The 115,343-nt window shown below is 38.0% G+C and carries 82 protein-coding genes and 1 tRNA gene (1 of these 83 only partly in view); 54 read left to right on the top strand and 29 right to left on the bottom strand.

Annotation, left to right across the window (positions count from 1 at the left end; genetic code table 11):
* The 4 genes in view from LVD51_RS02705 to LVD51_RS02720 are tightly spaced (at most 2 nt apart) and all read right to left on the bottom strand, a layout consistent with a single transcriptional unit that may run on beyond the window.
* A protein-coding gene (locus LVD51_RS02705) for a hypothetical protein (RefSeq protein WP_236969647.1) crosses the window boundary here: on the bottom strand, positions 1 to 682 show its 5' portion. The gene continues 101 nt to the left of window position 1, outside the view; only the first 682 of its 783 coding nucleotides appear in the window; it begins with the start codon at positions 680 to 682; its stop codon lies beyond the left edge, outside the window.
* Complete coding sequence (locus tag LVD51_RS02710) at positions 651 to 1,478, bottom strand: 3'-5' exonuclease (protein ID WP_236969648.1); 828 nt, start codon at positions 1,476 to 1,478, stop codon at positions 651 to 653. Before LVD51_RS02710 ends, LVD51_RS02705 begins: the two co-directional genes overlap by 32 nt.
* A gap of 2 nt (positions 1,479 to 1,480) precedes the next feature.
* Entirely contained in the window at positions 1,481 to 2,569 is a 1,089-nt protein-coding gene (locus LVD51_RS02715) for an FAD:protein FMN transferase (protein WP_236969649.1), read from the bottom strand.
* Complete coding sequence (locus LVD51_RS02720) at positions 2,529 to 3,371, bottom strand: TerC family protein (RefSeq protein WP_236969650.1); 843 nt, start codon at positions 3,369 to 3,371, stop codon at positions 2,529 to 2,531. Before LVD51_RS02720 ends, LVD51_RS02715 begins: the two co-directional genes overlap by 41 nt.
* Positions 3,372 to 3,510: 139 nt before the next feature.
* Here LVD51_RS02720 and LVD51_RS02725 point away from each other — a divergent pair, with 139 nt between their 5' ends.
* The 3 genes from LVD51_RS02725 to LVD51_RS02735 all read left to right on the top strand — a co-directional run bounded on the left by LVD51_RS02725 (position 3,511) and on the right by LVD51_RS02735 (position 5,706).
* Positions 3,511 to 3,996 (top strand): DUF6495 family protein, encoded by a 486-nt coding sequence (locus LVD51_RS02725; RefSeq protein ID WP_236969651.1) that lies wholly within the window; start codon positions 3,511 to 3,513, stop codon positions 3,994 to 3,996.
* Positions 3,997 to 4,000: 4 nt separating this feature from the next.
* A complete protein-coding gene (locus LVD51_RS20100) occupies positions 4,001 to 5,020 on the top strand; it encodes a T9SS type A sorting domain-containing protein (RefSeq protein WP_236969652.1) in 1,020 nt (339 codons plus the stop codon).
* Between the two features lie 77 nt (positions 5,021 to 5,097).
* Positions 5,098 to 5,706, top strand: coding sequence for a NifU family protein (locus tag LVD51_RS02735; RefSeq protein ID WP_236969653.1), 609 nt, complete (start codon positions 5,098 to 5,100; stop codon positions 5,704 to 5,706).
* Between the two features lie 977 nt (positions 5,707 to 6,683).
* Here the strand turns inward: LVD51_RS02735 and LVD51_RS02740 are convergent.
* Complete coding sequence (locus LVD51_RS02740) at positions 6,684 to 9,758, bottom strand: basic secretory protein-like protein (RefSeq protein ID WP_236969654.1); 3,075 nt, start codon at positions 9,756 to 9,758, stop codon at positions 6,684 to 6,686.
* Positions 9,759 to 10,135: 377 nt separating this feature from the next.
* Between LVD51_RS02740 and clpB the strand changes: the two genes are divergently transcribed.
* On the top strand, positions 10,136 to 12,790 hold the full coding sequence (gene clpB / locus LVD51_RS02745; protein WP_236969655.1) for an ATP-dependent chaperone ClpB: 2,655 nt from the start codon (positions 10,136 to 10,138) through the stop codon (positions 12,788 to 12,790).
* A 235-nt stretch (positions 12,791 to 13,025) separates the two neighbouring features.
* Here clpB and LVD51_RS02750 read toward each other — a convergent pair whose 3' ends face one another.
* Complete coding sequence (locus LVD51_RS02750; protein WP_236969656.1) at positions 13,026 to 19,217, bottom strand: T9SS type A sorting domain-containing protein; 6,192 nt, start codon at positions 19,215 to 19,217, stop codon at positions 13,026 to 13,028.
* A gap of 336 nt (positions 19,218 to 19,553) precedes the next feature.
* Positions 19,554 to 20,576: a GntR family transcriptional regulator gene (locus LVD51_RS02755; RefSeq protein WP_236969657.1), complete on the bottom strand. Its 1,023-nt coding sequence runs from the start codon at positions 20,574 to 20,576 to the stop codon at positions 19,554 to 19,556.
* 143 nt (positions 20,577 to 20,719) lie between these two features.
* Here LVD51_RS02755 and LVD51_RS02760 point away from each other — a divergent pair, with 143 nt between their 5' ends.
* The 9 genes from LVD51_RS02760 to araA all read left to right on the top strand — a co-directional run bounded on the left by LVD51_RS02760 (position 20,720) and on the right by araA (position 33,395).
* Entirely contained in the window at positions 20,720 to 22,822 is a 2,103-nt protein-coding gene (locus LVD51_RS02760; RefSeq protein WP_236969658.1) for a bifunctional aldolase/short-chain dehydrogenase, read from the top strand.
* A gap of 131 nt (positions 22,823 to 22,953) precedes the next feature.
* Positions 22,954 to 24,237: an L-rhamnose isomerase gene (locus tag LVD51_RS02765; protein WP_236969659.1), complete on the top strand. Its 1,284-nt coding sequence runs from the start codon at positions 22,954 to 22,956 to the stop codon at positions 24,235 to 24,237.
* Positions 24,238 to 24,257: 20 nt separating this feature from the next.
* The gene (locus LVD51_RS02770) at positions 24,258 to 25,577 is read left to right on the top strand and encodes an FGGY family carbohydrate kinase (protein WP_236969660.1); all 1,320 of its coding nucleotides are present in this window, start codon (positions 24,258 to 24,260) and stop codon (positions 25,575 to 25,577) included.
* A 292-nt stretch (positions 25,578 to 25,869) separates the two neighbouring features.
* On the top strand, positions 25,870 to 27,009 hold the full coding sequence (locus LVD51_RS02775; RefSeq protein WP_236969661.1) for an aldose epimerase family protein: 1,140 nt from the start codon (positions 25,870 to 25,872) through the stop codon (positions 27,007 to 27,009).
* 154 nt (positions 27,010 to 27,163) lie between these two features.
* The gene (locus tag LVD51_RS02780; protein ID WP_236969662.1) at positions 27,164 to 27,868 is read left to right on the top strand and encodes an NUDIX hydrolase; all 705 of its coding nucleotides are present in this window, start codon (positions 27,164 to 27,166) and stop codon (positions 27,866 to 27,868) included.
* A gap of 21 nt (positions 27,869 to 27,889) precedes the next feature.
* Complete coding sequence (locus LVD51_RS02785; RefSeq protein ID WP_236969663.1) at positions 27,890 to 29,554, top strand: ribulokinase; 1,665 nt, start codon at positions 27,890 to 27,892, stop codon at positions 29,552 to 29,554.
* Positions 29,555 to 29,556: 2 nt separating this feature from the next.
* Positions 29,557 to 30,264, top strand: coding sequence for an L-ribulose-5-phosphate 4-epimerase AraD (araD, locus tag LVD51_RS02790; RefSeq protein WP_236969664.1), 708 nt, complete (start codon positions 29,557 to 29,559; stop codon positions 30,262 to 30,264).
* Positions 30,265 to 30,275: 11 nt separating this feature from the next.
* Positions 30,276 to 31,898 (top strand): sodium:solute symporter, encoded by a 1,623-nt coding sequence (locus tag LVD51_RS02795; protein WP_236969665.1) that lies wholly within the window; start codon positions 30,276 to 30,278, stop codon positions 31,896 to 31,898.
* A gap of 9 nt (positions 31,899 to 31,907) precedes the next feature.
* Positions 31,908 to 33,395 carry an L-arabinose isomerase gene (araA, locus tag LVD51_RS02800; RefSeq protein WP_394803144.1) on the top strand — a complete coding sequence of 496 codons (1,488 nt, stop codon included), beginning with the start codon at positions 31,908 to 31,910 and terminating at the stop codon, positions 33,393 to 33,395.
* A gap of 676 nt (positions 33,396 to 34,071) precedes the next feature.
* Here araA and LVD51_RS02805 read toward each other — a convergent pair.
* The 3 genes from LVD51_RS02805 to LVD51_RS02815 form a co-directional block, all read right to left on the bottom strand.
* On the bottom strand, positions 34,072 to 34,464 hold the full coding sequence (locus tag LVD51_RS02805) for a RidA family protein (RefSeq protein ID WP_236969667.1): 393 nt from the start codon (positions 34,462 to 34,464) through the stop codon (positions 34,072 to 34,074).
* Between the two features lie 70 nt (positions 34,465 to 34,534).
* The gene (locus LVD51_RS02810; RefSeq protein ID WP_236969668.1) at positions 34,535 to 35,224 is read right to left on the bottom strand and encodes a helix-turn-helix transcriptional regulator; all 690 of its coding nucleotides are present in this window, start codon (positions 35,222 to 35,224) and stop codon (positions 34,535 to 34,537) included.
* A 156-nt stretch (positions 35,225 to 35,380) separates the two neighbouring features.
* A complete protein-coding gene (locus LVD51_RS02815; protein ID WP_236969669.1) occupies positions 35,381 to 35,971 on the bottom strand; it encodes an IS110 family transposase in 591 nt (196 codons plus the stop codon).
* 244 nt (positions 35,972 to 36,215) lie between these two features.
* Here LVD51_RS02815 and LVD51_RS02820 point away from each other — a divergent pair, with 244 nt between their 5' ends.
* The 3 genes from LVD51_RS02820 (at position 36,216) to LVD51_RS02830 (ending at position 38,999) form a co-directional block, all read left to right on the top strand.
* Positions 36,216 to 36,518 carry a hypothetical protein gene (locus tag LVD51_RS02820; RefSeq protein WP_236969670.1) on the top strand — a complete coding sequence of 101 codons (303 nt, stop codon included), beginning with the start codon at positions 36,216 to 36,218 and terminating at the stop codon, positions 36,516 to 36,518.
* Between the two features lie 692 nt (positions 36,519 to 37,210).
* Positions 37,211 to 38,098, top strand: a complete 888-nt coding sequence (locus LVD51_RS02825; RefSeq protein ID WP_236969671.1) for an IS1595 family transposase — start codon at positions 37,211 to 37,213, stop codon at positions 38,096 to 38,098.
* A 271-nt stretch (positions 38,099 to 38,369) separates the two neighbouring features.
* Positions 38,370 to 38,999: an NAD(P)H-dependent oxidoreductase gene (locus LVD51_RS02830; RefSeq protein ID WP_236969672.1), complete on the top strand. Its 630-nt coding sequence runs from the start codon at positions 38,370 to 38,372 to the stop codon at positions 38,997 to 38,999.
* On the opposite strand, the gene LVD51_RS02835 is transcribed toward LVD51_RS02830, so the two are convergent.
* From LVD51_RS02835 to trhA, 4 genes are all read right to left on the bottom strand, one after another.
* Entirely contained in the window at positions 38,992 to 39,960 is a 969-nt protein-coding gene (locus LVD51_RS02835) for an L-histidine N(alpha)-methyltransferase (protein WP_236969673.1), read from the bottom strand. The two genes, LVD51_RS02830 and LVD51_RS02835, sit on opposite strands and share 8 nt — an antisense overlap.
* Entirely contained in the window at positions 39,918 to 41,078 is a 1,161-nt protein-coding gene (gene egtB / locus LVD51_RS02840; RefSeq protein WP_236969674.1) for an ergothioneine biosynthesis protein EgtB, read from the bottom strand. Before egtB ends, LVD51_RS02835 begins: the two co-directional genes overlap by 43 nt.
* A gap of 64 nt (positions 41,079 to 41,142) precedes the next feature.
* A complete protein-coding gene (locus LVD51_RS02845; RefSeq protein WP_236969675.1) occupies positions 41,143 to 41,541 on the bottom strand; it encodes a Dabb family protein in 399 nt (132 codons plus the stop codon).
* 109 nt (positions 41,542 to 41,650) lie between these two features.
* The gene (gene trhA, locus LVD51_RS02850; RefSeq protein WP_236969676.1) at positions 41,651 to 42,283 is read right to left on the bottom strand and encodes a PAQR family membrane homeostasis protein TrhA; all 633 of its coding nucleotides are present in this window, start codon (positions 42,281 to 42,283) and stop codon (positions 41,651 to 41,653) included.
* Between the two features lie 327 nt (positions 42,284 to 42,610).
* On the opposite strand from trhA, the gene LVD51_RS02855 reads away from it, so the two are divergent.
* From LVD51_RS02855 to LVD51_RS02870, 4 genes are all read left to right on the top strand, one after another.
* Positions 42,611 to 43,564 (top strand): aldo/keto reductase, encoded by a 954-nt coding sequence (locus LVD51_RS02855; RefSeq protein ID WP_236969677.1) that lies wholly within the window; start codon positions 42,611 to 42,613, stop codon positions 43,562 to 43,564.
* Between the two features lie 101 nt (positions 43,565 to 43,665).
* Positions 43,666 to 44,868, top strand: a complete 1,203-nt coding sequence (locus tag LVD51_RS02860; protein WP_236969678.1) for a multidrug effflux MFS transporter — start codon at positions 43,666 to 43,668, stop codon at positions 44,866 to 44,868.
* A 355-nt stretch (positions 44,869 to 45,223) separates the two neighbouring features.
* Positions 45,224 to 46,483 carry a Gfo/Idh/MocA family oxidoreductase gene (locus tag LVD51_RS02865; protein WP_236969679.1) on the top strand — a complete coding sequence of 420 codons (1,260 nt, stop codon included), beginning with the start codon at positions 45,224 to 45,226 and terminating at the stop codon, positions 46,481 to 46,483.
* 23 nt (positions 46,484 to 46,506) lie between these two features.
* Complete coding sequence (locus tag LVD51_RS02870; protein ID WP_236969680.1) at positions 46,507 to 49,875, top strand: DUF1080 domain-containing protein; 3,369 nt, start codon at positions 46,507 to 46,509, stop codon at positions 49,873 to 49,875.
* Positions 49,876 to 49,941: 66 nt separating this feature from the next.
* Here the strand turns inward: LVD51_RS02870 and LVD51_RS02875 are convergent, their stop codons facing one another.
* The 5 genes from LVD51_RS02875 to LVD51_RS02895 form a co-directional block, all read right to left on the bottom strand.
* Complete coding sequence (locus LVD51_RS02875; RefSeq protein WP_236969681.1) at positions 49,942 to 51,027, bottom strand: alkene reductase; 1,086 nt, start codon at positions 51,025 to 51,027, stop codon at positions 49,942 to 49,944.
* Positions 51,028 to 51,115: 88 nt separating this feature from the next.
* Positions 51,116 to 51,544, bottom strand: coding sequence for a MarR family winged helix-turn-helix transcriptional regulator (locus LVD51_RS02880; RefSeq protein WP_236969682.1), 429 nt, complete (start codon positions 51,542 to 51,544; stop codon positions 51,116 to 51,118).
* A gap of 393 nt (positions 51,545 to 51,937) precedes the next feature.
* Positions 51,938 to 53,437, bottom strand: a complete 1,500-nt coding sequence (locus tag LVD51_RS02885) for an IMP dehydrogenase (RefSeq protein ID WP_236969683.1) — start codon at positions 53,435 to 53,437, stop codon at positions 51,938 to 51,940.
* Between the two features lie 387 nt (positions 53,438 to 53,824).
* Positions 53,825 to 54,709, bottom strand: coding sequence for a 3-keto-disaccharide hydrolase (locus LVD51_RS02890; protein ID WP_236969684.1), 885 nt, complete (start codon positions 54,707 to 54,709; stop codon positions 53,825 to 53,827).
* Between the two features lie 299 nt (positions 54,710 to 55,008).
* Entirely contained in the window at positions 55,009 to 56,004 is a 996-nt protein-coding gene (locus LVD51_RS02895) for an NADP-dependent oxidoreductase (RefSeq protein WP_236969685.1), read from the bottom strand.
* A gap of 874 nt (positions 56,005 to 56,878) precedes the next feature.
* On the opposite strand from LVD51_RS02895, the gene LVD51_RS02900 reads away from it, so the two are divergent.
* From LVD51_RS02900 to LVD51_RS02925, 6 genes are all read left to right on the top strand, one after another.
* Positions 56,879 to 57,637, top strand: a complete 759-nt coding sequence (locus LVD51_RS02900; RefSeq protein WP_236969686.1) for a TatD family hydrolase — start codon at positions 56,879 to 56,881, stop codon at positions 57,635 to 57,637.
* Between the two features lie 142 nt (positions 57,638 to 57,779).
* Positions 57,780 to 57,867 (top strand) — tRNA-Ser (locus tag LVD51_RS02905).
* Between the two features lie 54 nt (positions 57,868 to 57,921).
* The gene (locus LVD51_RS02910) at positions 57,922 to 58,641 is read left to right on the top strand and encodes a MotA/TolQ/ExbB proton channel family protein (protein ID WP_236969687.1); all 720 of its coding nucleotides are present in this window, start codon (positions 57,922 to 57,924) and stop codon (positions 58,639 to 58,641) included.
* 15 nt (positions 58,642 to 58,656) lie between these two features.
* Positions 58,657 to 59,130, top strand: coding sequence for a hypothetical protein (locus tag LVD51_RS02915; protein WP_236969688.1), 474 nt, complete (start codon positions 58,657 to 58,659; stop codon positions 59,128 to 59,130).
* A 6-nt stretch (positions 59,131 to 59,136) separates the two neighbouring features.
* Entirely contained in the window at positions 59,137 to 59,679 is a 543-nt protein-coding gene (locus LVD51_RS02920) for an ExbD/TolR family protein (RefSeq protein ID WP_236969689.1), read from the top strand.
* A gap of 29 nt (positions 59,680 to 59,708) precedes the next feature.
* The gene (locus LVD51_RS02925) at positions 59,709 to 60,197 is read left to right on the top strand and encodes an ExbD/TolR family protein (RefSeq protein WP_236969690.1); all 489 of its coding nucleotides are present in this window, start codon (positions 59,709 to 59,711) and stop codon (positions 60,195 to 60,197) included.
* A 785-nt stretch (positions 60,198 to 60,982) separates the two neighbouring features.
* Here the strand turns inward: LVD51_RS02925 and LVD51_RS02930 are convergent.
* Complete coding sequence (locus tag LVD51_RS02930) at positions 60,983 to 61,444, bottom strand: DUF4293 domain-containing protein (RefSeq protein WP_236969691.1); 462 nt, start codon at positions 61,442 to 61,444, stop codon at positions 60,983 to 60,985.
* Positions 61,445 to 61,532: 88 nt separating this feature from the next.
* Between LVD51_RS02930 and LVD51_RS02935 the strand changes: the two genes are divergently transcribed.
* On the top strand, positions 61,533 to 63,467 hold the full coding sequence (locus tag LVD51_RS02935; protein WP_236969692.1) for an OstA-like protein: 1,935 nt from the start codon (positions 61,533 to 61,535) through the stop codon (positions 63,465 to 63,467).
* A gap of 585 nt (positions 63,468 to 64,052) precedes the next feature.
* Here LVD51_RS02935 and LVD51_RS02940 read toward each other — a convergent pair.
* Complete coding sequence (locus tag LVD51_RS02940) at positions 64,053 to 64,634, bottom strand: RNA polymerase sigma factor (protein WP_317207892.1); 582 nt, start codon at positions 64,632 to 64,634, stop codon at positions 64,053 to 64,055.
* 231 nt (positions 64,635 to 64,865) lie between these two features.
* On the opposite strand from LVD51_RS02940, the gene uvrA reads away from it, so the two are divergent.
* Together uvrA and LVD51_RS02950 are read left to right on the top strand one after the other, a co-directional pair.
* The gene (uvrA, locus tag LVD51_RS02945) at positions 64,866 to 67,673 is read left to right on the top strand and encodes an excinuclease ABC subunit UvrA (protein ID WP_236969694.1); all 2,808 of its coding nucleotides are present in this window, start codon (positions 64,866 to 64,868) and stop codon (positions 67,671 to 67,673) included.
* Positions 67,673 to 68,470 (top strand): alpha/beta hydrolase, encoded by a 798-nt coding sequence (locus LVD51_RS02950; protein ID WP_236969695.1) that lies wholly within the window; start codon positions 67,673 to 67,675, stop codon positions 68,468 to 68,470. Before uvrA ends, LVD51_RS02950 begins: the two co-directional genes overlap by 1 nt.
* 78 nt (positions 68,471 to 68,548) lie before the next feature.
* Here the strand turns inward: LVD51_RS02950 and aat are convergent, their stop codons facing one another.
* Both aat and LVD51_RS02960 read right to left on the bottom strand, forming a co-directional pair.
* Entirely contained in the window at positions 68,549 to 69,253 is a 705-nt protein-coding gene (aat, locus tag LVD51_RS02955; RefSeq protein WP_236969696.1) for a leucyl/phenylalanyl-tRNA--protein transferase, read from the bottom strand.
* 9 nt (positions 69,254 to 69,262) lie between these two features.
* Positions 69,263 to 69,571 (bottom strand): ATP-dependent Clp protease adaptor ClpS, encoded by a 309-nt coding sequence (locus LVD51_RS02960; protein WP_236969697.1) that lies wholly within the window; start codon positions 69,569 to 69,571, stop codon positions 69,263 to 69,265.
* Positions 69,572 to 69,706: 135 nt separating this feature from the next.
* On the opposite strand from LVD51_RS02960, the gene LVD51_RS02965 reads away from it, so the two are divergent.
* Positions 69,707 to 70,636 (top strand): DMT family transporter, encoded by a 930-nt coding sequence (locus tag LVD51_RS02965; protein WP_236969698.1) that lies wholly within the window; start codon positions 69,707 to 69,709, stop codon positions 70,634 to 70,636.
* Complete coding sequence (locus LVD51_RS02970; RefSeq protein WP_236969699.1) at positions 70,617 to 71,258, top strand: O-methyltransferase; 642 nt, start codon at positions 70,617 to 70,619, stop codon at positions 71,256 to 71,258. The genes LVD51_RS02965 and LVD51_RS02970 overlap by 20 nt, the downstream gene beginning before the upstream one ends.
* A gap of 47 nt (positions 71,259 to 71,305) precedes the next feature.
* Here the strand turns inward: LVD51_RS02970 and LVD51_RS02975 are convergent, their stop codons facing one another.
* Complete coding sequence (locus tag LVD51_RS02975; RefSeq protein ID WP_236969700.1) at positions 71,306 to 73,033, bottom strand: BamA/TamA family outer membrane protein; 1,728 nt, start codon at positions 73,031 to 73,033, stop codon at positions 71,306 to 71,308.
* A 42-nt stretch (positions 73,034 to 73,075) separates the two neighbouring features.
* Here LVD51_RS02975 and hemW point away from each other — a divergent pair, with 42 nt between their 5' ends.
* Positions 73,076 to 74,203, top strand: coding sequence for a radical SAM family heme chaperone HemW (gene hemW, locus LVD51_RS02980; RefSeq protein ID WP_236969701.1), 1,128 nt, complete (start codon positions 73,076 to 73,078; stop codon positions 74,201 to 74,203).
* Between the two features lie 50 nt (positions 74,204 to 74,253).
* Here the strand turns inward: hemW and LVD51_RS02985 are convergent, their stop codons facing one another.
* The 3 genes from LVD51_RS02985 to LVD51_RS02995 all read right to left on the bottom strand — a co-directional run bounded on the left by LVD51_RS02985 (position 74,254) and on the right by LVD51_RS02995 (position 78,870).
* A complete protein-coding gene (locus LVD51_RS02985; protein WP_236969702.1) occupies positions 74,254 to 74,880 on the bottom strand; it encodes a peroxiredoxin in 627 nt (208 codons plus the stop codon).
* A 477-nt stretch (positions 74,881 to 75,357) separates the two neighbouring features.
* Positions 75,358 to 77,349 carry a methylmalonyl-CoA mutase gene (gene scpA, locus LVD51_RS02990; protein WP_236969703.1) on the bottom strand — a complete coding sequence of 664 codons (1,992 nt, stop codon included), beginning with the start codon at positions 77,347 to 77,349 and terminating at the stop codon, positions 75,358 to 75,360.
* Positions 77,350 to 77,496: 147 nt separating this feature from the next.
* The gene (locus tag LVD51_RS02995) at positions 77,497 to 78,870 is read right to left on the bottom strand and encodes a sulfatase-like hydrolase/transferase (protein WP_236969704.1); all 1,374 of its coding nucleotides are present in this window, start codon (positions 78,868 to 78,870) and stop codon (positions 77,497 to 77,499) included.
* A 282-nt stretch (positions 78,871 to 79,152) separates the two neighbouring features.
* Between LVD51_RS02995 and LVD51_RS03000 the strand changes: the two genes are divergently transcribed.
* Together LVD51_RS03000 and LVD51_RS03005 are read left to right on the top strand one after the other, a co-directional pair.
* Positions 79,153 to 80,421 (top strand): M16 family metallopeptidase, encoded by a 1,269-nt coding sequence (locus tag LVD51_RS03000; protein ID WP_236969705.1) that lies wholly within the window; start codon positions 79,153 to 79,155, stop codon positions 80,419 to 80,421.
* Positions 80,422 to 80,619: 198 nt separating this feature from the next.
* Entirely contained in the window at positions 80,620 to 81,978 is a 1,359-nt protein-coding gene (locus LVD51_RS03005) for a glucosidase family protein (RefSeq protein WP_236969706.1), read from the top strand.
* A 35-nt stretch (positions 81,979 to 82,013) separates the two neighbouring features.
* Here the strand turns inward: LVD51_RS03005 and LVD51_RS03010 are convergent, their stop codons facing one another.
* The gene (locus LVD51_RS03010) at positions 82,014 to 82,538 is read right to left on the bottom strand and encodes an RNA polymerase sigma factor (RefSeq protein ID WP_236969707.1); all 525 of its coding nucleotides are present in this window, start codon (positions 82,536 to 82,538) and stop codon (positions 82,014 to 82,016) included.
* A gap of 222 nt (positions 82,539 to 82,760) precedes the next feature.
* Here LVD51_RS03010 and LVD51_RS03015 point away from each other — a divergent pair, with 222 nt between their 5' ends.
* The 10 genes from LVD51_RS03015 to LVD51_RS03060 all read left to right on the top strand — a co-directional run bounded on the left by LVD51_RS03015 (position 82,761) and on the right by LVD51_RS03060 (position 97,395).
* Positions 82,761 to 83,699, top strand: coding sequence for a FecR family protein (locus LVD51_RS03015; RefSeq protein WP_236969708.1), 939 nt, complete (start codon positions 82,761 to 82,763; stop codon positions 83,697 to 83,699).
* 22 nt (positions 83,700 to 83,721) lie between these two features.
* Positions 83,722 to 87,195 carry a SusC/RagA family TonB-linked outer membrane protein gene (locus LVD51_RS03020; protein WP_236969709.1) on the top strand — a complete coding sequence of 1,158 codons (3,474 nt, stop codon included), beginning with the start codon at positions 83,722 to 83,724 and terminating at the stop codon, positions 87,193 to 87,195.
* Positions 87,196 to 87,207: 12 nt separating this feature from the next.
* Complete coding sequence (locus LVD51_RS03025) at positions 87,208 to 88,629, top strand: RagB/SusD family nutrient uptake outer membrane protein (RefSeq protein ID WP_236969710.1); 1,422 nt, start codon at positions 87,208 to 87,210, stop codon at positions 88,627 to 88,629.
* 104 nt (positions 88,630 to 88,733) lie between these two features.
* Positions 88,734 to 89,927 (top strand): glycosyl hydrolase family 28 protein, encoded by a 1,194-nt coding sequence (locus tag LVD51_RS03030; RefSeq protein ID WP_236969711.1) that lies wholly within the window; start codon positions 88,734 to 88,736, stop codon positions 89,925 to 89,927.
* On the top strand, positions 89,920 to 91,206 hold the full coding sequence (locus LVD51_RS03035; protein WP_236969712.1) for a glycosyl hydrolase family 28 protein: 1,287 nt from the start codon (positions 89,920 to 89,922) through the stop codon (positions 91,204 to 91,206). The genes LVD51_RS03030 and LVD51_RS03035 overlap by 8 nt, the downstream gene beginning before the upstream one ends.
* A gap of 12 nt (positions 91,207 to 91,218) precedes the next feature.
* The gene (locus LVD51_RS03040; protein WP_236969713.1) at positions 91,219 to 92,001 is read left to right on the top strand and encodes an SDR family NAD(P)-dependent oxidoreductase; all 783 of its coding nucleotides are present in this window, start codon (positions 91,219 to 91,221) and stop codon (positions 91,999 to 92,001) included.
* 15 nt (positions 92,002 to 92,016) lie between these two features.
* Positions 92,017 to 93,234, top strand: a complete 1,218-nt coding sequence (locus tag LVD51_RS03045; protein ID WP_236969714.1) for a mandelate racemase/muconate lactonizing enzyme family protein — start codon at positions 92,017 to 92,019, stop codon at positions 93,232 to 93,234.
* Between the two features lie 18 nt (positions 93,235 to 93,252).
* Positions 93,253 to 94,530 (top strand): aspartate aminotransferase family protein, encoded by a 1,278-nt coding sequence (locus LVD51_RS03050; RefSeq protein ID WP_236969715.1) that lies wholly within the window; start codon positions 93,253 to 93,255, stop codon positions 94,528 to 94,530.
* 8 nt (positions 94,531 to 94,538) lie between these two features.
* Positions 94,539 to 96,035: a M81 family metallopeptidase gene (locus tag LVD51_RS03055; protein ID WP_236969716.1), complete on the top strand. Its 1,497-nt coding sequence runs from the start codon at positions 94,539 to 94,541 to the stop codon at positions 96,033 to 96,035.
* Positions 96,036 to 96,057: 22 nt separating this feature from the next.
* Positions 96,058 to 97,395 (top strand): sugar porter family MFS transporter, encoded by a 1,338-nt coding sequence (locus tag LVD51_RS03060; RefSeq protein ID WP_236969717.1) that lies wholly within the window; start codon positions 96,058 to 96,060, stop codon positions 97,393 to 97,395.
* Between the two features lie 12 nt (positions 97,396 to 97,407).
* Here LVD51_RS03060 and LVD51_RS03065 read toward each other — a convergent pair whose 3' ends face one another.
* Positions 97,408 to 97,932, bottom strand: coding sequence for an RNA polymerase sigma-70 factor (locus LVD51_RS03065; protein WP_236969718.1), 525 nt, complete (start codon positions 97,930 to 97,932; stop codon positions 97,408 to 97,410).
* A 231-nt stretch (positions 97,933 to 98,163) separates the two neighbouring features.
* Between LVD51_RS03065 and LVD51_RS03070 the strand changes: the two genes are divergently transcribed.
* From LVD51_RS03070 to LVD51_RS03115, 10 genes are all read left to right on the top strand, one after another.
* Positions 98,164 to 99,099 carry a FecR family protein gene (locus LVD51_RS03070; RefSeq protein WP_236969719.1) on the top strand — a complete coding sequence of 312 codons (936 nt, stop codon included), beginning with the start codon at positions 98,164 to 98,166 and terminating at the stop codon, positions 99,097 to 99,099.
* A 298-nt stretch (positions 99,100 to 99,397) separates the two neighbouring features.
* Positions 99,398 to 102,493 (top strand): SusC/RagA family TonB-linked outer membrane protein, encoded by a 3,096-nt coding sequence (locus LVD51_RS03075; protein WP_236969720.1) that lies wholly within the window; start codon positions 99,398 to 99,400, stop codon positions 102,491 to 102,493.
* An 18-nt stretch (positions 102,494 to 102,511) separates the two neighbouring features.
* The gene (locus LVD51_RS03080) at positions 102,512 to 104,122 is read left to right on the top strand and encodes a RagB/SusD family nutrient uptake outer membrane protein (protein ID WP_236969721.1); all 1,611 of its coding nucleotides are present in this window, start codon (positions 102,512 to 102,514) and stop codon (positions 104,120 to 104,122) included.
* A 416-nt stretch (positions 104,123 to 104,538) separates the two neighbouring features.
* Positions 104,539 to 106,476 carry a glycoside hydrolase family 127 protein gene (locus LVD51_RS03085; protein ID WP_236969722.1) on the top strand — a complete coding sequence of 646 codons (1,938 nt, stop codon included), beginning with the start codon at positions 104,539 to 104,541 and terminating at the stop codon, positions 106,474 to 106,476.
* A 209-nt stretch (positions 106,477 to 106,685) separates the two neighbouring features.
* Complete coding sequence (locus LVD51_RS03090; protein ID WP_236969723.1) at positions 106,686 to 108,227, top strand: sulfatase family protein; 1,542 nt, start codon at positions 106,686 to 106,688, stop codon at positions 108,225 to 108,227.
* Positions 108,228 to 108,369: 142 nt separating this feature from the next.
* Positions 108,370 to 108,855, top strand: coding sequence for a GNAT family N-acetyltransferase (locus LVD51_RS03095; RefSeq protein WP_236969724.1), 486 nt, complete (start codon positions 108,370 to 108,372; stop codon positions 108,853 to 108,855).
* Between the two features lie 496 nt (positions 108,856 to 109,351).
* Positions 109,352 to 111,739, top strand: coding sequence for an alpha-L-fucosidase (locus LVD51_RS03100; protein ID WP_236969725.1), 2,388 nt, complete (start codon positions 109,352 to 109,354; stop codon positions 111,737 to 111,739).
* A gap of 149 nt (positions 111,740 to 111,888) precedes the next feature.
* Positions 111,889 to 114,486 carry a glycoside hydrolase family 95 protein gene (locus tag LVD51_RS03105; RefSeq protein WP_236969726.1) on the top strand — a complete coding sequence of 866 codons (2,598 nt, stop codon included), beginning with the start codon at positions 111,889 to 111,891 and terminating at the stop codon, positions 114,484 to 114,486.
* Positions 114,487 to 114,552: 66 nt separating this feature from the next.
* Complete coding sequence (locus tag LVD51_RS03110) at positions 114,553 to 114,981, top strand: nucleotidyltransferase substrate binding protein (protein WP_236969727.1); 429 nt, start codon at positions 114,553 to 114,555, stop codon at positions 114,979 to 114,981.
* Positions 114,978 to 115,316, top strand: a complete 339-nt coding sequence (locus LVD51_RS03115; protein ID WP_236969728.1) for a nucleotidyltransferase domain-containing protein — start codon at positions 114,978 to 114,980, stop codon at positions 115,314 to 115,316. The genes LVD51_RS03110 and LVD51_RS03115 overlap by 4 nt, the downstream gene beginning before the upstream one ends.
* Positions 115,317 to 115,343 lie beyond the last annotated feature (27 nt).

Genomic DNA, 115,343 nt, shown 5'->3' on the forward strand with positions numbered 1-115,343 from the left:
AGTAAAACAATAGGGTTAGGTTATTTCCTTTGCTTTTGCCCCAAGAACCTTGAATCGTTGTTGGAATATCGAGTTCACTAGGGGTGAATGAAAGAGAAATGGTAGAACCGCCTACCGGTCTCAAAGAGATGTAGAGATACCTCCATTCATTGTTTGTGAAATCGTATAAAGTACTGTCCCTAAAAACGTGATCCACTGGGAAATCTGCCGGTTGATATTGATTTAAACCAGTATTTGAACTTATGGTAAAATCAATTTGCTTGATGCTATCATTTTCCAAGTAATTGGCTCCATTGCTATTGATCTTGGTGATTTTTACTGGCATTACATCGCTATCCACTAAATAGTCGATTAAACTATCGGTGGGCTGTGCAATACTTCCGTCTTTGCGAGTGAGATTAATTTCATTGGCGATAAAATTAATCTCTCCGATTAAATATCCCTCATCATTATCGGTATATAAGGTGTCGGAAGTGGAAAAATTAGCATTGTCCAATCTCAATGGTGTTTGGAAGATCATTCGTGGATAGACACAGCAACATGGTTTTTCGTAGGCAAAGTTATAATTGGTCGCATTGGCATCCATGCATCCTTCATTGTATTCTTCGCAAGCAGTGAAGCCAATGACGATTAATAAAAATAGAAATGTCTTATTTATTCCCTTTTGCCAAACTATCCGCATAGGCTTTTACTTCTTTTTGAATGATATCTTTTACTTGATAAGAAAAATCTTTGTTGAGCATCCAGCCCAAGTATTGACGATCTTTATACAGCCATTCACCTGCTGGTTTGTTGTTGTATTTTCCAAAATTGAAGACAATAGTCCCGTTGATGTCGTATTTCAATTTTTGAGTCACATCGGCAAAACGCAAGTCGGTGGTAAAATCGTGTAACATCTGCATATCGTTTTTGACCGGTATGGATTCGTTGCCGTCCTTGTCTTCGTAAGGCACATTCTCATATCGTTCCAACTGCCCTTTTAGTACCGCCACAGTAGCGCGTACATCCTCCAATGCGTCATGGGCATTTTCAATTTCTTGACCGGTATAAAATTTCATGGCAGCGGCCAGTGTTCTCGGTTCCATCTTTGTAAAGATTCTCATTACATCTATGGTCTTTCGATGGGTCATATCTAGAGGTTGCCCAGCTCTGTCCATTTCTTCCATAAGCATGGGAATATCGAATCGATTGGAATTGTATCCGGCTAAATCAGCATCGCCAATAAATTCAGCCACTTCAGAGGCTATATCCTTAAAAGGAGGTTGATTGGCTACCATTTCTTCGGTAATACCGTGGACATTCATTGCCTCTTCAGAAATAGCTAGGCCTGGATTGACAAGTTTTTCATATTCTATTGGGTCAGATCCGTCTTTGGGGTATTTAATAAGGGCCAACTGAACGATTCTGTCGTGAATCACATGTAGGCCGGTAGCTTCAATATCCAGAAAAACAAGATCTTGTGTTAAGTTAAAATTCATTGTTAGTTAAATTTATAAGTATCCATGGCTGCTGTTTGGTATATTAACAGACTATCGGATCCATTATTGTATAATAAATAAGCCTCAGCTTCGGAATAATTTTTAAAAAATTCTTTGGATTGATCTAATCCAGCGGCTACACAAGCCGTCGCTAATGCATCTGCAGAGGCACAATCATCGGCCAATACAGTAGCCGAAATTACATTTTTTTGTTCAAAAAATCCTGTTTTGGGGTTGATGGTATGTGCATATTTATGCCCATCCACTTCATAAAAATTTCTATAGTTTCCACTGGTGGCAATGGCTTTATTTTTCAAAACAACTTTGTCGAATATATCTGTTGCCAGAGCGTGTTCTTTGGGAGTATTGATGCCGATGATCCATCCTTTACCAGCTCTTCCACCACCGCGACCATAGGTTTCTCCACCGATTTCTATCATAAAGTTGTCAAAACCTAATGATAAAAAATAATTCATGAGATAATCCACGGCTCCACCTTTGGCAATGGCACTTAGATCGAGTTCTACATGTGAGGGTATCTTCCAAACAGTAGCGTCAAATGCCGACATTATTTTTTGAAATCCCACTCCTTTCATCAAATCGGCAATATGTGCAGTATCTATTTCTTCGACCTTGTTGCGTTTGGCATAGCCGAAGCCATAATAATTTACCAAGGGCATAACAGTTGGATCAAAGTAACCATCAGTTGCTTGAAAGATGCGTTTGGCCGTATTGATATTGGTTTTAAAAAAATCGATAATATCACGGTCTTCTTTTTCGGTATCGATATTTTCTCCTCGATTGAGCCTACTAATAATCGATTCTGGGATGTAAGTAGATACGGCCATGTTGAGTTGAGCCAATACACTATCTACCTTGGGTTTGAGATCGATATCCGATGCAGTGGTTTCATAGATTATATGATAGGTTGTGCCCATGGTATTGCCTTCAATCGGCAGAAATGTCGTCGTTGATGTCTCTGTGTCCTGGCAACTCCACAATGTCGCTAAGACTATCATGGTTTTACAAAAGATAATAGGAATGGTCATATTATATAATGCCTTCTTTTTTGGCCTCGTCTTTGACTCCATGTAATTGTATTGGGTTTTTAGATTTACGCAATCTCAAATTTAAAAATTCGACAAAAAGTGAAAACGCGATCGCAAAGTACAAGTATCCTTTGGGAATTGTGCCAATCGATTGACCAAATACTACTAAATGTGCCAAATGAGCGGCTTCGGCCAAGAGCATAAACCCAATGAGAATTAAAAAAGACAGTCCCAGCATTTGGATGGTGGGATGATTGTTGACAAAATTGCCTACGGGTTGAGCAAATGCCATCATCATCAATACACTGAGGACGACGGCGATGATCATGATGATTAAGGCGCCTTCGATACCAGCTGTCATCCCTACTGCCGTTAAGATACTATCCATCGAAAATACGATGTTGATAACGGTGATCTGGAGAATAGCGGAAGACAAAGTCGTAACTTTTTTGCCACTGTCTTCGTGATCATCATCCCCTTCTAGTTTGTGGTGGATTTCAGAAGTCGCTTTATAGAGTAGAAATAGTCCTCCGAGGAAGAGTATAATACTTTGACCAGAAATGCCCCCAGATATCCATTGTAGTTCGAGATGAAACCACGGTTCATTCATGGCAATAAGGTATGAAATGCCAAAAAGAAGGACGATCCTCATGGCCATAGCCAAGATCAATCCAATGTTAATGGCTTTTTTCTGAAGGTTTTTAGCCAACTTGCCACTGATAATTGAAATGAAAATAATATTGTCAACCCCTAAAACGATTTCTAAAAATGTCAAGGTCAACAAACTCATCCATACCTCAGGATGTGCAAAATCAGGCATGGTTAACAGTATGAGGGTATTCATATTAGAGGATTAATGTTTCACTAATTTGGGCAAAGATAGTATAAAATAAAAACCTTAATTTCTACATTATATACTTTTGTGGAATATTTTATTAGAAAAATGGACTAGGTTCAAAGTAATTTTAGCGAAATTTGTGGCAATGATGAAATTTAGAAGATTAGAAACCGATGAGTTGACGGCCTTAGAGCCAGAATTTATACGATTTTTAGCCGCCAATCAGGTCACTGCATCAGATTGGGAAAAATTGAAGGCGGAGGATGTTGAGAAAGCCCATGGACTAATAGATTTATTCAGTGATATTGTATTTGAAAAAATCTTGTCAGGGGTGGATTATTTGGAACAGAGAGATCCCAAAACCATTCGAATCTTTAAATTTGAAGAGGAGAAGGTAGTTATGAATGGACTGACGGTGAAGGGCAGTGATGTGATCGATCTGACCAAAGATCAAGATGCTGCCGTGTTAAAGCAGTTATTTGAAATGTCCGCCGGCAAACTCAATATATTTTCGGGAGAAAAGAAATACAGAAAGCCAAAACTTGAAGAGATCTTTGATCTTATGGAAAAGGGCTGTCTTATTCTCAAAGATCCCACTATATTTGACACAATTGAAAAATTAAAACAATAATATCGTGAAACACTACATCACTTTTTTATTTATCCTCTTTATCGGTTTTGCAAATACCGCCGAGGCACAAAAGAAATTTCCATTAGTAGAGCATTTTAGCAATACGGAGTGTTATACATGTCAAAACAGTCGAACAGGCATTTATGAGACATTGGATAAGTATACGGGAGAGGTCAATCATCTCACCATTCATTGGAAGTCTCCATATCCTAATTGTCAACTTTATCAGTTCAATACCGAGGATAGCGATCAGCGAGTAGAGATATATACACAATCGGTTCGATCGATATCAGGGACGCCGGTATTAAGTGTTAATGCTGATCCAAGAAACTATTCTAATTTAGATAGGAATTTAAAGGATGCGGAAGATGATGCAGTATTGGTTGGATTGAATATGAAGGAGTCTGGCAGTTCGAATCGAAAGGCCGTATTGGAGGTGAGTAATTTGACCAATACGACTTTGGACAATCTCTATGTATATGCTGCTATGGTAGAAAAGGAGGTTGTAGTTACAGCTTATAACACTAAAAAGGATTATGAAATACACGATGTATTTAGAAAATTTATGGGAGACAATGGGGGTTACGGTGAGCCGGTGGGTAGTTTGTCTGCAGGGACTAGTCAAACTTTGACTCTAGAAGCCGCTATACCCAATGGGTTGGAGTCCCAAGATATTTACGTAGTGGCTTGGGTCGAAGAACGAAAGCCCACCTTGGATAATCGATATGAGATAATAATACACAACAGTGTTTCGCAAACTACCAGCACCATTACTAATAATGAATTGGCCATACCAGACGCTGATTTATCCATTTATCCCAATCCAGCCAGCGATGTGTTGATCTTGAATAATGTGAGCGAGTTTCAACCTCATTCTGTTCGAATTATGGATGCTGCTGGTCGTGAGGTTAAAAATATGTCGATAAGACAAAGAATACAGATCCAAGATCTTCAGGTGGGACAATACTTTTTGATTTTGGAAGACGATGCACATCAAGTAATTAGAAAATTTATTAAACAATAAAGACATCAATTGACTTCTTCCCACAACAATTTTAAGGGTTAAAGGTTAGGCAATTAAACGTCAAATACGATAAGATTATGGAATCTACAGTTAAAAATCCGGTTTTAATATATACAGAGCGAACACCGAATCCCGAATCGCTAAAGTTTGTGAGCAATAAAATGTTGTTTAGAGGTACGGCAGATTTTCAAGAAAAAGAAATCGCTGAAAAATTTTCACCTTTAGCCAAGGCTCTTTTTGAATTTCCCTATGTAAAGGGGGTATATATAAGCAACAATTTTGTGACTATATCCAAAGAGCTCAATTATGTATGGGAAGACATTATGTTGACCATTAAGTCTTTTATAAAGACTTATATAGAGAGCGAGAATGAGATAGTGTCACCTGAGTATCAAGAATTTTTAGATAGTGAGTCAGAGTCTAAGACGGAGAAGACCTATTCTGGAGATGAAGGTGAATTGGTAGCGAGGATTAAGGATTTATTAGAGACCTATGTTAAGCCAGCCGTTGCTGGTGATGGAGGGAATATAGAGTTTCAATCCTACGACGATGGTGTGGTATCGGTCTTATTGCAAGGAGCATGTAGTGGATGTCCTTCATCGACCATTACCTTAAAGTCTGGTATTGAAGGGATGTTGAAGCGAATGATTCCCGAGGTGAAATCGGTAGAAGCCTATATGGGGTAATTTTTCATCCTCATTATTCTAGTTAAGATATTTTTTAGAGTGCCTGTTCGATTGAGCGGGCACTTTTTTATTATGTACTAAAGGGAGGAAAGGGTGGATGCAATTAAATTGATTGTTATTGAGATTGAATTCTGATTGGAAGTAGTGTGAATAAGGTAGGGGATTTCATAAGAAAATAAGAGGTTAGTCTAAGAGGCTGACAGGATAATTTGTTTTGATGAGGAGAAGGTGGAGACCATTTTCAAGGTTATGGCTGATAGGTGTACAGGAGGTCAAAAAATAAGAATCTCGCTGAAAGTGAGATTGATAAATTATAAGTGTAATTCGTATTATATATAAGTCAAAATTGCCTTTAATTAGTTAGAGGTTGATGATTTATATAAGAGGGGAAGCGAAAGGGCAGGAGAGGTGAAAATTGGGTCATTGAAGGATAAAACTGCTTTAAGTAGATAAGTGACAGCCAAAAATAAGGGTGAAATTTTGCTGTGATGTAGTAATAGCGTGGGGTTTTGTTATTTTCGAATATATTGATGGAGTGAAAATTAGAAAACTAAATTGATTTTCTTTGAAATTGCATTAGGGTTTTTGCTAATGTGAATTGTATTCTGAATATTGTTACTTGATTTTTTTATATTAATTCGGTTTTTTTAATGAATTCGGAATAGAATTCTGATTTATTTATATGTGTTCAATGCGCCTGATGCCTGTTTTATTTTCATTTTATGTTATAGGCGTTTAAGTAACAAGAGAAAAAATGGCCACGTAGTACTTGTATTCCCTATGATAAACTTTTACATCGAATTGTTGGATCTAAAAATTCGAAGATGATCATTGCATTTGGTGTAAAATATTGATTGCAAATGGTGTAGTAGTCGAAAGTGAATACCTCCCTCCATAAATATAATAGCGATATGAAAATCATAAAAAAGGCGAACCTATTAAAGTCCGCCCTATAAATGGATTATTTTAAATTACAATTACCATCCAGGAGTGAAATTCATTCCAAAGCTGCCATTGCCCCCTTTGTTCAAAGGAACAGCGTAGAAAGGTTCCAATATCATGGACCCAAATACATTGATTCTAAGTGAGATCCCAACACTGTGGAGTAACTTGGGCTCGTAACCTTCTACAGCTTTAAATGGATTGTCTTGCGACCAAGTGGTTCCCACATCATAGAAGAATGCCAATTCACTTAATAGAAATCCAGTAGGAATGAGAGCAATGGACTCCGGACCGGTAAATGGCACTCTAAACTCTGCATTCCCTACCAATAATTTAGACCCCCTTATGTGCCGATCAGACAATCCCATAGCATTGAGGGTTTGATCGTCGAGTTTAGAGAATCCTCTGATAAAGGTTGGGTAGATTAAATAATTGGTCAAGTTGGGATTGTTGGCATCGGCACCGTATTGTCCGTATTGCAATATCCTAAAGCTTAAATTGGATTTTTTCAGATAAAAATATTTCCTTAAATCCACCAATGTTGTAGTGTAGGTCCAATGGCCAAAGTTTTGAGTGACTCCAATCCTAAATCGGTAGCCATCCAAGGGAGAAGCAAATCCAAAGGTGGAATTGTCTCCTACAAAAGCGGCGTCGATATTGAATAAGCCAAAGCCATCTGGAGATTCAAGTTTTTGTCTGTCTTGAAATACCAATCGACCAAAATCATCGTAATAATTGTCGTGTCGCTCCGATCGGTAGTAATAAAGTGAATATCCTCCACCGGTTTCTACCCTAATGGAACGGTTAAAGGCATACTGGGTAAACAAACTGGCTTGGTCTCTAAATACCCGATTGATATAAGTCTCGTATTTGTTTAAAAACCCATAATCACCACCATTTTCAATAGGTAAGGTGTCTATGCTGTAGGCATAGCCCCCGTATCGATATGGAATGTGAGAAAGGGAACCTCCCCATCCAATTCTCGAGGATTGGTTTCTATACAACACCTGTCCTCCAATATCGTAGATTTCCCCATTCAGGGCTACTGTACTGTATATTTGATTGTTTCCCAACATGTCGCTAAAGACCATGTCGACACCACCCACGGCACCAGTAGTGGTTCCGAGGAAGTTTCCTGAACTTACACCAAGACCACCACCTCCACCGATATAGTCCAATTTAAACTTGGGTTGGTATTTTTTCTTATCGAAAAGAGAAGCATCAACCAGTATTTGATCATCTAATGTGGTCAAATTTTGTGCAACAAGTTGATTCGGTCGTCGGCTAAAAGTGGGCAACATAGCAGCGGTTTGATCCACTTCGCTGGGGTCCACTTTTACCATTTCTTCTATATCGGGGTAGTAATTGTATATAGAGTAACTGTTGTCTGTGTAATGAGAATAAAATAGTTTTTTCCCATTTTTAGTGATACTTATTGCCGATGAAAACAAGGTGATTCCACTGACTCCTGTTAGAATATCGCTGACCTGGTACAATTCCGAATTAATAGTGTTGTACATATAGATGTTTCGGTAACCATCCCGATCGGATAGGAAATACATCATTCCGTTTTCGTCCACAACTGGGTTCATGTTGTCGGCACCGGGGAATATCTCATCAAAGTGGTGTATTTCTTCGGTTTCGGTATCGAAGTAAGCAAGGTTGAAATGCCATTCGTTGTCTGTACGAGGTTGGTTGAAACTGATTTCGTCTGTCGTGAAATATATTTTAGAACCATCAGGAGAATAGTATGGCTGAATCTCCGAATAAGGATCATTGGTGAGTCGAGAAGCTCGTTTTGTTCGCAAATTGATGCGATACAAATCGGTCTGACCTTCTTCCAGTCCACTGACGACGATATAACGACCGTCTGGAGACCAAGCGGGATAGCTAAATTTACTTAAATTTTTAAACCCATAACTGGCCACGGTTTTGCCATTCTTTACATTCTTAATAATAATGTTGCTTTTGCCTTTTGCAAAAATAACGTAGGCAAATTGTTGGCCATCGGGAGACCAAGTACCTGCAGATTCGATAAAGTCTACTCCATCTATAGAGCCCGTAAATGAATTTGTGGGTATGCGTTGCTTAATTTTTCCCGATTGAGCATCGGCTAAATATAGGTCGGTGGAAAGAGCTCTTTTCTCAGAGAAGAAGATAATGTCTCTACCATTGGGGGATACCATGGGAGATAGATTCATTCGACCACCATTTTTTTCATTGAAGGTCACACGACCTATGGGATCTTCTTGTTTGTTTTTGAGCAATGGATTGTAAAAGGCTTTAATATTGCGTTGCCAATCGGCGGATAAAGAATCAACAGAAGTACCAAGTACCGCAGGTACTGCACTCTGTAGTCCTATCATGGCTGTGGTTCGAAATAGAGGACGAATTACTTCGTCACCATATCTTCCCGTTAGATATGACCAAAAGGCCTGACCCCATCTATATGGAAAATATTGTGGATTGTTCATTTGTTTGATGCTGGGTACGTCATTCTGAAGTACTGCGTCGCGCATCCACATGGCTGTCTGAACATCTTTGGAGCCACGAGACATATATTCCGCTAGACCTTCAACCATAAATAGTGGTAGATTGGAAAGCGATTGAAGATTGGTACTATCTCCACCCAATATCATATTGTATTGAAATGCGTGAACGAGCTCGTGCCCTATTACGTGAAAGGTTTGTTGATTCGTCATGGCCACGGGTAAAATCACACGATTTTTAAAGGCCTCTGTTACCCCACCTGTTCCTACGCCAATGCTTCCTGAGATGGCAGTGGTTTGTTGAAAATCACCGTGGTCATTGTATAGGATAAATGGATTTTTGGTTTTAAATTCATCCTGCAGCACATGTTGGTGCATGTCGTACCATTGTTCTATCCATTGGGCATATTGATTGACCTTATTTCTATCTCTTAAATAATAGTGGAGTTCAAAATGAGGAGTTTCTAATATGGAAAAATTTTGAGGTCTATATTTGGGTTTGTTTTGACCAAAATATTGACCATATGATTGAGTTATAAAAAGAAAAGATAACACAATCGTTGTAACCAGTTGTAATTTCCGTTTTTTGTCGGTAAAATTATCTTTATTTATATATAACATAAGAGTAGGTTTTTATAGTGAATATATTAGCAATTGACGATTAAAATCTAAAGTCCAGTATTTGGGCGCAAATATGATGACTTCTCATCGAAAAGTACTTACTTTTATTTACGAATATAAGGGCTGTTTGGTTTTTAAGAAGGTATATAATTTTTGCGATTTATGTTTAGTAAACATATTATAGGTGCATAATAATATTTGATTTTAACATTTAACATAATATTAAAAGTAATGTTGGTTACATATGGCAGAATATAATTATAATAGCTGACAAATTGTTCGTAAATTTCTAGAAAACCTGACAAAATTTCAAATTTGATAGGAAAATGGAGCATTGGATTTGTTTTTGATACTAGATTTATAAAATTGATATAAATATGACATACGATAATTTCACAATCAAAGCGCAGGAGTCCATACTTCGAGCACAGCAAATAGCTGGCAACCGAGATCAACAATCGGTAGATACCTCTCATTTGGTAGCTGGTATTATGGAAGTGGACAATGAAGTGCCGTCTTTTTTGTTTAAGAAGATGGGATTGAATATCAATGAACTTAAATCAGAGATCAAAAAAGATATTGAATCCTTTCCAAAAGTAGAGGGCACAGATAAACAATACCTTACCACAGATGCCAATAAAGTGTTGAGTAGGGCAAAGAAAAATTTAAAAAAGTTTAGCGACGAATTCATTTCGGTAGAGGTTCTTTTGTTGTCGGTCATTCAAGGCAATGATAAGACGTCTAAAATCTTTAAATCGTTAGGTGCAACCGAAGATTTAATGGAAGCCGCGATTAAAGAGTTGCGAAAAGGAAAGGCTGTGGTCGATCAAAATACCGATAGTCAGTACCAAGCTCTGCAAAAATATACGGTTAATCTCAACGATAGAGCGGAGAAAGGAAAGTTGGATCCCATTATTGGTAGAGATGAAGAAATCAGACGGATATTGCACATATTGTCCCGACGGAAGAAAAATAATCCCTTATTGATCGGGGATGCTGGTGTGGGTAAAACGGCCATAGTTGAAGGTATAGCTTGGCGAATCGTTAATCAAGACGTGCCTGAAAATCTAGTGAATAAGAAGATATTTTCCTTGGATATGGCGGCTTTGATTGCCGGAGCTAAATACAAAGGTGAATTTGAAGAACGAATCAAGGCCGTTATCAATGAAGTTAAGGCCAGCGATGGTGATTTTATATTGTTTATCGATGAGATTCATACCTTGATAGGTGCTGGTGGAGGCGGAGGTGCTATGGACGCAGCCAATATTTTGAAGCCGGCATTGGCTCGTGGAGAGTTGCGTACCATCGGTGCAACAACCTTAGACGAATATCAAAAATACTTTGAAAAAGATAAGGCTTTGGTAAGACGATTTCAGCCAGTAGTCATCGATGAACCCAGTATTGAAGATACCATATCCATTCTTCGAGGGATTCAGGAAAAGTATGAGGTGTATCACAAGATCGAAATCCTCGATGAAGCCCTAATAGCGGCGGCGGAACTATCTCATCGCTATATTGCAGAGCGTCAATTGCCGGACAAGGCTATCGATTTGATCGATGAGGCTGCTGCGAGATTGCGTTTGGAATTGGATAGTGTGCCCGAAGAAATCGATGACTGGGGGCGTAAAGTTCGTCAACTGGAAATAGAGAGAGAAGCCATTAAGCGCGAAGGCAGTGCAGGAAAATTGTCCGCTATCAATGAGCAGATAGCCAATTCTAAAGAAAAATTGGATACTCTGACTGCAGCATGGAAAAACGAAAAGGAAATAGTAGACACCATCCAGAATATTCGCAAGAAAATGGAGGAGAAGGAAGTGGAAGCTGCTAGAGCAGAACGGGATAGCGATTTTGAAAAAGTAGCTCGAATCCGATATGGCGATTTTAAAGAATTGGAGGTGCAATTGAAAGTGGCAGAAGAGAAGTTGAGTGAGATTTCTAAGGAAAAGAGATTTACCAATGAGGAAGTCACTGGTAATGATGTAGCTGAAATCGTTGCTCGATGGACAGGTATTCCGGTTCAGAAAATGTTGCAAAGTGAAAAAGATAAGTTACTGAAGTTGGAAGAGTATATTGGAGAGCGGTTAATTGGCCAAAAAGAAGCCGTGGTAGCTGTGGCCGATGCTGTGCGTAGAAGTCGAGCAGGATTGCAAGACGCCAATCGCCCCATTGGATCTTTTATATTCTTGGGACCTACAGGAGTCGGTAAAACCGAGTTGGCCAAGACTTTGGCCGAGGTTTTATTTGACGATGAAAATGCTATAACCAGAATAGACATGAGTGAATTCCAAGAACGACATTCAGTGTCCAGACTCGTCGGTGCGCCTCCGGGATATGTGGGCTACGATGAAGGTGGGCAATTGACAGAAGCCGTTCGGAGAAAACCTTATTCTATTGTATTACTCGATGAAATAGAGAAAGCTCATCCCGATACCTTCAATATTTTATTACAAGTATTGGACGATGGTAGATTGACGGATAACAAAGGACGAGAAGCCAATTTTAAAAATACCATAATTATTATGACTTCAAATTTGGGGGCAGAGGTGATTTTGGAAAATTTTGAAGATCTGCGAGAAGTAGGTGACCAACATAGAAATGAAATATTGGAAACGACGAAAGTGGAAGTCTTTGAAATGTTAAAAGAAAATATGAGACCTGAATTCTTGAATAGAATTGACGATCGTATTATGTTTTTGCCTTTGACCAAGGATGAGATTAAGCAAATTGCGGAAATTCATGTTTCCAAAGCGAGAAAAAACCTAATGAAGCAAGGTTTGAAATTGGAGTTGAATGACAATGCCATGAATCTAATTGCCGATTTGGGCTACGATCCACAGTTTGGAGCAAGACCTTTGAAAAGAGTTATTCAGAAAGAATTGATCAACGAATTGTCCAAACTCGTCTTGAAGGGTGGATATGACGTCGGTGGAATTATCTATGTAGATGCAGATTCAGGAGGATTGAAGTTTAGTTTAGATAATGAAAATTTCAGCTATAGTGCTGAAGATTTGGCCACAGAAGAGTTTGTATAATACCAATTAGGTTTTAGGATGTCGGTTATATTTCGAATTATAAACGTATTTGGTATAGCTTATCCCAAGTCGGTCCATACCGCACAAGGATAAATACGAATTACATTTATCATAGAGATTCCACCTCAATCGCAAATTTAAATCGTATTACAGATCATTAATCTAGGGATAAAAAAGAAGCCCTTTACTCATATTCATGGGTAAAGGGCTTTTTCTATATATTATCTTTATAGTCTTATTCGATTACTATCATTTTCTTGGTTGCCGACAATGTGTTTGTCTCCAATTGATAATACAACACACCGTGGACATTTAATTCATTTTGATTAATAGTGATTTGATGATGACCAGCTTTATAGTGGCCTTTAACGATCTTGATCACTTTACCAGTTATGTCGTAAATCGATAGTTGGATGTCATCCTCTGCTGGCAATTCAAACTCAATACTGGTCTCGCTCTGGAATGGATTGGGACTATTTTGGTATAGTTTAAATCCTCGTTTCGGTTGAACGAATTGCATATCTAGGTTTTTCAAACCGCGATGTCCATCATAAGCTTCAGCGTTGATCACCTTGTCAGTGAGACTGATAATATCGCTTAACTGGATATTGGATTTGGCTTTGACTACCAAGGTGTACAATGCCTGTCCTGAACCGATATTCAATCCCGAACCTTCACTCCACGATGCCGTAATGTACCCCGGTTGGTATAGAGCATAGTGGTCTTTGGTAATGTTAAGTGCACCGCCTTCGATCTCTACAATGTCAATGGCCTCATCGTCATATGTCAAGGTAAATTGCATTCCAGCAATATCGATAAAGTTGTCCGAAGTTATGGGCAATCGATAGGTTTGTCCGCTCTCTAGAATCATATCTTCTAGCTGTAGATGTAGACTCGATAATTGACTACGTGCATTTCGGGATGGATCACTGGTTTGATTGACATCTCCTATTTTTACACCTATAAAGTCGACGGAATAATCAGAATCTACTTGTCCCATTGTAAACTGCTCTCTCATGGTTCCGTCATTTACAAAGAACCTCCAACTGCTGTTGTTGGCAAATTTGCTTCCAGGATTTAAAACCATTTTTCTGGTTTCCAAAACATCGAATGCGTTGATTTGATTGTCGTTGTTGACATCGGCTGCAATAAGACTGTAAGGATCTTCGATTAAATTCTTTTGCAATACATGAGATTGGAGTGCAATGACATCCAGAGTACTTATGCCATTGGAGTAATTGTTGTTTTTCTGAGGAGTAAGAACAACACTCTCTTTCATAGGTACCATAAAGGAAAATTGTCCATCGTCTGCCGTCATTATTTTTTTCGAGTTTGTTTGAGCTATTGTTGCTTCTACTTCGACTTGTTCTATATTTTCACCTTTTAAGGTTTGGATCTTACCATTTATATTTACTTCATCTTCGTTCGGCGGTGACACAGCACAACTCGGGTCGACTTTAAAGATGATGAATTGTTCATAGTCGATTTGATCCTTGGTACACCAATCTTTGATGTTCCATATCCTCACCAATTTATACAATTGGGCGGCGTCAGCTTGTGTGTTGAGTATCTCTAGTATATAAGATTTCTTCACGGCGATAGCCATAGAATTACAAATCGCTCCATTTAACGCTGGCTTTAAGACTACTTCACCAGTAACATCAATAGGTAGATATTCCTCAGCTTCTTCCAACGATGGAACACAGAGTGGATCGATCTTGGAATCAATGTCGTCCGGAAGGTCAAACATAGATAATCTTACAGGACAAGTAGCTTCGATATAGATGACTTGCTCAAAGATGTATACAGGTGATTTGGGATCACATCCCCCTTGCATTGAAAATCGACGGGTTATCTTGCCTATACCGCAATCGTCAATATCGATCCATACATCTTGGTGGACATTACGCATAGAACACAATACTGTCATAATACCCAACTGGCCTTCTACCGATGTTTCTTCCAAGATGGTTTCTGTTTCTATTACATTGATCCAATCAACAAAACCATTGTGTAAGGTATCTGCTACCTTGGTGATGGTTTCTTTTTCGTCACATTCTATATTGGTGTAGGTAAATTTGTAGTCTTCTGGATTTATGAGCTGACCATTGGCATCGACTACTTGCTGGTTTTTGTTTTTCCATGCTTCTACGTAGTATCCAAATATTTGGTCGATGGCTTCAAAGGTTGCACTGGCACCATCTGCTGAACTTCCCGCTTCTCCATAAGCCGCAGCTGCTTCGAATAAGTCTTTGTAGTTTTTATTATAACTTTCACAAGACAACCATACATCTTCCAGTGGTACTTGCTCGATGGCTTGCGACTTGTCTTCTACTTCTACTTCGGCATAACCAGTGTTCCAGTTGCACCAGTAATCTACTACTAAGACCTCAACGATGGGATTCTCACATACGTCGGTACATTTAAATGGTACTCCTGTACTCCAACCACCTCCTAATAAGGCCACTTCTTCACCGTAATTACTTCTACCTACAATACGGTCGAGGAATATTTCGAAATCTTTAATTTTAAGATTGGGAGTATATCCACAATTGCCTTCTAGAATTAGTCGGACGATGTCGTATATCCAACCGTGGATCACTAATTCTCCACATGCATAACTGTCTTCCCACAACCAAACTAATTTTTCAAAGTAGTGAGATTCTACGGATTCTTCATTGAGGAAATTTCTCAACTTGGTAATGTCGTAGGAGTAGTCTCCACAAAGGTATGTGCCACCAATCACGGCCTGCATTTCTGATCTGTTGAATCCAAGATCTTCCAATAAATCTAACCATTTTGTATATTTTTCAGCGTTGCAAACATCTAGACAGGCGGTGTCTGTATACCAATCAGCTCTTCGAGCCAATACCAGATCAATGCCGCAATTGTCCCAACTGCCTTCATTAAAGGATTCTGCATCTACCCATACTTCTTTGGCATTGAGGCTGACACGAACATTGTCGTCTGTGGAAACAATGGGTTTTACCTGATCTTTGACCGTGATGTATTTGGTCCAAGTACTTTGATTCCAGCAACTGTCTGCCGCTTCGTATAAAACTTCGGTAAGGAATCCTGGACCATTAAATGGTACAATAAATGGATCGCTTAAATGAGCAAAGGTTACATTGCCATCTTCATCCTCGGCTACCTTGGTCATCTCAATGCTTCTTTTTCCTACCTTGACCTTCATGCTATGGACTCCAGCGCAATTATCTTTGACGGTAATCGATGGAGCCAGTACATTGGCAGCGCAGTCGTGACTAGAGCTGCTATATACGGTAGGGTTGCATTCTTCCCAACGTCGAGCACTTTCATATTGAGTGCCAGCTCTTATATGTTCTTCGATTACACTAACATATGGAACGAAAAGGGCTTGGACATCGGAGTCGGCATTGTCGTATTCTTCTTGACTAAAAATTGTTCCTATAGGTTGAGCGAATATTTGAAAGTCTTCTGTTACAGATATCCATCTTTGATCGTGTTCCCATATCAGGTCTTCACATTGGTTGATGTGACAAGGCAAGATTGAGTTGCCGATAGTGCTAGAGAGTGGGTAGCAAAAATCAAAGATAGGGCCGATGGTGTCTATTAAGGATAACCATTGTGAGATAACGACAGTAATTGTCCCTTTACTTCCATCAAAGTCTGAAAGTTCTTCATTGACTGCTAAATTGTCTGCTGCAGCAGCTTCTTCATAGAAGTCCCATTCACAAGGTTCGGGAGCGTTGGGACCATTGGCCCAACAACTTTGTTTGACGACTATGTCCTTACCTTTGGTCGCAGGGCAGTTGTTCGTCCAATAATGTTCTTCTTTGCTTATGGTAATATTGCAATGCGCTTTGCCTGCTAATTCTTCTAGGCATAGAATGATGCAATTTTCCGGGATGCCTAACTCTGGATTTCCAGGGGTTTCTTCTAGGGCGGGAACTATAACTACTACGTCGCAGCCGTTGAGTCCGTCACTGGCTACATCACAGTAACTTACACAGTCTCCATTGCCATATATCCATGGCCATGCGCCAGCAAACCAAAAAGGTGTTTTGCCATGTCCATTGTAAAACCAATCACTGGTCACTTCTAGATAATAGCCATTTTCAGACAATATTTCGTCCCCTCTCTCCAATAAAATGATGGGACGGTAGTTGTAGGATGTAGATGGTATGGATACTGGACTATAATCATCTATCCTGTGTTGGTAGAGTGTCTGCGATGGGCTGAGTCCTGCGATTAAATCATTGTAATAACTGCCATTTAAAATATCTTTAATTGTATAGCTGTCGCCATTGGCCTTCTTTAGAATAACACAGTTGAGGTATTTTTCTAAAACCGTTGGATCATTGGCTTTGGCATTGTTATATGAGGCTTGAATAGTCGCTGAGGGTAATTCATATAGAACACCTTGAAGCTTGACATTGGGTACTTCGTAGTCGTGTAAGCCGAGGTGTTGACCCCATGCTTCATAGTGCTTTAATGCTTGACCTTCTGCGATGTTGTTTTCTATTTCGCAATAGACGGTATCTTCTTGGAAGCCGATAAAGGATTCTGGTGCAAAAGCTGGTAGACGCAAAACGATGATAGTATCTGTAAGGGTAGTGATCTCATCGTCTTTGTTGAATACTTCCCATGTTCTGTAAATAATCTCTGCGGTATCATTCGTTAAGTCACAAAGTCTTGGCATGATCCAATCGGGCTGAGTAGTCAATCCATAAGCTCCGTCGCCTAAGCTGTTTTCACAGGGTACGGTTACAATGGGAGTGTGTCGAGAAGGAGATGGGACATATCCACAGTAAGTCACTAGTTTTCCATTGGAGACCTGGGCAGTAGGGAGTCCGTATTGAGCACCAGTCTGGCCTTCTTCAAATCGAGTAGTTAATAATACGGGAGGGGTATTGTTGATCCTCATTTTACCTATACAAGTTCCAACTCCATTGTTGATTTCCACCGTTAGGGTCTTGGCAAAATAAGGACAAATGTCGAAATCTGGCAATATTAAATCGTCCTTAGTCAAGCCGTAACCACTCCAGATTACACCGCCCCAGCCATTCTTTACCAAGATGTCGTGTTCGGGTTTGCTATTGGCCCCGGCTGCGATATCGCTTACTTTAACTTCAATTAGTCCATCAAAAGTAATTCCCGGTACAATTTCTTTGCAATTGAGCAATTTAGTACTTACGTATTCAATAATACCGATGTCTATGCGATTGTCTAATAATCGTTCTTTGAGATCTAAATCTACATAATCTCCCTGAAATTGATAAAACGAGGTAAGTGTAGTGGCTGGATCTCCTGCATCAATGGTCGGTGAATTGCTCAATACTTTGAAATTCCCTGTTGCAGGGCTAATAAATAATGGATCGGTATTGATCAAATTATTGATATCTGAATCCAATGTCAATCCCCATGTTGCATTGTCTTGGATAGAATAGGATATGTTGTTGACCGTGTTGTTGGGATCTGACTCTGTAAATATATCACCACTATTATCGTAAAATATGGAATTGACGATGTTGTTGGTAATTAAGCCATTATTGAAAGCGTCGTTGTATATCAATTGTCCAGCAGGACCATTGTCATAAAATACAACATTGAGGTAGTCAGCATTGATGGTGCCATTGACCGTTGCATTGTTGTAAATGACATTTCCTGTGCCATTGGCCGTATTTTGAATAAATAGACAATTGACAAATTCTAAATCAACAATCATACCCGATACGGAGGCATTGGCATAGAGCACCCCACCAGATGAAGTGGCGGTATTGGAATCGAATATACAATTGATAAAATGTATACTCCCGTCTGTGTTGTTATTGCCTTTGGTGTACAATCCTCCACCGTTATTGGCGATGTTGTTTCTAAATACAGTATTTCTTATGGTGGGATTGGATGATGTAGCTCCTCCAGTTACTTCATTAAACCATCCACCTCCATTGCCACCATCACCGCCTAGGTCGGCATTGCCTTCTTCAATAATGACACCGTCAATAATGGTAGTCATAGTGATGTCTGTAGTCCGCACTACATGTAAACTATTATTGGAAATATTGGAGTCATCCAGTAAATCTCCACTCAAGATAGTGGGATATAATTCCCAGTTTCGCTGATTGAATGATCCTCCACCTGTTGGAAATCCACCAAATACATCTACCCCATTGGGGATTTCAAAACTAGCATTGCGGTCTACTGCCGTGGCGGGATAATAGGTGCCCTCTGCAACATAGATATCGTCACCTAGATTGGCTGCGGTTAGCGCAGACTGAAGGTCGGTGAAGGCTGTGTTCCATGAAAGGCCATCGCCAGGGGCGGTGGCACTGGCATCTACATAGATTTGCGCAGTAACCATCTTGGTGCTGGCTAATAAACAGCAGAGTGCCAGGCAGGCAAATTTTAGTTTTGAGAGTAAATGCATGGGGTAATTAGTGTCCATAATGAATGATTGAAGATTATATTAAAATTTTCTTACATGTGATTCAAAACAATAATTGTGCCATATATTATAATTTGTTTAAATATGTAATGGAATAAATGAGTGAAAAGTAGTTTTATATGTATTATGAAAATATCAAATGTGTTTATTGGTCACAATATCAATAAGATGCGTAATACAATTTCACCAATGATGACTGATAAAATAATACCGGCAAAAAAGAGGAGAAGCAATGATATTCATTGTTTGGACAATAGTTTTAAGTCCAATAAGGTTGAAATAATAAAATCTAACTTAGAGGGTTTCACCGTAAATTTTTATGAAAAACCAGAAGTATTACAGTGAATTTCTAATAATTACTTTAAAAGGGTTTTCAATGTGATAGGCCGTGTTTTCGAGGATTTGCTTGGCAGCAGATTTTCCCATCTGCTCAAAGTCGGTAGAGATAACGGTAATACCATCGAGTAGCAATTCTTTTAAGGGATTTTCATTGTAGGAAATCACTCCAACATCGTCTCCTACTTTGTAGCCTTTATTTTTAAATTTCTTAATTAGAGTAACCAAGTCGTCATCCATTAAGGTAATATAGGCTTCGTGTTGGTGGATTTCCTCTTGAGTTATGTCATTGATGACGTGGTAAGAAATGTTAGACTCAATACAAAATTTTTGAAATCCCCAAATAATATCCCGAGGTTGATAGGTGTCAAAGGGAAATATGAGGTTAATTTTAGTATATTTTTTGAGCCTGTCTTCCAGTTTTTTTAATGCGTCGAAAATATTTTTTTCAAAGTTTTGATAAACGGCAGAGAAGTCGCCGCTAATTCCAGGGACTAGTTTGTCGAGAATCAATAGCTTTTGTTTGGGCAATTGATTGATAATGTCTTTGGCTTTGTGGGCACTGGACAAGAAGTGGGAGATAATCACATAATGTGAGTAGACGGCATTGTGGTGGGGTTTGGTCAGTAAGTCATTGAAGATGGAAAATTCATTGTGGTATACATAAAAGTCTACAGCGGCATCTTCTCCCAGGGTTTGGACGAAGTTGTCATAAATGATTTTTTTATGTCGACTCAACTTGTTGAACAATAAAAAGATACGTCTTTTTTGTTTGTATTCTGTGGCTTTTACATAATGACCTTTGCCCTGAATGGCCTCTATAATTCCTTTTGACTTTAGCAAATTATAGGCTTTTTCGACGGTTTTTTTGGCTATATCATTGGCTGAGCAGATCTCGGGAATGGAGGGCAACTTTTCACCTGATTCAATGTTTCCATCTTCTATTCCCTTTGCAATACAGTTAAATATTTGCTGATATTTTGGAGTAGAAGAATAATTGTCAATTTTAATGAGATATAGCATTGGACTTGATTTTGTAACTAAGTCAGTGAAATTTTTCGTAAAATAGGTATTCAATAGATATGAAACCCTATGAAAGATGAAAGTTTAATCTTAGTTAGTTTTAATTTATTAAAATGGAAAATTACTAAAAGTAAAATTGAAAAATGAAAGCACATACGAAATTTAAATATGTCGATTACCTATGGGATGAGGATAAAGCCGCTACTATGGAAGGGGATGATTTGGCATTGTTTTTATATCGATCCAATATATTGGGAGCGGATCTGCGTATTACCAATTATGGAGGTGGCAATACGAGTTGTAAAACCATTGAAAAAGATCCTTTGACTGGGGTTGATGTTGAAGTAATGTGGATTAAAGGTTCCGGTGGTGATATTGGAACATTGAATCGCAAGGGAATTGCGGGTTTATATGTTGAAAAATTACATCAACTAAAGAAAGTATATCGCGGATTGGACCACGAAGATGAAATGGTGGGATTGTTCTATCATACCTTATATGATTTGGATAGTAGAGCTCCATCTATCGATACGCCTTTGCATGGATTATTGCCATTTAAACACATAGATCACTTGCATCCCGATGCCTTGATTGCCATTGCTGCCGCTGAAGATGGAGAAGCCATAACTCAGCAGATTTGGGGTGGAGAAATAGGATGGTTGCCTTGGCAGCGTCCGGGTTTTGATCTCGGAGTGAAAATGGAAGAGTATTTGAAAGCCCATCCTGGAATCAAGGGATTGGTCTTGGGAAGTCATGGATTATTTACTTGGGCGGATAACGCTTATGACTGTTATATCAATAGTCTGGAAGTCATCGAACAGGCATCAGACTATTTGGCTCAGCGAATAGAAGCCAATGGTTCAGTCTTTGGGGGAGAAAAAATTTCAGCTATCGCCAAAGAAGAAAGAATAAAAAAAGCATCAAAATTGATGCCTTTGTTGAGAGGGTATTGTTCCAATGAACAAGCCATGATCGGTCACTTTACCGATGACGAAAAGGTATTGGAATTTGTGTGTAGTAATGATTTGTCTCGATTGGCTCCTTTGGGAACATCGTGTCCAGATCACTTTTTGAGAACGAAAATCCAACCTTTGGTTTTGGATATAGATGTTGCAGATGACCTAGCAGATGAAGCGGCGCTTAAGTCTGTTTTGGATGCACAGTTCGAAACCTATAGACAAGGTTATGCCGATTATTACAACAACCACAAAAGGGACAATAGCCCGGCGATGAGAGATCCCAATCCTGTGATATTGTTGTTCCCTGGAGTGGGGATGTTTAGTTTTGCTAAAAATAAACAAACCGCTAGGGTGGCTTCAGAGTTTTATATCAATGCCATCAATGTGATGCGCGGAGCTGAAGCCATATCGAAATATACGGCATTGCCCCGACAAGAAGCCTTTGACATAGAATACTGGTTGTTGGAAGAGGCGAAGTTGCAGCGTATGCCTGCGGAGAAACCCTTGTCTCGCCAAGTTGCCTTTATTACTGGTGCCGGAGGAGGAATAGGTAAGGCCATAGCAGAAAAATTGGCCAGTGAAGGAGCCAATGTATTTATTACCGATATCGACCATGATAGAGCGCAATCCGTCAGTGATTCATTTGGCAGAGATGTATCGTCTTTTGCCACTTGTGATGTGACCAGCGAAGCCGATGTCGAAAAAAGCTTTGCTGCTGCTTGTTTGGAATTTGGAGGTGTGGATATCGTTGTCCACAGTGCAGGATTGGCCATATCTAAACCCTTAGAGGATACCACTCAAGGAGATTGGGATTTATTGCAAAATGTATTGGTCAAAGGTCAATATTTATTGTCAAAATCTGCCGTAAGGGTAATGAAGCAACAAGGATTGGGCGGAAATATAGTAAGTATCGCTTCCAAAAATGGATTGGTAGCAGGGCCGAATAACGTAGGTTACGGAACAGCTAAAGCAGCTCAACTACATATGTCGAGATTGTTGGCCGCTGAATTGGGCGGATCTGGAATTCGAGTGAATACCGTGAATCCCGATGGTGTGATCATAGGCAGTAAGATTTGGGAAGGAAAATGGGCGGAAGGTCGAGCCAAAGCCTATGGCATTACAGTAGAAGAATTACCCGCACATTATGCCAAAAGAAATTTGCTCAATAAGATTATTAGACCAGAAGATATTGCCAATGGGGTATTCTGTTTGGTCGGTGTATTGGACAAAAGCACTGGAAACGTGATAAACGTAGACGGTGGAATGCGCGAGGCATTTGTAAGATAATAGGATAGGTCGGCAGATTGATGATGAAGATTTGCCGGTCGAAAATTAGATACAATATTTGGATACTTTGATTGTAGTCATAGATGGTAGGAAAAACCTATCATCTAATGACTATGATGTAACACGAGAAAATGAGAATAGGACAACATACAATAGAGGCCTTTAATGAGGGAGAAATCCAAGAACATCAGCGGTCATTTTCTTTTCTGAAAGAACAGCTAGAAAGACAAGGTTTTGATGTTGAGAGGATATTAACACAATTGGCTGAATTGCAGATCGCCATTCCTACTTGGGCTTTGGGCCAAGGGGGGACTCGATTTGGAAGATTTTCGATTGGTGGTCAGCCGAGGAATCTCAACGAAAAAATAGCCGACATTGGATTGATTCATCAACTGACTCAAGTGGCAGGTAGGCTATCCTTGCACATTCCTTGGGACATACCGAGTCAACCAGAGGAAAGTAAGAAATTGGCTGACAATTACGGTTTGGCCTTTGACGCTGTTAATTCCAATACTTTTCAGGATCAATCCGATCAATTGCATTCATATAAACACGGTTCTTTGTCTCATGTAGATGAAGCTGTTCGCCGTCAAGCCATAGATCACAATAAGGAAGTCATCGATTACGGCAAAATGCTTGGGTCTAAATCGCTCACGGTATGGTTGGCTGATGGAAGTAATCATCCCGGTCAGAGTAATTTAAGAACTGCTTTGTTAAATACTTTGGATTCACTGCGTCAGATATACGATTATATGCCAGAGGATTGGCAGTTGTTTATTGAATATAAGCCATTTGAGCCCTATTTTTATTCCACGGTAATCCCTGATTGGGGAACATCTATGTACTTGGCCAATGCCTTAGGCCATCGGGCATTTACCTTAGTAGATCTCGGACATCATTTACCCAATACCAATATTGAACAAATCGTTTCTAATTTGATCACTTTTGGCAAACTAGGAGGCTTTCATTTCAATGATAGCAAATATGCCGATGACGATGTAAGTGTAGGCAGTATTAAGCCCTACCAATTGTTTTTGATTTTTAGTGAGATTGTACAGGGTATGGCCAATAATATCGGTCACAATCCAGCCATAGCATATATGATTGATGCCAGTCATAATATCAAAGATCCCATTCTCGATCTCATCCAGTCATTGGATCAGATAGCGATTGCATATATCAAAGCCAGTATTATAGATTACAAAGCTTTGAATGAAGTGCAATTGGAAAATGATTCTGTACAAGCTGCAGAGATCCTGAATAATGCTTTTTCTTTTGATGTAAGACCACTGTTGAGAGAGTATCGATTGAGAAATCGTGCCCCTTTGGATGCAGTAGCTTTTTATCGTCAGCAAAATATTCGAAAACTATGGATTGAAGATCGCGGTAGTGTAGTTGAATCTTCAGGACTTTAATTATATTTCACAAAGTGTTTATGGAAAAAATAAGAGTATCAGCGATTTTTGACATTGGGAAGACCAATAAGAAGTATTATTTATTTAATAATCAAGGTGAAATAGTATATCAATCTTCTATTCAGTTTGTGGAATTATTGGATCGCGATGAATTTCCATCAGACGACCTCAACGGTATAGAAGAGTGGATGAAGGCCCAATTGGATGAGACTTTCAGTAATGATCTTTACGAGGTGGACACCATTAATTTTTCCGCTTATGGCGCATCCTTGGTTCATCTGGATAAACAGGGGAATCGTTTACCTTTGTTTGTCAATTATCTTAAGCCCATTCCAGATCATATTATCGACCAATTTTTTCAGGAATATGGACCGGTAGAAAAATTTTGTGAAGAAACTTCAAGTCCTTTTTTGGCGATGTTGAATTCTGGATTACAATTGTATTGGTTAAAATATGATCATCCGGAGATATTTAAAGACATCGCTCAGGTGTTACATTTTCCGCAATATTTAAGTTACGTAGTATGTGGTGAAGCGCAATCGGAATACACGAGTATCGGTTGTCACACTGGATTATGGGATTTTAAAAAGCAGGATTATCACGATTGGGTCTACGCCGAAGGCTTGGTTGATTTGTTTCCTCCCATTGTACATTCCAACACATATGCTGAAGTAAAATGGAAGGGCAAATCCGTTGCCGTCGGTCGTGGTCTTCACGATTCTTCTGCTGCTTTGCTTCCGTATTTAAAATCTGAAACCTCACCATTTTTGCTCTTGTCAACAGGGACTTGGTCTATTTGTATCAATCCTTTTTCAAACGACTATCTCAATGCATATGACTTAGAGCACGATTGTCTCAATTTATTGAGGATTGATGGGGGGCAGGTCAGAGTGGCTCGCTTATTTTTGGGAAAGGAATACGAAGAATTAGAAGCTAAACTATGTAATAAATACAACTTGGAAAAGTCATTGCTTCAGAAGCTAAAATGGAATCCTAAGATTTTCAGACTATTGTCAGTACTCACCCCACCGGCGGTGTCATTGAAATATTTAAAAGATACAGCAAGCTTGGTAGCGATGCAACCCACCTCACATATTACCTTGAATTGGGAATTGGAATATTATCAAATGATGGACAAGTTGATCGACTTACAAGTCAATGCTATTGTTTTGGCCAAAGGCAGTAGTGAAGTATCAAAATTGATAATAGATGGAGGATTTGTATCCAATGAAATATTTGTGAAAATGCTCCAATATAAATTGCCAAATTTCGAAATTCAAGTTTCAAATTTACCTTCAGGATCTGCTCGTGGAGTATTTGAAATGGATATTCATCGATAAATCTTTTGATTTATTTATAATGAAGAGTCTCTATTAAAGACTTCTAGATGGGGTGTTGGGAATAATATTTCGACAATCTTGATTTATTTCCATTATTTTTATTGTTTTATCAAAGACTTTCCGTTTTTTATGTACATTTATATGTGTGTATTGGACAATTAATCTTGTGGCCATAGCGGTAAAGTAATTATCCTAAAATACATCATTGGCTCAAAAACTACTTTGGTTATTTGGTCTGAATGGGCAGTAAAACTGAATGGAATTGTAATCGTTGGAATAAATAGATTTAATAATGAAAATAGGCCTGTTGTTGATCCTCTTCATTGCACTGGGGCTGGGATCCTGTATATCATCTTCTTCAAATGAAAATACTGAGTATTATTCGATTGCCATAGATACTACCGCTCTATGGGTCGATGACGAGGCAATAGTGGAATATAGCTTAGAGAACAAATCTGGAATGAAGGTTGTCATCCTCAATTACGGAGGGATAATAAGTCAAATATGGACAAAGGATAAATTGGGGGAGTTACAAGATGTGGTATTGGGCTTCAATGATTATTCATCTTATCTAAAGTCCCATCCCTTTTTTGGTGCTTTGGTAGGCCGTTATGGAAATCGAATAGCCAAAGGAATATTTTCAATAGAGGATTCTACCTATACATTGTTCACTAATAATGGAGTCAATCATTTACACGGTGGCAAACGCGGATTTGACAAAGTCATATGGGATGTAAAACCACTGTACGAGGACAATGCACTAGAACTAAGTTATGTAAGTGTAGATGGTGAGGAAGGTTATCCTGGAAATCTTTCCGTAACCATCATCTATCGCCTGACAGATGAAAACGAATTGGAGATTGAATATCAAGCGACGACTGATAAACCAACAATAGTCAATTTAACCCAACACAGCTATTTTAATTTGGGGGTGGATACAGATATACTTCAACATCAAATAATGATCAATGCAGATGAATACTTGCCTGTGGATGAGACATTGATTCCTACTGGTGAATTGGCTTCGGTACAGGAAAGTCCATTTGATTTTAGGGCGTTTAAGGAAATTGGGCAAGATATAGACGAAATGGATGATATTCAGATTGCTCGAGGTGGGGGGTATGATCACTGTTATGTATTGAATAAAGATAAAGAGTTATCCCTAGCCGCGGAGGTAAGAGAACCAGAATCGGGTAGGGTGATGAAGGTATGGACCACAGAGCCCGGGGTCCAATTTTATACGGGTAATTTTTTAAATGGAAGTCTTGAGGCAAAGTGGGGTGGTAATTATGGTAAGCGAGCTGGGTTTTGTTTGGAAACCCAACACTTTCCCAATTCACCGAATCAGCCTAATTTTCCCCAAGTTACTTTACTACCTAATGATCGATATTATACTAAGACCGTTTATTCGTTTTCGGTAAAAGGCGATTAATTGGTTATTTTGATTTTGGGATAGGTTGGAGGACTGCAATAGAACTAAATATAAATTTTTGATTGAACGGCAGTCGTAAAAGGCAGAGGGAAATATATTGAATATTAGGAAATAACTAAATATCTTGTTTACTCAAGAAAAAATAAGAATATAAATGTTAAGATATGATGACCAGGTCAAGATGCTGGTGGCTGTGGACTGTGTAGTAATGGGGTTTGATGGGCAAGAGTTAAAGTTGTTGCTCATAAAAAGAGGATTTGAACCTGAAAGAAATAAGTGGAGTTTAATGGGAGGATTTGTGCGTTCAGATGAAAGTTTTAGTCGAGCAGCCAATCGCATTTTAGAAGAATTAACGGGATTGACGGGTATTTATTTGGAGCAACTTCACGCTTATGGGAATCCAGACCGAGACCCCGTGGATCGCACGATTTCTGTGGCTTATTTTGCCCTTATCGATATCACCCAATATGAAAAACAATTGAGTAATACCTATGATGCGGAGTGGGTTTCATTGAGCAAGGTGCCTTCATTAATATTTGATCACAATCGAATGTTGAGGCAGGCGAGAAAAGAGATAAAATACAAGGCGGCTAATCATCCTATTTTATTTGAATTGTTGCCCGAGAAGTTTACATTGCCTCAATTGCAGATGTTGTATGAGGCCATCTATGAGGTGGAGTTTGATCGAAGAAATTTTAGTAGAAAGGTTTTGTCCACTCGACTACTGGTAAAAACCGACGAAAAGGATAAGGAAAGTTCTAAGAAAGGTGCTTTTTATTATCGCTTAGATAAAGAGGAGTACGATAATAAGTTTAGGGCGTTTTTAAATATTATTCCCAATCCAGATAAAGTGATTTAATTATTTAAAATAGGTATTATAATGCAGGAGGGCAATTATGTGTTTGGAATAGATTATGGATCGGATTCGGTTCGAGGCATTCTGGTGGATATAGCAACAGGGACCGAAATTGCCCACCAAACATTTGAATACCCGAGGTGGAAGGCTGGGAAATATTGTGATGCAACATCTAATATGTTTCGTCAACATCCTCTAGATTATTTGGAGGGCTTGGATTATGTTATAAAGCATTGTTTGGCCGGCCACCCTGATCTAGCTCCATATGTTAGAGCAATATCCATTGACACAACAGGATCGACTCCATGTGCTGTTGATAGACAGGGAAGACCTCTGGCATTATCTGAAGAGTTTGCTGAAGATGTAGATGCTATGTTTATCCTTTGGAAAGACCATACGGCGATTAGGGAAGCAGAGGAAATAAATGCATTGTCTAAATCGTGGAAAACAGATTACACTGCTTATTCTGGAGGTATTTATTCTTCCGAATGGTTTTGGGCTAAAATTTTACATACGATTAGACGCAATCCCAAGGTGGCTGCAGTTGCCTATTCTTGGGTTGAACATTGTGATTGGATACCTTATATGTTGGTAGGTGGCGATGATGTTCACACTATGAAGCGAAGCAGAACGGCTGCCGGTCATAAGGCTATGTGGCACGCTTCTTTTGATGGATTACCGAGCAACGATTTTTTAAAGACCTTGGATCCATTGTTGGATGGAATGAGGCATAGGTTGTATACCGATACTTATACTTGCGACCAGTCGGTGGGACATTTGCATTTAGAATGGGCCCAAAAGTGGGGATTGTCTGAGGATGTTGTTGTCGGAGTAGGAGGATTTGATGCCCATATGGGAGCTGTAGGAGGGGAGATAGAGCCCTATTATTTGAGTAAGGTAATGGGGACGTCTACTTGTGATATTTTAATAGTTCCCGCTTCGGAATCCGTAGAGATAGTCAAAGGGATATGCGGTCAAGTTGATGGCTCTGTTTTGCCAAATTGTACAGGATTGGAGGCCGGACAATCAGGATTTGGCGATATATATGCTTGGTTTAGGGATGTAGTGGGCTATGGTTCACGCAAGGCGATAGAAATGATGGGTCTTTCTACCCAAGAGAAAGCGGCATTGGAGGAAAAGGTTATGAAAAACCTTATCGCAGAGTTGTCAGTAGATGCTATGAAAGTGCCTACAGGATGTTACGGTGTATTGGCCTTGGATTGGTTGAATGGCAGAAGAACGCCAGATGCCAATCAATCCCTAAAAGGATGTCTGTCGGGTTTGAATTTGGGAAGTACTTCTCCAGTTCTTTTTAGAGCTTTGGTGGAATCCACTTGTTATGGTGCCCGTGCCATTGTAGAGCGATTTGAATCAGAGGGTATTCCTATCAAGGGATTAATCGGTTTGGGTGGAGTGGCTAAAAAATCACCATTTATTATGCAGATCATGGCCGATGTAATGAATCGTCCGATTCGAATAGCTCGGTCAGAGCAAACGTGTGCATTGGGAGCGGCCATGTTTGCAGCAACTATCAGTGGCTACTACCCCGATGTGGAGACGGCGAGTAAGCATATGGGGGCTGGATTTGAAAGAGAATATATTCCTCATCCAGATCGAGTAAGTCAATACCAAGTTTATTATGAGAAATATCTTGATTTGGCGAAAGTTGTAGAACATAAACTCACTTAAGTATGAAATTCGATAGTATAAGGAATCAGGCCTATGAGGCCAATATGGCCTTGGAAGAAGCAGATTTAGTGGTTGCCACTTTTGGAAATGCCAGTGCGTTGGATTCCGATCATGGAGTATTTGCCATTAAACCCAGTGGAGTGCCCTATAGAGATTTGAGTCCAGAGTTGATGGTTATCGTAGATATTGAGGGCAAAAAGATCGATGGAGATATGAATCCTTCTTCTGATACCCTAACCCATGCGGTGTTGTATAAGGAATGGCCAGGTATAGGCGGTGTTGTTCATACCCATTCTACATATGCTACAGCTTGGGCTCAGGCGCAGATGGCCATACCCATCTACGGGACTACTCATGCCGATCACTTAACGGTAGACATTCCCTGTGCTCCAGTAATGACTGCGGAGATGATTAAAGGTCAGTACGAATATATGACGGGGTATCAGATTGTAGAATATATGGCGGCAATGAATTATTCCGCCAGGGAGGTTGAGATGATCTTGGTCGCAGGTCATGCCCCTTTTACATGGGGTAAGACGGTAAAGAAGGCGGTTTACAATAGTCTAATTTGTGAGGAGATTGCGAAAATGGCGGTATTGACTCAGCAGATCCGACCGAATGCACCGAGGCTGGATAACAATTTGATCGATAAGCATTATCAACGAAAACACGGTGCAGGAGCCTACTATGGTCAAGATATGGAAAAATAAAAACACTACATATGAAAGGTTTAGAATCATTGGATTGGGTGGTGATTGGAGGTTATTTTGTGGTATTGCTCGGTATCGCATATTGGGTAATTAAACAAAAGAATAGGAATACGGAAGATTATTTTTTAGCCGGTAGAAATATTGGCTGGTTTGTGGTTGGGGCATCCATATTTGCTTCCAACATAGGGTCGGAACACGTGGTCGGACTGGCCGGTGCGGGAGCAGGAGACAAGATCCCCATGCTGATATATGAATTGCACGCATGGTTGGTACTAATGTTGGGCTGGGTGTTTTTGCCTTTTTATGCTCGCAGTGGGGTGTTTACCATGCCTGAATTTTTAGAGATTAGATTTAATTCAAATGCTCGGTGGTTTTTATCCATTTTTTCCCTAGCTGCCTATATAATGACTAAAATATCGGTGACTATTTATGCCGGGGGAATTGTAGTATCCACTCTTTTGGGCATATCGTTTTGGGTAGGCGCGTTGACTACTGTTGTTCTCACTGGGGTATACACGGTATTGGGCGGGATGAAGGCCGTAGTGTATACAGAAACCTTGCAGACCATTATCCTTATATTCGGTGCCAGTGTGCTGACCTTTATGGGCTTGGATGCGGTAGGTGGTTGGTCGGCATTAAAAGCAGAAGTGACTCCGCAATATTTAAATATGTGGCGCCCACCCTCTGATCCCGATTTTCCATGGCCCAGTCTAGTATTGTCGAGTACTGTGGTGGGGATTTGGTATTGGTGTACCGATCAGTATATAGTGCAACGGGCCTTGACGGCTCGAAACATAACCCAAGGTAGGAGGGGGACGATTTTTGCGGGGTTATTAAAACTTTTACCCATATTTTTATTTTTAATTCCGGGAATTGTTGCATTGGCATTGAAGCAACAGGGGAAATTGGATTGGGATACTCCCGATCAAGCTTTTCCGAGTTTAATGATGAATCTTTTGCCGGTTGGTTTACGGGGTTTAGTGGCTGCTGGTTTGATGGCTGCCCTAATGAGTTCTTTGGCCTCGGTTTTCAACTCTTGTTCTACTATTTTTACGGTAGATATATATAAGAAAATTTATCCTCATACCGAAGAGAAAAAGCTATTAACCATTGGAAGAATTGCTACTATAGTGGTGGTGATATTGGGTATATTATGGATACCTATTATGCAAAATATTTCAGGGGTATTGTATGAATATCTACAATCGGTTCAGTCTTATATTGCTCCTCCTATTACTGCCGTATTTTTATTGGGTATTTTCTTTTCTAGAATTAACAGCAGTGGAGCAATGGCTACTTTGCTCAGTGGATTGTTGATAGCAGTAATACGATTGGTTTGTGAGTTAAATCTCAATGCTTTTAATCCTGATTCATGGGCTTATTGGTTTGGAGAGATGAATTTTTTGTCGTTTAGTACTTATTTCTTTCTAGTATGTGTAATCATTGCTATAGTAGTCAGTTTGGCTACAGCTCCACCTGATGTAAAGAAATTATCGGGGTTGACATTTGCCACCACTTCTGTAGAGGACAGATTGGCCAATAAGAAGAGTTATTCAAGATGGGATGTTTTGGCCTCAGTCTTGGTATTGGTAATTGTTATAGGCATTATGATAGTATTTAATGGACGAATATAAATATTGAAAATAGTGGAGGTTGTAATTTCTGAGATATGGTTTTTGGTTGGCAGTCAACATTTGTATGGGCCAGCCGTTTTGGAGGAAGTAGAGAGTAATGGCAGGACGATTTCTCAATTTTGGCAGCAGCATCTAAAGGTTGATTTGCGGTTTAAAGGAGTAGTTGCCAAGGGCGATGAAGTGTTGGATATAATGTATAAGGCCAATGCGGATAATCGATGTGCTGGAATAGTGGTGTGGATGCATACTTTTTCTCCAGCTCAGATGTGGATCAATGGATTGAGAATACTGGACAAACCGCTTTTACACCTTCATACACAATTTACCTCAGATATTCCTTGGAGTAAAATAGACATGGATTATATGAATGTCCATCAATCAGCCCATGGTGGAAGGGAGTTTGGTTTTTTGACCAGTAAGATGGATGTGAATCGAAAGGTATTGGTAGGTCATTGGAAGGATGAAAGTGTTTTAGAGGAGATTTCTTCATGGATGGATGTATGTAGGGCATGGCAATCGTGTAGAGGCATGAAGATCGCTCGTTTGGGAGATAATATGAGGGAGGTAGCTGTGACAGAGGGGAATAAAGTAAGTGCTCATATTCAATTTGGGTATTCGGTAGATGGATATGGAATGTCTTCTTTGGTAGAGGAAATGGAGTCAGTGACAGAGAGCGAGGTGATGGCATTGGTTGATGAGTATGAAGATAGTTATCATTTGGGGAGTAGTCTTTTGCAAGGGGGAATTCATCGACAACATTTGAAGGATGCTGCTAGAATAGAATTGGGGTTGCTTCGGTTTTTGGAAGGCGGCGGATTTTCTGGTTTTACCGATACTTTTGAGAATTTGACAGGATTACCTCAGCTGCCTGGTATAGCCGTTCAGCGATTGATGCAGCGCGGTTATGGATTTGGTGCAGAGGGTGATTGGAAGACAGCAGCTTTATTGAGAATGATTAAAGTATTGGGGCGAGATCGATCTGGGGGAAGTAGTTTTATGGAGGATTATACCTATGATGATATGTTGGGGGAAGGTCGAGTTTTGGCTGCTCATATGTTGGAAATTTGTCCTTCGATAACGAGTCAAACACCGAGTTGTGAGATCCATCCTTTATCTATAGGGGGTAAGGATGATCCTGTTCGTTTGGTATTTGATGCTGATCCAGGACCGGGAATCAATGTTTCTTTAATTGATTTGGGGCATAGATTTAGGATGGTAGTGAGTGAGGTCGAGGTAGAGAAAACTCCTGAACCTTTGCCCGTTTTGCCTGTGGCTCGAGCTTATTGGAGGGTGAAGCCCAGTTTTCATCAGGGCATAGAAGCTTGGTTACTGGCTGGTGGAGGCCACCACACTTGTTTTAGTCAGCAGGTAAGTACTGGAGAGATGGTTGATTTAGCTGGGATGATGGATATCGAATGTTTGGTGATAGATGAGGGTTTGGATTTGCATCGATTTAGGCAAGACATTCGGCTGAATGAAGTTTATTTTGGTCGATAGTTTGATGTAATACATACTACATTAATAATTGACGGTAATGTTTTGATTTATTGTAGAGACATGACTGAATGTAGTTGCTCAAAAGAGAACCCAAATGCTCTTAATGGGCATTTGATAAAGGAAGCCGAGCCACTGGCTCGGGCTTATTTACAATGTAATTCCTCAATAAATAGCCACTGAGCTGCGACGAGATTCAATAAACGTAAGCAACCAAGCAATTACGTCTTTATGCAGTAATTAATCGAGACGAACCTTCTGTAAAATGAACAGCTTAATTTAGGGGTGTTATTTTTTGTAAATACTCCAATGGCTCTTTGAGTTTCATTCGGTCATACTCTGTCATCTAGGACAACTTCATTCTGTTAATCAAAATTCTTTGATTTGGATGTTGTCATGTGGTCAGTGGAAGAGGGGGTTGATATAAGTCATACCTAAGCATTCATTCATGGGATCAAGAAAATGAACAGCCAATAAATAAGGATGAGGAAAAAGTAGAGTCTTTTCTAAATTTTTTTCATACTATCATCGCCTATTTACTGCTATTGAGGAATTTAGGTTTGGGATTGTTGTGTGCTATTATCAATTAGTATTGATTTAACTTTGAAATTTAACAAGGCATAATATTAAAATCAACCGCCAGATAGGATTTATCCGGCAGTCAATATCATACTTTTAGTCACTTTACAACAGTCGCCTCTAGTTCTACCGTTAAAGTAGCAAATAGTCCTTGTACTTCTAGTAAAGATGTTGCTTGCTTAATATCATGTTTTTGAAGAAAAGAAAGGTAAATGTCCATACAGTTGGTGAAAAATTCTTGTGACGATGTTGTGTAAACATTTAATCTTACAATGTTTGAACATTCATAACCAGATTCACTAATGAGTTGTTCTAAGTTGGCAATAGTCTGAATGAGTTGACTACGCATATCGGCATTACTCGGAATTCCATTTGCATCGATGGCCACTTGCCCTGAGCAATACAGTGTCCCTTTTACTTGTGTTACTTCTACTGCTTGAGCAGAATTTGTATTTTTCCCCCAGGCCCACGGATCAATTGTTCTTTTTATCATTTTATTTTTGTTTGATTTACTTACAAATGTAAATGGCCTCGAGACAGCCCTATGTCAGGGGTAATGTAAATTAATGATAATGATCAAAATAATCTTGCAGGGTCATCTTATGTGGGGAGAAAGTTTCGTCCATCAATTTAAGATCAATTATCCTATCCAAGCGAAAATATCTAAAATCATGACGCAATCTACAATAGGCTATCATGAGCCAATGATCGGTACTTACAATGGCAAAAGGCTCTATTGTCCGATTAGATGATACATTGCCTTCGTTTACGTACTCGATCTGGACTAATTTGAAATGTGTCAATGCGTATTGGAGTGTTGAAAGATTGTTGCTGGATCTTTCCCTTACTATATTGTGATGATATCGTGTCCGATCTAACAATAAATTGGCTTTGTTTTTAGCATCGTACTTCAAAACTGATTTTATCTTATCTATAGCTTCTGTATAATCCTTGACAAGTGAAGAATCTTTATTATTTAATACCAATTGTTCTGTCATGATGAGGGCATTGGCCTCATGATCTGTAAACATAATAGGAGGTAGATTGAAATGAGCCATTAAAGAATATCCTTTCCCCTCTTCTGTTACAATGGGGACCCCCGCTTTTTCCAATGCACGGATATCTCTATAAATAGTTCTGACACTCACTTCGAATTTTGCTGCGAGTTCTGATGCCGTCAATAACTTTTTTGATTGCAGCAAGGTTAGAATTGCAGTTAATCTTGATATCCTTTTTATACTTTGTTCATCCATTATTACAATTTAAATCTATCTATTCTAAAGTAATACGAAATACAATAATAACTGCTGGTTATATTACGATTTATTTAGAAATGCAATGAATTGCATCTTGAATATTGTAGATTGAGACGTAATGCTTTGCATTTTCGTCCTTCATTTTTTTATCTCTTAATTGTTATCAAGAATTTCCTGAATCAACTTTTCAACTTTTACAATCATTTGCTCTTCACGATCGATTTTTTCCTTAAAAATATTAAGCTCTTCTTTGGTTGAATAATGATCATTTGAGCTCGTTAAAAGCTTAAGATAATTTATGTCTATCGTCTTTTCTGAAACCACGTGATCTCTAGTTCGTATAAGGCTATTTAGCCTTAAAATAGCTTTGTCAGGCAGTGAAAATGGTTTTAATCTATTAGTAAAAACAGCACAATACTGTGCTATTCTAATAGCTTCAATTGGATGAGATTTACCTCTTGAAATACCTTGAGAAGGTTTGATCTCCAGTGGATTGATTAAAGAAAAATCTGGGTATTTGTCAGCTAAGGTGGCAATCAGTAAATAACCATAAGGGCCAGGATGTTCCATACCTATCCAAACATCATTGTTAAAGTCTTTCTTTATCCATTGTAATAATTTAGAAATTCCTGTTTTGTTATTAGCAAACTCGATGTCAGAATGAATGATATGTTGTAATTTGTCTACAACTGCACAATCTAAATTGTCCTTAGAAATGTCTATCCCAAGAAAGAAAGTTTTCATAACTTTAGGTTTACGATTAACAATGTCTGAAAGAACCAAAAATGGGCTCGTACTAACACTATTAATAAGCCTTAAAGCTTAATATTCTAATTGGTCCGGGATCCCAGGAGAAGAAATGGTCAATTACTCGGTATAAATCTTTAATTTAATGAAGTGTCAGTTCACCATTTCTTCTCTGGTTCTTCAGATAATATCAATTAAATTTACCTAAAAAATATTAAATACTATTTTAATAGCGCAGTGCTTGATATTGAGCTTGTTTGTCGTGATGGGGCATGACGAAGTTTTACAAAAATCGGTAGTCAATTGTACTTACAATAAATTTAAATTGCGGCAAGATTCACTTAGGACGAGTCAATGTAATCAATTGGGTTGCACTTCCCTATCCCACCCAATGCGCAGAGGCCGGCCCACCCACCCGAAATGGGAAGGCCAACCCATCCACGACACGGTGGTCGTGGTTCCTTCATCATTGACCGATTTACGGTCAATGGCTCTCCGAGCCTCATTCAGTCATCCTCACAATAGATCCATTAAGGATCAATGATGCTGCGCATTTTGTTCGGTCATCTTCGTCAAATGTCCATTAAGGACATTTGGTTTCCTTTGGGGAAACTACACTCAGTCATATTCTATCATGCTCGTTCACCTCCGTGTCGTGGGTGGGTGAGGTTATCAATTATAAACGTAATTCGTATAATTACATCGTAAGTCGACAGGTGTATACCAATCCACCTCGGGTGATTTGATCGCCCTCTGCTATGTAGCGAAACTGCATTAAAATTGACTATCATTCCTTACATTTTACTATCATTCTAATATTGCCTGGATTCTTGGGTTAGTCGGACGAGAGAGGTCAGGTTTTAGCTGTGCGGATTACATTATTTTAAAATCTATGCTATTTTTTTTGGATTGAAGATCAATAAACTTTTTAGTCCTACCGACCGGATTATAAGGTTTTGATCGTGGTCTAAAGTGGGGGAATTTTACATTATTATCATGGTGCTGAATGAATTCATACAAGTCAATTGGATTCGGAATTTCATATTGTTTTAAAGGATGTTTTTAGGTAGGTGGAGAATTTAGTTTGGAAGTCTATTGATATTAGTTTATTTAAGGAGGTGGTTTTGTAAGGTGTTGTAATAGAGATGGTTATTGGGAACTCGGGGAGGGCTAATTTAATTAGTTATTTAAAGAATAAGCGATTATTCAATAACAGTAAGCAAAATACATAGCGCTATGGAAGAGAAATTTAAAAGTGTGTCCATTTATGACTTGTATGAGCGTTTTCCTAGCAGAGAAAGTTGTTTAGCATATTTGGCCAAAAAAAAGTGGGAATCAGGATTTGCCTGTAAACATTGTGGACATAAAAATTATTGCAGCGGCGGAAAGCCGCATATTAGGCAGTGTACTAGATGTCGTTACAAAGAATCTGCAACGGCCAATACCTTATTTCACAAAGTAAAGTTCGATCTGGTGAAAGCTTTTGCCATTGTCTACTTTATCGCAACCAATAAAAAAGGAATTTCCTCCTGTGAATTAAGCCGAACCTTACAGTTGCGACAAAAAACTTGTTGGTTATTCCGTCTTAAGGTATTGTCGGCCATGGAGAGTCATGGGAATGTCGGTCTAAGTGGAAAAGTAGAAATTTCAGATTTTGAAATCGGCATGAAAAAGGCAGTGAAAAACGGTCAAGAAGTCCGCTATAAAAAGAGAGTAGTCCTAGCTGTAGAGAAAAAAGGCAAGGGAGTTTCTCATGTCTATGCTGGCTCGGTAGATGGTCGTGGATCCAAACAATTCCAAGGATTTGTTGGTCGGGCAGTAAATCGTGATGCGCTAATAAGTTGTTATAAATGGCGAGGCTATGACCATATTTGCAACCATTATCAGGTGGTGGCTAGAATAAAGAAAACTAAGAAAACTATTATGCCCCTGTCGAATAGGATCGAAAATAGTATAATATCTTGGTTGAGGGGAATCCATCATCACGCTGAATTACTGCAGTATTATTTGGATGAATTTTGTTATCGATTCAATCGCAATCAGATGAAGGAGGAGATCTTTGACCATTTATTGTTGCGCATGGTTCACCATCGTCCTAGGACTTACTTAGACATTATCCGCTAAATAACTAATTATATGGCCCCTCCCCCAAACTCCAACTTTATTTACCCCACCATATAGGCTTTTAGCTGATGTCGATATCCTTCTGTACGGTTTTATTGTTGAATCGCTATCCCCTTTCTTGGATATGAATCAACAAAGTGCCACACCTATGAAATCCCATCCATTGGGATAATCAAAGTATTCTCGTTAATTTTGTGTGACTTTTACTAAACTATTATGGTGAATTAATGTAATTACTACAATCCATTTGGTTTTAAAAATTGACGAAATTATGAATTTAGTGCAACAATTGAAGTGGCGATATTCAGCAAAAAGAATGAACGGAAGTAAAATTCCCAAAGCAAAGCTGGACCATATTTTGGAAGCTATTCGGTTGGCCCCAAGTTCAATGGGTTTGCAACCCTTTCAAATAATGGTGGTTGGTGACCAAGCTATTAGAGAACAAATATTTGCAGAATCATGTAAACAACCCCAAATCCGAGAATGCTCCCACCTCTTGATATTCAATGGCTGGAATACCTTGACGGAAAACCAAGTGGACGAATACATGGAAAATATTGCCAATGAACGCCAACACGACTTGTCCGAATTGATGGATTTTAAAACCAGTATCCTCGGCGCCTTAGGCCATAAGTCTAAATCGGAAATTCAATCTTGGTCTGCTATGCAGATTTATATTGCCCTAGGCACTGCTATCGATGCTGCAGCGATGAGTGAAGTGGATGCCACCCCTATGGAGGGCTTCGATAAAAAAGCCATGGATAAATTGTTCGATTTGGAAGCCAAAGGACTACACTCCGTTGTATTGTTGGCTTTGGGCTATCGCAACGAAGACGAAGATTTCTTGGCCAAAGTAGCGAAGGTGAGAAGGAAACCAGAAGATATATTTGAATTTATTTAATCCATAGACTGTCGGTAAATCGATTTCCTTTATCTATAAAATTATAGACCTCTGAAAACCCTCCAATCTTTGACAATTGTTGGATTTCATCATAATTGAACTTCTTAGAAATCTCGGTGTGGATGTATTCAAATTGATTAAAATGTATGATGTCTCCGGTTTTAGTAAACTTCACATCTTGATCTATAAGACTGATTAAATAACTTCTTACCTCACCGGTGTCGGGATTGTAAAAAGAATAAAAATCGAAAGTGGATAAATTGAAATTACCTCCTAAATCCCTGTTTAGCCGTGTCAGTAAATTGAAATTAAATCTTTTAGTGATGCCTTGACTATCATTGTAGGCGGCGGCAATCACATTGGGATTCTTTCGAAGATCCATACCCACCAACATAGCATCTCCCAAACGGAGATCTCGACCAAAACTCTGAACCAGATTTTCTATGGTTGGCTTATTGAAATTGCCAATATTGCTTCCCAGATTTAATACCAATACCGCTTCATTTTGAGGAATGAACTGGGCAAGGGCATTGTGATAATTGCCAATAATGGGCGAAACTTTAAGATCGGGTAAAGTAGAGGACAATGTATCTTGGATTTGTACAGTTGCTTCCGATGAAATGTCTACAGGGATATATCTGTTAAACAGAGGGTCTTGTTCAAGAACTTTTAATAATTCTATGGTCTTACTCCCGTCACCTGCACCTAATTCTACAACTGAATAATGGTTGTCGAAGGGTAAATGTCGATGAATATTTTCACTTTGTGAGGATAGAATTTCATGCTCAGCATCAAAGAGATAATATTCGGGCATCGACATGATTTCTTGAAAAATTTTACTTCCTATCTCATCGTATAAATACTTGGATGAAATACATTTATCTCGTCGTTTTAGACCCTCTAATATTTCTTCATCCATTACTTGAGATAAGTTGCCAATCGAATTCCGCTGTATTGCCATTGCATCTGGGGTTTAAAAAAATTTCTATATGTTTTTCTACTGTGATTATCCGATGTAGCTACAGACTGTCCTTTTAATACCAATTGATTGGACATGAATTTGCCATTGTATTCTCCGACTGCTCCAGGGGCCTTTTCAAAAAAAGGATAGGGAAGATAGGCGCTATTCGTCCATTCCCATCGCTGCCCCCAATTCAATTCATCTGCCGCTGCTTCCCACTCAAATTCCGTAGGCAATCGCAGGTTTTTCCACTCGGCATAGGCCGAGGCTTCGTACTGACTAATATGACAAAGTTGAGCCTTTTGATCGATGGGCAATAATCCTTTTAAGGTGTATTGTAGCCATTCTTCACCTTTTTTATGCCAATACATGGGCTGACTAATCTTTTCGGTTTGCAGCCAAGTCCAACCATCATCAAGCCAAAGATCGGGATTTTTATATCCTCCCGCTTCGATGAACTCAATATATTCTCCATTCGTAACCAATGCTTTTGATATAGAAAATGGATGAAGATAAACCTGGTGTTTGCCCAATTCATTATCGTAACAAAATTCCTCTCCTTTATGCCCAATGTCGACCACACCGCCTGGATGTTCTAGCCAACCCGTTTCACTATTATATGTAGTCGCCAAGGAAGTAGTTTTGTCGTAAGCAGGAAATATACTTTGATGCCCCAACATGTATTTGATGTCAGTCCATAACAACTCTTGGTGTTGTTGTTCGTGGTGACATCCTAGAACGATAAGATCTCTGACCTCGTCACTGAGATGGTCATTGTCCATAAGCTTCCTCATATGTCGATTGACATAATCTCTGTATTCGTAAATCTGCTCTACAGGTGGTCTGGTCATAAAACCCCGTCGTACTCGCAACAGCCGCTCACCCATGGTCTGGTAATAAGAATTAAAAAGGAAGGCAAAATCCGGATGAAATTCTCGGTAATTATCAAGGTATTTATTCAATATAAAAGCTTCAAAAAACCAAGTAGTGTGACCCAAATGCCACTTCGCAGGACTGGTGAACTCCACTACTTGTACTACATAGTCCTCCGATGAAAGTGGACTACAGATAGCTTCTGTTCGAGCTCTTATGCGATCGTAAAAAGTGTTGGTTGTCATATTTTCAAGATAAAGGATTGAGGAATTAATTTGTTTAAAAATACCCCACAATTATGAAAAATATCTACCAAGTTTTTAAGCCATCAAAAATTTCAACCTTGGACCAAAGATGTTCACTTTCTTCAACAAAAGTTTTGTGAACGGGCTCAGATTGATATTTGTCATGGGCTTCTTTGTCTTCGAAACTGACGATTAAACAGTAAGTCCATGTATTGTTTACCACTTCTCTTGGAGTATGGGCTGGTGTTCCGAGATAACGTGTCATTACGTAGTCTGAGGATTGAATAAACTTGGTGATGGATTTTTCAAAAGCAGCTCGATCTGCTTCGCTTTCTGGATTGTTTAAATAAAAATAAACGGAATGTGTAAAATTACCTTGCATATTGTCATTGGGTTCTATACATGATTGAAATAAAAATGCTAAGATAAAAGTATAAAATATTGATTGGATAAGGTTTTTCATTAGATGATTTTTTATTAGCTATATAATCTATACAATTCATTAAAGATATTGAATCGATTTTGTTTTTTCATCTTTAGAACTATAGTCTGTAGAGATCTTCGGGTCAAATTTAACCTTTTGTCAACATATAATAGATGGCGGCATAGTGACAGGCCGTTCCCATGATAACAAATAAATGCCAGATATTATGGTAGTAGAGTTTGTCGTCTTTCTTAAAAAAATATACACCAACAGAATAGGATACGCCCCCAATGGCAATTAAAGACAAAACAAGAGCCGAAGTGTTTTTCCACATTGGAACAGCTATAAATACAATCATCCAACCCAGAAAAACATAGATAATGGTACTGATATTATGGTATTTATTGGTAAACCATAGCTTTAGAATGGCTGCTAAAAAAATCAAACTCCATTGGACGATTAAAAATATCATGGAATGTCTTGGAGGGAGATAGTAAAGAACAATAGGGGTGTAAGTGCCTCCTATGAGAAAGAATATCCCAATATGGTCCAATATTCGCCATAAGTGTTTAGTCGTCGGAGGATGGATTATGTGGTAAATAGAGGAGGAGAAATAGGATAAAAATATTCCCAATAAAAATACAGCTACACTATAATTTATATTTTCGGTCGTATTTAAATAAAGTATTGATGGTGAAATCCATAGAAATATTATTAATGCTAAAAAATGTGTTGCAAAATTTATATATTCTTCTCTTTTAGTTTGAGGTCTGGACTTCATGCTTAAAATTACAATTAATTAATATTTATTATATACCTGTTGAGAACAATATTAGTTTTCATTTTTTACAGTTTGTATTGGTTGTTTTACAAATTGAACGTGGTAAATGAACTGCGTTGAAATAATATTTTATAGATTCGGTTTTCGTATCGGTTCAAACAGATTTTATGTAATGTACAATTGCTTTTTTTTATATATTGTTGCGATAGAGGTCAGGAATTTTAATTGTACATTCCTGTAATTATAGCCTTTTATTTATACAGATATGCAACCTATTCGTGTGTTGAAATTAAAACTATCATAAGCGATTCTAAATAAATTAAAAAAATGAAAAATTTAAGTTTTTTAAATGGCGATCAGATGCCAATTATTGGTTTGGGAACATGGAAATCAGAGCCAGGTCAGGTTTATACTGCAGTGACTCAAGCCATAGAAATGGGCTATCGTCATATCGATTGTGCTGCCATTTACGGCAATGAAAAAGAAATAGGCCAAGCTATTCACGACGTAATAGAGAAGGGAATAGTGAAAAGAAGTGATTTATGGATTACTTCAAAGTTGTGGAATAGTGCTCATAAATATGCTGCGGTTGAAGAGGCCTTGCGTAAAACTTTGACCGATCTACAACTCGACTACCTAGATTTATATTTAATTCACTGGCCAGTGGTCCTAAAGGATGATGTGGTCTATCCCAGCAAAGGCAGCGATTTCGTCCCTTTATCAGAACTTCCACTGGAAGAAACATGGCGAGCAGTAATTGAAATGAAAGATTTAGGTATTATTAGACATGCCGGGGTGTCTAATTGTAACAGTGCCAAAATAGAACAATTGATTGCCATTACAGGAAGAGTTCCCGAACTGAACCAAGTGGAAATGCATCCCTACTTGCAACAACCAGAACTGGTAGAATATTGCCAATCCAAGAACATTCATTTGACGGCATATTCACCTTTGGGCAGTAATGATCGCCCGTCGAGATATAAGGATTTGGGACCGGTCCTATTAGAAGACAAAGTCGTGGTACAGATGGCGGCAGACAAAGGAGTGAGTCCTGCTCAAATATTGATTGCTTTTGCCATTCATCGAAATATATCTGTAATCCCTAAATCGGTTAATCCAAAGAGATTGGCAGAAAACTTAGCGGCCAAAGAAGTAAGTCTTTCTGACGCTGAAATGGAACAATTATATCAATTGGACAAAGCGACGAGATATATTGATGGAAGTATTTGGATGATGGAGGGTTCTTCTTATACCAAAGAAAATCTTTGGGAAGGTTTATAACTGCGTTTAACTACAATAATTCAATCACAAAGGATAAACGTGGTTGGCTAAAAAAATAATTTACTAGAGGGGATAATGCGTTAATCGCGATTAGGAGTTGTATGAAAAAAAGAACATCGAATAGTTATTGGGGATTGATACTCATATTAGGATCTATGTCAGCCATAGGTCCCTTGAGTATCGACCTCTATTTGCCTGCTTTTAATGATATAGCACGGGATTTAAACACCGATTTACCTCATGTAGCCTATACGCTTTCTAGTTATTTTTTAGGTATTGGAATTGGTCAGCTAATCTTTGGACCCATAACAGATCGCTTCGGTAGAAAGTGGCCCACCGTCATTGGGTTGTTTGTATTCGGGATAACTGCTGCTTTTATTTATCTAACACCTACTATAGAAGCTTTTATTGGAGCGAGGATTATTATGGCATTGGGAGGATGCATAGGAATGATTACGAGTAAGGCTATGGTTCGAGACTTGTTTCCCCCGGACAAATCAGCACAGGTATTTTCTGTACTGATGTTGGTCATGGGTATTGCTCCTGTGGTTGGGCCTACATTGGGAGGAGTCATGGTAGCTCAGTATGGTTGGCGATCTATATTTGTTTTTTTGACCTTATATGCTACCTTGGTTTTTTTAGCAGTTTTGTTATTGTTAAAAGAAACCCGCGGTCCTGACAAGAACGTATCCTTGGGCTTATTGTCTATTTTGCGCGAATACAAAGCAGTGCTTAGCAATGCCTGGTTTATAAAATTTAGTATTTCCGGTTCTCTTGCTTATGCCGGTATGTTTGCCTATATCAGCGGCGCTAGTTTTATATATCTCGATGTCTTCGGACTAAGTCAACAACAGTTTGGATGGACCTTTGGATTAAATGCCGGAGGCTATATTTTGGGTGCTCAGTTAAACGGTATTTTTTTGCGAAAATGGTCTAGTGTCAAGGTCTGTCAACGCACAATGATGATTCAATTTGTGATAGCCATTGTTATGGTAGTCATCTGCTGGCGTACAGGTTGGTTGTTTTGGGGAGCGAGTATTGGTATTTGGTTTTACTTGTTTTGCCTGGGATTTATCACGCCCAATACTACGGCTCAAGCCCTTGTCCCTTTTCAATCCAAAGCGGGAATGGCATCGGCGATGATCGGCAGTATGCAAATGGTGTCAGGAGCCTTGATTTCCTTACTCGTCAGCTCTCTTATCGGAACAACAATTCTGCCCATACTCTGTGTTATGTTGGGTGCATCTTGCATTGGAATGCTGGTTTTGAATGGAGAAAAAATTTTAGCGCTAAGTAGAAGTTGAAAATTATGATGGGATTATTTTTAATCCCTCTATTATAATTTCATCTTAATTAAGCGGTTATATCTGGATTTTTTCAAGTTGACTTTCTTAGATAAAAAGAATGTTTGCGCAAACATTGGTATTAATTTTTCTATATTTAGGCTTAATTATTTTTTCATTCAGTGATATCGATGGATTGATCGGTATCTATAAGCCTATTCCTTTTTTAATTTTAAGGAGTATGGAGTAAATATTCATGTGGTTTATTCCGTTGAATACCAAGATGAAAAATTATTTAGCTAAAAGACAAAGGTCTATTATGTATGAGTATGGGGAATAATCCCCTTTTTTACAACAGCACACATTATTTTTAATTATGAAAAAAGATAGTAGAAGAAATTTTTTAAGAACATCGACTATGGCTGCCGCCGCCTTCTATATCGTGCCTCGTCATGTATTGGGAGGACAGGATTTTGTGGCACCATCAGATCAATTGACCAAAGCCGTTGTTGGTGTTGGTGAGATGGGGAAAGGACATCTAAATTATGAAGGTAGAACCATTGCCATCTGTGATGTCGATAAAAGTCATTTAGCTGCAGCCTTAAGTAAGGCAGGTAAAGGAGTGACTACCTATAGCGATTATCGAGAATTGTTGTTAAATAAAGATATCGACGTAGTCCACATAGCTACCCCTCCACATTGGCATGGCCTAATGGCTGTTGATGCTGCCAAAGCGGGTAAAGATATATGGTGTGAAAAACCGATGACGCGAACCATTGGCGAAGGACAGGCCGTTATAGATGCCGTCAAAAGACATGGGAGTATGTTTCGACTTAATACTTGGTTTCGCTTTAGAGCTGGATTTTATGGCATGGGTGTGCCCGTAGAACCAATTAAAAAATTAGTTGAAAACAGAGTTTTTGGATGGCCTCTTAAGGTGACCATTAGTGGAGTAACAGGGTTTAATTGGAAATTTTACTGGAGCGGAAAAACCAATCTTGAGTCTCAACCGATTCCCGAAGAATTGGATTATGATATGTGGCTAGGGCCAGCACCTTATAAACCGTACAATAAAGAAAGAGTACATTTGAATTTTAGAGGATATTGGGATTATGATGGCGGAGGTCTCGGAGATATGGGACAACACTATATGGATCCAGTTCAATACTTATTGGAAAAGGACGACACCAGTCCTATCAGTGTGGAAATCGATGCTCCACAACAACATCCAGAAGCCGTTGGGTCATGGCGTCGAATCACTTATACCTATGAGGATGGATGTCAAATTATTTTAGATGGAGAAAATAAAGACAAGGATGCCGTATTTATAGAAGGGCCAGATGGAACTTTGACCAAAGGTATGAAATCTTCTATCCCCAATATCTTTGGTGTGATTGATGAATTGCCAGATCCAATACCACAAATGGTTTCATTTAGTGAGTCGGTAAAAACCAGACAAAAATTTGCTCTCAATGAATTAAATGGTCATCGTAGCTGTACGCTGATCAATATGGGTAAGATCGCACTTCGATTGGGGCGCAATCTTAAATTTAATCCCCAAACTCAGACATTTATCGATGATGAGGGGGCCAATAATTTAATCCATCAACCAATGCGCGGTCATTGGTCAATTTAATTCATCTAAAACACAATTTTCATATGAAAAAATTAAATATACTATTACTTGCCTTTTTATTGGGTTTTGGGGGGCTGGTTCATGGGCAGGACCAACGGAGTTTTGAAACCAAGGTTGCCGATGTATTAAATGTCTTACCGGCCAATGATATTACTTCACTTTCCAAATCCACACAAGATCTTGTCAACTTAGGACCTGATGTAGTGGGAGAGTTAATAGAGCTGTACAAGACGGTGGATGCCGATCAGCGGCCTAAATTAGAGTATGCATTTTCAGCTCTTGGGAAATATTTGTCCAAATCTTCTGCCGAAATTAGGTCGCAATTTGCAAGCCCTTTTATTGAGGAAATATTAAAGAATGAGGACGAGGATTTAAGTAGAACTTTATTGGAAGAGTTATCTCTTTTTATCGGTAAAGATCAAGTCGGTCAATTGGCAGAATTACTCGGTGATCAAAAATTGCAAATGCCGGTCTTGGATATTTTTGAAAAATTTCCAAGTATCGAAAATGGGAGTTTGATTGCAGATAATATGTCGAAGTACGGCAATAGGAGTAAATTTAAAGCCTATAAGTTACTCGCCAATCCAGCATATGGTCAAACTCAACTGGTATTGAATTCTCGTTATGCCAGCTCATATAACAATTTGGGAAAATTGGTCATGGTCGGAATGGCCGAAACTGGTGATGAGGAATATTATAGTTATTTCGAAGATCAGGCGAAGTCTCTATCTGATGAATTTACCGCTGATGCGATTTTAAAATACAGCGAGAAATTAGCTATGGTTGGTCAAGAAAAACAAGCTGTTCTTCTGTTGGAAGAAATGTACAACAGTGAAGAGAACAACGATAGAAATAAGGCCCTCGCCCTAAAAGGCTTGATCCAATTAGCCCCTACCAACTTAACGGCTATTCTAAAATCAGCATTGGCAACTACCTCCCAAGAAATTGGAGTGGCGGCAGCTCATGGTTTGGACTTGGTAGATGAAGCTACACTGTCTGCCGTGGCACCGACCTTGATGTCTGCACCCAGTATGGCCAAGGCCAATGGCATAAGGATTTTGTCTAGAAGAAATTATAGTGGTACGGCTAATTTAGCAGCTTCATTATTGAAGGATAGTGACGCTCAAGTAAGAGGAGAAGCAGTTATAGCTTATGCTATAGCTAAAGGGAAATCCGGACAAAAGGAAATATTAGATTTTATTCAATCCAATGAAGATCCACATGCGGTTAAGTCTGGAGTGACGGCATTGAAAATGGTGACTGATCAAACCAATATAGATGCAGTGGCTAGTCAATTGAATAGTTTGAATAGTGAACAGCAGACCTTGGTGATTCCAGTGATTGGAATGAGGGGAGATCAGCGATATTTCGATCAAATTTTATCCATTGCCAAATCCCAGACTGGAGAATTGCAAGGAAGTGCATTGAAAGCCTTAGGAGACTTGGGTGAAGATACAGAGGTGACTCCATTTTTGGATTTGATCGGTCAATTAGAGGAAGAAAACCTAGTGATTGCTCAATCATCTTTGGATAAAATTTTGAAAAATAGTTCTTCAAAAAGATGGCAGGGAAATTTGTTGACGGCTTTGAGTCAGACAGATAATATTAAATATATTCCCTTTTTGACTTATCTAGAAACTCCTGAAGCTTTGTCGATGTCGAAGAAAATATTAGCTGGCTCAGATCACAAGAGCAAGAAAGTACTCTTGGAAAAATTAAATCAATGGCCCCAGGCGGAGTTGATCGAACCTATTGCTGATATTATTGATGGATTTCAGTTTAGAGAAACCGCCTTTAAAACCTTGATGAATACGATTAATGGTAGCGATATAGCTGACGAAAGAAAGCTCTTACTATTACAGAAGTATTACGAAACCATAGCCATTATTGATGCTGAAAAAGCAGCTATTATCAACGCTATAGGTCAATATAAATCGTTTTACACCTTGTTGATTCTTGAGAAATATTTTGAAGATCCTTCCGCTGTTGTCCAGAATGCAGTAGCTAAAAGTGTGATGAAAGTAGTGATGCCAGATGCTCAAAACGAAGGGGGGATGATGGATTCTTTGGCGATTAAATTATTGGAAAAAGCAAAATCAGTAATATCTGGAGATGAATCTTCTTATTCTGCAGAAAATATTGCTGTTTACTTAGCTTCATTGTCCAAGGAAGAAGTACCTGAATATGAGTCTATGTTCAACGGAAAAGATTTGACGGGTTGGCAAGGATTTATCGCCAATCCCAAGGCCTTGAAATCATTGTCCGGGGCAGAATTGGAAAGAAAAACCAAAGAGGCCAATGATTTGATGAATAAACATTGGTGGGTAGAAGATGGAACCATTAGATTTAAAGGGAAAGGACAGAATCTGGTTTCAGTAAAGAATTATGGAAATTTTGAAATGATTGTCGATTGGAAAATTGGATATAAGGGGGATAGCGGTATCTATCTAAGAGGTACACCACAAGTTCAGATTTGGGATATATCTCGAGTAGATGTAGGTGCTCAAGTCGGTTCTGGAGGTTTGTACAATAACAAAGTTCACAAAAGTACTCCATCTAAAGTGGCTGATATGCCAGTAGGAGAATGGAATCACATGAAGATTCGAATGACGGGAGAAATCGTGTCGGTGTGGTTGAATGGCGAATTGGTGGTCGATCAAGTGGTGATGGAAAACTACTGGGATAGAGATATGGCCATTTTCCCAACTGGCCCTATTGAGTTGCAAGCACATGGCACTGATATTGGTTTTAGAAATATTTATGTGAAAGAGATTCCATCTGGTGATGATTTATTGACGGATGAAGAAAAAGCCAGTGGATTTAAACCATTGTTCAACGGATACAATCTCGATGGTTGGGTAGGCAATAAAGAACAGTACAAAGCTGTCGATGGAATGTTGACTGTCGATCCTAAGGCAAGTGGAAACAGTGGTAATTTGTACACAGAAAAAGAATTCCGCGATTTCCACATGAAATTTGATTTCTTATTAACTCCTGGAGCCAATAACGGTCTAGGTGTTCATGCCCCTTTGACAGGAGATGCTGCATACCAAGGCAAAGAATTGCAGATATTGGATAATACTGCCGGTATTTATGCCAATTTACAACCTTATCAATATCACGGTTCTTTATATGGAATTGCTCCCGCAAAGCGAGGTTTCTTAAAACCAGTAGGGGAGTGGAATAGTGAAGAAGTCATCATTAAGGGAGATCAATACAAGGTGATATTGAATGGAGAAACCATCCTGGATGTAAATATTAAAAAGGCCACTAAAAAGGGTACTTTAGACGGCAAAAAACATCCCGGGTTAAAGAGGAAAAAAGGACATATTGGATTTTTGGGCCACGGTTCTGAAGTGAAATTTAAAAACTTGAGAATTAAAGAGCTATAATTTGTCCATCATATAAAATTTAAAAAGAGGAAATCACCACACTGAGATTTCCTCTTTTTTTATGGTTTACTTTAACCCATTGAGGCTAGGGTAGTCGGTATAACCCTTGGCTCCTGGTGTATATAGGGTTTCTGGATCCATTGGATTTAATGTTTCGTTGTTGGCCAATCGCTGTACAAAGTCGGGATTGGATATAAATGGTCGACCAAATGCCACCAAGTCAGTCTTTCCACTGGATATAGAATCTATGGCTGTTGTTTTGTCGAATCCACCATTGTGAATCACCGTATGTTTAAATTTCGCTTTTATTGTGGCAAGGATTTCTGACATTACTGATGGCTCTACCGTACCTTGGTTGACGGTGTGAATGTAAGCTAGCCCCAATTCACCCAATTTTTCTGCGATATATGCATAGGTACTGGGTATATCGTCGTATAACGACATTTCACTGGCAGTTCCATAGGGCGAAAGGCGAATCCCAGTGCGATCTTTACCGATAGCAGAAGCTACTTTGTCGGCGACTTCTAGTACAAATCTCGCTCTGTTTTCTATGCTTCCACCATAATCATCTGTTCTTTGATTGGTAGCTGGATTTAGAAATTGTTGGATTAAGTAGCCATTGGCACCGTGTAATTCCACTCCGTCAAATCCCGCTTCGATAGCATTGATGGATGCTTGTACAAATTCTTGTTCTGCTTGGAGAATTTCTTCTGTCGTCATAGCTTTGGGGGAAGGATAATCTTGCATTCCCGCTTCGTCAGTATACATCTGTCCCTTCATTGGTATGGCCGAGGGGGCCAAGATGGAAGCATTTTTTTCCATATTCAAAGGATGGGATACTCGTCCAGTATGCATAATTTGGAGAAAAATTTTAGACCCTTGTTTATGTACGGAAGTCGTGATTTTTTTCCATCCTTCGATTTGCTCTTGATTATAAATACCGGGAATACGGGCATATCCCAACCCATTAGGTGAAGGAGCAGTGCCTTCTGTAATAATGAGTCCAGCAGTGCTGCGTTGTCGATAATATTCTGCCATCAGTTCATTGGGAATATTGCTGATGGCTCGAGATCTCGTCATTGGAGCCATAACTATTTTGTTGTCCAATGAAATTTGGCCCATTGTAAAGGGTTGAAAAAGTTGATTTTCCATGATGAAAATGTTTAAAGGAATTAAGAGTTATTAAATGATAATATTGACGGTTGATTTATTTGCTTGTACATACAAATATTATTCGTTTTTAATCGTTCAACTTGTGAATAGCATCTTGTAGGTTTTGAATCAATTCACTGCCTTTGTCCTTGCCGAGTATATTCATATATTGATTTTCTAAATCATTCCATATTTGTTTGACTTCATCGTGGATAGCCAGACCAGCATCGGTGGGATAAACTTCAGTAGTCCGACCCACTTGTTGACGTTTTAATAGCCCTCTATGTTCCATTTTTTCGATGAATCTAGTCAGGGTAGAAGGGGCCAGTTGCATTATTTGACTCAATTCTTTGGGCAAAATTCCCGGACTATCGTTGACCGTCATCAACAATACTGCATAGGATGAAGAAAGCCCCAAGGGACTAAAAGCTTCATCGGCTTTTTTGCTCATGGTTCGCGCCATTGCATTGCTTAAATAGTAAAGGCATTGACAGTATTTTTGACCACAATTTTCCATTGTATTGAAATTATAATGTTTGTTGTATATACAAATAAATCAACTTTCCCTCTAACAACAGAATTTTGGATTTTGTTTAAAGATTTATAGCTGTAATAATTGATTTTAGGTGTAATGTACTGATTATGGGACTTATAAGATGTTTGTTTTTTTATCCATTTTATTTATTGAATCTCTTATATGAACTGCAAAGAGGAGTTGTTACTCAAAAGATATTTCATTGTGTAATCGTTATTATGAAGGAAGATATGTTATGATTCAAAATCCTTATTTCATTTGAGTATTGGTCATTGTCCTCATCATGTAAATATGATAAAGAATGACAAAAATCTTTCATGCCTAGGCAGCTGAAGATACGGTTGAAATTAATGCTAACCAAGTGGGCCAATAAATCTACTGAGAGGTATTGGTTTTAACCAAAACATCGTGAGCTCCTCCTTCGATAATACTGGTGGAAGACACCAAGGTGATTTTGGCATTTTGTTTTAGTTCTTCAAGGTTAGAAGACCCGCAACTACTGATGGTTGATTTTATTTTAACAATGGTTTTGTTAAGGTTTTCTTTGAGTTTCCCAGCGTAGGGTACATAGCTATCTACACCTTCTTCAAATTTGAGAGCGTCGTCTTCACCCTGATCATAGCGTTGCCAGTTTCGAGCTCTATTCGATCCTTCACCCCAATATTCTTTGTAATAACTTCCTTCAATTTTTACTTTTTTGGTAGGGCTTTCGTCAAATCGAGCAAAATATCTTCCCATCATCAAAAAGTCAGCTCCCATAGCTAGGGCAAGAACCATGTGATAATCTTGGACAATTCCTCCATCGCTACAGATGGGGATATAAACACCGTGTTTTTCAAAATATTGATCTCTGGCTTTAGCCACATCGATCAAAGCTGTGGCTTGACCTCGTCCTATCCCTTTTTGCTCTCTGGTAATGCAAATGGATCCACCACCAATACCTACTTTTATAAAATCGGCTCCAGCATTGGCTAGATATTCAAATCCATCGGCATCGATGATATTCCCCGCCCCTACTTTGATGTGATCACCATAGGTTTTCTTGATATATTGAATGGTTTCTGCCTGCCATTCCGAGTAGCCATCAGAAGAGTCAATACACAGAATATCGGCTCCTGCGTTGAGCAATGCTGGTACGCGTTCTTTGTAGTCTTTGGTATTGATACCTGCTCCCACTAAAAATTTTTTGTGATTGTCCAACAATTCATTGGGATTCAATTTATGGGAGTCGTAATCCTTTCGAAAAACAAAGCTGTCGAGATGTCCATTGGCATCTACTATGGGTAGACAATTGAGTTTGTGTTTCCAAATTTTATCATTGGCTTCTCTCAATGTTGTACCAGAAGTGGAGATGATCAATTCGGATAGTGGTGTCATATATTTTTCCACCAAGTCATGAGGATTGGTCTTGACTGGATGGAAATCTCTACTGGTTAGTAGTCCAATCAGCTTGCCGGTAGAACTGCCATCCTCGGTAATACCTATGGTAGAGAATCCTGTAGATTGCTTAATTCGCAATGCATCTCCTATGGTAGAAGTGGGGCCTAGATTGGCTCTACTCTTTACAAATCCCGCTTTATGGGATTTTACCTTAAGGATCATTTCTGTTTGTGATTTGATGGATTGAGAACCGTAGATAAAGGATAGTCCACCGTTTTGGGCCAAGGCTACGGCTAGATGATTGTCTGAAACCGACTGCATAATAGCAGATACAAAAGGTACATTTAATTCAATTTCAGGTTTTTGGTCTTTTTTGAATTTGACCAATGGGGCTTTTAATATAATATTTTCTTGATTATGTTCCTTTTTAGTTAAACCGGGAATAAGCAAGTATTCATTAAAAGTTCTCGAAACATCGTTAAGTATGATAGCCATGGTATTTGATTTTTTGAATCACGCAAATATAGGTCAACCCAGTCTTTATTTGGGTGAACCTCAGTCTAGATTTTTGATTATTTTTAAAATAAATCTTTAATTCTTTGACTTACCGAAGGTTTAATCGATTTCATAATGTGGTTTTGACTCCGTTTTCCTTGTTAAATTTGGTATAACAACAGTCGGCATTGAAAAATGTTATTGGTTTTTTGAGATATTGAAGACTTGTCCAATGGTGAGTTTATGGATAAAATATCTTTTCCCTTTTATATGAATACCAAATGCATTTCGTATAATTTCAATATTGGGAAATAGATAAGAGTTAATACGACAGCAAATGGTTTAAGACCATCACATCTGTTGATCTTATAGATTTTTATTCAAAGATTATTGATAAAAGGCAGCCAATTCAGGACTTAGTGAAGTGATGGGACGAATATAAATATCTTTATAATATACCTCTGCGGCTTCACTCTGAATTTGGATTTGACCTTTTAACATAGGGATAGCCTGATCGCCGTCCATATATCTAGAATCTTTTAGGACCATGACGACTTCTCCATTGACAATATGGATACTTTTGTTTTCAAAACAAATGAGTTCTATTTCATTCCATTCCCCAGATGGTTTTTCATTATTTACGCTGCGCAAACAATAGCCTGGATAATCGCTTCCCTCACCCAAGGATATAAAATCTTGCCCGGTGTCGGCCACTGGATTCATGATGTATTCTGGAATAAGGGCTTTAACATCTATAGCCGATGTCGCTTGGCTCCAATAGTCACCCATGTGGCCTTCCATTATTTGAAATTCTTGAGAAAGCTTCCACGACCTCCATCCTTCAGCCCCATGTGGACCTATAGAATGGTACATTATTCCTGAATCTTTTAGTAGTTTCTTTCTCGGATGATATTTGATATCTCCCCATTTTACTTTTAATTTAAGATGGTAATTTTCATAAGCCTCTTTGGTAGTAATGCAACCATATATTTCACCACTTATTCTGAGGATACACTCATCATCTTCTTGGGATGTGGTGAAGACTTGGTATTCATCGTTTTTATTGAGTCCTATTGGTTGTATTTCTTGACCATGATCATCCAGTAAGATTTCGTCATCATATCCTTCTGGATATCTAAAGCTCAAGTAATTTTCCCATTGACTGAGGTCTTTGTCCAATAAATTTGTCCATTCAACATCGGGTTCTGAATTACAGGACAGTAAATGAAGGAAAAATAAGAACACTGAGGCGAGGCGATAATTAAAGTACATGGGTCTAGTTATTTATTACAAATATATCACGAATGGCGACAATCTTAGACCATTGCCAATATTATATGGTGTAAGTCGTATCATTCCTTTGCCTGTTTTTCATGTTTGGACCTTAATTTTCGCACTATTACTTGATCTATTCAATCTAAGATTATGTTTTAATTCAAAAATTATAGTTTGAATCTACATATTATATTGCAACCTATTTGAGGTTTTGTTATATATGAATAAAAATGTCCGATCTAAAAAGACCGGACAGATATTAATGGTATATTATTAACTAGGTATATCGCGGTAATTTATATGGTTACAACCATTTTTCCTTTATTTTTTCCTTCAAATAAGTCGATAAAAGCTTGGGGTATCATATCAAAGCCCTCAACTATGGTTTCGTTGTAAGTTAATTTGCCTTCGGCCATCCAGGTTGCTATTTGTTGCATGGCTTCTGGAAATTTAGGTGCAAAGTCTCTGACCACAAATCCCTGCATTAAGGCACTTTTTTTAATTAGGAAGGGCTGGACGGCGATGCTCATAGGACGTGATATTTCATTGTAAATAGCAATTGAACCGCAAATGATCAGTCGAGCAAAGGAATTGATATGGAAGAATACGACTTCTGAAATATTGCCACCTACGTTATCGAAATAAACATCGATGCCGTTGGGGCAGGCTTTGGCAATGTCTTTATTGAGATCTTCAGCCGTTTTATAATTAATGGCTTCATCAAATCCAAATTGACTTTTTAATAATTCCACCTTTTCGTCTGAGCCTGCGGTACCCACCACACGACATCCTAAGATTTTGCAAATTTGACCTGCTACACTTCCCACTGCCTCTGCTGCACCCGATATAAATACCGTTTCACCAGGTTTTGGTTTTCCTATTTCGCTTAAGCCGAGATAGGCTGTGAGTCCAGTTAGTCCAAGAATGCCCAGGTATGCCGTCAATGGTGCTTGTTGTCCATCGACTTTTCTGAGTCCACTACCATCAGATGACTGGTATTCGGACCAAGGAAGTAATCCAAATACGTAATCTCCCTTGGAATAGTTATCATTTCTTGATTCAATGACTTCGGCAATCATTCCTGAGCTAAGTGGTTTACCCAACTCAAAGGGCGGAAGATAAGATTTGGCATCGCTCATTCTTCCACGGAGATATGGATCTACCGAAACATGGATGGCTTTGAGTAGTACTTCTCCAGGCCCCACTACTGGCAATGGAGTAATTATAGATTTAAAGTCCGTTAACTTTGGTTTGCCAACTGGACGTTGATTTAAAATGATGGTTTGTGGCATTGAATTTACATTTTGTCTAAAGTTGTGATATCATTTATCTTCTTCTTTAACACATATTGAGATAAAATTATTTTCTCAATTCTAAATCATGAGTAGATTAAATAAAAATTATAAGTCGATGTAAAAAATATAATAGGTTTATAATTGACCTTCTACTTCATCATAGAAAATTGGGATTAGTTGTAAATAAGGAGGTCGTTTGATATTTTAATTATGTAAGTGAAAGGTTATAAAAAGATTTCTTCATTCTAGTCAATGGTGTTTTTGAGGTAGTCTAGTTTGAAAAACGGTTAACCCATTGATAAGAAGGCATAGAAATAGTTTTTTAGAAAGATGTTATTTTATATCAATTAAAATATTTACTGCTATTATGAAGTTTAAATAGTTGATATGTAATTATTTATGTGTCTCTTTTGTTCAGATTATTTCGTTTGAATAGCTTTAGTTGTAGTGGACCATTGAATGGAAATTCATTTTAGAGGCTAATAAATAACTAACTAAAGGCTAGAGATTTGAGTTTAAAATAAAATGACTACTATATCTATAGGGTGAATTAAAGATGTATGAATAAGGGGGTTTTGAAAATATTGTAAAAAATTTCAAAAAAATACCTGAAGTTATAATTTTCGATATAGGTATATGTGTAATTTTTAAGTGTCTAATTTACAGTCAAATAAATGAGTTTGCTATTAGAGGGTGTGGTAGAAATGAAATTTTAAATAGCGATAAATGTAGATTTAAGACATAAAACATTTATAGAATAGTGAACATTTTGGAATAATATTAATAACTTTCCACTCAGAACAATAAAATAGATGCAATCTTGGTGTTGGCGAAGGAAGGGAATTATGGTGATACAAAATGCAGTAAATAGATGATAGTGGATACTCATGCTCATTTATATGTGCAGCAATTTGAGGAGGATATTGAAGATGTTATTGCTAGAGCAGTTGCCGCTGGGGTTGAAAAGATTTATTTACCTAATATTAACGTTGACTCCATTGATAACTTGTTTAATTTGTGCGACAAATACCCTCAAATGATGTTTCCCATGTTGGGATTACATCCTGGAGAGGTAAAGGCCAATTATCGAGAGGAGTTGTCCAAGATTGAGAAGTTATTGGATCTTCGTAAGATATATGCAATAGGAGAAATTGGTACTGATGCATATTGGGATAAGACATATTTAAAAGAGCAGGAAGATGCTTTTAATATACAATGTCAATGGGCGATTGAACGAAATTTGCCTATTGTCATTCACGCTAGGGATAGTTTGGATTGGCAAATTGATTTAGTAGAAAAATTTAATGGCCAGTTGTCGGGAATTTTTCATTGTTTTACTGGTAATGCAGACCAGGCACAGCGAATAATTGACAATGGTTTTTATTTGGGAATTGGTGGAGTGGTGACATTTAAGAATGGAGGTTTAGATAAAGTTTTAAACTCTGAAATATTGTCTCACTTGGTTTTGGAAACTGATTCACCGTATTTGGCGCCTACTCCATATCGAGGAAAGCGTAATGAAAGTGCTTATTTAGCCAATATTCTAAAGAGGATATCAGAGGTGATAGGAGTAAGTGAAGAAGAGGTTGAAAGAGTAACGACGTTAAATGCAGATAAAATTTTCAATTAATATTCCTTTTTATATGAATATTTAAAAGGAAAACCATATTTTTTGATTTTTTATAAGAGAACTAGGATCAAAAATAAATTTTGATAATAGAACAAGTTTTATAATTTTTGTACCACAGGTGAATGCACTTGAGGATTTGAAAGGAGAGTTGGCCGAGTGGTCGAAGGCGCACGCCTGGAAAGTGTGTATACTCCAAAAGGGTATCGAGGGTTCGAATCCCTCACTCTCCGCTGTGAAATGTAATTTTATTTTGAAAAATATTCGTTAAAAAAATGTTTAATACCATGCGTAAATTAGTTGCTTTGTTGCTTGTTTTTGGAGTAGCTGCCTCTTTTGGAGCTACTGATATTTTGGCACAAGAGGAAACTTCTACAGGTTTTCAAGTGTTGAAAGAGAAGTTCATTCAGGGAGATTGGAAATTCATGACTCCTGTATTGATTTGTTTGATCTTAGGATTGGCTTTTTGTATAGAGCGTATAATCACTCTAAATTTGGCTACTACTAACACAGACAAATTGTTGAAAAAAATTGATAATCGCCTAGCAGAAGGGGATTTAAATGGTGCGTTGGAAGTATGTAAATCTACTTCTGGACCAGCTGCAAGCGTTCTTTATGAAGGATTGCGAAGTGCTGACAAAGGACCAGAGGCTGTTGAAAGAGCTATCTCGGCTTATGGATCAGTTCAAATGGGACTTTTAGAGAAAGGATTAGTATGGATTGCATTGTTCATTGCGATTGCCCCGATGCTCGGTTTCATGGGTACGGTAATCGGTATGATCCAGGCATTTGATAACATCCAAGCGGTGGGTGATATTTCTCCTACCATTGTGGCAGGGGGTATTAAAGTAGCCCTTTTGACTACAGTATTTGGTTTGGTCTCGGCCATTATTTTACAGATTTTTTATAACTATATTGTATCCAAAGTAGATGGTATAGTAAATAAGATGGAAGATGCTTCAGTAGGTCTATTAGACGTATTGGCTCGAAACAATTACTTCAAGTAAAAAATACCCTATACTATGTATAAAATATTATCTAAATACGGATTAGGCCTAGCCTTTGGTATAGGTTTACTCTTTTCCCTAATTTTTCTTATCCCGGTGCTTAGCGGCTTACCAGAAGGATTTGGAGATTTGGCGGTAGAGGAGCAAACTAAAACCGACGTCTTTAATACAGGTCTAAAAGCAACAATATTTTTGTTTATTGCTACGGTAATAATCACCATATTAGCTTCATTAATCAGTGTAGCCAAAGATCCCAAAGCCTCTATTAAAGGTATTATCGGGATAGCCATTATCGTGGTTTTGGTTTTTGTATTGTATTCTACTTCTACAGCAGAAACCAGCGGAATCGTTGCGGCTGCTGCTACTGAATTTGGAGTTTCGCCGAACTTAAGCAAGTGGATTAGTGCTTTCTTGAAAGGATCGTTTATCCTGGCAGGAGGAGCTATATTACTAGTTATATTAGGTGAATTGAGAAATTTAATAAAATAATTAATTATGGCACGGAAAAGAGAATCTCCAGAGGTTAATGCGGGTTCGATGGCAGATATTGCCTTCCTACTTCTCATTTTCTTCTTGGTGACGACGACTATCGATGCAGACAAAGGGATTACGGTAAAGTTACCGCCTTGGTCTGAAACACCGCCCGAAACACAGAGACTAAACGAACGTAACGTGTTTAGTGTTCTTGTGAATGCCACAGATGATCTCCTCGTTAGAGGTGAACCAGCTGACATCAATCAGTTGAGAGAGCGTGCTAAAGAATTTATTATGAATCCTCAAGGTCGATCAGATTTGGCGACCAAACCTACCAGTGCCATCATATCATTGAAAAATGATAGAGGAACACACTATAAGGCTTATCTAGAGGTGTATAATGAATTGAAAGCAGCCTATGATGAATTGTGGGATGAAGAATCTCAGAGAATGTACGGTATGCCCTATGGCGATGAATTGGGAACAGCTCGTAAAAATGCGATTAAGTTGAAAATTCCCTTTGTATTGTCTGAGGCTGAGCCTACAAACTTTGGTGAAGATTAGTAAATTGTTAAATGTACAAATGTTAAATTATGGCACATTTTAAGAAAAAAAGAGGAAAATCAACACCAGAGGTTTCTACTTCATCTCTACCTGATATTATTTTTATGCTTTTGTTCTTTTTCATGGTGGTAACCGTTATGAGAGAGGGCGAGCGTAAAGTACAAGTTACGGTGCCTCAAGCGACTCAGCTTGAAAAGTTGGAAAAGAAATCATTGGTAAATACAGTGTATGTAGGGAAACCTATTAAAAAATACCAAGATATTTATGGTACAAAACCTAGAGTACAATTAGATGACAAGTTCTCTAATAACTTAGATGGTGATATTGCTTTGTTTTTGGAGCAACATAAATTGAAGGTAAACGAGCAGTTACACGGTCAAATCATTACTTCTATCAAAGCTGATGGAGAAGTGACTATGGGTGTAGTAACCGATGTGAAAACAGCGTTGAGAAAGGCTGCACAGTTGAAAGTTAATTACTCGGCAACTCCGAATTCCAGTAAAATGAATAGAAATTAGAGAAATCTTTTTCAATTCATCTTATTGCGGACTTTGTCCTTTGTAATAAAAATATTAAACGCCGTTTGGATTGATTTCCAAACGGCGTTTTTTTGGTATATAGGCCATTCGTTTCGGAGAATGACCGAGCGTAGTTGCTCCTTAGAGCAACCAAATGTCCTTAATGGACATTTGGCGAGGGAACCGGAGCCACTGTGCTCCGGGTGGGTGAGCCTAGGCGAGGGAAGACGACCACAGTGTCGTGGGTGAACGAATGTAGTTGCTCTATTGAGCAACCCGATGGATTATATATCCATCGGATGAGTGAAGTCATGCCCCCTGTGGCATGACGAGACTGCATTAAAATCGGTAAGTTTAAAATTTCATTTTTCAATAAAATTATATTAGAATTGAAGGAACCGGAGCCACTGTGCTCCGGCGTGACTGCACCGTATGTCGATAGGAAATTTCATGGAATCTCGTCGCAGCCACTGGCTCCGGCCTGACTGCGCCATAAATCCTATGGATAAACATTAATGGGAGGCGTGACTGTCCTGTAAATGGTCAGGTATTTAGGCCACTGTGCCGAGGAAGGGTTGACCTTGCGTCTCATATATAGTTTTTTGGAAACGCAAGGCCTTTCATCTCTCCGTAGAGGCGTGACTGCAACCTAATTCCATAGTAAATGCTCACTACAGCATGGCGATATTCCATAAAAATAGTCGTCGAATTTTTACACTTCCTGACTAGTTTTAAGATTAAGTGAGTTTTCTTAGAATTAGGAGAATTTAAATTTTCTATCCCTATTATCTCAATCGATCCATTGACTTAACCAATTTGTTGTCGTGATTAATCCCTCTTATAGCCAATAAAATGGCCACAATGGCCAAAAGAATGGCCCATAAACCGAAATAGGGAACGATAGAATAAATACCATCTATCTTATTGATATCTTGTATTAGGCAATAGGCGATATCGACCATGAGAATAATACATAGGACAATATTGGTCTTGCTAACAGATAATTGTAAATTTCTGTTTTTATATAAAAAGATGGCTAATAAACTCAAACCTGAGATCAATCCAGTCAATATCATAAATAATATATGATCGTATACATCCAAGACCTTATCTTGTAAGTATTGGGTGTTTGATAATGACTCAGCCCCATCTGTACTGATTTGTGCAAAATCAAAAGTATGGAGGAAAATACTGGCTAATATCAATGCAGAAAGTAATAAATAGATAGTCTGCTTTCGTTGAATCATAATTATGTATTTTTGTTGCAAAAATAGTGTTTTGCGAATCAAAAATAAGAATTGTACGCATATTACATATAGAAATAGTCCATATTAAATGACGATTACTAGATTACCATATTATTTCCATAGACGGTTTTACCTTGTTCTGATTATAGGACTTTTGTATTTTTTGTCGCCAGCGGTCTATGGACAGCTTCCCCTCTCTGTGGGAAATGACAGTATTCCTACCAATGATAGTATCACCAGCGTTATATTAGATGAGCCGGCAGATCACGTCAGGCTCTTTAAAAAAGATGGAATACAATATCAAGAATTGGTGGGAAATGTTCGAATGAGGCACGACAGTACCTTTTTTCGATGTGATTCCGCAATTCTAGATGAAAACAATCAGGTGGAAGCATATGGTCATGTCGTCATTCAAGAATTGGACAGTACCTATATCTTTGCCGATACACTGTTGTATAATGGAAATACTCGATTGGCCCACCTTAAAGGGGATGTAGTCCTCGAAAATGGGCTTCAGAAATTGTTTTCTGACCAACTCGATTACCAATTGGATACCAGAGTGGCGCGCTACAATAAAAAGTCTTACATGACAGATGGTGGCACTCAATTGAGTTCTGAAAAATTGGTATTTTATGTGCCGGAACACCAAGCCATCTTCTACGATAGTGTTATCGTGGTCAATGATACTTTCAATCTAAAGGCCGATTCTATGGGTTTCAATACTCGAGATTATCGGGTTGATTTTTTAAGTCCTACTGTTTTGTATAACGATACCAGCCGGCTGTACGCTGAGCAAGGTTATTATTTAATGAAGGAGGATGAGGCATTATTCCATCAAAACGCCCAATTTGAGTCTGGTAAAACCATGGGATCAGGGGATAGTATTTTCTATTATGGTCAGGCAAAAGAATACGAAATCAGGGGTAAGGCCTATATTTCTAAAGAAGACAAAAAGGCCAGAGCTCATAGGATCGTATACGACGAGGAAAAGGGCCAATTAAATTTATACGGCAATGCTAGGGTTACTGGAGATGATATTCAAGCCCAAGGCGAAGAATTAATTTATTCTACGGTTACCAATAGTGTAAATGCCGTAGGTCGCAGTAAAATCCAAAGACCGGAATTTAACCTAACTTCTGATTTACTCAAATATTCCGACGAGGAAAAATACGGTCGCGCCAAGGGAAATGTTATCTGGGAAGACAGTTCAGGTTTAAAAAGAATATTTACCGATAGCCTCGAATATACGGACAAGGATCAATATGCTCGAGCCATTGGAATTGAACAGCGTCCACTATTTCAGTGGATAGGCGATAGTGGTGATACCATGTATATGATATCGGACACCTTAATTACCAGTCAATCAGTGGACGAAAAATTAGTGGATTCGACAGAAACCGTGGTTAGAGATACCTTTCAAAATTTTAAGGCTTATTACGATGTTGCCATATTACGAGATGGTGTACGCGGTCGAGCGGATAGTATAGCCTTCAACGAAAAAGATTCTTTGATTACTCTGTTTGGCAATCCTGTAATGTGGATGGATACTACTCAGCTCTATGGGGATACCATATTTATTACCATGGAAGGGGGAGAAATCGACAAGGTGTTGATCAAGGGCAATGCCTTTGTCATCACTTCTCCAGATAGTATTTATTTTAATCAAATCACGGGACGAACAATTATCGCCGACTTTCTAGATGGTGAATTGGTATATACCGAGGTTGTGGGAAATGCGGAATCTATATATTTTATCCTCGATGAAGAATTGGCCTATATAGGAATGAATAAAATTATTTGTAGTCGAATTGAAATGACTTTTGAAGAAAGTAATGTAGTGGGGATTTCTTTTTTGGAAAATACCAATGGCGAATTATTTGAAATGAAGTCAGTCTCCGATGAAAATTCATTTTTAAAAGGATATAGTGATAAAAATATTCTCAGACCATTATCTATTGAAATGGAACGAAAAATGGATGTGAATCCACTGTCAGCCATTGTATTGGATCCCTCAGATAATTAGAATTTAAGCGATTTCATATTCTCTTCCAGACCATAGTCTAGAAAATTATACCATATCAGTAAGGAGGCTTCCGACAGCCATATTGCTTTTACTTTTATATTGAAGAGGGTATCTTGCTCTTCGAGAGCATAGTTAATATGATGTAGTATAAGATCAAAGAATAGAAAATAATGACAAGGATATAGTTATTGAAATCTATCCTCATATCCCTTAGGACATAAAAAGAGAAATCAATGCTATGGTTGGGAGGATGTAATTCGTATAAATATGAAGTGTATCATGGAATATCGATTAATATAGGCTAAGAACCGTTCATATCCATTGACGTTAAAGTCTATACATTACTTTTATTTTATATATCGATAAACTCATTCCAGATTAACTCAATATATATTAATAAGTATAGGTGATTTTGGTAAGAAAGAAAATAAATGAGGATTAAATAAAATTAAAGCAGAATTAATCATATTGAAATTACGAGAAATCAAATGTAAATTCATAAAAAAAGCCAGCATTAATGGTGTTAAGTTAATAACACACATTGAATGCTGGCTTTTTTAATTATTATTTAATGAGAAAGTGGTTTTAATTTAATACCACGTTTTTCTCCTCAACAATTTTTCTCATATTGATTAAAGCGTATCGCATTCTACCAAGTGCAGTATTAATACTTACTCTTGTCAGTTGAGCAATTTCTTTAAAACTCAATTCTGCATAATGTCTCAGAATAACAACTTCACGTTGCTCAGGGGGAAGTAGATCAACCAAATGTCTTATTTTAGAGAAAGTCTCATCTTTAATAAGTTCAGTTTCTACATTGTCTTCTTCCAATGGAAGTACTTCAAAGATGTCAAACTCTTCAGTTGGATTAATCTGTGGACGTCGTTTAGATTTTCTAAAGTTGTCTACACACATATTATAAGCAATACGCATCGCCCATTGCCCAAATTTTCCTTCGTGATTGTACTTTCCAGCACGTAGGGTTTTTATAATCTTAATAAATACTTCTTGAAAAATATCTTCAGCTTGTTCGGTATTTTTCACGAACATATAGATAGATGTATAGATTTTTTCCTCGTGGCGGGATAACAACTCTTGGAAGGCTTTTTCGCTTCCATTAAGATAAATGTTAATCAACTCTTTGTCAGATAGCATGGTCATATTCATACCAAATCGTTTTCGGGTAATTTAATTAATAATAAATTTCGATTCAGTGTAAAGGTTTTATGCTATAAAGTTGAATTTTAAAGGTAAATGAATAATTAATTGAAATCAAATCTAACAAAAATATTCAATTTAAAAAAGAAAATTTAAACAAATTAACAAATTGAATATTTTATATACGTTATTTGCAATGGGATAAATATACAAAACAACTAGATATTTCAAAGGATGACAATGAAAAACATTGAAATAAAAGGAGCAAAAGTAAATAACTTGAAATCGGTGGATGTAGATATTCCTCGAAATCAGTTGGTTGTAGTGTCTGGTGTGTCAGGCTCTGGAAAATCATCTTTGGTGATGGATACTTTATATGCCGAAGGACAGCGAAGATATGTGGAAAGTCTGTCGAGTTATGCCAGGCAATTCCTCAATCGGATGAAAAAACCCGAAGTTGATTACATCAAAGGCATTTGCCCTGCCATTGCCTTAGAGCAACGGACGGCCACCAACAATGCCAGAAGTACAGTTGGATCGATGACTGAGGTATATGATTACCTGCGTATCCTGTATGCCCGGATCGGAGAAACCATTTCTCCCATTTCTGGAGTTAAGGTCCAGCGTCACAATGTGTCCGATGTAGTAGATTTTGTATTGTCCTATGCTGAAGAAGATAGGATTTTAGTACTTGTCCCTCTCAATAAAGACTATCCCAAACGCAATATTCAAACCCATCTAGAACTGCTGTTGCAGAGAGGGTATAACAGAATTCAAGTAGATGGCGAAAGTGTAAAGATTGAAACCTTTCTAGAGGAAAAGAAGCCTATATTAAAGAAGAAACTCGAAGCCGTCGACTCTCATTCTATTCTCGTTGTCATTGACCGTTTTGCAATGGTCCGCAATGAAGAAAATATAAAGCGAATCAGTGATTCCGTTCAGACTGCCTTTCGTGAAGGAGGGGGCAGCTGTTATATAAAAAATCATCTCGAAGACGAGATGCATTATTACAACAACAAATTTGAAGCCGACGGTATAGTCTTCCCCGAACCAGATCCGCATTTGTTTAATTACAACAATCCTTATGGCGCATGTCCAACCTGTGAGGGCTATGGTCGCACCATGGGCATTGATGAATTCAAGGTTGTACCCAATCAGAATCTTTCTGTATATGAAGGGGCCATTGCTTGCTGGAAAGGAGATACAGGGACTAGATATTTGGACCCTTTGATTGAATCGGCCCATAAAATAGATTTTCCATTACATATTCCCTATAAGCGATTAACGGCAGAACAACGAGGCCTGCTCTGGAATGGAAACAAATCCTTTAAAGGGATTAATCGTTACTTTGAGGATTTGAAAGAAGAGAGCTATAAAATTCAGAATAGAATTACTTTGGCTCGGTATAGAGGACGAACTACCTGTACTACTTGTGATGGTTATCGATTGCGTAAAGAAGCCACTTATGTCAAAATTCAAGGCCGACATATCGCAGAATTGACGCAAATGCCCATTGGAGATTTAAAAACATTCTTCGATGAATTGACCTTAAAACCGAGTGAAATAAAAATAGCTAAGCAATTGTTGGCTGAAATCACCATGAGGTTGGATGCTATGATCAAACTCGGACTTCCCTATTTACACTTGGATCGATTGTCGGGAACATTGAGTGGGGGAGAAACTCAGCGTATTTATTTGACCAAATGCTTGGGGAGTAATCTTACCTCCTCCTTATATATATTGGACGAACCCAGTATCGGACTTCATCCCAGGGATAGTGATCAGTTGATTGCAGTATTGCGCGATCTCAAAGACTTGGGCAATACCGTAGTCGTGGTTGAACACGAGGAAGATATTATACGTCAAGCCGACTATTTAATTGATATGGGACCTTTGGCTGGGGAACACGGTGGCGAAGTAGTATACAGTGGCGGATTAAATGAATCCGTGCCAGTAGGAACAAGCCTTACCATGGATTATCTAAATGGGGACGAAGTCATCGATGTACCCAGTAGTAGAAGGGATTCGGCTTATAGTATCCAGATTGAGGAAGCATATATGCATAACCTAAAGGACATTACAGTGACCTTTAAATTGGATTTGATTAATATCTTGACCGGGGTTTCCGGTTCCGGTAAATCTACCTTAGTACACCATATATTATATCCTGCCTTAAAAAATCATTTAGAAGATAGTTTTTCTGGACAGCGTCAGGGTTTTAAAGATTTGACAGGGGATTTGAAGCGGATATCGGCTGTTGAATTTATTGGCCAAAAAGCTATTGGGCGATCAAGTCGTTCCAATCCGGCAACCTATGTTAAGGCCTTTGACGATATTAGAAATTTATTTGCCAAGCAAAATCTATCTAAGATTAGAAAATACCAAACCAAGCATTTTTCATTTAATGTAGAAGGTGGTCGATGCGAAAATTGTAAGGGCGATGGAGAAATCTTGATTGAAATGCAGTTCTTATCAGATATTAGATTAGAATGTGAAGTATGCAAAGGGAAGCGATTTAAAAGAGAAGTCCTTGAAGTCAAATACAATAATCAAAATATTTACGATGTCCTCAATATGACGATAGAAGAGGCTTTGAAATTTTTTGAAAATAAGCCTGAAATTGTCGTAAAATTAGAGCCTTTGGAAAAAGTAGGCTTGGGATATCTCCGCCTCGGGCAGTCTTCGAGTACTCTATCTGGAGGGGAAGCCCAAAGATTGAAATTGGCGTATTATTTAGGACAAGAAAATATAAAGGAACGGATTTTCTTTATATTTGATGAACCTACAACTGGCTTGCATTTTCACGATATCAAAAAACTCTTAGTCGCTTTCAATGATCTGATTCGATTGGGACACACTGTCCTGGTGGTGGAACACAACCTCGATATAATAAAAGCAGGGGACTGGATTGTAGACCTGGGGCCCGAAGGTGGTTTCGGTGGAGGTAATTTAGTTGCAATGGGTACTCCGGAAGAGTTGGTAGAAGTGGAAGGATCTTATACGGGCAAATACCTTCAACATAAATTAATGGTCAATCAAAGTAAATAATGGTTTATTCAAAGGTTCACAAGGTAGATAGACCTCGAGCTGTGGTATTGATTACCCACGGGATAGGGGAGCATTTAGGCCGATATACGGAATTGGTCGATGCATTGCAGAAAGAAAATTTAACCGTTTTTCTTTACGATTTACCCGGATATGGTCAAACCCTATCTCAATCTGGACCACTTCAGTCTTTTTCTCAATTGTCAACTGCGATAAATGCCCAGTATAAATTGGCGAATCAATACGCTCAAAATCACAATATCCCCTTGTTTTTATTTGGCCATAGTTTGGGGGGATTGATTACTGCTCATTTTATGTCAACGATTCAGCCACATTGCAGGGGAGTTATTCTTTCGGCCCCAGCCATTGACGCTGGAGGATTGGCCAATGGAGTAGTCATCGGACTGGCCAAATATTTGAGTATGCTAATGCCCAATCTGCCCTATCTTAAAATTAAATCTTCGGATTTGTCTCGCGATACTAGTGAAGTTGAAAAATACGAGTCAGATCCTTTGGTCGATCGCAGTAGGATAACCCTAAAGGTGGGATATATCTTGCTTCAAGCGATGGCGGAAACCAAAGCCAATATCGATGGACTTAATCGGCCTCTATTAATGATACAGGGTGAAAAGGACGCTATCGTTAAAATGATCGCTACTCGGCGTTATTTTCAAGAATTAAAAATGGAGGACAAAACATATATTTCATATCCCAATATGCTTCACGAAACCCTCAATGAATTGGACAATGAGATAGTGTATCGCGACATTGTCACTTGGATATTGGATCGATTGTCATAACATAATGGTAAGGTCGGTAACGATGTTGTTGATTTTCATTTTGCCCAACATGGCTTCATGGATCTATCTTTTCTATCTTTAGGGTAAGTGATGGTAGTGTCGTTGGTCAACCCGCCATAGACCTGGATTTATTCTACATTTTAGGTTGGCTCTTATTTTTTTGTGATAGTCTATATTGTCGATATGTTGACCGCCCAGTCTAGCCATGTGGTTGGAATGTTGTTGGCAGTCGATGGTTTTATAACCTTTAGAAGTCAGAATCTTAGCCAAGACCAAAACCGCAAATTTGGATGCATCATTGGCTAGGGAAAACATTGACTCTCCACTGAAGATCTGGCCAATACCCAGACCGTAGAGGCCTCCGACCATTTCGTCGTCTAACCATATTTCGACCGAGTGGGCGATACCCATTTGGTGAAGCGTTATGTAAGCAGATTTCATCTCCTCTGTGATCCAAGTTCCCGATTGATTGGGGCGAACTATGGTTTGACATTGGTCGATGACGGACTCAAAATTTTGGTCAACGGTAAAGGTATAAATGGGTTTGTTTAAATATCTCCTCATACTTTTGGGTATGTGAACAGCTGCTAAGTCAATAATGAATCGCTGTTTTGGCGCCCACCATAGAATCGGAGGCTTATCGTACCAGGGAAATATCCCAAATTGATAGGCCATGATTAAGGTTTGAGGATGGAGATCCCCTCCATATCCTAAGAAGCCATCGTCATCGGCAATCAAAGGATGTGGGAAAAATACGGTTTTAGGTACAGGAAATCCAGACATGCAGTTGGATCAATGTTCTATGACGGCAGACAATCCACGGTCTATTAATGCGTCTTTAAAAGGCTTAAGAACTTTAAATGGTGCTGTTTTTACGATGGCTTTTCCATTAAAATGAACCATTAATGAAAGCTGTTCTGCTTGAACCAAAGAATGATTTAGAATTTCGACAAAACACTGTATGACGTGGTCAAAAGTATTGTAATCATCATTGTAAACGACCAATTCTGCAGTTGATCCCTGATCGATATCTTCCTCTACGAGTACGTCCTCTTCGTATTCTGTATAATGAGCAAAGTAAAGATCTGGTTTTGTTCTCATAATTTTTCTTTTACTGTATAGGTTATATTACTTCAAAAATAAGAAATAAATTTTTATTGATCCCTACTTATTATTTATAAATAAAACCTGAGTAAAACGATTAATTTTATCTCGTAATTATAAACTGAAATAGTGATGGGTTTAAGTGATCAAAGTAAAGCCTATATTGGCTTACATATTGCCATTTTATTTTTTGGATTAACGGCCATTCTTGGAGATTTAATCCATCTACCTTCATTGTCACTGGTATGGTGGCGGTTACTTATATCTTTATTGGCCTTTATTCCGGTGATTTTTATATTGCGATTGTTTAAATTGTCCTCTGTCTGGGCCGTAAAGGAGGATATATTTAAAGTCGGCCTGTTTTTAGTCATCCATTGGATTACTTTTTTTGCCTCGGTTAAGTTGGCCAATGCATCTGTAGGGGTGTTATGTTTGGCTACTACCTCTTGCATGACGGCCATAGTGGAGCCCATAGTCACGCGCAGACCATTTCGATTAATAGAATTTTTATTTGGACTTTGTGTAATTCCCGGTATGATATTAGTCGTTCAATCAGTGAGTTCGGATATGACATTGGGCTTTGTCGTGGGATTATTTTCTGCACTTTTTGCCGCCCTATTTACTACCTTCAATAAAAAAATTGTCGACAAGGGCAGTACCATTTTATTCACTTTTGCCGAGCTTTTGGTGGCTTTTGTCCTGCTGTCTATCATAGTGCTGGGATTGACATTGTCCGGAAAATCATTAGAATTCTTACCTCAGCGTAATATTGATTGGGGATACTTATTATTTTTGTCTATTGTCTGTACTACTATTTGCTATACGATTGCCTTTCGATCACTTCGCCACATGACGGCATTTTCTGCCAATTTGTCGATTAACCTCGAACCGGTATATGGAATCATATTGGCTTGGTGGATATTAAATGACAATGAGGAGATGGGAAGTAGTTTTTATTATGGTGCAGGATTAATCCTATTAGTGGTATTTTTATTTCCTATTTTAGAAAAATATTTTTTGCGAATTAAAATTATCAAACCAGATGCTGGAACATTTCACTAAAGAGATTCATGATTATTGTGCCGATCATTCGGTGAGACACAGCGATTATTTAGATCGGATAGAAGAATCTACCAAAGCCAATGTTTACGGAGCAGGAATGATATCCTCAGCTTATCAAGGACGGTTGTTGAGTATGTTGAGCCACCTGGTCAATCCGCGACGAGTGCTAGAAATAGGTACATTTACTGGTTATTCTGCCCTTTGTATGGCCGAGGGATTAACTGCCGATGGCAAGGTAATATCGATAGAGCGAAATAAATCCTTGAAACCTATTATAGACCAACATTTGTCTTGGACGCCATTAGGTCAACAAGTGGAAGTGCTTTATGGAGAAGCCCACCTAGTCATCCCACAACTGACAGCTGCTTGGGATATGGTATTTGTAGATGCAGCTAAGAAACAATATGGGCTGTATGTCGATTTGATTATCGATCAATTGCGACCAGGGGGACTGATTATAGCGGACAACGTGTTGTGGAGAGGTAAGGTGTTGGAAGAAGACAGTGAAGATGATAGAACCTTGGCCATGCAACAATTCAATGATAGAATGCATGGTGATGAGCGATTACAGCCTTTTTTACTGCCTATTAGAGATGGTATATTTATCCTTCGGAAAAAATAAATTGAAATCATTCTTAGGAATTCAAGGACTACGACATTGATTTTTAATTAATAGTTCAGCACAAATCCGAAATTGACTCGACCTTCAGAAAAAGATAGAGCTTGGTCTCTATGTGCGCCCAATGCATAGGAAATGCCAAATACTCCGGCTTTTGTTCCCAAATTGAGGCCTAAGCCAAAGCTATAAGGGAAATTGTATCGATCTTCTTTGGAAGAGTTCTGGAGAATCCCAAAGTCGGTAAAAACATATATGTTGCTCTGGGCATCAAACAAATATCTGTATTCTGCACTGCCCATGCCATAGTAATCGGCAACAAAGATCTTTTCGGAAAATCCTCTAAAGTTCTGTAGGCCTCCCAAACGCAGTTTCTCATTTTCGAATAGTTTTTCGCTGCCAAAATTCCATGCACCCTGACCTCGGAGTCGAATCGTGGCGTAATTGCCTATTTCAAAGTATCGGTCCACAGTCATCGATAGACCTACTTTCAACGATCGTTCAGCTAAACTGTCGTAGAGGGTAGAAAAGGAAAAATCTTCATTGGGGAACTGAATTTGCAGTATGCTGGCATTTTCAACGTTTTTTTTCAATCCCGCGGTGATATTGGATTGAAAATAACTGCCTTTTCTGGGATTACTAGGTCGGTCTAATCCATTGTAGTAAATATTAAAACCGAGAGCAGAATAGTTGTAGTCGAGGTCTTCGGGGAGTTGGCGACTGTTTTGTAATAATGGGGTGTTGATAGATATCAATCTCGACTGGTCGCGTTGTAAGTACCATGAGTATTGCAGTCTTGGATTTAAACTATACTGCAATCCTATCTTACCACTGACGTCTAGGACCAATGAGTCGCGTTTGTCCAGTTGTCCTTCTGCTATCAATCCCGATCGAATAATGGGTAGATAGGGAAACTGAAATCGTAGGTCAAAAGACTGACTGGCGTTGTTGTATTTGTCAAATTTTAGAAAAATGCGTTCGGCCATATTGAGCTGATTGGTCAAGTCGAGATAGGCGTTTCCGGTAATGTCAAACTGTTTGTTGATTTGATTCGAAGGCAGTAAAGCCACAAGTACATCGAATTTGGACGGATCCTTTTTATCTAGGGTATAGGCCAGATCTACACCGAAAGGATTAAAATCATAGGTCAAATTCACAAAATCTACAAAATTCCAATTTTTTATAATTTCTAATGAGTTTTGGATGTCTTCCCAAGAAAAAACCTGTTGCTGTTGAAGTCCTATCATATTTAAAAACAAGTCGTGATTCATGGAAAGGTCGCCATCGATGGTGATTTTTTGAATGTATACGGTGTGGACAGTATCTATGTGATAATTGAGTAGTAAAGTGTCTTTTCGGATTTCAACGATGTCGGTAGACAACTGGGCATAGGGATATCCTAGATTCGCCAGATTGGATAAAAGAAGTTTTCGGCTAGGCATGACCTCATTCCAAGATTGATATTGCCAAGAAGACTCTGAGGCAGATACCATAATTGCAGGTAAGTTCTGATGTTGGATGCCAACGGTTCGAATTACTGGGCCACATAGGATGATTGATTTGCCTTGTATGGTGTCCATAGAGGCGTAAGGATAACCAAGATGGAGGCTGAGCTTCTTAAATTCTTCCTCTTGAGGGGGAATACTATCGCTGGCTTGCCAATATTCTTTGATCTCATTGGGGCAGCCTGAATCGATAACATAGATCGGACTTTGACTCCAAATGGTATTTGAAAGAAACAAAAATAAATACACTATGTTTACAGTATATCTTATGATCATATAGTTATCAGAACGTATTTTTAGTAGTTAAAATATCAATCTTTGGCCGGAATTTATATTCATATCCCATTTTGTAAGCAGAAATGTTCATACTGTAATTTTCATTTTTCTACAAATTTGTCGCGAAAATCGGAAATGCTTCAAGCGATTAACCGAGAAATAGAGTTGCGAGCTTCTGAGATACAAAAGTATACTATTGAAACCATATATTTTGGGGGAGGAACACCTTCTGTACTGACGGTTGATGAGATGCATTCATTGATATCTACATTAGGAGGAACTGTTTCTTTGGATCAGGTCGTGGAAGTGACTATGGAATGCAATCCCGATGACCTCAATCCCGATTATTTACAGGCCTTGTTGAACGAGACTATGGTGGATCGAATCAGCATTGGTATTCAGTCATTTCATGACCCTCATCTCAAGATGATGAATCGAGCTCATAATGGTGCAGAAGCTGGTCAGAGCTTGGAACAAATTTTTAATGCAGGTTTTGAAAAAGTGACCGCCGACTTGATTTTTGGATTGCCGGACAACGATTTGTCGATTTGGCAATCAAACTTAGCGCGGTTGGTTGAATTTCCAGTCAGTCATATTTCTTGCTATGGCCTTACTATTGAACCCAATACAGCTCTCAAACATGTCATAGACAAGGGCTTGATCGATATGCCAGATGAGTCGGCCGCAAGGGATCAGTTTTACATGACCCAGGAGTTTTTGGCGAGTAAAGGCTATGAGCAGTACGAAATATCCAATTTTTGTTTGCCTGGACAGTATGCTGTTCACAATACCAATTATTGGAAGCAGGTCCCATATATTGGGATAGGACCTTCGGCCCATTCATACAATGGTCGTGAGCGTCGATTTAATGTGGCTAATAATAGTCAATATTTGTCGGCCATCAATCGAGGGATTGACTTTTGGGAGACTGAGCTGTTGTCGGAATCAGATCGATACAATGAGTGGATACTTACTGGATTGCGAACCAAATGGGGAATCGATGGCTCAGATGCTCAACAATACTCATTGAATATTCGAGAGGAATTTGACGATGCTGTCAAGAAATCTATTCACGCGGGTTGGATAGAGGAATCTGATGGGGCTCTGTGTTTGACCAAGTCCGGTAAGGTGTTAGCGGACTACGTAATATCCTCTTTTTTCTATGTATAAAAAAAGAAGACCTATTCGTTAGCCAAATAGGTCTCCCTTGTAAAGAGGAATTATATTTTTGTCATTCTCAAGTATGGTTTTACCGTAGTATAACCAGGGAATTTTTCATTAGCTTCTTCATTAGAAACACTTGGACTGATTACTACTTCTTCACCTTCTACCCAGTTGGCAGGTGTGGCTACACTTTTATAAGCGGTAAGTTGTAAGCTGTCGATAACTCTCAATATTTCATCAAAGTTTCTACCAGTTGATGGCGGATAAGTCAATGTCAATTTTATTTTCTTGTCTGGACCAACAACGTATACAGATCTTACGGTAAAGTTGCTATCTGCTTTAGGGTGCAACATCCCATATAGGTTGGCTACTTCCTTGGTTGGATCGGCTACAATAGGGAAGTTTACCGTGGTGTGTTGTGTTTCGTTAATGTCTTTAATCCAATCGTTGTGTGATTCTAAAGGATCAACACTGATGGCAATAGGCTTAACATTTCGCTTGTCAAATTCTGGCTTGTATTTGGCCACCATACCTAATTCAGTCGTACATACAGGGGTGAAATCAGAAGGGTGAGAAAAAAATACTACCCACGAATCTCCAGCCCAGTCGTGAAAATTGATCTCTCCAGCAGTAGTTGCTGCTGTAAAATTTGGGGCTTCATCTCCTAATTTTAAATTGGACATAGTAATTTTTGTTTAAGGTTATTTTAATTATTTTGTCAATTGTATTTTGCTGTCGGTTAATATTTTGATTATTTCCGAATTAAGTTGGTCTTTGGTACAAATCAATGCCATAAATCGGCATTTGGCGAAGATGACCGAACAAAATGGGCAGCATCATTGATCCTTAATGGATCAATGGTGAGGGAACCGAAACCTCCGTGTTTCGGGTGGGTAGGCCACTGCGCCTTGATGGAGTTAGCCCATGTGCTCTAGGACTGCCTTAGTTATAGGTATCCAGTTTTTACCCAATTTTTTAACCAAAGTACAAATTCAAATAAACCAAAATATAACCGTCAATTATAAATTCAATTGGTATAAATACAACAGACTCAGCAACGATTTGTTGTAGTCGGTGAATAAAAATACAGTAATTTATGCAAGAAAGAGATTCAACTTGCTAATTTTTATAGAATTGTGATTTCTAAAGTATTTTTTTCGTTAGTCTAAATAGGGTTGTAATATTTTTTGAACGGCTTTTGCAATGTTGGTGCCAGGACCAAAGATTAAGTAAACCCCTTGTTCGATCAATGCCTGGTGATCTTGTTCGGGAACTATTCCACCTAGAATTACTTTAATGTCCGTGGAATCTAAGTCTTTGAGAGCAGTAATGGTTTCTGGAACCAAGGCGTTGTGACCACCTGCTAGCGAAGAAATACCTATAAAGTGAACATCGTTTTCTACGGCCTGTCTGGCTGCTTGTTTTGGATTCTGAAAAAGAGGTCCTAAGTCGACATCGAAACCGAGGTCAGAAAAACTACTGGCTATAATTTTCGATCCTCTGTCGTGGCCGTCCTGACCCAGTTTGACTACGAGAATTCTAGGTCTACGACCTTGTTTTTGTTCAAAACTTTCTACCATTTTTCTGGCAGTAATATAGTCGGTATTGTCTTTCATCGTGGGACCGTAAATATTGCTTACATGAAATGATTGTCCTTTATATCGACCGAAAATCTCTTCCATACAGAGGGATATTTCTCCTAAGGTTGCTCTAGCTCGGGCCGCTTCTACTGCATAGGTTAAAATGTTGTTTCCCGGATTGCTACAAGCTGATTTTAACGCTGACAAGGTTTCATTTACTTTTTTCGAGTCGCGACTGTTTTTTAAGTCTTGTAGTCGTTGAGTCTGGACCTCATATACCATGTGATGATCAATAGACCTAACGGTTTCGCTTTGGTGATTGTCGGTTACCATCATATTTAATCCAATAATGGGAAAAGTTTTATTTTCGATCTGAGCCTGTCTCAGTGCTGCGGCTTGTTCTATTTTTGCCTTGGCTATCCCAGACTTGATCGCTTGGATCATACCCCCACTTTTTTCTATTTCGGCGATGTGATTTTTAGCTTCTTGATATAATTGTCTGGTTCGATCTTCTACTATGTTCGAGCCCGACCAAGGGTCGATAGCAGCGGTGACCTTACTGTGTTTTTGTAGATATAATTGAGTGTCCCTTGCTATTTTGGCGGAATAGTCAGAAGGTAGTGCTAGGGCTTCATCGTAAGAGTTGGTATGCAGAGATTGTGTGCCACCCCATACTGCAGCTAGGGCTTCTATGGTAGTGCGGGTAATATTGTTGAGCGGTTGTTGTGCCGTCAGGCTCCAGCCACTGGTTTGGGAATGGGTTCTAAGTCTTAAACTGTGGGTTTTTCTGGGATTGAATTGAGCCAGTGATTCTGCCCACAACCATCGTGCCGCTCGCAGTTTGGCTATTTCTGTAATGCAGTCCATCCCAATACCCCAAAAAAAGGAAATGCGCGGGGCAAATTCATCGATATCCAATCCCGATTCAATAGCGGTCTTAAGATAAGTCAGCCCATTGGCTATGGCATACCCTATTTCTAAAGATGCCGGAGCTCCAGCTTCGTGTAAGTGGTAACCACTCACTGATATGGAATTAAATTGTGGCATATAGTCCTTGCAATAGCCCATTATATCTGCAATGATGCGCAGAGAGGGTTCCGGGGGATAAATGTATGTATTGCGGACAAGAAATTCTTTGAGGATGTCATTTTGAATGGTTCCTTTTAATAATTCTAGTCCTACGCCTTGTTCTTGGGCGGCTACTATATAAAATGCTAATATAGGGATGACGGCACCATTCATGGTCATAGAAACCGACATCTTATCCAAGGGAATATCTTGAAACAAGAGTTTCATATCCTCAACCGAATCTATGGCTACCCCAGCCTTGCCAATATCGCCCTTGACCATCTCATTGTCGGAGTCATAACCTCGATGGGTCGGTAGGTCAAAGGCCACAGATAGTCCCTTTTGTCCTGCGGCAAGATTTTTCTTGTAGAATGCATTACTCTCCTCTGCGGTAGAATATCCTGCGTATTGACGAATGGTCCACGGACGTCCTAAGTACATACTTGCATAGGGGCCGCGAATGAAGGGCGGTAATCCAGCCTGAGTGATCGGTGTTGTGGACATGTTTGACTAACTTTCTACTATATTACTAAATATTCAGTAATTCCTCTATTTTACATCCAACAAAATCCAAACAGATAACCTTTCCTTTACTATTTTTTTTCTATAAATTACACTATAAATAGGTTGCTCTTTGGGTCGATATGGACATCAATGACCAATTTGCTGTTTTCGCAACAGGGAAAAACAGTTTGGATCTGGATTCTCAGGTAAGGAGGCTTGCCAATTTTCTGCCATTGCCAATAATTTTTTGGTCTTGACTATGTTGATATGTGCTATATTCTTTTCCTCTGAAGTAGATTTTTTTAAATTGTACAATTCGTATCTATGCCCTCTTTTGGTGGTTAAGAGTTTCCATTTTCCTTGTCGAATTCCTATTTCCGCCCAATTGTTAATGTGATTGGAGCATGCAGAATTCCATGTCCAATATATTGGAGATTTCCTTTTAAAGGATTTGCCATATATGGCTTTGGTTATATCGATACCATCGAGAATGTAATCTGCGGGCAATGGGATCTTGGCCATATGTAGTAGAGTGGGGTAGAGGTCAACTCCTGTGACAATGGTTTTTCGGTCGATAATGCCCATGGGTATTTGACCTGGCCAGGATATAATAAAAGGCACATTAATTCCTCCTTGGTACAAAGATCTTTTCCGACCTCTTAATGATGCATTCGATCCCACTGAATAATATCTTCCCAGTCCTGCACCTATTGAGATGTCTCCGGTGAATTTAATACCGGATCCAATGTCATCGGGCCCATTGTCTGAGGTGAAGATGACAATGGTGGATTCATTTAATTCGAGGTCTTCCAAGGCTTGTAATAGTCTACCTATGGCGGCATCGGCTTCCGCTATTACAGCGGCATAAACACGTTGTTGTTCCGTTAAGTGTTTGTATTTTTCTAGATATTCTGGTTTTGGAAAGTGGGGGGTGCTGGGTTCGTGGATCCAGACATTGATGTAAAACGTTTCATGCTGATGATTTTTAATAAAGTCGATCGCCGCATCGCATGTATTTTCGGGGTTTAAATATCGACCACTTCCATTGAATACTGCAGATGTATCGAATCCATATAATTTTGGATGGGGGGCGTCGGTAATTTGATTGTTTGATAAATGCCATTTACCAAAATGTCCTGTTTTGTAACCGTTTTGTTGCAATATTTTGGGTAAATGAGGGAGGCTGGGATTCAGCCAATCGGGCATTTTTTTCGAAATATGATGTTGTATTGATGAAAATTGTTGATGTATTGCATTTCGCGCAGGATATTGCCCTGTTAAAAAGGCCGTCCTGCTTGGGCTGCAAATAGGGCTATTGGAAGTGAATTGATAGAAATCCATGCCCCTTGATGCCAATCCATCTAGGTGAGGTGTCTCAATCCAATTATTACCATGACAGGACAAATCTCCCCAGCCCCAGTCATCGGCCATGATAAACACTATATTTGGTGGTTTTGCACCAATTATATTAATGTAGTAAAGTGAAAATGCAATGATTAGTAAAATTCTATATAGTCTCATAGGCCAATTATTAAGGAATGACCGCAATAATGTCTAGAATATACATAAAATAATGGAGATTTCAAAGGTTAATTGCGTTTATAGTAAAAACAATCAGGGCTTGTTGGTTTATTTGTGTAAATAAAATTATTTCATTTGCAGTTAAATATAATTTTATTTTCATTTTTTGAGGATAGAGTATGGGGTATTTTGAGGTAAAGTTAAATTTCATAAAAGTTTTTACTTAATATCGATGCTAATGTTATTTCTTTGTAGGCTAATGAAATTTTAGTTTTCAATATTATGGTGAATTTTAAGCGGTTTGAATTGGACAATGGACTCAAGGTAGTCTTACACAAAGACGAAGACAGTACCTTGGTGGCTGTCAACGTTTTATATAATATTGGATCTAAAAATGAAGATCCTGAAATGACAGGTATTACCCACTTGTTTGAGCATATGATGTTTACTGGGACACAGTTGGTTCCAGATATCGATGATTTGCTTCAAAATGCTGGGGGGGAAAACAATGCCTTTACCAATGCTGACTACACCAATTACTACAGTTATGCCCCAGTCAATAACTTGGGACTATTGATGGCCATAGAGGCCGATCGCATGTTTCAGCTGCAGTTGACCAAAGAGAAGTTTAAGATTCAAAAGAATGTAGTCATTGAAGAGTTTTTTGAGACCTGTCTAAATCAACCTTACGGAGATGTTTGGCATTTGCTTTCTGGAATGGCCTATAAAAATCACCATTACCAATGGCCGACTATTGGGAAGAATCCAGAACATATAAAAAATATAGATTTAAAGGATTTAATTAAATTCTATGATTATTACTGCCCCAATAACGCCATATTGTCGATTGGAGGTAATATCGATTACGATGAAGTAGAAGCTGAGGTGAGGAGGTTATTCGGAGCTGTGCCAGCCAAGGAATTTAGTAAAAACCTGCCTCAGACTGAGCCGGTTCAGATCGGGAACCGAAGCCAAACCGTGCATAGAAATGTACCAACTCCTGCTCTGTATATTGGATTTGCCATGCCGGAGCGAAGCCACATAGACTACTATATTTTGGATATGTTAACCGATTATTTTGCTGAGGGGGAGGGATCTTTTTTATGGAAAAGATTGGTAAAAAAAGAACAGATTTTCAGTTATATAGATACATGGGTAGTTGGTTCAGCCGATCCCGGTTTATTGGTTATCGAGGGTAAATTGTCGGAGGGCATGAGGTTTGATACGGCTATAGAACAGGTGAAGAAGGCAGTCAGTGATTCCATTAGAGAATTGTCGGATCGAGAGATCGGAAAGATAAAAAATCGGATTCGGACCAATTTAATTCAATCCAGAACCAATATTTTAAGTAAGACCATTAGTCTTGCATTTTTTGAAATGTTGGGTGATATTGATTTGATCAATCGAGAAGAGGAAATCTATCGCTCTATTTCCAAATCTGATATGGTGAATTGTGCCATAAAATATTTGGATTTCAATCGCTGTAATACTTTAATCTATGATGTGAATCCACAAATGGCTGATGTCAGTCCGACGATCAACCCAGATTAGTAAATTGTAGAATGTCGCGGCCTTTTTGGAAGTGAAGTAGAGTTGGCTATTCAATAAATAATATATTTTTTTAACAAATTAAGGTTTGGGTTAAGACTTGGTTCGGGATGTTTATTATATTGTTGGATAACCGATTACACGTTTATAACAAATGTGTAGTATGACTAAATAATCCATTATATGATCGAATATTAAGATATGAAAGAGCTATGTCTATTTCTTTTAGTATTGACCTGTCCTTGGCTCCTTCATAGTCAAGAGGTTGTCAAAACAAGTGACTATCTATTGTCCTCAGCGGATATGGAATTTTTGGAGAAACTGGCTAGTGATATTGTTGAGGGATCTCGCATTTATCCAGGACAAAAAATTGTTGATCATTTTGGACCCAATAATACTGGCGGGGTATTGATCCAACCCGGTGCCAGTGCCAGCTATCCATCTTTTTGGATTCGAGATTATGCCATGTCATTGGAATCAGGCTTGATGAGGGAAGCAGAGCAAAAACACATGTTGTTATTGACAGCGGCAAAACAGGCCGATCAAACTTGGATTACGAAAAATGGCAGTATGGTTCCATTGGGTAGTATAGCCGATCATATCCGAATTGACGATGGTCTGCCTATTTATTTTCCAGGCACCTATGATTATATAGAGCAAGGGAATCGAAAGTTTGGCTTATTTCCACCTTATGGGGATCAATTTTTCTTTGTAAATATGGCTTATCACTATGTGGAATCAAGTGGAGACCATGACCTTTTGATGGAGGAAGTAGAGGGCATGCGTCTGATTGATCGATTGATATTGGCTTTTCATTTACCTCCGTCTCGATTAGACAATCATCTAGTGGTGACAACCGAAGAATTTCGCGGTGTTGATTTTGGATTTAGAGATGTTATCACGATTACTGGTGATTTGAGTTTTCCTTCACTGTTAAAATATCAGGCAGCACTCGATCTCGCTCAATTATGCGATGCTATTTCATGGCGAGAAAAGGCTGTGAAATATAAAGCCATTGCGGCTAAAATTAAGGCGGATTTTCCCTCTGTTTTTATGGATGATCGGGGAATGATCAGAGCTTCTACGGGTAAAAGTAAGCAAGCCGATGTCTGGTCGACGGTGTTGGCGATCTATCTTAATGTTCTAGATGGTGAGTTGGCTGATAGGACCAGTGCTTTTTTAGCGGAATCCTATCGCAATGGCCATTTGGCCTATAAAGGACATATTCGTCATGTATTGACAACTGATGATTACAGTGAAGATTCTGCTTGGGAGATTTCGATGGCTGCCAAAAATACCTATCAAAATGGAGCCTATTGGGCCACACCTACAGGGTGGACTTGTGTTGCTATTGCGCGAACAGATTTGTCAATGGCCAAACAATTGGCCTCAGATTATATCACAGAATTAAGGGCGAATGATTATCGTAAAAATCAAGATCAAGCTGCTCCATATGAATGTATTCACCCCTCTGGATATCGGCAAAATCAAAAATACATGACTTCGGTGACCTGTCCATTGGCTGCCTTTAAAAGAGGAATAAAAGTGAGGTCTAAGTAATGCAGCTTTCGCGCGAAAAGTCGATATTTTCCTTTTTATGGCTGAAACAATTCCAATAGGATAAAGATTTGTAGGAGGTGGGCAGCACTCAATCCGCCACGGACCACTTTCAATGCTTTGACCAAATGGTTTTTAACCGTATTGGGAGACAAATCTAAGGTCTGACCGATTTCTTCGAGCGACATACCTTGTTGTCTACTGAGGACATAAATTTCTTTTTGTCTGGGGGGTAAAGTATCTAATAAAGCTTGAATTTCTTCTTCCAATTCTTTTTTATAGATATCACGCATGACGGTATTGACATGTCTTTCCATTTCTTGCCATACAGATTCTTGGTATTTTTTCTCTGTCGCCAATCTTCTGTAATGATTGTTGAGATGATTGCGAGCCAATGTGAACAGCCAAGCGTCAATGTTGTCAACAGATTGAATCTTATCTCTTTTTTGCCAAAATTTGATAAAAACATCTTGGGCTAGATCTTCGGCTAGGGATTTGATCTTGACGTGTTTAATAAAAAAATCGTAAAGAAACGCCCTGTAATTTTCATATGCATTTTCCATAATACATTATTTAATAGATAACATAATATATGGCATAGAATACATTGGAATTGTGGTAAGTGCAGGTTAAAGGTATTCTATTTTCTTAAATTTTAAAAAAATAATGTAAAATTAACTAGTCCTAATCTTTTAGCACCGTGTCGATGTATATAGAAGGTGGTTCAGAATCATTGAAATAGGAAGTGCAAAAATCCGCTACACCTTGAATTAAATAAAGAAATAGTGAAAGAAAAGCAAGAAGAATTTACTTATTTATTGGGGAAATACCAAGCTAATGCACTCGAAAATGAGGAGTATATTGAGTTCTTAGTTCAGCTAAATGGAGATGAAGCAGATGATGCTATTTTGCAATCTGCCAAAGAAGATTGGTCGGAATCTAAAATTATTTTGCAGCGAATTCAGCAAAAAGCCGTTCGGAGAAAAAGACAAATTCTTTGGACTAGATTGACCGTGGCTGCAAGTGTCCTCGTTTTATTGGCCATGTATATGTTTTGGCCTTCCACTACTGAATCATTGCCTACGGTGAATTATGCTACTCAATATGGTGAAACCAAAAGCATAGAGTTGCCAGATGGAAGCAAGGTTTTATTAAATGCCAATTCTAAATTGACTTGGGATCCATCCTGGGAAGAAACAGGAAGTCGTCAGGTAACACTAGCTGGGGAGGCATTTTTTGATGTGGTTCAAACTCAAGACAAAAAGTCATTTGTAGTAGAAGCAAATAAAGTCCGAGTAAAAGTATTGGGTACAAGTTTTAATGTGCGCAGCAGACCTCATAATGCAGATGTTTTTCTAGAATCGGGTAAAATAGATTTGGCTATTAAAGAGTCAAATGAAAAGGAATTTACCTTGTTGCCCGGTGATTATATCAGTTATGATGAAGCGGCTCAAGAAATATTGAAAAATAGTGAAAATACGCTGTCTAGTAGGGCCTCCTGGGTCAATGGAATGTTGGATTTTCAGAATAAAAATTTGCCAAATATCCTTCATCGAATTGAAGAATTGTATGGCGTTCATTTTTCTGTCGAAAATCCTGAGTTAATAGAAAAGAGAATGGATTTATCCCTGCCTTATTCCGATTGGGAGCTTATAAAGCAAGCCTTAGAAATATCCTTACAAGTAGATTTTACAGAACAGAACGATACGATTATAGTTAAGTAATAGGAAATTAAATAAAACAAGTATGAAAAAACAGGTACACCTTGTACTGTCGGGAATATTTTTCCTGATGGTCTGTCATAGTATTCAAAGTAGTGCAATAAATCCTCTTTTTCCGAAGGATGATTTATTAAGTGTAATTCGAGATATTAGTTTTCGATATGATGTGCATTTTACCTATGATCGAGAGATTGTAGAAAATGTAAAGATCGATGATTATAGTCCAGAAGCTTATGATAATGTCGATGATGCTTTGGCTAAAGTTTTGAGCAAAACCAAGCTGAAGTATGTAATGTTGGAAATGAAATACGTCATCATTTATCGAGATGATGCAGCTGGTATGGAGTCCTTGCAGCAAATGGTCAAGGTATTGCAAACCATTATCGATGAAAAGAATACGGTGAATTCGTCTCTATCCATCGATTATTTGCCCGGAAACCATTTGTTGGCTAATACACAATTAGAAAAACACCGTATGGTGCTTAATATTAAAGGCCATGTGAAGGATTCATCTGGCGAACCCTTAATTGGAGTGAATGTATTGGTCAAAGGTACTAATCAAGGAACGGCTACCGATTTCAATGGCGATTTTGAACTTAAAGATGTAAATGAAAATGCTACATTGGTCTTTTCTTATATAGGTTATGAGAGTCAAGAATTGATGTTGAATGGTCGATCTAACATTAATATTACGTTAATTGAAGATTCTCAAACATTAGACGAGGTAGTTGTAGTGGGGTATGGAGAACAATCTAGAAGAAAGATGTCAACTGCTGTGAGCAGAATTTCATCTGATGAAATCAATAGTATTCCAGTGACCAATCCCGGAAGTGCCTTGGTTGGCTTGGCATCTGGTGTCCACGTCCAATCTGCAACAGGAGGTACGCCAGGAGATGCGCCCATTATTCGCGTTAGAGGGATCGGTTCTTTGGGTGCTGCCAATGATCCTTTATACGTGGTAGATGGATTTCCATTGTCTAATGCACAACAATTCAATCAGATAAGTGTGTCTGATATTGAGTCTATTGAAGTGTTGAAAGATGCCGCGTCTGCTGCTATATATGGTGCAAGAGCGGCCAATGGTGTGATTCTTGTTACGACAAAAAGAGGAAAACAAGGTCGGATGGATTTCAATGTTGACGCCTATACTGGAGTGCAGAGTGTTGCTCAAAGAATGGAGGTGATGAACAAAGAAGAATATTTGCAATATGTGAAAGATGCAAGATCTGCAGTAAATCTTGGTTATCCTGATATATATGATACGCCAGATCAGTTGGCCACTACAGATTGGCAAGATGAGATATTTAGAACAGCTCCGATGTCAAAAGTGGAAATGAGTGCGAGAGGAGGAAATGAAATCGTTCAATTTGCCTTGTCGGGTAGCTATCTCGATCAACAAGGTACCATGAAAGGAACGGATTATCAACTGTTTTCTTTTAGAACCAATTTGGATGTTCAGCTTAGAGAAGGATTAAAAGTAGGAGCCAATATTGCTCCGTCGTTCTCTGTAAAAGGGAATCAACCGACACCGAGATCACCTGGTGACTGGCAATACAGCCCTATTTATACTGCATTATTGCTACCTCCAGTTGTTGATGCTAGACTTGAAAATGGCGACTATGGACAAAATAATGTTGCTCCTCATACCCAGTATGGTTTTTCTGAGTCAAATATTTATAATCCTTTAGCGGTGTTGGACTTATATGACAATGAGGACAGAGTTTTCGGTATGCAAAACAATCTATTTGTCGAATGGCAAATTTTTGATGATTTAAAATTTAAGTCTCAAGGGGGTGTTGTAGTTGGGTCTAATACCAATAGTACTTATATTCCATCTACATTGGCCACAAAGACTTCTCCATTTGCGAATCTTTCTAATCCAAGATTAGAAGGGATAAAGAGTTCATTGTCTAATTATAAATCGACGGATTGGATTTGGGAGAATTTTGTAACCTATAATAAAGAGTTTGGAAATAATCACAAACTTTCAGTAGTGGTACTTCACTCAATGCAAAAATTCAATTCAGTGATCGCTACGACTGTTGGACGACCAGGTTCATTTACCAATGATTTGGTGGAAAATCCTACAGCATCTTCCAACCGAGATGGTCAATTGACCTATGGTGTAAATAGCTTTTTGTCTAATGCGGCAAGAGTTAGTTATGATTATAAAGATAAATATTTGTTTACCGGGTCAATCAGAAGAGATGGTTCTTCAAAGTTTGGACCTAACGAGCGATTTGGTGTTTTTCAATCTTATTCAGTTGGATGGAGAATTTCAGAAGAACCGTTTATGAAGAGTCAAAATGTATTTGACGAGTTGAAATTGAGAATGAGTTATGGGGAAACTGGAAATGCCAATATTGGAGACTTCAGATGGTTAAGTGGTGTATACACTCAGAACTATAATTATGGAGACGAAAGAGTAATTGGAGTTGCTCAATCTGGGTTTAGTAACCGTGACCTTACATGGGAAAAAAGTTCTCAGGTTGATTTGGGATTAGAGGCAGCTTTCTTCAATGAACGAATGTATTTCATCTTAGATTTTTATGAGAAAAATACAAAAGGGATGATCTTTTCTAAAGATTTGCCAGGTATAGTAGGGTATGCTACGTCTATCACTACCAATGTGGGGAATGTTCGAAACCGTGGATTTGAAATCAATTTAACTTCTGATAATCTTGTTAATGAACTTAAGTGGAAGACTAATTTCAATATAAGCTATAATGAATCTAAGGTTACCGATTTAGGGGGACGTGATGAACTCAATTTTTTCTCTGGTACGCCAGGAAAGAATTTTGTTTACAAAATTGAAGTAGGAGAACCTTTGGGTAATATGTACGGTATGATTATCGATGGAGTATTCAAATCGGAAGAAGAATTGGAAAGTTATCCGAGCTGGCCAGGTACTGGTGTAGGTGACTATAAGGTTAGAGATGTAAATGGTGATGGTAAAATTGATGAAGGTGACCGATCTAAATTGGGTAATGGTATTCCTAAATTTATATATGGTATGACGAATACCTTCTCCTATGGACAGTTTGATTTATCCTTTACCCTTCAAGGAACTATTGGAAATCAAATCCTTAATGGGGCAAGTCATCATACAATGCTTTGGGCAGGAAGATTCAATGCAGTAAAAGATATGGCCGATAATTATTTTGTGCCAAGTGACCCAGATAAGGATGTGAAATATGCTAGAGTTGGTTTTAGAAGTGGATTTAGAGGATTGACAGAAGCACATAATTATGCCATTCATGAAGGATCGTATTTGAGAGTGAGTAATTTAAGTCTTAGATACACCATTCCTAGTGATATGATAGGATCAAACTCAGCACAGATATTCTTTACAGCCCAGAATGTATTGACATTTTCAAAATATCCTGGCTACAACGTAGAACCGAGTCAATATGGATCATCGGCCTATCAACCAGGATCAGGGCAAGCTGGATACCCAGATAACAGAGCTTTTTTAATTGGATTTAATGTTGGACTTTAAAATATCTAGATAATGAAATCAATAATATATATATTCTTATGTTTTTTTATTTTAGTCAGTTGTGACGATTTTGTGGAAATAGATTCTCCAACAGTGGTGGGGCAAGAACAGTTTTTTAAGAGTAAAACTGATTTTGAATCTGCTATCAATGGTATGTATAATGGCTTAAAAGGTTATTATAGTAGCTTCTATCAGGTAGCTGAAATACCTTCTGATAATACAGAAGCCAATGGCTATAACAATAGTTTGTCTGTAATGGATCAATTTGTCTACAATGCAAGTACTTCTTTTGTTCAAAATAACTGGATCGCTTCTTATTCTAATATTGCTAGAGCTAATGTTATATTGGATAAGATAAATGATGTGGATTTTGAAGAAGATTTAAAACAGCAATTTATTGGAGAAGCCAAATTTGTGAGAGCATTGATGTATTTTAATTTAGTACAGCTATATGGAGATGTTCCACTCGTGTTGACTGAAATAAGATCTGAAGAACAAGCGTACTCTTATTTAAGAGAACCTGTGAGTAAGGTTTACGAACAAATAGAGGAGGATTTAAATCAAGCGGTAGATTTCTTGCCTAGTGAATATTCAGCTAGCGAAATTGGAAAACCTACACGTTTTGCAGCCTTGGGACTTTTGGGAAAAGTATTTATGACGACCAAACGATTTAGTGATGCTATTCCTGTTTTGGAAGAGGTGATGGATTCTCAGAAATTTAGCTTGTTGTCCAACTTTGAAGATGTTTTTAGTGTGGATAATGAAAATAATGAAGAAATCCTGTTTGCAGTACAATACCTTGGAGGAAGTGGATTTGCAGAGGGAAGTAATTTCTCTTTGGCCTTCGCACCATTTGGTTCAGGTACCGAAATAACGAGTGGAGGGGTTCCCAGTGGATCTAATACAGGAACACTTGACTTGTTTTTATCTTTCGAAGATAATGATATTCGAAGATCAACTTCAATAGCTCTTTATCCCAATTCGGATTCTTTGTATTATACCAGAAAATATTTAGATAGACCTGTTTCTACAAGTGAGGGTGACAATGATTGGCCTATACTTCGATACGCTGATGTGTTATTATTATATGCAGAAGCATTGAATGAAACAGGGAGTTCTGAAGAGGCTTTGATCCCTTTAAATGAGGTCAGAGAAAGAGCTGGTCTTAATCCCATAGCTGAACTTGAAGCCGATGCGCTTGCTTCCATTATTTTACATGAGCGCAGAGTAGAATTGTGTTTTGAAGGGCATCGATGGTTTGATTTATTAAGAACAGAAACCATGGTCCCTACAATGACTGCATACAAAGCCAAATACACAGATATAGGATATGGCGTACAATATTATGAGGTCTCAGAAGAGAAAATGTTGTTTCCCATTCCTTTTAGAGAAATTAGTCTGAATCCTGCTTTGACGCAGAATCCCGGATATTAATATATAGAACAAAAAAAATATCACATATGTCGATCATCCATAAATTTTTATTTCTCCTATTTTTTTGCTTAACGACCGGAAGCGTACATTCTGTAACCATTCCAATGATTACACCTAATCAGTTTGAAGGAAGTGATACGTATAGAATTAACAAAGCCATCGAAGCGGCAAAAAATACTACGAATAGAATTGTTATTCCCAATGAGAATGCCAATGGAACAAATATATGGATGATCGACAGTGCTATTTTATTGCCGTCAGGAATGACGGTTATTTTAGATAACGCTATCTTGAAATTGTCGGATCGATGTAGAGACAATATGTTTAGGAGCGACAATGTAGGAGTTGGGATAATGAATCCCCAATGGAATCAGGATATTCGTATCATCGGAGTAGGGGAAGTGTTTTTGCAAGGAGCCAATAATCCTCGTGCTACCGGAGATGCCAATGGTCCTTTGTCTACAAATCCTCAAGCCAATACATCAGAAAGTTATGGAAGTGATGCGGCAGATAAAAGTCTTAAACAGACCAGTGACTGGAGAAGTATCATGATTTTGATGGGCTATGTGGATGGATTTAAATTGGAAAATGTAAATATTGAAAATGCCCATTCTTGGGCGATAAGTTTTGAGAGAAGTAAAAATGTATTTATTTCAGATGTATCTATTATTAGTCCAGAATTTATGGAAGTCAAAGGAGATTTAGTAAAAGTTGATAATAGAGATGGAATAAATTTAAGACAAGGTTGTAAAAATTTTCATATTGAAAATGTAAGAGGCGTCACAGGTGATGATTTTATTGCCATGACTAGTTTGGATTATCCGGATTATTATGCTTGTGGAGATGTCAACTCACATCAAGTAACCCCAATGAAATGGAATGGTCCAGAAGATGATATCGAGCATATCTACATTTACAATGTACATTGTCAGTCCCAATATAGAGGGGTTGCAATGCGAACAAGTGGTGAAGCTAGAATTCAAAACATTTATATCAATGGACTCAACTATAAAGCCAATCCGGAACGCGGTAGGCACAATGCCTTATTGATCGGTGGAAATTGGTTGGGCAAGTCAGCAACACCAGGTTATATCAACAATGTTCACGCCACTAATATCATTGGGGAAGGCCATGAATTGATATTAGTAGAATCTTCGATTTATAATAGTTCCTTTAAGAATAGCGTATTTTTAGGTCCAGGCGATGTAATAGTGCGATATAATAAGATTGACTGGGAGAGTTGTGAGAATGTTTTAGAATTGAATTTAACGAAAAGTAAAAAGTTTGTCAATGATTAAAAGCTGTATTCATATTAGGTTTCAATTTGTTTTAGGATTGGTCTTTGCATTGGTTGCTGTTGCTAATGCTAATACTTGGATCGGATCAGATATCAATCCCAATCAGTATGAAGGGACAGATACAGAGAGAATTATTAAGGCCATTGCAGCAGCAAAAGGTCATTCTGATTTGGTAAGAATACCTAGAGATAACAAAAATGGGAGTCATATATGGATGATAGACTCTGCCATTTTATTGCCATCCAATATGGTATTGATTTTGGATAATTGTACTTTGCAATTGTCAGATAAATCACGCGACAATATGTTTCGCAGTGATAATGTTGGCGTTGGAATTGAGGATATAGAATGGAATCATCAGATTAAAATAATTGGACAAGGGGATGTCGTTTTGCGAGGGGCCAATAATCCTCGTGCAACGGGAGACGCCGCTAGGACATTGGTTTTGGATCCTGAATTAGCAAGAAAAAATGGACTGAGTCGGGTCAGTTATGGAAGTGATGCGGGTAAAAAAAATGTGAAGCAAAAAGGAGACTGGCGAAATATCATGATTTTAATGGGCTATGTAAATGGCTTTGAATTACGGAACGTTAGGATAGAAAATACACATGGTTGGTCGGTGAGTTTTGAAAGGGTATGGAACGCTGACCTTTCAGATATTTACATTCATAATACTGAATATGTAGAGGTCGATGGAAAAAAAAGAATGACGTCTAATAAGGATGGTATTAATTTGCGACAAGGATGTAAATACTTTAGAATCAATAATATTTCTGGAAAAACGGGAGACGATTTCATTGCTTTGTCGAGTTTGGATACCGAACCTGGAAAGCCCAAACCCAATGGGAATATTGAAGCGCATATGGTCACGTCAAGTAGGTATTACGGTTCGGAAGATGATATCGAAGAAATTACCATTACCAATATTACTTGTGAGAATCGGTATCGAGGGATTGCTATAAGAGCTAGTGACAGTGCAAGTATCCATCATGTATACATCAATGGTCTAGTATTTAAGGCTGTAGATAATCGTTATGATGCTATTTTAATTGGTGGAAAAGGATATGGTAATATTTCTCAGCCGGGCAAAATAAATAATATATATGCGATGAATGTGATCGGGAATGGTCTTTCCTTAGTGAGGATCGAAGCACCTGTGAAAGATTGTCATTTTATGAATGGTCTGTATAGTGGTGAGAATCCTGAGGCGACATTGTATAAGATAGATGTCAGTGAAGTAGAAAATGTTACTGAAGATCAATGGAGGCGAGTAAATTAGGCCTTGATTTTTTTGTATTTAGATAAAAACCCCATGATGGACTTTTCTCATAAACAATTATTGATCACCGGCGGAATAGGTGGTATCGGAACGGCTATTGCTTTGATAATGGCTAAGAAGGGCTGTAAAGTCTTCATTTTTGATATTGTAGATGAAGGGGCTGCTAGGGTTGAGGAATTAAATCAAGAGTTAGGAGAAGATTTATTAGTGTACTACAATGTAGATCTCAGAGATAAAGAAAGTTTAAAGGCACAAGTTAATCACCTGATACAAGAACATGGGGATATTGACTTTCTCGTAAACAATGCAGCGATAGATACCATCGGTCAAATAGAAACCATGTCGGATGAAATTTATGAAGAAACACAGCAAATCAATGCCAAAGCGGCCTTCCTTTTGTGTCGAGAAATACTCCCCAGTATGAGAAGATTGGGCGGAGGAGCTATTGTCAATGTTTCGAGTATTATATTGAGTGGTGGCTGGGAAGGACGAGTACCCTATGCGATGGCCAAAGGAAGTTTGTTGGGATTGACCAGAGCTTTGGCTCGCGAAGTAGGCAAAGAGAATATTAGAGTAAATGCCGTTAGTCCAGGAGCTATACCTACGGCCATGGAGCGAAAATTTTGGAAAGATGATCGAACGGAGTTGGATCAATTTATATTGGATCGGCAATCATTGAAATTTCGAGGAAGTGTGGATGATATTGCCAATGCAGTGGAATTTCTTTTATCGGAAAAAAGTCGATTTATTACTGGACACGACCTTCATGTAAATGGGGGCTGGTATATGGGTTAATTAAAAATTAGAAAGTTGAAAATAAAAAAAATTGAAACGGTATGTAAGTCGCATTTATTGATGTTGCGGATCCATACGGATAGTGGAATTATTGGATGTGGGGAGACCTATTATGCACCGAGTTCAGTCGCGGCAATGATTCACGATTGGATGTCAGATTACTTAATCGGCCAGTCAGCCTTAGATATCGAACGGCACTGGCGATTTTTTTATGAGCGTTTTATCAATTTTGGTGGAAGAGGGGCTGAGATAAGAGCCATTTCTGCCTTGGATGTTGCTTTGTGGGATATCTTTGGACAGTCTGTAGGGATGCCTGTGTGGCAGTTGCTAGGAGGACGAACTAGACAAGAACTGCCGACGTATAATAGTGCTGGAGGGACAGGATATAGTCCTTTGTCTGTCAGTGAATCGGACTCAAAGGGCAAAGAAAAATTGCTTTGGCCAGGCTATGGTAGTCGAGGTTATGAAGGACCGTTGGAGGACAATTGGTCCAGTGTTCACAGGCCGGTAGAGTACGCTAAGGAATTGATCGATAGTGGGTACAAAGGTATGAAAATGTGGCTATTGGATCCTTTGGCTCACCAGTCCAGTGGTCCATTATATTTAAATTATAACGATATTAAATCGGCTTTGAAGCCTCTTTTTGATATTAGAGAAGCAGTGGGTTATGATATTGAATTAATGTTGGATGGTCATGGCTTCTTTAAATGGCCTGCAGCAATGAGAATCGCCGAATGTATGCGGGAAATAAAGCCACTGTGGATGGAAGATGTACTGCGTGTGGATAATATCGAATTGTTGAAACAATTTAGAGACGAAGCACAAGTACCTATTGCCATCAGTGAAATGTATACCACCAGAGATGATTTTCGAAAAGTATTGGAAGGTCAAGCAGCAGATTATATAATGATCGATCCTACATGGGTGGGAGGTATTTCTGAAACCCGCAGGATAACAGAGATGGCAATTCCTTATAATATTCCTGTAACGATGCATGATTGCACCGGACCTTTTACCTTGTTGAGTGGTATTCATGTAGGTATAGCTTGTAACAATGTTGTGTTTCAAGAAAGTGTTCGAGCACATTTACAAGTGGTATATAACGATTTAATTGATCAGAAAATAGAGGTGGATAATGGAAACTTTTTACCACCTGAAAGACCGGGAATAGGAGCCGCATGGTTAGCCGATTATTTTTCAGAATCGGAAGAAACTTATAGAGTCAGTCAATAATCAAAAATAAAAAAAACAATGAATTTAGTTAATTCTAAGGTGTATTATGAGAAAGCCTGTCAAGTTATTCCAACAGGTGTCTCGAGTTCAATGCGCAGGAATGTAGAACCGTTATTGTATTTTGAGAAAGCTGACGGTCCGTACTATTATGATGTAGATGGTCATGAATATATTGATTATACCTTGGCATGGGGACCATTGATTTTGGGTAGCAACAATGAAGCGATTAACAAGAGTGTAATTTCGCAGTTGTCGAAAAGTTATACCTTGGGTGCACAGCATGAGCTCGAAATTGAATTGGCAGAACAAATGGTTCATATACTCCCTGGAGTGGAGCAAGTATTGTTTTCAAATACGGGAACGGAAGCTATTCAATCTGCTATTCGAATCACTAGAGCATATACGGGGAGAATAAAAATTGTGAAGTTTGAAGGCCATTATCACGGATGGACAAACAATGTGTTAGTGAGTTATAAGCCTAGTGCGGATGATTTGGGAAAACCATCGGCCACTTGTGGGGGACAACCAGCTTCTGAGTTCGCTGATACCTTAGTTTTGCCTTGGAATGATATAGATGCATTAAAGACGTTGTTGAGTGAATGTGGGGAGGAGATTGCCTGTGTCATCACCGAACCAATTTTAGTGAATTCGGGGTCTTGTATGCCACAAGAAGATTATTTAAAACAAGTATTAGAATTGTGTCGTCAATACGGTATTGTTTCCATATTTGATGAAGTGATTACCGGTTTTAGACTGGCTTTGGGAGGGGCTCGAGAATATTTTAAATTAGATCCTGACCTTTCTGTATATGCCAAAGCCATTGCTGGTGGATTTACATTTTCTGCCATTGGTGGGAAAAGCAAGATATTTGACGTACTCAGAAATGGGACAACGATACACGCAGGTACTTACAATGGGGCGTCGGTGAATTTAGCTGCTGCCAATGCCACTTTATCAGAATTGTCTAAACCTGGGTGTTTTCAAAGAATGCATAAAATAGGTTATGCCATTAGAGAGACGATTGAAAGAGAAGCGCGAGCTGCGGATGTGCAGGTTATCACTTCAGGTGTCGGTAGTTTTTTTAGTGTTCATTTTGGTATGGAAACACCACCTAAAAATTATGCAGATACGATGTCGGCGGATAAGGAATTTTATGGCCGGTTTCGAGCCGAAATGCTTAAAAGAGGAGTGTTGTTGTTGCCGGATAGTCGATGGTATATCGGTGCGAGTCACAGCGATACAGAACTTGAGAAAACAACCATAGCGATTAGAGAATCCTTTCAATCACTTAAATAAGCTGTGGATTGAGACGTAAAAAAATATATGTTGCTGGATTATTCCACGAAACTCACACTTTTCTAAGAGATCGTACTAAACTCACTGACTTTTCGGTGAGTGAGGGAGAACAAATCATCCGAGAAAATTTGGGGAATAAATCTCCCATGGATGGGTTTCTTCAATATGGCAAAGAACAAGACTGGGACATCATTCCTGGCATATATATCAATGCCATGCCATCTGGAACCGTAGAGGAATCCGTTATTGAGTTTTTTATGGATCGCTTTTTTCGGCATTTAGAGGAAGTGTGTTATGATATTGACGGGATATTTTTGGTTTTACACGGAGCGATGGCAAGTGAACATTGTGATGATGTAGAGGGCATGTTGCTCGAAAAGATTAAATCCTTCCAAGCGCAAAAAGGAATCTCTTTGCCTGTAGTAGGGGTGTTGGATTTACATGCCAATGTTTCGAAAAGGATGATCAGCCATAGTGATTGTTTGTATTGTTATCGAAAAAACCCTCATACCGATGCTTATGAATCATCGGTTAAAGCGGCAGATTTTTTAAATAATATATTCCAAGAAGGGGGCGTAAAGCAAGTATTTCGACCGACTTCTTATGTCATACCTCCTTCTGGCTTGGGTACCGATAACCTGCCAATGAAGCTACTTCTGCAAGAGGTTGAAAAATGGGAAGCCATCGACAAAGATCTTTTATGTATTAACGTATTTGCGGGTTATGCCTATGCAGATATTGAAGATTGTGGTTTCTCTATATCGATTTGCACTAGAGGAGACGAGACGAAGGCTTCACAATATATTGATGATTTAATCAAACTATTAGAACAAAACTTAGAATCCGCCTATCCCATTGAATTTACTTTTGAGGAAGTCTTAGAAGAGATTCATCAATCCCTTGGCCAGGGACGCCCATTGCTTTTGATTGAAGCATCGGATAATATAGGGGGTGGTTCTCCTGGTGATGCGACAGGTATTTTAACTTCTTGTATTGAGCATAATATTGGTAAGGTCGTGGCTGTGATTAATGATCCTGCTGAAGTGGAAAAATGTTTTAGTCAGGGCACAGGAAAGAATGTGCGTTTGTCTATCGGTGGCAAAACAGATATTTACCATGGTTATCCAGTTGACTTTGAGGGTGAAATAATTCATCTTAGCAATGGATGTTTCGAACTGGAGAACAAAGATTCTCATTTGGCTTCGTTATGTGGTATCCAAATCGATATGGGTAATTGCTGTGTGGTTGAAAATGAGAAAGTTAAAATATTATTAACCAGCAAGAAAACGCCACCCATGGATTTGGGACAGTTGCGCTCTCAAGGTATTATTCCAGAAGAGGAAGCGGTTATCATTGTCAAGGCTGCTGTGTCGCATAAACAGGCATATGATCCCGTATCTTATAAAAGTATATATATCCAAAGTCCAGGTCTGTGTACCAGTGATTTAACACAACTCCCTTACGTCAAAGCAAAATCAAAGCATTTGACACTAAATAGAGATTAAATCTTTATAACAATCCCAAATTATGAGCAAATCTAGTGATAAAATCAATGTTCGTTATGTATATGGTATAGCCTTGATTGCCTCCGTAGGTGGTTTTTTGTTTGGGTTTGATCTAGTGATCATATCTGGGGCTATTTTATTTATCGAAGATGCATTTCAATTGTCTACGGCTATGAAAGGTTTTGTCGTAAGTAGTGCCATATTGGGGTCGGTATCTGGTCCATTGATTGGATTGAAATTTGCCGACTTCATCGGACGAAGAAAAACCATGATGATAGCGGCTTTGCTATTTATGTTATCGGCAGTAGGAAGTGCCATGGCATTTGGAGTATGGGACTTGTGTTTCTGGCGATTTATTGGTGGCGTAGGGATAGGTTTAGCTATGATGACTTCACCTATTTATATCGCTGAATTGGCGCCGGTAGAATATCGAGGTCGATTGGTTAATGTCAACCAATTGTCCAATGTGATCGGGATTAACATTGCGGTGATTGTGAGTTATTTTTTTTCCTTCCAAGATGATTGGAGGATGATGTTGGGCTTTGAGTTGATTCCAATTTTGATATTGCTGCTAGGCTTGTTTTTTATCCCTGAAAGTCCAAGGTGGTTAATTTTGAAACGAAAGGAATCGGAGGGGCTTAAAGTTTTACAGAGTATTAATGGTCGGTCGAAGGGAAGTGTTGAATTTGAAGAAATTAAATCAGACCGGGATAATAGTGGGGCATTTAAAGTCAATTTATTTCAAGGTAAGTCATTAGAAACCTTAATCGTGGTCACAATATTTATGATCTTTTCACAGATAAATGGTGTGAATATGTTGTTGCTTTATGCACCTACCATACTGTCTGATTTAAATATAAGTATTGGTTCGGGGGCCATTCTCAGTTCACTCCCCATTTATTTGTTTATATTTTTATGTACTCTTATAGCTTTTCCATTAATTAAATGGTTGCAGCGTAGGACATTACTTTTAATAAGCGTGTCTTTTATGGCGCTAAGTCATTTAGTGATGTTTGGGGTGATCAATAGCCAAATTGATCGTATATACACTTTGATTCCCATGTTAATGGGGACAGGCGCATTTACCTTAGGTTTCGCGCCCTTGAGTTGGATTATTTCTTCCGAATTATTTCCCAATCATATTAGGGGGAAAGCAATGGGCATTGTCTGTGCATTTCTGTATTTATCATCGTTTGTAATTGCTCAAATATTTCCATCGATGAATGAGTATTTTCAATTGACCTATGGGAGTACTGCAGGTGTGTATTTAGTGTTTATGGTTGTATGTGTACTATGTGTTTTATTTTCATGGAAATATATTCCTGAAACCAAGAATCTAAGGTTGGAAGAAATCCAATAGATAGATCTAGTTTTATTTATATAGCATTTCCAAAAGAATAAAGACTTGAATGAGGTGGGCAGCGCTCAATCCGCCACGGACCACTTTCAACGCTTTGACCAAATGATTTTTTACCGTATTGGGGGACAAATCCAAAGTCTGGCCAATTTCTTCGAGCGACATACCTTGTTGTCTACTGAGGACGTAAATTTCTCGTTGACGCGGGGGTAAGGTCTCTAATAAAGCTTGAATTTCTTCTTCCAACTCTTTTTTATAGATATCTCTAATGACGGTATTAGAATGCCGTTCCATCTCTTGCCATACGGCAGATTGATATTTTTTTTCTGTGGCCAATCGTCGATAGTGGTCGTTGAGGTGGTTTTTGGCTAGGGTAAATAGCCAAGCATCGATATTCTCTAGGGAATGAATTTCGTCTCTTTTCTGCCAAAATTTAATAAATACATCTTGGGCTAAATCTTCGGCTAGCGATTTGATTTTGACGTGTTTAATAAAAAAAACATAGAGGAAATCTCTATAGTCTTGGTATGCCTTATCCATATATACATTATTGTGCTGGTGATATAATGTGCGGAAAAGGGATTCTTTGATGTATTATTAAGTGCGTTATAAAGGTATTTCAAAAAATTATTATTTCCAAATTAAAATTATTTTAAAATTAACTAGTCCTAAAGTTTGACTTCTTCGTCGTTGTTTATAGAAGGTGGATAGGAATCGTTGATGATGTAGTGCAAATTCAACTATTGAACCTTATTAAACAGAAATACATAGATGCAAAAAGAAGATAAATTCGCTCAGTTAATGGAAAAATACCAGACCAGTAGTCTTTCTAAGCGGGAATATGCTGAGTTTATTGCTTTATTGAATAGTGAGAATCGGGAAAGCCTTATTCAACAGGCTTCGCAGGAGGATTGGTCTCCTTCCAAAGATATCTTAAAAGATATTCAAGATAAAACCATTCATAAAAAGAAAAGGAACTTATGGACGAGATGGACTATAGCTGCCAGTGTTTTATTGTTGATTGCGCTCTATGTGTTTTGGCCGGTATCATCTACTTCAGGACAAGTCGTGGTGTATACAACACCCTACGGTCAGACTCAAAGTATTCAATTGCCCGATGGCAGTGAGGTATTGTTAAATGCCAATTCTACCCTGACTTGGGATTCTTCTTGGGAAGAAACAGGCCGCCGTCATGTCTCGCTCGAGGGAGAGGCTTTTTTTGATGTCCTGCAAACACCAGATAAAAAGTCCTTTGTTGTGGATGCCAATAAAGTGAAGGTTCGGGTTTTGGGAACGAGGTTCAATGTGCGCAGTAGAAACTATAATACCGATATATTTCTACAATCCGGAAAAGTCGATTTGTCCATAGGAGAATCGGAAGAAAAAGAAATTACCATGGTGCCAGGGGATTACATAAAGTATAATGAGAATGAAAAAATAGTAGAGAAAAACGGTGAAAATACATTGTCTGGTAGGGCTTCCTGGGTCAGTGGTATGTTAGAATTTGAAAATAAATATTTACCGGAGATACTGCAGCGATTTGAAGAGTTATACGGCGTCCATTTTGCCATAGCAAATCCCGATTTAAATCTTAAGCGAATGGATTTGTCCCTGCCTTACTCCAACTGGGATTTAATTAAGCAAGCATTGGAGATCTCGCTACAAGTTAATTTCTCGGAACAGAATGATACGATTTTAGTCAAATAATAGGAATATAAATACAATAAGAATGAAAAAACAAGTACACTTGATACTATCGGGCATGGTCTGCCTGATGGTCAGTCACAGTCTATTCGGAATTGAGACAAAACCTTTGTTTCAAAAGGAGGAGTTGTTAAAAGTCATTCGAGATATTAGCTTTCGATACGACGTTCACTTTACCTATGATCGAGAGATTGTAGAAGATGTGGTGGTCGATGGCTATAATCCAGATGACTACCACAATGTCGACGATGCCTTAGCCAAGGTGTTGAGTAATACCAAGTTGAAATATGTGATGTTGGAAATGAAATACGTCATCATTTACCGAGATGATGCAGCTGGTATGGAGTCCTTGCAAAAAATGGTTAAAGTATTGCAGACCATTATCGATGAAAAGAAGGAGGCCAATTCCAGTCTTTCGCTTCAGTACCTAACCAAGGACGTAGATTTAAAAAACATTCATTTGGAGCGACATCGTATGGTTCTCAATATTAAAGGGCAGGTTAAAGATGCTGCCGGACAGCCCTTAATTGGGGTCAATGTCTTGGTCAAGGATAGCAATCAAGGGACGGCGACCGACTTTGATGGTAACTTTGAGTTAAATGATGTCAATGAAAATGCCATTCTAATCTTTTCCTATATCGGGTATCAAAGTCAGGAAGTAATGTTAAATGGTCGATCGAATATTAGTGTTACACTAAATGAAGATTCTCAGACCTTAGATCAAGTTGTGGTTGTGGGTTATGGAACACAGTCAAAGCGGAATGTCACAGGGGCTATAAAAAGGATTGATATGGAGGCAATTGAAAATTTGCCAAATACCAACATCGCTCAAGCGTTAAGAGGTAGAGTTGCAGGACTGCAATTTACAGATAATTCTAGACCTGGTCAGTCAGGTAGTATATTGATAAGAGGAAGACGGTCTATTAATGCAAATAATAGTCCACTTATTGTCTTGGATGGATTTATTTTTGGTGGAAGCATAGACAATATAAATCCGAATAACATTTCTTCTTTGGAAATTTTGAAGGACGCTAGTGCTACCGCAATTTATGGATCAAGAGCAGCAAATGGAGTTATTTTAATTACTTCTAAGGAAGGTTCTTCGGATAAACCCACAATTAGTATAAATGCATATAGTGGAATCCAAGAATGGGCTAATAGCATAGATATGTTAAATTCTGAAGAATATATACAGATGAAATTGGATTGGGCTAACCAAATAGGAATAGATGCGGATTTAGATAATCTTCATAAAGTGTTGGTGCCAAGTGAACTGAAGAATCGCAATAATGGAAAAACAATTGAAAATCCGTGGGAGGCAATTTCTCAAAATTCGTCTATTCAGTCTTACGATGTTAATGTGGGAGGTCAAAGTAATAATGTAGATTACTTTTTTTCAGGATCATTTGTCAATGAAAAAGGTTTAGTCTATAATGATAATATGAAAAGAATAGCTTTCAGAATGAATCTAAATACTAAGATAACCTCTTGGTTAAATGTTGGATTGACAAGTTTGTATAGTATGCGAGATTTATCTGGAGTTTCAGGGAGTGTCAATGGTGCATATCGATTAAGTCCATACGGAAATCTATATCTTGAAGATGATCCATCTAATCTAAATCCTTATCCAATGGTTGAGGATCAGTTAGGATTTAATCCTATATTTAATGCTAATTTATTTGAAGATGAAGATAAAACTTCAAATCTCTTCTCTACCTTCCATGCAAAAATTATTATTAAAAAAATAGAGGGACTTAGTTATAGATTTAATTATTCGCCTAATATTAGTAGTGATAAATATTATTTTTTATCACCTATTTATGATAAAAACAATGTGTTTAGGCAAGGGGAGACTAGAAAGGATAATTCAGAAAGATTCTCCGATGTATTGGAAAATATAATTTATTATTCTAAGGATCTTAATGAACATAATTTTATTGATTTGACTCTATTGTATAGTAGGAGTGTGAATAAATTTAATACAACTAGGGCTGCTGGGCAAAATCTCTCAAGTGATGAAAATGGTTGGAATAATTTAGGTTTAACTTCTATTCAACAAATATCAAGTTCAGCTTATCAAATTAATCAAAATTCTAAAATGTTTCGACTGAACTATAGATTTAAAGAAAAATATCTTTTCACATTCACAGTTAGACAGGATGGAGCTTCAGTTTTCGGTAGTAATAGTAAATATGGAACATTTCCGTCAGGAGCTATTTCATGGATTGTTTCAGAAGAAGAATATTTAAAAAACATTAAAACAATTAATTTTTTAAAATTACGGTTGTCTCATGGGAAAACTGGAAATCAAGCTATTTCTCCATATCAATCTTTAGAACGATTTTCAAATACTAATTATGTATTTGGAGATCAAGGTTCTACTATAATTGGGTTTTATCCATCAGGTATGAGAAATGATGAACTAGGTTGGGAGTCTACTGTTTCCACTAACATAGGTGTTGATTTTAATTTATTTAATAATAAGTTAAATGGTTCGATTGATTTATATAATTCATTAACTGATGGACTTTTGATTAGTAGATCTTTACCTTCAATGACTGGATTTGCTAGTGTTTTAACAAATCTTGGTCAGACAAGAAATAGAGGAGTAGAATTGAATATTGAACATGATAATTTAACTGCAGGAGTATTTTCTTGGAGTTCTGGACTTAATTTAACCTATAATAAAAACAGTATTGAACATTTGTATTATAGTGATATAAATGGCGATGGTATTGAGGATGATGATATAGGGAATGAATGGTTTATTGGGCAACCTATAAGTGTTAATTTTGATTATGTTTTTGATGGAATATATCAAGTTGGTGATGATTTGCCAAATGGATATAAGCCTGGTTTTGTCCGCGTAAAAGACATTGATAATGATGGAGAGATTACTCCAGATGATCGTCAGGTTTTAAGTCAGAAGGATCCCAAGTATCTTATCGGGTTAAACAATAATTTTAGAATAGGAAAATTTGATTTATCTGTTTTTATTAATTCCATGCTTGGATGGGAAGAAACCTATAAGCCTCTCGATCCTTCTAATAAAGGTGGTAATTATACAGACAGAGCTACTGGGATGATAAATGCAGGGTACTGGACCATGGCGAATCAATCAAAAACTAGACCATCTTTAATTTATACTAATCCATTGAATCATGGATTTTATATTTCGCGAAATTTTGTTCGATTACAAGACGTGTCTTTATCTTATAAATTTTCAAGTGACCTATTAAATAAGTTCAATTTCAATTCTTGTAAAGTTTATTTGAGTGCCAAAAATTTGTTAACAATAACTAAATGGCCAGGTACGGATCCTGAAAGTGGTGGTGTTAATACAGACGATTATCCTACAGCTAGGATAATTTCACTGGGCTTATCATTGAGTTTATAAAATAAAACAAAATTAAAGATGAAAAATATTTTAAATATATTCCAATTTTGTGTGTTAATTATTCTTACTTTAATTTCTTGTGAAGATGGCTTTTTAGACGAAAAACCATTATCATTTTTGAACGCTGATTTAATTTACAATAGTCCTGAAAGTTTTGAGACAGGTGTTGCAGCGTTGTATCAGGGGGTACGCGAAGAGTTGTTTCTTGAACATTGGAGTACTTCAGGTGCTATGTCTATGGGGACAGATTTTTGTCAGGTTTCAGAAATTGGTATTAGTGAATTTAGAAATTATGAAAACACTCTGAATTCGTCAAGTCGATACGTTAATTTTTATTGGGAATGGGCTTATTTGACGATGATTCCTCGGTGTAATAGTTTTATTGAGAATATTGAAACTAGGACTGAAATAAATTGGACAAGCGAGGAACAAAAAAATGCTATTCTTGCAGAAGCTAGGTTTTTAAGAGCTTATACATATAACACTTTAGCAAATATATTTGGAGGAGTCCCTATTGTGGAAAATGTGGAATCTAAACCAAAATTACATTATTTAAGGAATACAAGGGAAGAAGTTTTAACCTTTGTGAAATCAGATTTAAATTTTGCGGCTTCCTGGTTACCTGAAATAGCAAAACAAGAAGGACGTGTGGTTAAGGCCGCGGCTAATCATTTGTTAACAGAAGTAAATATTAGTTTAGGGAATTATTCAGAAGCTGTAACAAGTGCTTCAACTGTAATTAATTCGGGAATTCACCATTTAATGACAGAAAGGTTTGGAAATTATATTAGTCAATCTGGAGATGTATTTTCTGACTTGTTTAAAGATGGTAATCAAAATAGATCATCTGGAAATATGGAAAGCATTTGGGTATTGCAAATAGAATATCAAACACCAGGCGGACAACCCACAAGACACCAATCTCTATTAAGGGCATGGGGTGCTAGGTATTATCAATTGTTGGATCCTAATGGAGAGAGTGGAATGGTATTAACGGATAGTTTAGGCAGAGGGGTAGGTTGGTTGAGACCGAATAATTTATTTTTGTATGATATTTGGTATTTAGATCCTAATGACATGAGAAATTCAAAATTTAATATAAGAAGACAGTGGTATTATAATAATCCTAATTCAGCATATTATGGACAACCTGTTGAACCCAGAACAGATGCAGTTGATACTACCTATCGGCTTTATCCCAATATTCTTAAAATAGAGGGGGAAGCTTTGGCTGGACCTGCATCGGGAAAAACGTATAAGGATTGGATGAGATTCAGATTATCTGAAACTTATTTATTACGTGCCGAAGCACATCTATTAAGTGGTGATTTAGAAAGTGCTGCAGATGATATAAATGTAATACGAACAAGAGCGAAAGCTAAATTGATTTTGCCTAGCGATATCAATATGGATTTTATTTTAGATGAACGCCTTCGAGAATTAGTACTTGAAGAGCAAAGGCGTCAAACACTTGTTCGCACAGGAACATTGGTGGAACGTGTAACTAAGTATAATGAAGAAAGTACAATTAGAAACTCAATTAAAGAACATCATAGGTGGTTTCCAATTCCTCAAAAAGCAATTGATGCAAATATAAACGCAGTTTTGGAACAGAATCCAGGTTATTGAATGTCATTAAATACTGAAAATGTAGACGGTTATTAGCCTGAATTGATAATTCAATTGATTGAATAAGAGACTTTAGTGTGTGGTTTTGATTAGAATTTTATGTGTATTTTAAATGAAATGCATTCAATTTTAATTATTTATATTGATTGGAGATGGTGTTGTTTAATTCGAATTATATTTATGATTGATGGTTATCTTTTGATTTGTGTAAAGTTTTACTTCGGTTAAAATACTCGCCTTAGCTATGGCTATGCCTGTGTTTTTAGCCTCATCAAACTTCAAATACTCTCAAAATCTTTTCCGTTATTATAGAATGTAATTCGAATATGATGTGTTTTTAATTGTGAGAATAAGTGGTTTAAATTTTTATGTTGATTTTATTTGCTTTCATTGTTTTATATTTAAAATAAATTGAGATGAAATTGTTTTTTATGAATTTTTCTTCGCTGATGATTTTCTTCCTCTTAATAGCATGTACAGTTGCAGATAGTTCTAATAAACTTAAAGAGATTAGTACGATTGAAAAAGTTCCATTTAATAACGTATTAATCGATGATGAATTTTGGTTGCCAAAGCTTAAGGTATATAAAAACAATACAATTCCTCATGGATGGAAATATATGGAACCGATTTTAAATGAAGCAAAAGGTATTGTTGGTCAAGAAATTGATCAGAGTATGGGTGATCAAAGGTGGTATGAAGCGAATTTATATAAACATCTTGAAGCAGTTTTTTATTCTTTGCATCAATTCCCTGATCAAAAGGAAGCAAAAAAAGTTGAATATGTAATTGATTTGTTAAAGCAGGCTCAAAAAGACAATGGATATCTATATTTATTCGGTCAAAATAGAGCTCTTCCTGAATGGGCGAATGTGATTAATCAAGATGAAAGTTTGGCAGCTGGTCATTTGTATGAAGCTGCGATAACTCATCATATTTTATCAGGGAATAATTCATTTTTGACTATCGCTATGAAATCGGCTCAACATGCTTATAATCACTTTGTTAAAAATTCTGTGGAAAAAGGGTTTCCTGGGCACGCCGCAATGGAGGGAGGGCTTATTGATTTATATAGGGGGGTAGGAAATAAAGATTATCTTGCTTTATCAAAAGAATTTATAGAAAGAAGAGGGCATTCATTGAATGGAATCAACTGTGTAAATGGCGAAAATTTGATAAAGTTGGATCCTAGGTTTTATCCTTGCGAATATTTTCAAGATCATGCACCGTTTAATTTGCAAACTAAATTAAAAGGACATGCAGTTAGAGGGGTGAACTTCTTGACAGGAATTGTAGATGTGGCTATTGAGACTGGTGATTCAGAATTTGTTCAAGCAGGGCTAAGACTTTGGAAAAATCTTATTGAAAGAAATATGTATATAACTGGAAGTGCTGGTCCACTTCAAAGAATGGAATCTTTTGGAATGGATTATGAATTACCAAATTCCGGAGTAAATGAATCTTGTACAGCGGTAAGTATTGCTAATTTAGCTTCTAAAATGTTGTTGTTGGAAAATAATTCAGAGTATTCTGACATATTAGAAAAAGTATTGTACAATGCAGTGCTACATGGGATTAGTCTAGAAGGAAATTCTTTTTATTATTCTAATCCTCTGGAGGGAAATAAGAAAAGAGGAAATCCCTGGAGTTGTTGTCCTCCAAATATTTACCGAACTTTATTAGGGGTAGGGAAATATATATACACTCAATCAAGTGATGATATATACACTCATTTGTATGTTGGGAGTGAAACTGAGATTCAATTTAAAGATAAATCAGTACAATTGATTCAAAAGACAGGATATCCACTTAATGGAAAGGTAGAATTTTTAATAAATTCTGAAAGAACTGATAAGTTTGGTATAAGTTTTCGAATTCCCGATTGGTGTAATGAATATTCTGTGAAAATTAATGATGAATTATTGGATAAATCTGATTTAATATCGGGGTATTTAAAAATTACTAAAGTTTGGGGTACTGCTGACAAAGTTGAGCTTGATTTTAAAATGCCTATTGTTTTAATGGAGTCTCATCCAAATTTAAAAAATAACTTTGGCAAAGTGGCCATTCAAAGGGGCCCCATTGTGTATGCTTTTGAAGGAGAAGATGATGAAATGGAAAATGCTTATATTTCAGAGGACTTTGATTTTAAGATTAAACATGTGCCAGGTGTGTTAAATGGTGCGCTTTTAATTTCAGGGGAATCAGCTGAGAATAAAGTATTGGAATTTGTCCCGTATTATGCATTGTCTAATCGTGGAAAATTAAACACTAAGGTTTGGTTAAAAGCAAAAGGGAAGGGTAAAACAATTTCTAGCGAAGTGTTATATGGCCAATATAACATTGTGAATTAAGAATTTAAATATTGGTTATTTTCTTTAAGTATTGTTTGGAAGGGTAAGGTGATGAAAGAGGTAAATAATAAGCAAATAAAAAGCCTAATACTACATAGGCGCTTTAATTGTTTGGTCCTATCCAAAATCACAATCAGAAAATTCAAGATCCTTAAATAATTTTACAATATTAGTTCTCCATTTTTTAGGCAAATAATAAACTCTATAGAATGATATTAAAAATGAGAACTGAATTAAGTCTGGTAATTATTGCAATATTTATTTCATCTTGTTCTAGTACAGAAAATGGAAAAAATAAAGAGAAGGAAGACCTTCCTAATATAATATTACTAATGGGGGATGACCACGGCTGGGATGAAGTGGGCTATAACGGCCATCCTTTTGTCAAAACTCCCGTGCTGAATGAGATGGCTGCTTCTGGACTGCGTTTTGATCGATTTTATTCGGGGCATTCGACTTGTTCACCTACTCGAGGGAGTTTTCTAACAGGACGACACCCAAATCGATATGGTACTTTTACTCCCAATTGGTCTATTAGACCTGAAGAAATTACCATTGCAGATATCTTGAAAGAAGCGGGATATTCGACGGCCCATTTTGGTAAATGGCACGTAGGGCCGGTTAAAAAAGAGTCACCTACCAGCCCTGGAGCAATGGGATTTGATGAATGGCTATCCCATGATAATTTTTTTGAAATGGATCCCGTGTTGTCGCGAAATGGAGAAATGCCGCAAAAAATTGTGGGGGAAGGATCGAATGTGATTATCGATGAAGCGATAAAATTTATTGAATCATCCCAAAACAAAAACAATCCATTTCTTGTAGTGGTATGGTTTGGATCGCCTCATGAGCCCTATAGTGGTTTGCCTGAAGATATAGCGTTATATGATAATCTTCCCGATAGTTTGGCTAAAAAAGAAGTTCAACTAACATCGAATGAAACAGGAAAACGCGTGAGTCGTTCACTTCGAGAAGTCTTAAAGGAGCGCTATGCTGAAATAACAGCGATGGACAGATCTATTGGTAAATTAAGATCATTTCTCAAAGAGAATAACCTAAGAAATAATACCTTACTTATGTATTGCGGGGATAATGGAATGCCGGTAAGTGCTGGAGGAACGGGTTTGACCAGAAGGGAAGATAAAGGAAGCCTTTATGAGGGTGGTATTCTTGTTCCCGCTGTGGTCGAATGGCCCGTAGTTATCGATAAGCCAAGTTCCACTTCTGCTGTTTCGGTGACGACTGATATTTTGCCCACAGTGGCTGAAATGACAAACCAGGCTCTCCCCGACAGACCTATTGATGGACATAGCTTGCTTCCTTATTTCGAGAATCCAACAATGCAAAGAGACAAACCTCTTTGTTTCTGGCAGTTTCAACCGAAAAAAGTATTTACTGAAAAATCTGAACCCTACATCGAGCCGGAATTACAGGAAGGAACTACCCCATTGGCTAAAGTTATGGCAGGGAAATATACCAGAGATTTTATGAATAATAAGTACAAAGAAATTTCTGAAAATCATTTTCAAGGTGAAAGAGTGATTATGAAGGATGGATTTAAATTAATATTAGAAGGTCAATCTCCCAATACAATGGGAGATGAATTGTACGATATTGAAAATGATCCTAGAGAAATAAATAATTTAGCTGATCAATATCCTCAATGGGTGGAAGAAATGAAAACAGAATTGAGTAATTGGCAAGCTTCGGTATTAAATAGTTTAACTGGAGGAGATTATAAAACAGATTAAATTCAACTTTTACTTTTAAAATTGAAATAAAAGTAAAACGTAAATCCAATGGTTAGGTATTCTAGTAAAATCTTTTTCGAAGGTTAGATTTTGTGTTTAACAATTCAATATTAGATTAAATAGTGAGGGAACATGGTAAATAATGATAAAATTGAAGAGTAATTTTAGGATTAACCCATTAAAAGGTGAATTGCCTTATCAACTTCTGCTTTTAGCTGATGAAACAAACGAAGCAATACATAAATATATTTTTGAATGCAAGATCTTCACGCTAAATGAGGGCAATGAAATAATTGGAGTTATTGCAATAAAATATTTAAGTAATAAGACGATTGAAATTAAGAACCTAGCTATTAGGGAAGATTATCAAAAACTTGGTTTGGGTAGACGAACAATTCAATGGCTTAAAGATTACTGTATAGCAAAGGACATGCGCGAGATATTAGTTGGCACTGGTGATGGATCTATATATCAGCTCTTGTTTTATCAAAAATGTGGTTTTGAAATAGATTCCATTAGGAAGTCATTTTTTATAAATAACTATGATAAACCTATCTATGAAAATGGAATTAGGTTAAGGCATATGGTGGTGCTCAAATTAGAGTTGGTAAGTGATCCTAGACACTAAAATCTGCAACAGTCATCATCCCTGGCCACCGGTTGATTGTCCTCGTACATGTCGAACTATCCTTGCGCCGATACGTCGGATTAGGTTGCTGTGTACGCGGCAAATAAACCATTAAACCTCACTATTTCTCATTTACAATCTTCTGATGATCTTTTAAGGGAAATTTCTTTTCATGGAAGGAATGATGAAGTACAATGTTGTCTTGTTTTTTGCAATGAGTCCATTTTTTGACCAATCTGGTAATTAATAAGAAATACATCTAATGCTACCACAGTGCTGAATTTTGATATGAATATCCCTCTGGTCATCATTGAAGATTTAAGATGTTTTTTTATCTTAAACCACTATCTTATCTTGAGGGAAAATCAGAACCTAAAACCTAAAATAAGCAGTTCAATCGGTACAATTTTCACTTCCATGATATAATCTTGATTTTATTTATCAATAAGAAAGGAATTAAAATAGAAGGGGGCTAGAAATTAAAAAATGGAATTTTATGAAAAGAAGTTTAAAAGTATATACTTATTCGATAACCCCAACGAAATTGTTACTCCGATGTCTATTCTTTATCTCTTTCAGTAATGTTATATTAGGGCAGAACCCTTGGATAAATCCCATACAAAAACAAGAAAGATTAGGTTCCCCTTTGGTAGAAACTTCGCCCTTTGTTTTTAATGGTAAATTAATGCTGTTGGAAAATAATCAAAGATTTTGGGATATACCGGGGACAAAACCAGGTGATTATTTTCATGAAGATGAAGTTCGTATTCGAGATGTTGCTTCGAATAAGATTATATCAGTGCCTTTAAAGAATCATGGGTTCGGTACTGTATTGGTATGGGAGGACTATGTTTATGTTTTTGCAGGTAATTATGGAAAGGGGAAACCTTGGCGTCATATGACAGAGATTACCATGACTAAATCTAAAGATCTGAAAAATTGGACAAAGCCCGTAACGGTGCTTGAGGCCTCTGGTGAGGAGTTATTTTTCAATACTGCGGTCTGTCGGGGAAAGGACAAATTTATTCTATTATATGAAACCAATGATGATCGTTGGAAACCTTTTACATTTAGGTATATGGAATCTAGTGATTTGGAGAATTGGAAGGAAATTCCAGATGCGGTTTATGGCAAGGATAAATATGTAGGTGGTCCTGCTTTATATTATGAAGCCGGTTGGTACTATACGCTATATTTAGAGTCGCTCAGTAAAGGTTATGAAACTCGAATTACCAGATCTAGAGATTTGAAGCATTGGGAAGATGCTCTACCTAATAGAACTTTTATATCTTATGATTCGTCACATAAAAATATACCTTTAATTAATCCTGAGATTAGTGAAAGTAATGCTTCTGATGTAGAGTTATGTTATTTTGAAGGAAAGACAATCCTCTACTTTACGGGCAGTGATCAATCGACGGCAGGTGATCTTCAATGGGCTATCTATGAAGGAAGACCTCGACAATTATTTGAACATTTTTATATAGATTCAGGAAACGAATCTCAGACTCCTCCCAAACATGAAGGGGAATGGATACCCGTACTGACTCTGTCACAAGAAGAATCGAACCATAAAATGATCCTTCCTCATAATGTCAGAGATTATCCCACTTCACAACAACTTGCTTTTCAAGAAAGACAATTGGGGGCTTTTGTTCATTTTGGTCCAGCTTCGTATATTCAGTCGGATATGATGTCCGTTCCAGCTGTTGACTTATTTAATCCCTCTCATTTAGATGCTGAACAATGGGTGAAAACGGCTCAGTCATTTGGAGCCAAGCATATTGTGCTTACGGCCAAGCATCACAATGGATATTGCCTTTGGCCCACAAAGACTACAGATTATTCAGTGAAAAACTCTCCTTGGAAAAACGGTAAGGGAGATGTTGTCGCTGAGTTTGTAAAAGCTTGCCATAAATATGGTATGAAAATCGGACTGTATCTGTCTGCTGGAGATATGCATTTTGGGTGTTCCAGTACTCCAGATCCTCAAGGCGAGAGAAAACTAGTTGGGGATATCCATCAATATTTTCCAGTATTTTTAGAGCAATTAAGAGAATTGCTTACCAGTTATGGCGAAATATCTTATGTCTGGTTTGATGGCGCTTATGATCCATTCGGTTGGGATGTAACTGATCCTAAGACCATGAAACCGTTGGGAACTTCATATGGCAATGCTATTTACGCTATGGTGAAACATCTTCAGCCCAATTCTGTGGTAATGGGAGGAACAATGCCTGATGTAAGATGGTCAGGGAGTGAACAGGGTTGGGCGGCATATCCTTTGTGGAATGTGGTGGAGCCTGGAGAAGGGCTAGAACATTGGGTAGGGCCTCAAAATGCGGGTTGGATACCTGCAGAGGCAAATTTACATACTAGAAAAAACTGGTTTTGGACTCCTAACTCTGACAAGACCCTAAGAGAGATCTCTTTTCTAAAAAATGTTTATTTGGAAACTATTGGCCGAGGTGCTAATCTATTAATAAATATGACACCTGACACTCTTGGCTTAATTCCTGAGGCGGAAGTGAAGCGGTTATCAAATTTTGGAAAGGAATTAAATCGACTATTTGAAAATCAATTGGTTAGTGTAAGTGGAGCTACTGGTCAATCTAAAGACGAGTATATTATAAATCTTGCTGATAAACAGAAAATGAATCTACTTGTGTTGGAAGAAGATATTCGGAATGGGCAACATATAATTCAGTATACCGTGGAGGCTTACCTAGAGGGACACTGGAAAAAGATAGCTGATGGGCAAAGTATAGGACGGAAACGAATTCAAAGCTTTGATACTGTTGAAGCCAGTAAGGTTCGGGTTTCTTTGATTGGGAAAAACGGAGTCACTTATCTTAAGAAATTAGCTATTTATGCCAATAAATGAATACATCATTGACGGTTATATTTCGATTTATGAACTTTATTTGCTCTTTGGGTAGCTTTGCTTGGTCATTTTTACAATCTTTACTTTCAATGCAAAATACATTTGGGGTAATGCCAGACCTAGCGAATAAAATAATAAAAAAGAACTATATGATTTTTAATAAAATAAGTATAACAATATTTATGGTTGTTATCGGTCAAATAGGGTATTCACAGGATCTTTTACATTATGACAAGCCTGCAGTTGAATGGGTTGAAGCGATACCGATAGGCAATGCATTTATGGGGGGTATGGTTTTCGGAGATCCTTATAAAGAGCATATACAATTGAATGAATCGACCCTTTATTCTGGTGATCCCCATAATTCTTATAAATCCCTCAATATTAGAGATAAATACAATGATGTCATTCAGTTGTTGAAGGAGGAAAAGTATGATTTAGTTCAGGATTTAGTTCAAAATGAATGGTTGGGACGTAATCAGCAATCCTATCAGCCAATGGGCGATTTGTGGATTGAAATGGATCATGAGGAGGACGTGTTCGATTACAATAAAAAATTGGACTTGTCAAATGCTACCGTAACGGTTAGTTATACAACCAACAATACGATTTATAAGCGAGAAATTTTTGCTAGTTATCCCGATCATGTTTTTGTCATAAAATTGAGTAGGGAAGGACAAGGATTGCTTTCAGGTAAAATTGCACTATCCACCCCCCATGAACCAACAATGGAAATTTCAGGGTACAAAAATCGGCTAAATTTAAATGGTCAAGCTCCTGGATTTGTATTGAGAAGGACTTTGAAAACTGTGGAGAATTTAGGCGATGAATACAAATACCCCGAAATATATCATAAAGATGGGAGCCGAAAGGAATTTGCGAAACAAGTTCTCTACGGTGATGAAGTCAATAATTTAGGTATGTATTTTCAAACTTCATTGGAGGTTAGGAATCAAGGCGGTTCGGTAAAATATTTAGATGGCTCAATTGTAATGGAAGATGCAGAGGAAGTCATCATTATCCTTACAGCAGCGACAAGTTATAATGGTTTTGATAAAAGTCCAGCTAATGAAGGTAAAGATCCTAGTGCCTTGGTAGATCATTATTTGGAGGAAGTAACATCTTTTTCTTATAATGATTTACTTTCGAACCATGTGGATGATTATGCCAGTTTGTTTAATCGCGTATCTTTGGAGATTGGGGAGTCTAGTGAACAGTCCTTGTTGCCAACAGATCATAGGGTGGAATTATTTTCGAATGGGAATGATGTAAATTTAGCTTCATTGTATTTTCAATTTGGAAGATATTTGTTAATCTCAGGATCAAGACCGGGAAGTCAGCCGCTTAATCTGCAAGGGATTTGGAATAAGGATATTATTCCGCCATGGAATGGTGCTTATACGATGAATATAAATACGGAAATGAATTATTGGCCTGCAGAGGTTACTAATTTATCAGAATGTCATGAACCACTTTTTCAGGCTATTCATGAATTGGCAGAAAATGGGGCTAAAACAGCCTATACTATGTTTGGGAATCAAGGATGGTTGGCGAACCATAATATGACGATATGGCGGCAAGCAGAGCCTGTAGATAATTGTTATTGTTCGTTTTGGCCAATGGTAGGAGGGTGGCTGACCAGCCATATGTGGGAGAGGTTCCTATTTTCGGGAGACAAGAAGTTTTTAGCAGAACAAGCTTTTCCTTTAATTAAAGGATCAGCCCTTTTTTACAAAGATTGGTTGATACCCAATAAAGACGGGTATTTGGTAACTCCAGTTGGACATTCTCCAGAACAATTATTTAAATATGAAGAAAATAAAAGAGCCGCATATAGTTCTGGTCCAACCATGGACATGGCCATCATAAAGGAGACCTTTCATCGGTATTTAAAGGCCGTGGAGTATTTAAACCTTGAAGATGAATACAAAGAGGAGATTGCCGTAAAAATGAATAAGTTGCTTCCGTATAAAATAGGGAAGTATGGACAACTTCAGGAATGGCAGATGGATTTTGAAGACGGAGATGTTAAACACAGACATTTGTCACATTTATATGGAATGTATCCCAGTAATCAGATCCATAAAAATAGTGATCCAGCATTGATCAGTTCCGTGAATAAAACATTAGAACGAAGAGGTGATGGAGGTATGGGGTGGTCCAAGGCATGGAAAATTGCCCTAAGAGCAAGGTTGTTTCAGGGAGATCAGGCATTGTATACATTGGAGAGTTTAATTTCTCTTATCACCGATACTTCCCATGGCATTCATCCCGGGGGTACATATGGTAATTTGTTTAATGGGCCACCTTATCAAATAGACGGAAATTTTGGAGGAACAGCAGCTATTGCAGAAATGTTGTTACAGAGTCATGCTGGAGAGATACATCTACTTCCGGCCTTGCCAACTGACTGGTCGAAAGGTAAGGTGACTGGGCTTAAAGCTCGTGGTGGATTTGAAATTGATATGGAGTGGGAAGAAGGAAAAATAAAGAAAGTTATAATATTGTCTAAGTTGGGAGGTTTGTGTCGTGTGCGAACTGACGACTTACTTCAGTCAGAAGGAGATGTTGTTATAAATAAAGTAAGTGATCATTCTATGAATCCTAATCCTTTGTTTGAGTATATGGATGCCGGTTCACCCATAATAGTAGATGAGTCGAAGGTGGAAAGTGTTGAAAAAATGAAATCTTATGGTTTTGAATTTTATTCTAAACCGGGAAAAAAGTATATCTTTTATACAGATTAATACCCAATGAATGAAAAGTTGTCCGTTTGGTTAAAAATGTGAGGGATAGAAAAAATAAATCTAGGAATGGAAAATACAGAAAATATTCGGTGGCAACAACGCCTTAGTAATTACAAAAAGGCATTAGGAACATTAGATGAGGCTGTAGCGTTAGATAGAGAAAGAGGATTGAGTAAACTTGAAAAACAAGGAATTATTCAGGCATTTGAATTTACCCATGAATTGGCTTGGAAGGTTATGCAAGACTTTTTTTTGTATCAGGGAAATAGTGAACTTAGAGGTTCGAGAGATGCTACCAGACAAGCTTTTAATACGGGGTTAATAGCAGATGGAGAAAACTGGATGAAAATGATTCAGAATAGAAATCTCACCAGTCATACTTATATTGAAGAAACTTCGGAAGAAATATACAAGAATATCATTAATGCCTTTTATCCTCTTTTTTTAGCATTTCAACAAAAAATGGAAGATATACGAGCTGCAAATGACGAATGATGTACGGACTTAAAGAAAAAAATATAAATTCTATTCAGTTGGTTTTTAGAGACCATCCTGAAATTGAGGAAGCTATTTTATATGGTTCACGGGCCATAGGGAATTACCGAAATGGCTCTGATATTGATCTGACGCTAAAGGGGGATGATATTAGTTTGGCACTACTTTCTACACTTGAAATTCAACTAGACGATCTATTACTTCCTTATTTAATAGACCTTTCTATTTACAATAAGATAGAAAATCCAGATCTTATTCATCATATCAATGAGGTTGGGCTGCCTTTTTATAAAAAAGAGTGGTCATTAGAAAAGACGGAATCAGAAAAATTATAATACTATCTATAATAAGATTATTCTCTT

Source organism: Membranihabitans marinus, from assembly GCF_021729155.1.
Taxonomy (GTDB): domain Bacteria; phylum Bacteroidota; class Bacteroidia; order Chitinophagales; family Saprospiraceae; genus Membranihabitans; species Membranihabitans marinus.

Excerpts from the sequence above, each read along its gene's own strand:
- LVD51_RS02710 (WP_236969648.1), bottom strand. The coding sequence starts at position 1,478 with ATGAATTTTAACTTAACACAAGATCTTGTTTTTCTGGATATTGAAGCT.
- LVD51_RS02715 (WP_236969649.1), bottom strand. The coding sequence starts at position 2,569 with ATGGAGTCAAAGACGAGGCCAAAAAAGAAGGCATTATATAATATGACC.
- LVD51_RS02720 (WP_236969650.1), bottom strand. The coding sequence starts at position 3,371 with ATGAATACCCTCATACTGTTAACCATGCCTGATTTTGCACATCCTGAG.
- LVD51_RS02725 (WP_236969651.1), top strand. The coding sequence starts at position 3,511 with ATGATGAAATTTAGAAGATTAGAAACCGATGAGTTGACGGCCTTAGAG.
- LVD51_RS02735 (WP_236969653.1), top strand. The coding sequence starts at position 5,098 with ATGGAATCTACAGTTAAAAATCCGGTTTTAATATATACAGAGCGAACA.
- LVD51_RS02740 (WP_236969654.1), bottom strand. The coding sequence starts at position 9,758 with ATGTTATATATAAATAAAGATAATTTTACCGACAAAAAACGGAAATTA.
- clpB (WP_236969655.1), top strand. The coding sequence starts at position 10,136 with ATGACATACGATAATTTCACAATCAAAGCGCAGGAGTCCATACTTCGA.
- LVD51_RS02750 (WP_236969656.1), bottom strand. The coding sequence starts at position 19,217 with ATGGACACTAATTACCCCATGCATTTACTCTCAAAACTAAAATTTGCC.
- LVD51_RS02755 (WP_236969657.1), bottom strand. The coding sequence starts at position 20,576 with ATGCTATATCTCATTAAAATTGACAATTATTCTTCTACTCCAAAATAT.
- LVD51_RS02760 (WP_236969658.1), top strand. The coding sequence starts at position 20,720 with ATGAAAGCACATACGAAATTTAAATATGTCGATTACCTATGGGATGAG.
- LVD51_RS02765 (WP_236969659.1), top strand. The coding sequence starts at position 22,954 with ATGAGAATAGGACAACATACAATAGAGGCCTTTAATGAGGGAGAAATC.
- LVD51_RS02770 (WP_236969660.1), top strand. The coding sequence starts at position 24,258 with ATGGAAAAAATAAGAGTATCAGCGATTTTTGACATTGGGAAGACCAAT.
- LVD51_RS02775 (WP_236969661.1), top strand. The coding sequence starts at position 25,870 with ATGAAAATAGGCCTGTTGTTGATCCTCTTCATTGCACTGGGGCTGGGA.
- LVD51_RS02780 (WP_236969662.1), top strand. The coding sequence starts at position 27,164 with ATGTTAAGATATGATGACCAGGTCAAGATGCTGGTGGCTGTGGACTGT.
- LVD51_RS02785 (WP_236969663.1), top strand. The coding sequence starts at position 27,890 with ATGCAGGAGGGCAATTATGTGTTTGGAATAGATTATGGATCGGATTCG.
- araD (WP_236969664.1), top strand. The coding sequence starts at position 29,557 with ATGAAATTCGATAGTATAAGGAATCAGGCCTATGAGGCCAATATGGCC.
- LVD51_RS02795 (WP_236969665.1), top strand. The coding sequence starts at position 30,276 with ATGAAAGGTTTAGAATCATTGGATTGGGTGGTGATTGGAGGTTATTTT.
- LVD51_RS02805 (WP_236969667.1), bottom strand. The coding sequence starts at position 34,464 with ATGATAAAAAGAACAATTGATCCGTGGGCCTGGGGGAAAAATACAAAT.
- LVD51_RS02810 (WP_236969668.1), bottom strand. The coding sequence starts at position 35,224 with ATGGATGAACAAAGTATAAAAAGGATATCAAGATTAACTGCAATTCTA.
- LVD51_RS02815 (WP_236969669.1), bottom strand. The coding sequence starts at position 35,971 with ATGAAAACTTTCTTTCTTGGGATAGACATTTCTAAGGACAATTTAGAT.
- LVD51_RS02825 (WP_236969671.1), top strand. The coding sequence starts at position 37,211 with ATGGAAGAGAAATTTAAAAGTGTGTCCATTTATGACTTGTATGAGCGT.
- LVD51_RS02830 (WP_236969672.1), top strand. The coding sequence starts at position 38,370 with ATGAATTTAGTGCAACAATTGAAGTGGCGATATTCAGCAAAAAGAATG.
- LVD51_RS02835 (WP_236969673.1), bottom strand. The coding sequence starts at position 39,960 with ATGGCAATACAGCGGAATTCGATTGGCAACTTATCTCAAGTAATGGAT.
- egtB (WP_236969674.1), bottom strand. The coding sequence starts at position 41,078 with ATGACAACCAACACTTTTTACGATCGCATAAGAGCTCGAACAGAAGCT.
- LVD51_RS02845 (WP_236969675.1), bottom strand. The coding sequence starts at position 41,541 with ATGAAAAACCTTATCCAATCAATATTTTATACTTTTATCTTAGCATTT.
- trhA (WP_236969676.1), bottom strand. The coding sequence starts at position 42,283 with ATGAAGTCCAGACCTCAAACTAAAAGAGAAGAATATATAAATTTTGCA.
- LVD51_RS02855 (WP_236969677.1), top strand. The coding sequence starts at position 42,611 with ATGAAAAATTTAAGTTTTTTAAATGGCGATCAGATGCCAATTATTGGT.
- LVD51_RS02860 (WP_236969678.1), top strand. The coding sequence starts at position 43,666 with ATGAAAAAAAGAACATCGAATAGTTATTGGGGATTGATACTCATATTA.
- LVD51_RS02865 (WP_236969679.1), top strand. The coding sequence starts at position 45,224 with ATGAAAAAAGATAGTAGAAGAAATTTTTTAAGAACATCGACTATGGCT.
- LVD51_RS02870 (WP_236969680.1), top strand. The coding sequence starts at position 46,507 with ATGAAAAAATTAAATATACTATTACTTGCCTTTTTATTGGGTTTTGGG.
- LVD51_RS02875 (WP_236969681.1), bottom strand. The coding sequence starts at position 51,027 with ATGGAAAATCAACTTTTTCAACCCTTTACAATGGGCCAAATTTCATTG.
- LVD51_RS02880 (WP_236969682.1), bottom strand. The coding sequence starts at position 51,544 with ATGGAAAATTGTGGTCAAAAATACTGTCAATGCCTTTACTATTTAAGC.
- LVD51_RS02885 (WP_236969683.1), bottom strand. The coding sequence starts at position 53,437 with ATGGCTATCATACTTAACGATGTTTCGAGAACTTTTAATGAATACTTG.
- LVD51_RS02890 (WP_236969684.1), bottom strand. The coding sequence starts at position 54,709 with ATGTACTTTAATTATCGCCTCGCCTCAGTGTTCTTATTTTTCCTTCAT.
- LVD51_RS02895 (WP_236969685.1), bottom strand. The coding sequence starts at position 56,004 with ATGCCACAAACCATCATTTTAAATCAACGTCCAGTTGGCAAACCAAAG.
- LVD51_RS02900 (WP_236969686.1), top strand. The coding sequence starts at position 56,879 with ATGATAGTGGATACTCATGCTCATTTATATGTGCAGCAATTTGAGGAG.
- LVD51_RS02910 (WP_236969687.1), top strand. The coding sequence starts at position 57,922 with ATGCGTAAATTAGTTGCTTTGTTGCTTGTTTTTGGAGTAGCTGCCTCT.
- LVD51_RS02915 (WP_236969688.1), top strand. The coding sequence starts at position 58,657 with ATGTATAAAATATTATCTAAATACGGATTAGGCCTAGCCTTTGGTATA.
- LVD51_RS02920 (WP_236969689.1), top strand. The coding sequence starts at position 59,137 with ATGGCACGGAAAAGAGAATCTCCAGAGGTTAATGCGGGTTCGATGGCA.
- LVD51_RS02925 (WP_236969690.1), top strand. The coding sequence starts at position 59,709 with ATGGCACATTTTAAGAAAAAAAGAGGAAAATCAACACCAGAGGTTTCT.
- LVD51_RS02930 (WP_236969691.1), bottom strand. The coding sequence starts at position 61,444 with ATGATTCAACGAAAGCAGACTATCTATTTATTACTTTCTGCATTGATA.
- LVD51_RS02935 (WP_236969692.1), top strand. The coding sequence starts at position 61,533 with ATGACGATTACTAGATTACCATATTATTTCCATAGACGGTTTTACCTT.
- LVD51_RS02940 (WP_317207892.1), bottom strand. The coding sequence starts at position 64,634 with ATGAATATGACCATGCTATCTGACAAAGAGTTGATTAACATTTATCTT.
- uvrA (WP_236969694.1), top strand. The coding sequence starts at position 64,866 with ATGAAAAACATTGAAATAAAAGGAGCAAAAGTAAATAACTTGAAATCG.
- LVD51_RS02950 (WP_236969695.1), top strand. The coding sequence starts at position 67,673 with ATGGTTTATTCAAAGGTTCACAAGGTAGATAGACCTCGAGCTGTGGTA.
- aat (WP_236969696.1), bottom strand. The coding sequence starts at position 69,253 with ATGTCTGGATTTCCTGTACCTAAAACCGTATTTTTCCCACATCCTTTG.
- LVD51_RS02960 (WP_236969697.1), bottom strand. The coding sequence starts at position 69,571 with ATGAGAACAAAACCAGATCTTTACTTTGCTCATTATACAGAATACGAA.
- LVD51_RS02965 (WP_236969698.1), top strand. The coding sequence starts at position 69,707 with ATGGGTTTAAGTGATCAAAGTAAAGCCTATATTGGCTTACATATTGCC.
- LVD51_RS02970 (WP_236969699.1), top strand. The coding sequence starts at position 70,617 with ATGCTGGAACATTTCACTAAAGAGATTCATGATTATTGTGCCGATCAT.
- LVD51_RS02975 (WP_236969700.1), bottom strand. The coding sequence starts at position 73,033 with ATGATCATAAGATATACTGTAAACATAGTGTATTTATTTTTGTTTCTT.
- LVD51_RS02985 (WP_236969702.1), bottom strand. The coding sequence starts at position 74,880 with ATGTCCAATTTAAAATTAGGAGATGAAGCCCCAAATTTTACAGCAGCA.
- scpA (WP_236969703.1), bottom strand. The coding sequence starts at position 77,349 with ATGTCCACAACACCGATCACTCAGGCTGGATTACCGCCCTTCATTCGC.
- LVD51_RS02995 (WP_236969704.1), bottom strand. The coding sequence starts at position 78,870 with ATGAGACTATATAGAATTTTACTAATCATTGCATTTTCACTTTACTAC.
- LVD51_RS03000 (WP_236969705.1), top strand. The coding sequence starts at position 79,153 with ATGGTGAATTTTAAGCGGTTTGAATTGGACAATGGACTCAAGGTAGTC.
- LVD51_RS03005 (WP_236969706.1), top strand. The coding sequence starts at position 80,620 with ATGAAAGAGCTATGTCTATTTCTTTTAGTATTGACCTGTCCTTGGCTC.
- LVD51_RS03010 (WP_236969707.1), bottom strand. The coding sequence starts at position 82,538 with ATGGAAAATGCATATGAAAATTACAGGGCGTTTCTTTACGATTTTTTT.
- LVD51_RS03020 (WP_236969709.1), top strand. The coding sequence starts at position 83,722 with ATGAAAAAACAGGTACACCTTGTACTGTCGGGAATATTTTTCCTGATG.
- LVD51_RS03025 (WP_236969710.1), top strand. The coding sequence starts at position 87,208 with ATGAAATCAATAATATATATATTCTTATGTTTTTTTATTTTAGTCAGT.
- LVD51_RS03030 (WP_236969711.1), top strand. The coding sequence starts at position 88,734 with ATGATTACACCTAATCAGTTTGAAGGAAGTGATACGTATAGAATTAAC.
- LVD51_RS03035 (WP_236969712.1), top strand. The coding sequence starts at position 89,920 with ATGATTAAAAGCTGTATTCATATTAGGTTTCAATTTGTTTTAGGATTG.
- LVD51_RS03050 (WP_236969715.1), top strand. The coding sequence starts at position 93,253 with ATGAATTTAGTTAATTCTAAGGTGTATTATGAGAAAGCCTGTCAAGTT.
- LVD51_RS03060 (WP_236969717.1), top strand. The coding sequence starts at position 96,058 with ATGAGCAAATCTAGTGATAAAATCAATGTTCGTTATGTATATGGTATA.
- LVD51_RS03065 (WP_236969718.1), bottom strand. The coding sequence starts at position 97,932 with ATGGATAAGGCATACCAAGACTATAGAGATTTCCTCTATGTTTTTTTT.
- LVD51_RS03070 (WP_236969719.1), top strand. The coding sequence starts at position 98,164 with ATGCAAAAAGAAGATAAATTCGCTCAGTTAATGGAAAAATACCAGACC.
- LVD51_RS03075 (WP_236969720.1), top strand. The coding sequence starts at position 99,398 with ATGAAATACGTCATCATTTACCGAGATGATGCAGCTGGTATGGAGTCC.
- LVD51_RS03080 (WP_236969721.1), top strand. The coding sequence starts at position 102,512 with ATGAAAAATATTTTAAATATATTCCAATTTTGTGTGTTAATTATTCTT.
- LVD51_RS03085 (WP_236969722.1), top strand. The coding sequence starts at position 104,539 with ATGAAATTGTTTTTTATGAATTTTTCTTCGCTGATGATTTTCTTCCTC.
- LVD51_RS03090 (WP_236969723.1), top strand. The coding sequence starts at position 106,686 with ATGATATTAAAAATGAGAACTGAATTAAGTCTGGTAATTATTGCAATA.
- LVD51_RS03095 (WP_236969724.1), top strand. The coding sequence starts at position 108,370 with ATGATAAAATTGAAGAGTAATTTTAGGATTAACCCATTAAAAGGTGAA.
- LVD51_RS03100 (WP_236969725.1), top strand. The coding sequence starts at position 109,352 with ATGAAAAGAAGTTTAAAAGTATATACTTATTCGATAACCCCAACGAAA.
- LVD51_RS03105 (WP_236969726.1), top strand. The coding sequence starts at position 111,889 with ATGATTTTTAATAAAATAAGTATAACAATATTTATGGTTGTTATCGGT.
- LVD51_RS03110 (WP_236969727.1), top strand. The coding sequence starts at position 114,553 with ATGGAAAATACAGAAAATATTCGGTGGCAACAACGCCTTAGTAATTAC.
- LVD51_RS03115 (WP_236969728.1), top strand. The coding sequence starts at position 114,978 with ATGATGTACGGACTTAAAGAAAAAAATATAAATTCTATTCAGTTGGTT.